The 115,343-nt window shown below is 69.3% G+C and carries 92 protein-coding genes (2 of these 92 cut by a window edge); 47 read left to right on the top strand and 45 right to left on the bottom strand.

Annotated features, from left to right (window positions below):
• Both smc and aroF read left to right on the top strand, forming a co-directional pair.
• Window positions 1–1,062, top strand: the 3' portion of a protein-coding gene (gene smc / locus KF709_12375; GenBank protein MBX3175205.1) for a chromosome segregation protein SMC. Its footprint begins 2,433 nt before the window's first position; the window shows 1,062 of its 3,495 coding nt (coding positions 2,434–3,495); its start codon lies off the left edge, out of view; its stop codon occupies window positions 1,060–1,062.
• Between the two features lie 38 nt (window positions 1,063–1,100).
• Window positions 1,101–2,123, top strand: coding sequence for a 3-deoxy-7-phosphoheptulonate synthase (gene aroF, locus KF709_12370; protein ID MBX3175204.1), 1,023 nt, complete (start codon window positions 1,101–1,103; stop codon window positions 2,121–2,123).
• Here aroF and KF709_12365 read toward each other — a convergent pair.
• From KF709_12365 to rpmE, 6 genes are read right to left on the bottom strand one after another with little or no spacing between them, the layout of a single operon-like run.
• Complete coding sequence (locus KF709_12365) at window positions 2,120–3,679, bottom strand: S41 family peptidase (GenBank protein MBX3175203.1); 1,560 nt, start codon at window positions 3,677–3,679, stop codon at window positions 2,120–2,122. The two genes, aroF and KF709_12365, sit on opposite strands and share 4 nt — an antisense overlap.
• Window positions 3,676–4,356 (bottom strand): dTMP kinase, encoded by a 681-nt coding sequence (tmk, locus tag KF709_12360; GenBank protein MBX3175202.1) that lies wholly within the window; start codon window positions 4,354–4,356, stop codon window positions 3,676–3,678. The genes KF709_12365 and tmk overlap by 4 nt, the downstream gene beginning before the upstream one ends.
• Window positions 4,353–4,706 carry a YlbF family regulator gene (locus KF709_12355; protein MBX3175201.1) on the bottom strand — a complete coding sequence of 118 codons (354 nt, stop codon included), beginning with the start codon at window positions 4,704–4,706 and terminating at the stop codon, window positions 4,353–4,355. Before KF709_12355 ends, tmk begins: the two co-directional genes overlap by 4 nt.
• Complete coding sequence (prmC, locus tag KF709_12350; GenBank protein ID MBX3175200.1) at window positions 4,706–5,587, bottom strand: peptide chain release factor N(5)-glutamine methyltransferase; 882 nt, start codon at window positions 5,585–5,587, stop codon at window positions 4,706–4,708. Before prmC ends, KF709_12355 begins: the two co-directional genes overlap by 1 nt.
• Window positions 5,574–6,650 (bottom strand): peptide chain release factor 1, encoded by a 1,077-nt coding sequence (gene prfA / locus KF709_12345; GenBank protein ID MBX3175199.1) that lies wholly within the window; start codon window positions 6,648–6,650, stop codon window positions 5,574–5,576. Before prfA ends, prmC begins: the two co-directional genes overlap by 14 nt.
• Complete coding sequence (gene rpmE, locus KF709_12340; GenBank protein MBX3175198.1) at window positions 6,647–6,853, bottom strand: 50S ribosomal protein L31; 207 nt, start codon at window positions 6,851–6,853, stop codon at window positions 6,647–6,649. Before rpmE ends, prfA begins: the two co-directional genes overlap by 4 nt.
• 159 nt (window positions 6,854–7,012) lie before the next feature.
• Here rpmE and KF709_12335 point away from each other — a divergent pair, with 159 nt between their 5' ends.
• The 7 genes from KF709_12335 (at window position 7,013) to KF709_12305 (ending at window position 16,112) form a co-directional block, all read left to right on the top strand.
• Window positions 7,013–7,687 carry a Crp/Fnr family transcriptional regulator gene (locus KF709_12335; GenBank protein MBX3175197.1) on the top strand — a complete coding sequence of 225 codons (675 nt, stop codon included), beginning with the start codon at window positions 7,013–7,015 and terminating at the stop codon, window positions 7,685–7,687.
• Between the two features lie 84 nt (window positions 7,688–7,771).
• Window positions 7,772–8,647 carry an MBL fold metallo-hydrolase gene (locus KF709_12330; GenBank protein MBX3175196.1) on the top strand — a complete coding sequence of 292 codons (876 nt, stop codon included), beginning with the start codon at window positions 7,772–7,774 and terminating at the stop codon, window positions 8,645–8,647.
• An 18-nt stretch (window positions 8,648–8,665) separates the two neighbouring features.
• The gene (locus tag KF709_12325) at window positions 8,666–9,376 is read left to right on the top strand and encodes a hypothetical protein (GenBank protein ID MBX3175195.1); all 711 of its coding nucleotides are present in this window, start codon (window positions 8,666–8,668) and stop codon (window positions 9,374–9,376) included.
• A 90-nt stretch (window positions 9,377–9,466) separates the two neighbouring features.
• Entirely contained in the window at window positions 9,467–11,461 is a 1,995-nt protein-coding gene (locus tag KF709_12320) for a GAF domain-containing protein (GenBank protein MBX3175194.1), read from the top strand.
• 12 nt (window positions 11,462–11,473) lie between these two features.
• A complete protein-coding gene (locus KF709_12315; protein MBX3175193.1) occupies window positions 11,474–12,124 on the top strand; it encodes a dihydrofolate reductase in 651 nt (216 codons plus the stop codon).
• Between the two features lie 116 nt (window positions 12,125–12,240).
• On the top strand, window positions 12,241–15,516 hold the full coding sequence (locus KF709_12310; protein MBX3175192.1) for a hypothetical protein: 3,276 nt from the start codon (window positions 12,241–12,243) through the stop codon (window positions 15,514–15,516).
• An 89-nt stretch (window positions 15,517–15,605) separates the two neighbouring features.
• Window positions 15,606–16,112, top strand: coding sequence for a hypothetical protein (locus tag KF709_12305; protein MBX3175191.1), 507 nt, complete (start codon window positions 15,606–15,608; stop codon window positions 16,110–16,112).
• Here KF709_12305 and KF709_12300 read toward each other — a convergent pair.
• From KF709_12300 to KF709_12225, 16 genes are all read right to left on the bottom strand, one after another.
• A complete protein-coding gene (locus KF709_12300) occupies window positions 16,109–17,626 on the bottom strand; it encodes a hydantoinase B/oxoprolinase family protein (protein MBX3175190.1) in 1,518 nt (505 codons plus the stop codon). The two genes, KF709_12305 and KF709_12300, sit on opposite strands and share 4 nt — an antisense overlap.
• On the bottom strand, window positions 17,623–19,548 hold the full coding sequence (locus KF709_12295; GenBank protein ID MBX3175189.1) for a hydantoinase/oxoprolinase family protein: 1,926 nt from the start codon (window positions 19,546–19,548) through the stop codon (window positions 17,623–17,625). Before KF709_12295 ends, KF709_12300 begins: the two co-directional genes overlap by 4 nt.
• Window positions 19,545–20,777 carry a DUF4105 domain-containing protein gene (locus tag KF709_12290; protein MBX3175188.1) on the bottom strand — a complete coding sequence of 411 codons (1,233 nt, stop codon included), beginning with the start codon at window positions 20,775–20,777 and terminating at the stop codon, window positions 19,545–19,547. The genes KF709_12295 and KF709_12290 overlap by 4 nt, the downstream gene beginning before the upstream one ends.
• Before the next feature lie 83 nt (window positions 20,778–20,860).
• Window positions 20,861–21,892 carry a Gfo/Idh/MocA family oxidoreductase gene (locus tag KF709_12285; GenBank protein MBX3175187.1) on the bottom strand — a complete coding sequence of 344 codons (1,032 nt, stop codon included), beginning with the start codon at window positions 21,890–21,892 and terminating at the stop codon, window positions 20,861–20,863.
• Between the two features lie 11 nt (window positions 21,893–21,903).
• Window positions 21,904–23,106, bottom strand: coding sequence for a SpoIID/LytB domain-containing protein (locus tag KF709_12280; GenBank protein MBX3175186.1), 1,203 nt, complete (start codon window positions 23,104–23,106; stop codon window positions 21,904–21,906).
• On the bottom strand, window positions 23,103–24,497 hold the full coding sequence (rimO, locus tag KF709_12275; protein MBX3175185.1) for a 30S ribosomal protein S12 methylthiotransferase RimO: 1,395 nt from the start codon (window positions 24,495–24,497) through the stop codon (window positions 23,103–23,105). The genes KF709_12280 and rimO overlap by 4 nt, the downstream gene beginning before the upstream one ends.
• A 2-nt stretch (window positions 24,498–24,499) precedes the next feature.
• Complete coding sequence (locus tag KF709_12270; GenBank protein MBX3175184.1) at window positions 24,500–25,003, bottom strand: YajQ family cyclic di-GMP-binding protein; 504 nt, start codon at window positions 25,001–25,003, stop codon at window positions 24,500–24,502.
• 274 nt (window positions 25,004–25,277) lie between these two features.
• Complete coding sequence (locus KF709_12265; protein ID MBX3175183.1) at window positions 25,278–26,138, bottom strand: sigma-70 family RNA polymerase sigma factor; 861 nt, start codon at window positions 26,136–26,138, stop codon at window positions 25,278–25,280.
• Between the two features lie 90 nt (window positions 26,139–26,228).
• A complete protein-coding gene (lepB, locus tag KF709_12260; protein MBX3175182.1) occupies window positions 26,229–27,101 on the bottom strand; it encodes a signal peptidase I in 873 nt (290 codons plus the stop codon).
• A 117-nt stretch (window positions 27,102–27,218) separates the two neighbouring features.
• Window positions 27,219–28,700, bottom strand: coding sequence for an aldehyde dehydrogenase family protein (locus KF709_12255; protein ID MBX3175181.1), 1,482 nt, complete (start codon window positions 28,698–28,700; stop codon window positions 27,219–27,221).
• A gap of 93 nt (window positions 28,701–28,793) precedes the next feature.
• Window positions 28,794–29,282, bottom strand: a complete 489-nt coding sequence (locus KF709_12250) for a hypothetical protein (protein MBX3175180.1) — start codon at window positions 29,280–29,282, stop codon at window positions 28,794–28,796.
• Window positions 29,279–30,649, bottom strand: a complete 1,371-nt coding sequence (locus KF709_12245) for a sigma-54-dependent Fis family transcriptional regulator (protein MBX3175179.1) — start codon at window positions 30,647–30,649, stop codon at window positions 29,279–29,281. The genes KF709_12250 and KF709_12245 overlap by 4 nt, the downstream gene beginning before the upstream one ends.
• Complete coding sequence (locus KF709_12240) at window positions 30,646–30,864, bottom strand: hypothetical protein (GenBank protein MBX3175178.1); 219 nt, start codon at window positions 30,862–30,864, stop codon at window positions 30,646–30,648. Before KF709_12240 ends, KF709_12245 begins: the two co-directional genes overlap by 4 nt.
• Window positions 30,865–30,867: 3 nt before the next feature.
• Window positions 30,868–31,782, bottom strand: coding sequence for an ATP-dependent sacrificial sulfur transferase LarE (gene larE, locus KF709_12235; GenBank protein ID MBX3175177.1), 915 nt, complete (start codon window positions 31,780–31,782; stop codon window positions 30,868–30,870).
• Window positions 31,783–31,795: 13 nt separating this feature from the next.
• Window positions 31,796–33,562, bottom strand: coding sequence for a D-aminoacylase (locus KF709_12230; GenBank protein MBX3175176.1), 1,767 nt, complete (start codon window positions 33,560–33,562; stop codon window positions 31,796–31,798).
• Window positions 33,563–33,701: 139 nt separating this feature from the next.
• Window positions 33,702–35,234, bottom strand: coding sequence for a YifB family Mg chelatase-like AAA ATPase (locus tag KF709_12225; GenBank protein MBX3175175.1), 1,533 nt, complete (start codon window positions 35,232–35,234; stop codon window positions 33,702–33,704).
• Window positions 35,235–35,375: 141 nt separating this feature from the next.
• On the opposite strand from KF709_12225, the gene KF709_12220 reads away from it, so the two are divergent.
• Both KF709_12220 and KF709_12215 read left to right on the top strand, forming a co-directional pair.
• On the top strand, window positions 35,376–35,981 hold the full coding sequence (locus tag KF709_12220; protein ID MBX3175174.1) for a hypothetical protein: 606 nt from the start codon (window positions 35,376–35,378) through the stop codon (window positions 35,979–35,981).
• Window positions 35,982–35,986: 5 nt separating this feature from the next.
• Window positions 35,987–36,643, top strand: coding sequence for a peptidylprolyl isomerase (locus KF709_12215; GenBank protein MBX3175173.1), 657 nt, complete (start codon window positions 35,987–35,989; stop codon window positions 36,641–36,643).
• Window positions 36,644–36,886: 243 nt separating this feature from the next.
• On the opposite strand, the gene KF709_12210 is transcribed toward KF709_12215, so the two are convergent.
• The gene (locus tag KF709_12210; protein MBX3175172.1) at window positions 36,887–37,423 is read right to left on the bottom strand and encodes an SET domain-containing protein-lysine N-methyltransferase; all 537 of its coding nucleotides are present in this window, start codon (window positions 37,421–37,423) and stop codon (window positions 36,887–36,889) included.
• Window positions 37,424–37,453: 30 nt separating this feature from the next.
• The gene (locus tag KF709_12205) at window positions 37,454–39,673 is read right to left on the bottom strand and encodes a TonB-dependent receptor (GenBank protein MBX3175171.1); all 2,220 of its coding nucleotides are present in this window, start codon (window positions 39,671–39,673) and stop codon (window positions 37,454–37,456) included.
• 71 nt (window positions 39,674–39,744) lie between these two features.
• Between KF709_12205 and KF709_12200 the strand changes: the two genes are divergently transcribed.
• On the top strand, window positions 39,745–42,033 hold the full coding sequence (locus KF709_12200; GenBank protein MBX3175170.1) for a response regulator: 2,289 nt from the start codon (window positions 39,745–39,747) through the stop codon (window positions 42,031–42,033).
• Here KF709_12200 and KF709_12195 read toward each other — a convergent pair.
• A complete protein-coding gene (locus KF709_12195; GenBank protein ID MBX3175169.1) occupies window positions 42,030–43,802 on the bottom strand; it encodes a protein kinase in 1,773 nt (590 codons plus the stop codon). The genes KF709_12200 and KF709_12195 overlap by 4 nt on opposite strands.
• Before the next feature lie 16 nt (window positions 43,803–43,818).
• On the bottom strand, window positions 43,819–47,877 hold the full coding sequence (locus KF709_12190; GenBank protein ID MBX3175168.1) for a HAMP domain-containing protein: 4,059 nt from the start codon (window positions 47,875–47,877) through the stop codon (window positions 43,819–43,821).
• Between the two features lie 119 nt (window positions 47,878–47,996).
• On the opposite strand from KF709_12190, the gene KF709_12185 reads away from it, so the two are divergent.
• The 12 genes from KF709_12185 (at window position 47,997) to KF709_12130 (ending at window position 63,934) form a co-directional block, all read left to right on the top strand.
• Window positions 47,997–48,752, top strand: a complete 756-nt coding sequence (locus KF709_12185; protein MBX3175167.1) for a hypothetical protein — start codon at window positions 47,997–47,999, stop codon at window positions 48,750–48,752.
• Between the two features lie 39 nt (window positions 48,753–48,791).
• Window positions 48,792–50,264: a TolC family protein gene (locus tag KF709_12180; GenBank protein ID MBX3175166.1), complete on the top strand. Its 1,473-nt coding sequence runs from the start codon at window positions 48,792–48,794 to the stop codon at window positions 50,262–50,264.
• 12 nt (window positions 50,265–50,276) lie between these two features.
• Window positions 50,277–51,545: an efflux RND transporter periplasmic adaptor subunit gene (locus KF709_12175; GenBank protein ID MBX3175165.1), complete on the top strand. Its 1,269-nt coding sequence runs from the start codon at window positions 50,277–50,279 to the stop codon at window positions 51,543–51,545.
• 129 nt (window positions 51,546–51,674) lie between these two features.
• A complete protein-coding gene (locus tag KF709_12170; GenBank protein ID MBX3175164.1) occupies window positions 51,675–52,346 on the top strand; it encodes an ABC transporter ATP-binding protein in 672 nt (223 codons plus the stop codon).
• Between the two features lie 64 nt (window positions 52,347–52,410).
• Window positions 52,411–53,655 (top strand): ABC transporter permease, encoded by a 1,245-nt coding sequence (locus KF709_12165; protein MBX3175163.1) that lies wholly within the window; start codon window positions 52,411–52,413, stop codon window positions 53,653–53,655.
• 4 nt (window positions 53,656–53,659) lie between these two features.
• Window positions 53,660–54,916, top strand: a complete 1,257-nt coding sequence (locus tag KF709_12160) for an ABC transporter permease (protein MBX3175162.1) — start codon at window positions 53,660–53,662, stop codon at window positions 54,914–54,916.
• A 9-nt stretch (window positions 54,917–54,925) separates the two neighbouring features.
• Complete coding sequence (locus tag KF709_12155; protein ID MBX3175161.1) at window positions 54,926–56,164, top strand: ABC transporter permease; 1,239 nt, start codon at window positions 54,926–54,928, stop codon at window positions 56,162–56,164.
• 27 nt (window positions 56,165–56,191) lie between these two features.
• Window positions 56,192–57,433, top strand: coding sequence for an ABC transporter permease (locus tag KF709_12150; GenBank protein ID MBX3175160.1), 1,242 nt, complete (start codon window positions 56,192–56,194; stop codon window positions 57,431–57,433).
• A 77-nt stretch (window positions 57,434–57,510) separates the two neighbouring features.
• Window positions 57,511–58,665: an ABC transporter substrate-binding protein gene (locus tag KF709_12145; GenBank protein ID MBX3175159.1), complete on the top strand. Its 1,155-nt coding sequence runs from the start codon at window positions 57,511–57,513 to the stop codon at window positions 58,663–58,665.
• Window positions 58,662–61,427: a response regulator gene (locus KF709_12140; protein MBX3175158.1), complete on the top strand. Its 2,766-nt coding sequence runs from the start codon at window positions 58,662–58,664 to the stop codon at window positions 61,425–61,427. Before KF709_12145 ends, KF709_12140 begins: the two co-directional genes overlap by 4 nt.
• A 9-nt stretch (window positions 61,428–61,436) precedes the next feature.
• Entirely contained in the window at window positions 61,437–62,678 is a 1,242-nt protein-coding gene (locus tag KF709_12135; GenBank protein MBX3175157.1) for an ABC transporter permease, read from the top strand.
• A 2-nt stretch (window positions 62,679–62,680) separates the two neighbouring features.
• On the top strand, window positions 62,681–63,934 hold the full coding sequence (locus tag KF709_12130; GenBank protein MBX3175156.1) for an ABC transporter permease: 1,254 nt from the start codon (window positions 62,681–62,683) through the stop codon (window positions 63,932–63,934).
• Between the two features lie 56 nt (window positions 63,935–63,990).
• Here the strand turns inward: KF709_12130 and KF709_12125 are convergent, their stop codons facing one another.
• Window positions 63,991–64,650, bottom strand: a complete 660-nt coding sequence (locus KF709_12125; GenBank protein MBX3175155.1) for a nitroreductase family protein — start codon at window positions 64,648–64,650, stop codon at window positions 63,991–63,993.
• A 106-nt stretch (window positions 64,651–64,756) separates the two neighbouring features.
• Here KF709_12125 and KF709_12120 point away from each other — a divergent pair, with 106 nt between their 5' ends.
• A complete protein-coding gene (locus KF709_12120; GenBank protein ID MBX3175154.1) occupies window positions 64,757–66,139 on the top strand; it encodes a DEAD/DEAH box helicase in 1,383 nt (460 codons plus the stop codon).
• 48 nt (window positions 66,140–66,187) lie between these two features.
• Here the strand turns inward: KF709_12120 and KF709_12115 are convergent, their stop codons facing one another.
• Window positions 66,188–67,792 carry a M28 family peptidase gene (locus tag KF709_12115; protein ID MBX3175153.1) on the bottom strand — a complete coding sequence of 535 codons (1,605 nt, stop codon included), beginning with the start codon at window positions 67,790–67,792 and terminating at the stop codon, window positions 66,188–66,190.
• Between the two features lie 142 nt (window positions 67,793–67,934).
• On the opposite strand from KF709_12115, the gene KF709_12110 reads away from it, so the two are divergent.
• Complete coding sequence (locus KF709_12110; GenBank protein MBX3175152.1) at window positions 67,935–68,321, top strand: hypothetical protein; 387 nt, start codon at window positions 67,935–67,937, stop codon at window positions 68,319–68,321.
• 13 nt (window positions 68,322–68,334) lie between these two features.
• Here the strand turns inward: KF709_12110 and KF709_12105 are convergent, their stop codons facing one another.
• Window positions 68,335–68,943, bottom strand: a complete 609-nt coding sequence (locus tag KF709_12105) for a GNAT family N-acetyltransferase (protein MBX3175151.1) — start codon at window positions 68,941–68,943, stop codon at window positions 68,335–68,337.
• Between the two features lie 107 nt (window positions 68,944–69,050).
• On the opposite strand from KF709_12105, the gene bshB1 reads away from it, so the two are divergent.
• The 3 genes from bshB1 to KF709_12090 are packed head-to-tail and all read left to right on the top strand — an operon-like array spanning window position 69,051 to window position 71,141.
• Window positions 69,051–69,773 (top strand): bacillithiol biosynthesis deacetylase BshB1, encoded by a 723-nt coding sequence (bshB1, locus tag KF709_12100; GenBank protein MBX3175150.1) that lies wholly within the window; start codon window positions 69,051–69,053, stop codon window positions 69,771–69,773.
• A complete protein-coding gene (locus KF709_12095; GenBank protein ID MBX3175149.1) occupies window positions 69,770–70,516 on the top strand; it encodes a hypothetical protein in 747 nt (248 codons plus the stop codon). Before bshB1 ends, KF709_12095 begins: the two co-directional genes overlap by 4 nt.
• On the top strand, window positions 70,503–71,141 hold the full coding sequence (locus KF709_12090; GenBank protein MBX3175148.1) for a cyclase family protein: 639 nt from the start codon (window positions 70,503–70,505) through the stop codon (window positions 71,139–71,141). Before KF709_12095 ends, KF709_12090 begins: the two co-directional genes overlap by 14 nt.
• Here the strand turns inward: KF709_12090 and KF709_12085 are convergent.
• On the bottom strand, window positions 71,122–71,499 hold the full coding sequence (locus tag KF709_12085; protein ID MBX3175147.1) for a hypothetical protein: 378 nt from the start codon (window positions 71,497–71,499) through the stop codon (window positions 71,122–71,124). The genes KF709_12090 and KF709_12085 overlap by 20 nt on opposite strands.
• 157 nt (window positions 71,500–71,656) lie before the next feature.
• Between KF709_12085 and KF709_12080 the strand changes: the two genes are divergently transcribed.
• Both KF709_12080 and KF709_12075 read left to right on the top strand, forming a co-directional pair.
• Complete coding sequence (locus KF709_12080) at window positions 71,657–74,221, top strand: prolyl oligopeptidase family serine peptidase (GenBank protein ID MBX3175146.1); 2,565 nt, start codon at window positions 71,657–71,659, stop codon at window positions 74,219–74,221.
• 129 nt (window positions 74,222–74,350) lie between these two features.
• Window positions 74,351–75,427, top strand: a complete 1,077-nt coding sequence (locus tag KF709_12075) for a copper resistance protein NlpE N-terminal domain-containing protein (protein MBX3175145.1) — start codon at window positions 74,351–74,353, stop codon at window positions 75,425–75,427.
• Between the two features lie 67 nt (window positions 75,428–75,494).
• Here KF709_12075 and KF709_12070 read toward each other — a convergent pair whose 3' ends face one another.
• Window positions 75,495–75,920, bottom strand: a complete 426-nt coding sequence (locus KF709_12070) for an OsmC family protein (GenBank protein MBX3175144.1) — start codon at window positions 75,918–75,920, stop codon at window positions 75,495–75,497.
• A 109-nt stretch (window positions 75,921–76,029) separates the two neighbouring features.
• On the opposite strand from KF709_12070, the gene KF709_12065 reads away from it, so the two are divergent.
• Both KF709_12065 and KF709_12060 read left to right on the top strand, forming a co-directional pair.
• Entirely contained in the window at window positions 76,030–76,617 is a 588-nt protein-coding gene (locus tag KF709_12065; protein MBX3175143.1) for a DUF1801 domain-containing protein, read from the top strand.
• 50 nt (window positions 76,618–76,667) lie between these two features.
• Window positions 76,668–77,279 (top strand): hypothetical protein, encoded by a 612-nt coding sequence (locus KF709_12060; GenBank protein MBX3175142.1) that lies wholly within the window; start codon window positions 76,668–76,670, stop codon window positions 77,277–77,279.
• Window positions 77,280–77,300: 21 nt separating this feature from the next.
• Here KF709_12060 and KF709_12055 read toward each other — a convergent pair whose 3' ends face one another.
• Together KF709_12055 and KF709_12050 are read right to left on the bottom strand one after the other, a co-directional pair.
• The gene (locus tag KF709_12055; protein MBX3175141.1) at window positions 77,301–78,059 is read right to left on the bottom strand and encodes a ThuA domain-containing protein; all 759 of its coding nucleotides are present in this window, start codon (window positions 78,057–78,059) and stop codon (window positions 77,301–77,303) included.
• 52 nt (window positions 78,060–78,111) lie between these two features.
• Window positions 78,112–78,543, bottom strand: a complete 432-nt coding sequence (locus tag KF709_12050; GenBank protein MBX3175140.1) for a hypothetical protein — start codon at window positions 78,541–78,543, stop codon at window positions 78,112–78,114.
• Window positions 78,544–78,646: 103 nt separating this feature from the next.
• Here KF709_12050 and KF709_12045 point away from each other — a divergent pair, with 103 nt between their 5' ends.
• Both KF709_12045 and KF709_12040 read left to right on the top strand, forming a co-directional pair.
• Complete coding sequence (locus KF709_12045) at window positions 78,647–79,486, top strand: formate/nitrite transporter family protein (protein ID MBX3175139.1); 840 nt, start codon at window positions 78,647–78,649, stop codon at window positions 79,484–79,486.
• Window positions 79,487–79,600: 114 nt separating this feature from the next.
• Window positions 79,601–82,492 (top strand): DNA/RNA non-specific endonuclease, encoded by a 2,892-nt coding sequence (locus tag KF709_12040; protein ID MBX3175138.1) that lies wholly within the window; start codon window positions 79,601–79,603, stop codon window positions 82,490–82,492.
• Window positions 82,493–82,567: 75 nt separating this feature from the next.
• Here KF709_12040 and KF709_12035 read toward each other — a convergent pair whose 3' ends face one another.
• Window positions 82,568–85,018, bottom strand: a complete 2,451-nt coding sequence (locus tag KF709_12035) for an ABC transporter permease (GenBank protein ID MBX3175137.1) — start codon at window positions 85,016–85,018, stop codon at window positions 82,568–82,570.
• Window positions 85,019–85,123: 105 nt separating this feature from the next.
• Window positions 85,124–87,787 (bottom strand): protein kinase, encoded by a 2,664-nt coding sequence (locus KF709_12030; GenBank protein MBX3175136.1) that lies wholly within the window; start codon window positions 87,785–87,787, stop codon window positions 85,124–85,126.
• 108 nt (window positions 87,788–87,895) lie between these two features.
• On the opposite strand from KF709_12030, the gene KF709_12025 reads away from it, so the two are divergent.
• Window positions 87,896–89,389, top strand: a complete 1,494-nt coding sequence (locus tag KF709_12025) for an amidohydrolase (protein MBX3175135.1) — start codon at window positions 87,896–87,898, stop codon at window positions 89,387–89,389.
• 9 nt (window positions 89,390–89,398) lie between these two features.
• Here KF709_12025 and KF709_12020 read toward each other — a convergent pair whose 3' ends face one another.
• Window positions 89,399–90,562, bottom strand: a complete 1,164-nt coding sequence (locus tag KF709_12020; GenBank protein MBX3175134.1) for a GGDEF domain-containing protein — start codon at window positions 90,560–90,562, stop codon at window positions 89,399–89,401.
• A 79-nt stretch (window positions 90,563–90,641) separates the two neighbouring features.
• On the opposite strand from KF709_12020, the gene KF709_12015 reads away from it, so the two are divergent.
• The gene (locus KF709_12015; GenBank protein ID MBX3175133.1) at window positions 90,642–92,525 is read left to right on the top strand and encodes a PAS domain S-box protein; all 1,884 of its coding nucleotides are present in this window, start codon (window positions 90,642–90,644) and stop codon (window positions 92,523–92,525) included.
• Here the strand turns inward: KF709_12015 and KF709_12010 are convergent.
• Window positions 92,511–93,530: a hypothetical protein gene (locus tag KF709_12010; protein ID MBX3175132.1), complete on the bottom strand. Its 1,020-nt coding sequence runs from the start codon at window positions 93,528–93,530 to the stop codon at window positions 92,511–92,513. The genes KF709_12015 and KF709_12010 overlap by 15 nt on opposite strands.
• A gap of 166 nt (window positions 93,531–93,696) precedes the next feature.
• On the opposite strand from KF709_12010, the gene KF709_12005 reads away from it, so the two are divergent.
• A complete protein-coding gene (locus KF709_12005; GenBank protein ID MBX3175131.1) occupies window positions 93,697–94,932 on the top strand; it encodes a hypothetical protein in 1,236 nt (411 codons plus the stop codon).
• Here the strand turns inward: KF709_12005 and KF709_12000 are convergent.
• Window positions 94,919–95,602, bottom strand: a complete 684-nt coding sequence (locus KF709_12000; GenBank protein MBX3175130.1) for a hypothetical protein — start codon at window positions 95,600–95,602, stop codon at window positions 94,919–94,921. The genes KF709_12005 and KF709_12000 overlap by 14 nt on opposite strands.
• A 206-nt stretch (window positions 95,603–95,808) precedes the next feature.
• Entirely contained in the window at window positions 95,809–97,416 is a 1,608-nt protein-coding gene (locus KF709_11995) for a benzoate-CoA ligase family protein (protein ID MBX3175129.1), read from the bottom strand.
• A 70-nt stretch (window positions 97,417–97,486) separates the two neighbouring features.
• Between KF709_11995 and KF709_11990 the strand changes: the two genes are divergently transcribed.
• Genes KF709_11990 through KF709_11970 form a run of 5 tightly spaced genes read left to right on the top strand, consistent with a single transcriptional unit; the run spans window position 97,487 to window position 102,661 of the window.
• Entirely contained in the window at window positions 97,487–99,808 is a 2,322-nt protein-coding gene (locus tag KF709_11990) for a bifunctional salicylyl-CoA 5-hydroxylase/oxidoreductase (protein MBX3175128.1), read from the top strand.
• Complete coding sequence (locus KF709_11985; GenBank protein ID MBX3175127.1) at window positions 99,805–100,626, top strand: enoyl-CoA hydratase family protein; 822 nt, start codon at window positions 99,805–99,807, stop codon at window positions 100,624–100,626. The genes KF709_11990 and KF709_11985 overlap by 4 nt, the downstream gene beginning before the upstream one ends.
• 2 nt (window positions 100,627–100,628) lie before the next feature.
• Window positions 100,629–101,816: an acyl-CoA dehydrogenase family protein gene (locus tag KF709_11980; protein MBX3175126.1), complete on the top strand. Its 1,188-nt coding sequence runs from the start codon at window positions 100,629–100,631 to the stop codon at window positions 101,814–101,816.
• Window positions 101,809–102,273 (top strand): acyl-CoA thioesterase, encoded by a 465-nt coding sequence (locus tag KF709_11975; GenBank protein MBX3175125.1) that lies wholly within the window; start codon window positions 101,809–101,811, stop codon window positions 102,271–102,273. The genes KF709_11980 and KF709_11975 overlap by 8 nt, the downstream gene beginning before the upstream one ends.
• Entirely contained in the window at window positions 102,266–102,661 is a 396-nt protein-coding gene (locus KF709_11970; GenBank protein MBX3175124.1) for a RidA family protein, read from the top strand. Before KF709_11975 ends, KF709_11970 begins: the two co-directional genes overlap by 8 nt.
• 43 nt (window positions 102,662–102,704) lie before the next feature.
• On the opposite strand, the gene KF709_11965 is transcribed toward KF709_11970, so the two are convergent.
• A complete protein-coding gene (locus tag KF709_11965; protein MBX3175123.1) occupies window positions 102,705–104,714 on the bottom strand; it encodes a beta-lactamase family protein in 2,010 nt (669 codons plus the stop codon).
• Between the two features lie 176 nt (window positions 104,715–104,890).
• On the opposite strand from KF709_11965, the gene KF709_11960 reads away from it, so the two are divergent.
• On the top strand, window positions 104,891–105,346 hold the full coding sequence (locus KF709_11960; GenBank protein ID MBX3175122.1) for a hypothetical protein: 456 nt from the start codon (window positions 104,891–104,893) through the stop codon (window positions 105,344–105,346).
• A 57-nt stretch (window positions 105,347–105,403) separates the two neighbouring features.
• Here KF709_11960 and KF709_11955 read toward each other — a convergent pair whose 3' ends face one another.
• Window positions 105,404–105,946: a hypothetical protein gene (locus KF709_11955; GenBank protein MBX3175121.1), complete on the bottom strand. Its 543-nt coding sequence runs from the start codon at window positions 105,944–105,946 to the stop codon at window positions 105,404–105,406.
• A gap of 57 nt (window positions 105,947–106,003) precedes the next feature.
• Here KF709_11955 and KF709_11950 point away from each other — a divergent pair, with 57 nt between their 5' ends.
• Entirely contained in the window at window positions 106,004–108,697 is a 2,694-nt protein-coding gene (locus KF709_11950) for a glycoside hydrolase family 3 C-terminal domain-containing protein (GenBank protein MBX3175120.1), read from the top strand.
• Window positions 108,694–110,121, top strand: coding sequence for an alpha-L-fucosidase (locus KF709_11945; GenBank protein ID MBX3175119.1), 1,428 nt, complete (start codon window positions 108,694–108,696; stop codon window positions 110,119–110,121). The genes KF709_11950 and KF709_11945 overlap by 4 nt, the downstream gene beginning before the upstream one ends.
• 66 nt (window positions 110,122–110,187) lie before the next feature.
• Here KF709_11945 and KF709_11940 read toward each other — a convergent pair whose 3' ends face one another.
• From KF709_11940 to KF709_11925, 4 genes are all read right to left on the bottom strand, one after another.
• On the bottom strand, window positions 110,188–110,607 hold the full coding sequence (locus KF709_11940; GenBank protein MBX3175118.1) for a carboxypeptidase regulatory-like domain-containing protein: 420 nt from the start codon (window positions 110,605–110,607) through the stop codon (window positions 110,188–110,190).
• Window positions 110,608–110,684: 77 nt separating this feature from the next.
• Window positions 110,685–111,023, bottom strand: a complete 339-nt coding sequence (locus tag KF709_11935) for a hypothetical protein (protein ID MBX3175117.1) — start codon at window positions 111,021–111,023, stop codon at window positions 110,685–110,687.
• A 368-nt stretch (window positions 111,024–111,391) separates the two neighbouring features.
• Window positions 111,392–111,979 carry a hypothetical protein gene (locus KF709_11930; protein ID MBX3175116.1) on the bottom strand — a complete coding sequence of 196 codons (588 nt, stop codon included), beginning with the start codon at window positions 111,977–111,979 and terminating at the stop codon, window positions 111,392–111,394.
• 119 nt (window positions 111,980–112,098) lie between these two features.
• A complete protein-coding gene (locus KF709_11925; GenBank protein MBX3175115.1) occupies window positions 112,099–113,106 on the bottom strand; it encodes a hypothetical protein in 1,008 nt (335 codons plus the stop codon).
• A gap of 148 nt (window positions 113,107–113,254) precedes the next feature.
• On the opposite strand from KF709_11925, the gene KF709_11920 reads away from it, so the two are divergent.
• Window positions 113,255–115,343: the 5' portion of a hypothetical protein gene (locus KF709_11920; protein ID MBX3175114.1), read on the top strand. The gene runs 179 nt beyond the window's last position; 2,089 of the gene's 2,268 nt are visible here — the first part of the coding sequence; its start codon is at window positions 113,255–113,257; the stop codon falls past the right edge of the window.

The raw sequence follows: 115,343 nt of genomic DNA, 5'->3' as shown, positions 1-115,343 counted from the left end.
GAGCGCAACGCCGCGCAGGATCGCCTGGCCGCACTCGAGCGTGAGATGCAGTCGCTGGCCGAGCAGGATGGCGCGCTCGAGCAGCAGATGACCGTGTGGCAGCAGGAGCTGGAGTCGCGGCGCGGCTCGCTGGCTGAGGCCGAGCAGGCGTTGGCTGAGGCAGAGGCCACGGTGCGTGACACGGACACGGAGCTCGCCGACGCCGGCCAGGCGCTCGACAGCGCGCGCGCCGACGCCGGCAGCGCCAACGAGACCCTGCACCACGCCGAACTGCGGCACACGGAACTGGCGGGCCGCCGCACGGCGATCCGCGAGCGCCTCGAGGCCGAGTGGCGCCGTCCGCTGGACGAGCTCTTCGCCGACTACCAGCCCGTGGAAGCCGAGGACGATGCCCTGCGCATCGAGGCCGAGGACCTGCGCAAGCAGTTGGAGTCGCTGGGCCCGGTGAACCCGCTGGCCATCGAGGAGCACGAGGAGGAGACCAAGCGCCTCGAGTTCCTCACGACGCAGCGCGCCGACCTCACCGAGGCGCAGGCCAAGCTGACGCAGGCCATCAAGGAGATCGACGTCACGGCGCGCGACCTGTTCCTGGCGACCTTCGCGCAGGTGCGGGCGCACTTCCGCGAGATCTTCATGACGCTGTTCGGCGGTGGCGAGTGCGACCTGCGCCTCGAGGATCCCGACAAGCCGCTGGACTGCGACATCGAGATCCACGCCAGCCCGCGCGGCAAGCGCACGCAGCGCATCCACCTGCTCTCCAGCGGCGAGCGCGCGCTGGTCGCGCTCTCGCTGCTGTTCGGCATCTTCCTCACCAAGCCCAGCCCCTTCTGCCTGCTGGACGAAGTGGACGCGCCCCTGGACGACCAGAACATCGGCCGCTTCGTGCGCATGCTGAACGAGTTCAAGAAGAAGACGCAGTTCATCGTGATCACGCACAATCCGCGCACGACCACCGAGGCGGCCGACGCCGTCTACGGCGTGACGATGCAGGAGCCCGGGGTCTCGTCGCTGGTCAGCGTGCGCATGCGCGGTGGGCCGGCGGTGGACGAGGACGCAGCTTAACCGGCGGATGCCCTAGGCATCGCCCAAGGAACAGACCGATGCTGGTGGTGATGAAGCAGGGCGCCACGCCCGAGCAGATCGAGGCGGTGTGCCAGTGGATCAAGGACCGCGGCTACTCGCCGCAGCCGATGCCGGGCGCCCAGCGCACGGCCGTCGGCCTCGTCGGCAACGACGGCCGCGTGGATGGCTCGCCGCTGGAGGACTTCCCCGGCGTCGCTGAGATCATCTACGTCTCCAATCCGTACAAGCAGGTCTCGCGGGAGTGGCGGAAGGAGAACACCGTCGTCGAGATCGCGCCGGGCGTGCGCTTCGGCACGAACGAGGTGCCGATCATCGCCGGCCCCTGCTCGGTCGAGAACGAGCAGCAGATCGTGCTCGCCGCCCAGCAGGTGAAGAAGGCCGGTGCCGTGGCGCTGCGCGGCGGTGCGTTCAAGCCGCGCTCGTCGCCCTACTCCTTCCAGGGACTCGGCAAGAAGGGCCTCGAGCTGCTCGCGCTGGCCAAGCGTGAGACGGGCCTGCCCATCGTCACCGAGGCGATGGACGAGCAGGGTGCCGAGATGGTGGCAGAGTTCGCCGACTGCATCCAGATCGGCGCGCGGAACATGCAGAACTACTCGCTGCTGAAGACCGTCGGCAAGCTGAAGAAGCCGGTGCTGCTGAAGCGCGGGATGGCGGCGACCATCCAGGACCTGCTGCTGTCCGCCGAGTACGTGTTGGCCGAGGGCAACCCGAACGTGATCCTCTGCGAGCGCGGCCTGCGCAGCTTCGACACGACCTCGCGCAACCTGTTTGACCTCACGGCGATCCCGGTGGTGCAGCAGCTCTCGCACCTGCCGATCGTCGCGGACCCCAGCCACGGCACGGGTCGTCGCGACAAGGTGCTGGCGATGTCGCGCGCGGCGGTGGCCGCGGGCGCGGACGGCATCCTGATCGAGGTCCATCCGACGCCGGAGAAGGCGATGTCCGACGGTGCGCAATCGCAGACGCCAGAGCAGTTCGCCGATACCGTGGTGCAGCTGCGCCGCGTGGCCGAGGCCGTCGGGCGGAAAATCGCCGGCTAGTCTTCGCTGACGAAGACGTCGCGCGGGCTGCGCGCGCGACGTAGCAACTCGGCCGCCCGCGCCACGACGGCGTCGTTCCGCACCAGGCGACGCTGCGAGTAGGGGATGCCCCAGCCCTGCCGCGCGATCTCATTCCCCAGCGACCGATCCACCAGCGACGGCACGGCGTCGAAGGTCGCAGCATTCACGCGCACGCCAAGCTGCGCCAATCGCGCGCGCACACGGCTGCGCCAGGCCGGGTTCACCGTGAACATCGAGTCACGGACGGCCCGCTCGGCAATCAGCGCGCGAGCCTCGGCGGTGAGGGCCTCACGCCAGCGCGGCACATCGACGCCCAACTCGGCGAAGAAGCGGCGCTCGGCGAGGTTCGGCAGGCTGTCGCCGGCGAACACATCGGGTACGATGCCACCGCCGCCGAGGACGCGCCGGCCTTCCGCGGTGCGGAACACGGGTCGCGCGGTGTCCGCGTCGGCCAGCGGAATCTCACCCGGCAGCGGCGTCTCGAGACTGCGCCCGAGCGGCGTGAACCAGCGCGCGTGCGTGAGCACCACGGCGGCGCCGTTCTCGAGCGGATACACCGCCTGCGCGCTGCCTTTCCCGAAGGTGACCTGCCCCATCACCAGCGCGCGGTCGTGGTCCTGCAAGGCGCCGGCAACGATCTCCGCGGCGCTGGCCGTGCCAGCACTCACGAGCAGCACCAGCGGCATTCCCGCCCAGCGCTCGGCGGATCGGTCCATGTACGAGGCATTGGCCTCCGCCACGCGCCCGCGCGTGGTGACGATCTGCTTGCCCTCGGGCAGGAAGAGATCGGCCACGCCCACGCCTTGGTCGAGCAGTCCGCCGGGATTGCCACGCAGGTCCATCACGAGGGATCGCGCCCCGACGCGCCGCAGCGAGTCCACCGCGGCAATGAGCTCGGCCTCGGTGGAATCGCTGAAGTTGGCGACGGCCACGTAGCCGACGCCGTCGGGCAGTACGGTGGCCCGCGTGACTGCCGCCACGCGGATGTCGGCGCGCTCAAGCGTGACCGGAATGCGCGTGCCGCTGCCGCGTTCGATGACCACGTGCACCGTGCTGCCGAGCGGTCCGCGCAGCGCCGTGCTGGCCTCGCTCACGGCCCAGCCCTGCATCGAACGGCCATCGACCTCCACGAGGCGATCACCCGGCTGCAGGCCGGCGCGCTCCGCCGGCGAGTTCGGCCGCGGTTGCAGCACCGTGATCCAACCATCGCGCACGTCCACCTGCAGGCCGACGCCGCGATACGAGTTCGAGACGGAGCGCTGTAGTCGCTCCACGCGCTCTGGCGTCAGGTAGGCCGAGTGCGGATCTCCAAGCTGCGTGACGAGGCCCTGCACCGCGGCTTCCCAGAGCCGCTCCTCGGGCACCGAGTCCACGTAGGCATCGCGCACGCGCTGCATCACGATGTCCAGCAGCTGGGCGCCTTCGCGCGCGCGGCGTTCGTCGCCGTTCACGGCGCGGGCCACGAGCCAGACACCGGCGGCAAGGCCCAAGCCAAGCAACGCGGCGGGTGGCAGGAGCCGGAGGCGACTGCTCACGCGCGGACTCCGGCGGCGGTGCTCAGCGCCGGCAGGCGCAGGTTCAAGGTGTCCAGCACGCGCTGCTCGACGTCATCCTCGCTGCCCACGGCGTCGATGGAGACGATGGGCCCGCACTCCGGATGCGCGGATTGCCAGGCCGGATCCGCGAAGGCGTCGAAGGCGGACAGCACGCGTTCGTGGAAGCCGCGGTCGGCGCGTTCGAAGCGGTCGGCCGCACCGCGCTGCGCGGCGCGGGCCAAGCCTTCCGCCACCGGCACGCGCAGTAGCAAGGTGAGATCGGGTACCAGATCCGCGATGGCGAGACGGTTTGCCGCGCGCACCTCGTCCTCCGGCAGTCCGCGACCGTGGATCTGGTAGGCGTAGGTCGAGAGCAGGTAGCGGTCCAGCAGCACGTGCCGTCCCTCCGCGAGGGCCGGCCGCACCATCTCGTGCAGCAGCTGCGCGCGCGAGGCGATGAACAGCGCCACTTCCGCGCCCGGTGCGAGCGCCACGTCCGCGTGCAAGAGCAGCTCGCGGATCCGATCGCCCGTGGCCGTGCCTCCGGGCTCGCGAAACATCGCGTGCGGAATGCCGGCCGCCTCGAGGCGTGCGACGAGTCGACGGAGCTGGGTGGTCTTCCCCGCCCCCTCGCCGCCCTCGAATACCAACAGCCGGCCGCGCGACACGCTGCTCACCCGAGCGTGATGATCGAGCTCGTCGCACCCTTCCGGATGCCCTCGAGCATCCACTGGTTCACCTGCACCATCACCTTGTCGAAGTTCTCGTTGGCCGCGACAAACTGTTGGTAGAGGGAGTTGCCCTGCACCTTTTGCAGCAGCGTGTCGAGCTCCTGCTCCATCTGCTCGCTGGGCTGCTCGCCGCGGCCGATCAACTCCTGCGCTTCGGCGCGGAGCTGCTCCATCCGCTGCAGGGCCGTGACCACCTCACGGTCGCCATTGAGCGCCTCATTGGCCCGCTTCACCGCCTGGTACTCGGCACTCTGGCCGATCAGGCGACCCACTTCGACTGCCTTGTCCTGCAGCATTACGACTCCTGTCGTCGGGCCACCACGAAACGCGGGCGGCCGGTGAGATCGAGACGATGTTCCACTTCGGTGAACCGGGGGTCCGCCGCGACGGCCGCCACCGCGAGGTCGGCGCGCCTGGCGTCCACCTCGAGGGCGAGCAGTCCGCCGGGCAACAGCACCGCGGCGGCCTCAGGGACGAGGGCCCGAATGGCCGCCATCCCGTCGTCGTCGGCGAAGAGCGCGAGGTGGGGTTCCCAGTCGTGCACCAAGGCCGGGAGTTCGCGCGCTTCCGCCGGGGAAATATAGGGCGGGTTACTGACCACCACCTCCACCCTCTCTCCGGCCACGGGGGCCAGGAGCTGGCCCTGCCGGAACTCCACGCGGGCGCGGCGGTCCTCGGCGATGGCGCCCAGGTTCTCGTGCGCGACGGCGAGGGCGTCCGCCGAGATGTCCGTGGCAATCACGCGCTCGAATCCGCCCTCGGAGGCGAGCGCTAGGGCGATGGCGCCCGAGCCGGTCCCCACGTCCACCACGGTGCCCCGCCCCCCACGCTGGGCCGCGAGCACGAGTTCGACGAGCAACTCCGTCTCCGGCCGCGGGATCAGCACGCGGCGATCCACGGCGAGGGTGAGCTGGCGGAAGCCTGCCTTGCCGACGGCGTACTGCATCGGCATGCCCTCGCGAAACCGTGCGGCAGCGGCCTCTATCGCCAGGGCGTCGGTCGCGGCAAGTGCAGAATCCGCGTTGGCGGAAGGCCAGAACCGCGGTCGATCAAGCACCGCGGCGATGAGGTCACGCGCCTGTGCCCGGGCCGGCGGCACTCCCGGCCCGACGAGTCGGCGCGACAGCGATTCCATCAGCTCGCCGACCGTCATCGCGTCGGCGTCAGCCGCCGTCACCCGCCAGCCGCTCCTCGATGTCGGCCAGGTGCAGCGCGTCCATCAACTCGTCCAGCTCCCCGTCCATCACCCCGGCCAGATCGTGCGTCGTGTAGCCGATGCGATGATCGGTCACGCGCGACTGCGGGAAGTTGTAGGTGCGAATCTTCGCCGAGCGGTCGCCGGTGGAGACCTGCGACTTCCGCATCCGCGAGCGCTCGGCTTCCTGCTCGGCGATGCGCAGGTCGAGCAGGCGCGAGCGCAGCACCTCCATCGCCTTCAGCTTGTTCTGCAGCTGCGACTTCTGGTCCTGCTGGCTGACCACGAGCCCCGTCGGGATGTGCGTGATGCGCACCGCGGAGTCCGTGGTATTCACCGACTGGCCACCCGGGCCCGACGAGCGGAACACGTCGATGCGCAGGTCCTTGTCCTCGATCTTGAGGTCGATTTCCTCGGCCTCGGGTAGCACGGCGACGGTGGCGGCCGAGGTGTGGATGCGGCCGGCGGCCTCGGTGGCGGGCACGCGCTGCACACGATGCACGCCGGACTCGAAGCGCAGGGCGCCAAAGGCACCGGGCCCGCTGACCTTGAAGATGACTTCCTTGATCCCGCCGAGGGCGCCCTCGGAGTAGGAGATCGTCTCCACGCGCCAGCCGCCGTGCCGCTCGATGTAGCGCGAGTAGGCGCGGTGCAGGTCCGCGGCGAACAGCGCGGCTTCGTCGCCGCCGGTGCCAGCGCGGATTTCTACGATGGCATTGCGGTCGTGCAGCGGGTCCGGCGGGACCAGCAGCGGCCGCAGTGCGAGTTCCTCGGCCTCGATGTCGCCGCTCAGGCGCTCGACCTCGCGCTTGGCCTCGGCGGCGAGGTCGGCATCATCAAACGCAACGAGCTCGCGCGCCTGCGCGAGCTCGTTCTCGAGCTTCTCGAGATGCTGGGCGCGCTCGACGACCTGTCCGAGGCGCTGGTGCTCACGGCCCAGCGACGCCATCAAGCGGGCGTCGCGGACCGTCTTGGGATCGAGAAGGTCGCGCTCGACCTCGGCGGCGCGCCGCAGCGCGTCGGCGAGCCGGTCGCGGAGACTCAGGCGCTCTGCTTCCCGTACTTCTGGCGGAAGCGCTCAACACGGCCAGCCGTGTCGATCAGCTTCTGCTTGCCCGTGAAGAACGGATGGCAAGCGGCGCAGATGTCGGTATGGATCTCGGCGACGGTCGAGCGCGTCTGGAACGTGTTGCCGCAGGCGCAGGTGACGGTCGCGGTGGCGTACGTAGGATGGATTTCGGCCTTCATGGGTGCCTCAGGAGCGGAATCGGAGTTAGCAATGAATGATAGCCGAGATGGCTGGTAAGATGCAAGGTGACAAGGGTTTGAACGTTTGACACCGTCTGGCCCCAGACGTAGCTTCGCCCCGGTCAGGTAGTTCCCGGCCTCCCACCGCCCGCCGCCCGTATGAACACCGCCGATTTTCTCGCGACCGTCCCGCTCTTCAAGACCCTTGCGCCGGCGGAAGTGGCCAACTTCGCGACGATGGCGCGGGAAAAGACGTATCCCAAGGGCAGCGTCATCCTCTTCGAGGATGATCCGGGCGATTCGCTCTTCGTGGTCCGCGCCGGCCGCGTGAAGGTCGTGCTCGTCGCCGAGGATGGTCGCGAGGTGATCCTGGGCATTCTGGGCGTCGGCGAGCACTTCGGCGAGTTGTCGCTGATTGACGACCAGCCCCGCTCGGCCCACGTGGTGGCGATGGAAGACAGCACCCTGCTGGTGCTCCGCCGCGAGGACTTCCGGCGGCGGGTGGAACAGAGCCCGCAGGTGGCCTGGGCCCTGTTGATTGAGCTTTCCCGACGCCTCCGCCGCGCGGACGACAAGATCGGCTCGCTGGTGCTGCTCGACGTCCCCGGTCGCATCGCCCGCGTCATTCTCGATGCCGCGGCCGAGGGCGGGAGCGATGAAATCGCCAAGCCGCTGACCCACCAGACCATCGCCCACGTGATTGGCGCCAGCCGCGAGACGGTGTCGCGCGCCATGCGCGACTTCGTGGAAGCGGGCTGGATTACGACCGAGAAGCGGCGCATCCGCATTGCGGATCGCGCCGGACTGGAGAAGCGCTCGCAGCAGCGCCTGTGACCGCTATCACCGCGACCCCGTGATGCCCTGCCTATACCCCTCGCCGAAGCACCGCGCATCTTTAGGTGTGCCGTGGGGAACGCGATGAGCCTGCGCATCCGATTCTGGGGAACGCGTGGGTCCATCCCGACCCCTGGCAGCAAGACCGTGCGCTATGGCGGGAACACGCCCTGCGTGGAACTGCGAACCGACGACGGGTGGCTGGTGATCCTGGACGCCGGAACGGGGATTCGCGAACTGGGGCGTGAGTTGCTGATGCGGGCCAATGGCGGGCCGATCAAGGGAGACATCTTCCTGACGCACGCCCACTGGGACCACATCCAGGGCATCCCGTTCTTCGCGCCGATCTTCGGCCGGGGGAATCACTTCACGATCTGGGGCTCCGAGACGCTGGAACGGAGCTTTGACAAGGTGTTGCGGGACCAGATGTCACCGGTCGTGTTTCCGGTGACGTTCGAGGAGCTGGACGCGACCATCGATTTCCGGGGCCTGCCGGCGGACACACCCACGGCGGGCTCGGGGTACGAGGTGACGGCGTTCGAGGTGCAGCATCCGGGGGGAGCGATGGGGTATCGGTTCTCCCAGCCGGGGCGGCCTGGCGGCGATTTGGTGTATGTGTCGGACAACGAGCTGGCGCCACATCCGCGCTATGCCTCGACGCCCGACTGGCGGGACCGGATGGTGACCTGGGCGAGGGGGGCGACAGTCCTCATCCATGACACCACCTACACGACGGACGAGTACGACCATCACCAGGGCTGGGGGCACTCGACCTATGCCGAGGCGGTGGAGCTGGCGCTGGACGCGGAGGTACGGACGCTCGTGCTGTTCCATCACGAGCCCCGCCGCACCGACGACCAGTTGGAGCAGTGCCTGGCGGATTGCCAGGCGATGGTGAAGGACCGTGGCGGATCGTTGCAGGTGATGATCGCCGCGGAGGGCTTGTCCCTGACTCTCTAACCTCTCCGGAGGCAAGTGATGCTGAAGCAGATGATCCGTGCCACCGCGGTGCTCGCGTTCGCCGCGGCCCCGATGCTCGCACAGGACGATATGCGCCCCACGGTCGCGGTGCTGCCGTTCGTGAACAGCGCCATCGGCCAGTCCAACTCCGAGCTGGCGCCGCTGTCCAAGGGCATCGCCGACCTGCTCATCACCTCGATGGCGCAGAACCCCGGCATCCGCCTCGTGGAGCGCGAGAACATTGAGCGCATCCTGGCGGAGCAGAACCTCGCCCGTGACGGCCGCGTCGATGACGCGACGGCCGCCCGCGTGGGCAAGCTGCTGGGCGCCCGGCACATGCTGACCGGATCCTTCGTGACCGATCGTTCGGGCACGATGGTCATCACCATCAAGTCCATCGACTCGGAGACGGGCCGCATCGCCTACACGGACATGCACCGCGGCAAGACCGAGGACTTCCTGATGCTGGTGGACCAGTTGGCCGAGAAGACGAACCGCGGGCTGAAGCTGCCGGAGCTGACGGCGCAGGCGCGGCAGACCAGCGAGGCGCGCAGTGAGCGCCAGCGCCGGGTGCCCTTCCAGGCCGTGATGATGTATTCCCGAGCGCTGTCCGCACAGGACGCCGGCAACAAGGCCGAGGCCCTGACGCTGTTCAACCAGACCATCGAGCGCTTCCCGGACTTCGAGGATGCGAAGTCGGCGAAGGCAAAGCTCGAGAGCGGCGGCTGATGGCCGACTGGCGGCAGTCCCGCCCGCGACGATAACCTTTGAGCCGCCGGCGCCCCCTTGGGGGCGTCGGCGGCTCTCGCATCCTTCCCTGTGCCCACGCTGATCCTCGCCCCCGTTGGCCGCGCCGTTCCGGCCCTGGACCGCCTCGAGACCAATCCCGAGGTGGAGGTCCGGCGCGTGCCCGCGCTGCCGGCACCGGATGCGCTCGACGCCGACGCTCCGGTCGTGGCGTTGATCGATGCAGCGCTGGCCGCTGCGGCTGGCGCGGACGCGTTGTCGGCACTCTCGGGACGCGTCGCGCTGGTCGGCGTGGGTGAGCCTGGCGCGGACACACCCGAGGGCGCGCTCGCCGAGGCACCCTTGGCGGGATGGCTGCCCGCGGACGCGTCGCCCGGCGCGGGCCGCACCGTGCTGCAGGCGGCCCTGCGGCACGCCGGCGCCTTGGTGGCGGCGCAGCGCGCCGAACGCCTGCAGGCCTCATCGGCCACTGAACTCAACGAGCTCTCGCGGGTCGGCGCGGCGTTGGCTACCGAGCGCGACCTCGACACCCTGCTGGGGATGATCCTCACGCAGGCGCGGCGGCTCTCCAGCGCCGACGCCGGTTCGCTGTACCTCGTGGAGTTCGACGGCGAGGGCAACGCCACGGCGCTGCGCTTCAAGCTCTCACAGAACACCACCCTGCCCGACCTGCCGTTCTCCGAGTTCACGGTCCCGATCAACCATTCGAGCCTGTCGGGCTACGTGGCCGCCACCGGCGAGCGGTTGATGATCGACGACGTGTATCTCCTCTCGGAGAACGTGAGCTACCGGCAGAACCGCAGCTTCGACGAGAAGTTCGGCTACCGCACGAAGTCGATGCTCGTGCAGCCGATGTTCACGCTGAAGGACGAGACGATTGGCGTGCTGCAGTTGATCAACCGCAAGCGCGACGGCGCAGTCCCGCTGACCTCGCGCGAGGCGGTGGAGGCGCAGGTCATTCCCTTCGACCAGCGCTCGGCCGACCTCGTGGCGGCCCTGGCCGCGCAGGCGGCGGTGGCGATCGAGAACTCGCGGCTCTACGAGGACATCGAGCGCCTGTTCGAGGGCTTCGTGACCGCAGCGGTCACGGCGATCGAGGCCCGAGACCCGACGACCTCGGGCCACTCGTTCCGTGTGGCGACGCTCACGACCGGATTGGCGGAGTCGGTGGACCGCCACGGCGAGGGGCCGTACAAGGGCGTCACGTTCAGCCGCGAGCAGTTGCGGGAACTGCGCTACGCCGGACTGCTGCACGACTTCGGCAAGGTCGGCGTGCGTGAGCAGGTGCTGGTAAAGCAGAAGAAGCTCTACCACCACGACCTGGCATTGGTGCGCAATCGGTTCCAGTACCTGATGCAGCAGGCGGACCTCGAGTACGAGCGCGAGCGCGCGGAGTTCCTGGCCGAGCACGGGAAGCGGGACTACGGCGAGTTCGTGACGCGCCTCGACGTGGACCGGCGGATGCAGCGCGACCAGCTTTCGCGCTGGATGGACGCCATCGTGCGGGCGAACGAGCCGACCATCCTGCCCGAGGGCACCTTCACCGAGCTGGAGGAGATCCACCGCCAGACCTACGTGGACTTCGACGGCGTCGTGCGCCCGCTGCTCTCCGAGGACGAGCTGCGGTTCCTGATGATCAACAAGGGCAACCTCGACCCGCGCGAGCGCCGCGAGATCGAGTCGCACGTGACGCACACGTTCCGCTTCCTCGAGCAGATCCCGTGGACGCGGGAGCTGCGCGGGATTCCCAACATCGCGTTCGGGCACCACGAGAAACTCGACGGCTCCGGCTATCCGCGCCGTGTGAAGGGTGAGGAGATCCCCATCCAGACGCGGATGATGACCATCGCGGACATCTACGACGCGCTGACGGCGACGGACCGGCCGTACAAGCGCTCGGTGGCGCCGGAGCGGGCGCTGGACATCCTGCAGGCCGAGGCGAAGTCGGGCTTCGTGGACGCGCACCTGCTCAAGACCTTCGCGGAGGCGGAGGTGTTCCGACGCGTGACGCCGAGCGAAGGAACGAAGCGGCGCACGTCGTGGGTGATGACGCCGCCGCAGGGCTGAGTCACGGCGCGAATGGGACGCGTCCGGGTCGAAAGCTTCACGATCTCGCTCGACGGCTACGGCGCCGGCCGCGACCAGGCGCTCGAGCGACCGCTTGGCCTCCACGGCGAGGAGCTGCATCGCTGGTTCCTGCCGACGCGCACGTTTCAACGCGCGCACGGTGACGGCGATGGGACGACCGGGCTCGACGACGAGTTTGCGTCCCGGGGATTCAGGAACATCGGCGCCTGGATCATGGGGCGAAACATGTTCGGCCCAGTGCGCGGCCCCTGGCCAGACGAGCAGTGGCGCGGTTGGTGGGGCGAGCGGCCGCCGTACCACGTGCCGGTGTTCGTGCTCACGAATCACCCACGCGCGCCGCTCGCGATGGACGGCGGCACGACCTTCCACTTCGTGAACGACGGCATCCAGGAGGCCCTTGAGCAGGCCCGCGAGGCGGCGGGCGCGGCGGACGTGCGCATCGGTGGCGGTGTCAGCGTCATTCGGCAGTATCTGGCCGCTTCGCTAATCGACGAGTTGCACATTGCGGTGTCGCCCGTGCTGCTCGGCGGCGGTGAGTCGCTCTTCGCTGGGCTCGACCTGCGAGCGCTAGGCTACGCGTGCACCCGCACGGCAGCGTCGGACGCCGCGACGCATTTCATCATCCAGCGCGCGGGCGGCTAGCGCAGCGCTGCCGGCGGGCCCCGTTCGCGCCGCGCGAGAACGCGACACCCGTCTCCTTCCGCTCGTCGCCAGCGCCTCGTAGTATCTGCGTCGCCCCCACCAATTCGGAGCGTCGCATGCGTTTGGCCGACAGTCCTTCGCCGGTCTTCCGTGTCCTGTGGACCCTTGCCTCCCGCGCCGTCGTCGCGGGAAGTGCGATCCTCGTCACCGCAGCGATTGTTGCGACGCTTGCCGCAGCGACACTCGCGGCGCAGGTCGCGGCGACTCGACCAGACCCCAGCGCCTGGCGCGGCCTCGAGTGGCGTCACATCGGGCCCGAGGGCAATCGCTTCTCGGCCGCCGCCGGCGTGCCGGGTGACCCGCTCACCTACCTCGTGGGCGCCGCCTCCGGCGGCATCTACAAGACCACCGATGGTGGCGTGAACTGGGAGCCCGTGTTCGATGGGCATCCCGTGCAATCCATCGGCTCGCTGGCCATCGCGCGCTCGGATCGCAACGTGGTCTATGCCGGCACGGGCGAAGGCAAGATCCGCAGCCATATCTCGCTGGGCCAGGGGCTCTACAAGAGCGTGGATGGTGGCGAGACCTGGGCGCTCTCTGGGCTGGAGAAGACGGGACGCATCCCGCGCATCGTTGTGCATCCAACCGACGCGAACACTGTGTTCGCCTGCGCCCTTGGCACGGCCTATGGCCCGCAGGCGGAGCGCGGCGTGTACCGCAGCACGGATGGCGGCACGAGCTGGCAGCTCGTGCTGCACGTGGACGCGAACACCGGCTGCTCGGACATCGCGATGGATCCCTCGAACCCGCGGGTGCTCTTTGCGGGAATGTGGCAGTTGCAGATCAAGACCTGGGGCCGCGTGAGTGGCGGGCCGGGCAGCGGGCTCTTCGTCTCGCGCGACGGCGGCTCGACGTGGACGCGGCTCCGCGGCAATGGCCTGCCCTCGCGCCCAGTGGGCAAGGTGGCGGTGGCCATCTCGCAGTCCAACCCGCAGCGCGTGTACGCGCTGATCGAGACGGGCGACGGTGTGCCGTGGAACGGACAGGAGACCGACAGCGGCCAGCTCTGGAGTTCCACGAACGGCGGGCGCAGTTGGAGCCTGATCAGCAAGGACCGTAACGCGATGGGCCGCGCGCACTACTACTCCCGGATGGCCGTGGCGCCGGACGACGAGGACGAGACCTACTTCCTCACGGCCTCCTTCTCGCGCTCGATCGACGGCGGCAAGACCATCGTGCCCTACGCGCGCAACGACGCGCCCGGGGGCGACCACCACGACATCTGGATCGACCCGACCAACGCGGACCGGATGATCGTCGCACACGACCAGGGCCTGTCCATCACGCAGAACCGGATGAAGACCTGGTTCCGGCAGCGGCTGACGAACGCGCAGATCTACCACGTCACCGTGGACAACGCGATTCCCTACAACGTGTTCGGCAACAAGCAGGACGAACCGACGTATCGTGGTCCGTCAAACGGTCGCCTCCAGGGCGGCCGTATCCTGCGTGGGCAGTGGCACGCGGTGGGCGGCGGTGAGAGCGGCTGGGCCACGCCGGATCCCACCGATCCGAACATCGTGTGGTCCACGGCATCCGGTTCCGGCATGGTCGGCGGCATCGTGGTACGCTACGAGGTCGACCGCCGGATGTTCCGCACGGTGGAGATCTGGCCGCAGCAGTCCAACGGGCCGGCGGAGCAAGTGCGCTATCGTTTCGTGTGGGACTCGCCGCTCACCATCTCGCCGCACGACAACAACACCATCTACGTGGGCAGCCAACACGTGCATCGCACGCGCAACGCCGGCCAGAGTTGGGAGGTCATCAGCCCGGATCTCACACTGAATGACCGCAGCAAGATGGGCAGCTCCGGCGGCCTCACACCGGACAACATCGGCGTGGAGTACGCGGGCACCGTGTACGCGATCGCCGAGTCGCGGCTGGAGCGCGGGACCATCTGGGTGGGCACCAACGACGGCCAGGTGCAGCTCACGCGGGACGACGGACGCACGTGGACGAACCTCACGCGCAACCTGCCGGGCATCCCGACCTGGGGCTCGGTGCGCAGCATCGTGCCCTCGCGCTACGACGCGGCCACGGCCTACCTCACGGTGGACGCGCACCAGGAGGACAACCGCGACCCCTGGGTGTATCGCACCACGGACTACGGGCGCACCTGGCGATTGATCATCAACGGCATCCCCAAGAGCCAGTTGAGCTACGCCAAGGTCATCCACGAAGACCCGGTGCGGCGCGGCATGCTCTATCTCGGCACCGAGAACGCCATCTACGTCACCTATGACCACGGCGACAACTGGCTGCCGTTGCAGAACAACCTGCCGGCGGCACCGGTGAGCGGCATCCAGGTGCAGGAGCACTTCAACGACCTGGTGATCTCCACCTACGGCCGCGGCTTCTTCATCCTCGACGACCTCTCGGCGCTGCAGCAGTTGACGCCTGAGGTGCTGAACGCCGGCTCGCACTTCTTCACGCCGCGCGCGGCGTACCGGTTCCGCACGGTGACCGCACCCAGTTCGTCGTATGATGATCCGACGCGGGGCTTCGACCCGGACTATGGGGCCTCACTCAACTATTGGCTCAAGGCGCCGGCGGCGCGTGCGCCGACGCTCACGATCTCCGACGCGCAGGGGCGCGTGGTGCGTCGGCTCACGGGCAGCAATCGCGCGGGCATCAACCGCGTGACCTGGAACCTGCGCGACGAGGCCTCGCGCGAGACGCGGCTGCTCACGCCGCCGCTCTACGTGCCGGACTTCGCGATGGACGAGGATGGACGCCCGGCACCGGGCACGGGCCGGCAGAGTGCGCTGGTGGCGCCGGGGACGTACACGGTTGTGCTCAGAGTCGGAGATTCTGAACAGCGGCGCACGGTGGAGGTGCGAAAGGATCCGAACACCGGTGGCAGCGAAGCCGACATCGCCGCGCAGCTACGGCTGTTCAACGAGATCCGCAGCGATATGGACGCCGGTTCCGTGGCGGTGGAACGCATCGAGGCGGTACGCGTGCAGTTGAAGGCGTTGCAGGCCCGGGTGTCCGATGCGGAGGTGCAGCGCGCGGCGGGCGATCTCGAGACGAAGCTGATGGCGGTGGAGTCGGAGTTGGTGGAGCTGCGGATGACGGGCCAGGGCCAGGACGGGGTGCGCTGGGGCTCGCGGTTGCTGAGCAAGCTCAACTACCTGGCGAATGGGCTCTCCGGCAATGACTTCAGGCCGACGGACCAGCAGGTGGAGGTGCAGGCACTGCTGCGCACGCAGCTGCGCGGGCATCTCGACGCGCTGGAGTCGCTGCTCGGCGGGGACCTCGGCGCGCTGAACGCGATGTTGCGGTCGAAGAACATTCCCAACGTGGGGGGAGCGCCCACGGTTGTGCCGTAGTGCGGCGCGACTCCCTCATCGGGGCAAGAATCACCTCGCTGGGGGCGTCGCGGTCGCCTCGTAGTCCCCACTCAGGTCAAGGAGGATTGATGCAGCAGCGCACCATGCGGGACGGTCGGCGCAGCACGCTCCGAGCGGTACTCGCGGCCTCGGTGCTCCTCGCCCTGGCGGCGCCGCGCGCCGATGCCCAGATGGCCCCGGGTTGCACGGGCGACAGCTGCGCGTTGCGCATCGAGTATCGCGTACTCGGCGATCGGCTGGTCGGACCGGGCGGAACGGTGGTGGCCCGCTCGATCACGCCGCGATCGTTGCGCAGTGCGGTCACCGGCAATGCGGCCGCGGAACAGCTGGCCGATCAGTTTGACGCGACCACGCGCAAGGCACGGCGCTGGTCGCTCGTCAGCACACTGGCCGCCGTCGGGTGGATCGTGGCGGGACAGAACGGCCTGTCCGACTGGGACAGCGGACACCGCACGGCGGTCATCGCGAGTTCCCTGGCGGTGGGCACCGTGGCCGGCATGTTCTCGGGTCGCTGGAACCGCGAGGCCTTCGCGCGCCGGCAGCAGGCCGTCGACGCGTTCAACGCCAGGCGCTAGCCCCAGCCGCCGCCGCCCGGGGTCCGGATCTCGAGCAGGTCGCCGGCCTTGAGCTCGCGCCGGCATTTCGCCGGCAGCGGTTCGCCGTTGAGCAGGTTCTCGCCGCAGGCGCCGTCGGCCCCGCCGTCGGCGCCGCGCGGCGCGTGCCGTCGGCGCTCGGTCAGCAGCGTGACCGTGCAGGGCTCCAGCACGCGGTAGCGCCGCAGGATGCCGTCGCCGCCCGCGTGTCGGCCCAAACCGCCGGAGCCGCGGCGGAGTTCGTAGCGCTCGATCACAATGGGATACGCGAGTTCCAGCGACTCGATGGGCGTGTTGCGCGTGTTGCTCATCCCCACGTGCACGGCGCTGGGACCGGGCCCCGCGATGCTGGCTCCCTGCCCGCCGCCCAAGGTCTCGTAGAAGGTCCAGCCGCGGCCGCCGAAGGTCACGTTGTTCATCGTGCCCTGACCCTGCGCCGGCACGGGAACTCCGGCGGCCGCGAAGGCGGCGAAGAGCAGATCGGTCACGCGCTGGCTCATCTCGACGTTGCCCGCGGCGACGGCGTGCGGGGCACGGGCAGAAATGCAGCAATCGTCCGGCGTGGTGATCTCGATCGCGCGCGCGATGCCTTCGTTCGTCGGGACATCATCGTCGAGCAGTGAACGCAGTACGAAGAGCGCTGCCGCGCGTGTCACCTGGATCGGGCAGTTCACGTTGCCGGCGACCATCGGCGAGGTTCCGGCGAAGTCGAGGTGCAGCGATGCGTCCCGCACGCGCAAACGCACGCGCAGTGGGATGTCGGCGTCGGTGACACCATCGCCCTCGAGCCGGTCCTCGGCCACGCCCTCCGAACCCTCGAGCCCCTCAAGCCGCGCGCGCGCGCGACGCTCGGCGTAATCCAGCAGTGCCTGACCCGCGGCCTCCATGGTGGCGCGTCCGTGCCGCTCGAGCAGGGCACGCCATCCGTTGGCGCCGGCGCTGCAGGCGGCGCGCTGCGCGGAGAGATCGCCGCGTCGCTCGTCAGGCGTGCGCACGTTGGCCAGGACCAATCCGAGCAACGATTCGTCCAGCACGCCCTCGCGCACCAGGCGCACGGGAGGCAGCACCAACCCTTCCTGCACCAACTCCGTGGCACCCTGCGGCATCGAGCCGGGGCTCATCCCGCCGACATCAGCGTGATGCGCGCGGACGACGGCGTAGCCCGCGATGCGGCCCTCGTCGGCGATGGCCTCGACCATCGTGAGGTCCGGCAGGTGCGAGCCGCCGTGCCAGGGGCTGTTGAGCAGGAAGACGTCGCCGGGCCGTGGCTGCTGCGCGCGCACGGCGCGCACGCTCTCGGGCAGCGCGCCGAGGTGCACGGGGATGTGCGCCGCCTGCGCGATCATCTCGCCGTCGGCGTCGAACAGTGCGCAGCTGGCATCACGGCGCTCGCGGATGTTTGGCGAGAGCGAGCCGCGCACGAGCACGCTGCCCATCTCCTCCGCGACGGCGGCGAAGGCCGACGACCAGACGGCAAGAGAGAGGGCGTCGCTCACGGGCCGCTCCTCGTGAGGCGCCAGCCGCCGATGTCCAAGGCCTCGGCGCGCCAGCCGGGCGCGACGAAGAGCGTGGCGTCGGGCAGCGCGATCGTGGCGGGGCCCTGCACGCCGGCGTCCGGCGCCGGCCCGCCGTGATCGATCGACGCAGCACCATCGAACACAGGCTTGTTGGTATCGCGCACGAAGCGCGCCTCGCGCGCGGGCTCGCCGGCCCAGTGCCTGAGGGCCACGCATTCGACCGGGAGCTCGAGCTCGAAGCCGTAGCGCTGCCGATGCGACGCCGAGAAACGCTGCGCGAGCGCGGCGCCGTCATCGCCAGGAAGCACCGACACGTCGAGTTCGTGGCCCTGCCCGACGTAGCGCACGCGTGCCAGCGTGCGCCGTTCGCTGCCCTGCACTCTCGCCTCGAGCGCCGTGACGGCCGTGGCGATCGCAGGCGCCGAGAGCGCGTCGCAACGGTCGAGAAGGCTGGCTGCGGCCTCGTGACGTTCGGGAGCAAGCGCCAGGCCCACCGCGCTCAGGACGCCTGCGAAGGGCGGCACCAAGACGCTGGGAATGCTCAGGGCGTCCGCCAGCGCACAGGCGTGCAGCGGGCCACCACCACCGAAGGCGACCAAGGTGCAGTCGCGAGGATCCACGCCACGCTCGACGCTGACGCGGCGCAGCGCGCGGGCCATCTCGGCGTCGGCGATGGCCACGACGGCGGCGGCGACGTCCTCAGGACCGCGTCCCAGCGCCGATCCGAGCGCGGCGAGTCCGGCCCGTGCCGCATCGACGTCGAGCTGCACGCCGCCGCTCATCGCGCGCGCCGCGATACGGCCGAGCACGAGTTGCGCGTCCGTGACCGTGGGCTCGATGCCGCCCTGTCCGAATGCAATCGGACCAGGACGTGCGCCGGCACTCTGCGGGCCGGCGCGAAGGGCTCCGCCGTCGTCCACCCAGGCAATGCTGCCGCCGCCCGCCGAGACCGTGTCCACGAGAACGCGTGGCAACGCGATGGGCACACCCGCCACTTCTCCGCCTGGCTCGACCAGCGGTTCGCCGTCGAGGATGAGTCCCGCGTCAGCGCTGGTGCCGCCGATGTCGATGGTCAGCGCCGTCATGATGCCCAACGCGCGCAGCACCGCGGCGGCCCCGACGACACCGCCTGCCGGTCCCGAGAGGGCCAGCGCCGCCGCGTGCCGCGCGGCCGACTCCGGTGGCTGCATCCCGCCTCCCGACGTCATCACGGACGGTGCAGGATGCCCCGCCGCCGCGAGCCGATCGCTCAGGCGTGCCAGATAGCGCATCACCGCGGGGCGCGCGTAGCCCTCCGCGCTTGCGGTGGCCGTGCGTTCGTACTCGCGGATCTCGGGCAGGACCTCGGCGCTGGTGACGACCTCGAGCGTTGGCCTGGCGGCGCGCAACGCGGTGGCAAGCTGCTGCTCGTGCCGATCGTCCGCATAGGCGTGCAGCAGCGCGATGACGACGATGTCGGGATCCTGCGCCAGCACCTTGGCGACGACCGATTCCACGCCCGCTGCGTCGAGCGCGCGTTCGATGCCGCGCGCCGTCTGTCGCTCGGGTACGGCGACGACGCAGTCATCCGACACCAGCGGCGGCGGATGGTGGCGCGCGAGATCGTACAGGGCGGCGCGGTCCTGTCGGCGGAGGCGAAGGAGGTCCGTGGCGCCTTCGGTTGCGCAAAGCACGACGCGAGCGCCGCGCCGTTCGAGCAGGAGATTCGTGACGACGGTCGTGCCGTGGACGATGCGAGCGGCGGTGCCATCGAGCGCGCCCAGCGACGAGACAACGCCCTCGCCCTGGTCGCCCGGCGTGGACAGCACCTTCCTCGCCTCGACGCGTCCGTCAGCCGCCAGCGCCGCGCGATCGGTGAAAGTGCCACCGACGTCGACGCCGACGCGCCAGCTACCGCTCACGCGGCAACTCGAGCGCCCGCGACGGCCTCAGCGACGGGCGCGGGCGGCAGGGGCCGCGTGTGGCGCCAAATCGCGATGGCGAGGCCGAGATGCGCGGGCAGCGCGAGCAGGAGCGGACCGGCCAGCGCCTGCCGGACCATCGGCGCGAGCAGCAGCGTGAGCGCGGCCATGACGACGACCGCAGTGATGATCCGACGCGCCAGCGTGTCGAGCTCACCGCGAAGAATTGCGCGTGGTGCCAGCACGGCCGCCACCAATGCCAGCGGCGAGAACAGCAGGAGGTTGTAGTTCCCGTACCAGAAGACGTGCGCGGAGCCGACCCACATGCCGAGCAGCAACAGCCCAAGGATTCCCGAGACCGCGTAGAAGAGCGCGGCCATCACCGCGGCGGGCACGCGCGTGCGCCGGCGTGCGACCGCCGACAGCGGCGCGAGCAGGAGCATCCAGGCGCCGAGCACTGGCCCCCAGGCGCCGATGCTCAGTCCGCGGCGCTCGGCGGCCTCCGGAGCGCGCGTCGCCTCGTGCAACACGCGTTCCGTGCGCACCAAGGGCCGCGCGCTGCCGTCCTCACCCGGCACCGTGACGTCGCGAAGGAAGTCGCGCAGGCGCATCGGGACGTACATCGCCTGCCAGGCGCTCATCGCGGCGTCGGCTGGCGTGCCGAGCGCGATGTCGATGCCGGCCTGGGCGAGGCCATCCCCTGCCGTGAGGCGCACCGCCTCGCTGCGAAACGTCCACTCGGTTCGGATGGTCGAGAAGCGTCGCTTCAGCGCGCCGCCGAGCGTGACATCTATCGCATCACGCAGGCGCGTCGAGCAGTTGTCGAGGAAGTAGTCGTAGCGGTAGAACTTGTTCTCGTCGCGCGCGTTTGTGGCCACGAACTGCGCCAGCTGGGCGCGCTGCGCCGGCGTGAGTTCGAGCACCTGCTCGACGGTCTGGCGATCCTGCCCTGCGTAGATCTGCACCAACCACTCAGTCGGAAAGGCCTCGACCCAGTATTGTGTGTCGCCGGAGAGGAAACGACCAAGGAAGTTCGGCTGCTCGAACGAGAACATCCCCCAGTTGTAGGCGAGGTCGAGGCCGCTGCTGGTGTCGCGCACGCGGAGCGCGTTGTGGCCGAAGCGCTCGAAGACGGCGTCGCCCTGCCCGAAGGTGAGCACGGAGATTTCGAGCGTGGCGCCGGGCTCCTGTGCGGGGAGCGGCGCGGCCTGGGCCGCGGAGAGTGCCAAGCACAGCGCCAAGAAGCGCGCCAGCCAACGCGCCGACGTTTGCGAAGATGCCTGTTTCGACCACTGCGCCGACCCGTGCGCACTCACAGGCGGATCTCTTTCGCCTCGTCGCCGGCCTTGTAGATGTGCTCCAGCAGCTTGTAGACCCGGATCTGGTCCTTCGGCGGCTCGTACTTCGCCTCGCCGCTGATCACGGCGAGGAAGTGCGCCAGCTCGGCGCGGTACGACTGCACCGTGGCCGTGTCGCGCTGCGCCGCACCACCCGGCGCGACGTCCATCGGCTGACCGTGCATCGCCTTGGAGATCCGCAGCGGCGCGAGACGGCCGCTGCCCTGCGTGCCGACCACCTCGAACCACCAGCGGTCTTCATCGCCGACGTAGTTCCAGCGCGTGTCGATGGTGACCGTGAATCCGCCCTGACACTCGATAAACACCAGCGCGGCGTCCTCGACGGCGTTCGCGCCGCGCCCGCGCTCGAGCGCGGTGCTCACGCGCACAACGCGCGGGAAATCGGTGAGCCAACCGGCCAGGTCCAGCAACGGGAGCCCAAGCTCGAAGAAGGCTCCACCTCCGGCCTCGGCGCGGCGCTGCCGCCAGTTTGCCTGCGGACCGCGACGACGATATGCGCCGGCGCGCACGGCGACGAGCTTGCCCAGCTCCCCACCGCGCAGGAAGGCGTCGAGCGTCTGTGCGTCGTGCCGGAAACGATGGTTGTTGGCCACCATCACCCGCCGATTCGCCTTCTCCGCAGCCGCGATGATGCGCTCGACCCCGCGTGCGCTCAGTGCCAGCGGACGCTCGCAGAGCACGTGCTTCCCCGCGCGCAGCGCCGAGAGCACGTGCACCTCGTGCAGGTGGTTCGGCGAGCAGATGATGATCGCCTCGAGGCCCTCGATCTCCAGCAGCTCGTCGATGTCCGTGCACCAGTTGCGCACGGAAAAGCGCTGGGCGATGCCGCGCGCCTTGGCCGCGTCGTTGTCGCAGACCGCCGCGATCGCGGCGCCGCGCATCCGGCTCAGCACCGGCAGGTGGGCGGTCTGGGCGATCGCACCGAGTCCGAGCACGCCGAAGCGCGCGGACTGGCGGGAGTTGGTGGGCGAGGGGGTGGGCGGCACGGAAGCGGGGGCTACAGGACGATCTGGCTGCTGCGGAGCGGGGCGACGCTGGTACCCGGGAAGTAGGTGCGGAGGATCTGCGCGGCCCCTTGGCCGGCCCGCGCGCGTCCGATCGCTCCCCACTGACACATCCCGACACCGTGTCCGAACCCGTTGCCCCGGAGGAGTGCACGTTCGATGCCACCCGAGGCAGACGGCGTGATGGACACAGAAAAATAGGAGCTGGGCATCAACTCGCCAGCAGTGGTGCGCAGGACGGAACGGGCGGTGTTGCCGCGTAGCTCGAAGGTGCCCCGCGCCGTCCGAAAGGCGACCACGTCGGCGCGGCCGCTCGCGGTGCGGCGCACGATGCGCACGTCGCGCACGTCGCCGGGCCCGCCTGGCGGCACATCCGTGTAGCTGCCGAGGTAGCGCGCCACGACTTGGTTCAGGTCGGGGCCGCTCAGTGTGCGCTCCCAGTAGAAGCGCGGGGCGATGTCGCAATAGTAGCGGTTCCGCGAGCCAGGAATGCGATCGCTGACGCGTCGCAGGTACGGATGCGGGGTCTGCCACACCTCCTCGGCTCCAGCCGTCTCGCCACCGCAGGTGCTGTGGTAGGGCGCCTCGATGACGCGACCGCCGTACGTCAGCACCAATCCAGCCGTCGCACGCACGGCGGCGCTGGCGTTCGGCTGCTCGGCGTCGGCGCCGCCGTAGACCTGGTCCGACGTCGTGCCGACCAGGTCGAAGTGCGGGGATCGGCCCCGTCCGTTGCGCGCGGCGTTGAGCCGGATCACGGTGAACGAACGCGCGGCGATGGCCTGCGCTTCGAGTGCCGCGCGCTCGGCGGTAGGACGTTCGCCGAGTTCGAGTGGCACGACGCCGAGCAGGTAGTCCTCGAGCGCGATGACGTTGACGACCAGCACGCCGGTGTCCGTCGGGATGGCCTGCAAGCTGCCGCGATAGGACTTGCCGCGAAAGCGCACGAGTCCGCCGCCATTTGCAGCGCGGGGCGACGGCGCCTCGGCAGCCGGCACCGTGGCCAGGGCGATGCGGATCTCGGGTCCGGGACCACCGGCGGCCCGCGGAGTATCGCTGCGCGGGCCCGGAATGCAGCCGCTGAGTGCGAGGAGCGCGCCTGCCGCCAGCCAGACCGCAGCGCGTCGACCGCCGTGCAAGCCGAGCTCGACGCCGTGCCGTACGCCGCCATCACGGTCGGCGCGGCGGCGGCTCACCGGCCGAAGCTCCCGACCGACGTGGCGATGAGCGGCAGGCTGCGGGACTTCGCGGCACTCGGCGCGGCCGCGGGGGCTGGCGGCCCAGTCAGCGTGCGCTGGTAGGTCGCGTGGAAGTCGTAGTCGTCCACGACGGCGGTGACTTCGACCTCGACGATGCTTCCGGCGGGAGCGTCGGTATCGACCCAGGTGAGGCCGTCGATGTCATCGGCCTGCCAGGGAAGCCGCGCGCGCGCCGGCGTGTCCGCCGTGCCCGCGGCCTCGACCAGCGCCGGCGCCATCTGCCCGATGCGCGACTCATAGCGCTCAGCCGTGATATGACGCTGGAGTTCCTGTACCGCTTCCAGGCGTTCGCGCTTCACGGTCTCCGGCACATCGTCGTGCATCGCAGCGCCGCGCGTACCCTCCTGCGGCGAGTACGTGAAAACGCCAACGCGCTCGAACTGGATTTCCTGCAGGAAGTCGATCAACTGCTGGAAGTCGTCCGCCGTCTCACCGGGGAAGCCGACGATGCAGGTCGTGCGGATGGCGACGCCGGGCACGGACTCGCGGAAGCGCGCGACCTTCTCGCGGGTCGTGCGCTGGCGCTCAGGGCGGCGCATCCGCTCCAACACCGCGTCTGACGCGTGCTGGATGGGCATGTCGAGATACGGCTGGATGCGCGGTTCGCGCGCGATGACCTCGAGCAGCTTGGGCGTGATGCCCGCCGAGTAGAGGTACATGTTGCGGAACCAGGGAATCGACGTCTCGGCGACGAGTCGTTCGAGCAGCTCCGGCAGGCGCACGTTGAGGTCGCGGATGTCGCGGCCGTAGTGCGCGAGGTCCTGCGCCACGAGGTTCACCTCGCGTGCACCCTGCAGCTCGAGCAACTGCGCCTCGCGCACGATCTCGTCGGGCAGGAAGGAGCGGTGCTTGCCGCGCATCAGCGGGATGGCGCAGAAGGCACAGCCGTGGTCGCAGCCCTCGCTGACCTTGAGGTAGCGCACGAAGGGCGTGTCGCCCGAGTGGACGCGCACCCCGGGATGCTGCGTGATGGGATCGCCCACGAGCCCGCGCTCGCGCAGCTTGGGCAGCAGCAGGTCGGACTCGGAGGCGCCGAGGAAGAGATCGACCTCCGGCAGTGCCTCGGCGAGCTCTGACTTGTGGCGCTCGACCATACACCCGACGGCAACGACGGCCTGCGCACTGCCCTTCCCCTTCAAGCGCCCCGCCTCGACGATGGCGTCGATGCTCTCGCGCTTGGCGGCATCAATGAAGCCACAGGTGTTGACGATGATGATCTCGGCGTCACCGGCGTCGGCCACGGGCTCCGCGCCGTGGTCGAGCAGCTGCGCGAGATAGCGCTCGGAGTCGACGGTGTTCTTGTCGCAACCGAGGGTGACGACCTTCACCCTCACCGATAGTTCCCGAACTGGAGGGCGACGCCGAAGTCCTGCGACTTGCAGAAGCCGATGACGGCCTGGAGCTCGTCGCGGCTGGGCGCGGTGACGCGCACGGTATCGCCCTGGATGGAGGCCTGCACCTTCTTGAACTTCTCGGCCTTGATGGCAGCGACGACCTTCTTGCAGGTCTCGCCGTCGAGCGACTGCTTGAGCTTCACGTCGCGATGCCAGGTGTCGCCGCCGCCGGGCGTGGGCTCGCCGGCGTCGAGGTTGGCCACGGGCACGCCACGCTTGATGAGCTTGGACTGCACGATGTCCCACATCGCGCGCAGGCGCATGTCGGTGTCGCTGGAGATCTTGATCAGCCCCTCGGCGCGCTTGAGCTCGACGGTCGCCAGCTTGGCGTCCTTGAAGTCGTAGCGCTGCGCGATCTCCTTGGACGCCTGGTTGACGGCGTTGTCGACTTCCTGCAGGTCGACGGATGTGGTGATGTCAAAGCTTGCGTCTTTGGCCATTGCGTTGGGCTGGCTCTTGGTTCTTGGCGGCTGGGATCTGTGCTTGGAAAGTAAGTGCAATTTGCCACAGAGGCACAGAGACACAGAGGGTTGAGCCCGCCCCGTCGCCTCCGTGCCTTCTTTCTTTGGGAACTGAAGGGGGCTCGGCGGACTGATCTGTCCGCCGAGCCCCCTAAGAAGTTGCCGTTGGATCAGACACAGAGGCCAACGCGCGCCTCGACCCCTCTGTGTCTCTGTGCCTCTGTGGCAAAAACTCGCCACACCGACCCCAGCCCTACTCTCCCAAATAGGACTCCAGCGCCCGAGCCCGCGACACGTGCCTCAGGCGGGAGAGCGCCTTTTCCTTGATCTGACGCACCCGTTCGCGGGTGATGTTGAGGACGGCACCGATCTGCTCGAGGGTCATGGGCTCCGAGCCATCGAGGCCGAAATACAGGCGGAGGATCTTGGACTCGCGCTCCTTTAGGCCCGCGAGGGCCTCGTGCACCGAGTCAATCAGCGCTTTGTCAAAGACTTCCTCGTCCGGCGATGCGCTCTCGGTGTCGGGGATGTAATCGAGCAGGCGGTTGTCCTCGCCCGGCGCCATCGGGGCGTCGAGCGAGAGGTGCGTCTGCGAGATCGCCATCGTCTTGGCGACCTCCTCCTCCGTGATCTCCATCCCGTCGGCGATCTCGGCGTGCGTGGCCTCGCGGCCCAGCTCCTGCAGCAGCGCGTTGGCGCGTTTGCCGATGCGGTGCAGCGTGCCGGCACGGTTGAGCGGCACGCGCACGATGCGGCTCTGCTCGGCGAGGGCCTGCAGGATGGCCTGGCGGATCCACCACACCGCGTAGGAGATGAACTTGATGCCCTTCGTCTCGTCGAACTTGTGGGCCGCGCGGATGAGGCCGAGGTTGCCCTCGTTGATCAGGTCGGAGAGGTTCACGCCCTGGTTCTGGTATTTCTTGGCGACGCTGACGACGAAACGCAGGTTGGAGCGCACCAGTGTGTCGAGGGCTTCCTGGTCGTTCTTGCGGATACGCTGGGCGAGGCGGACTTCCTCCTCGCGGGAGATCAGCGGATAGACGCTGATATCGCGCAGGTATTGATCGAGCGAGCCTTCCTCGAACGAATGCCGTTTGTGCTGCGCTCCGGCCATATCCTCCCCAGGGGTCGGCGATGCCTCGTCCGTGCCGGCGGAATGTGCAGACGGGGACTGCGCTGCGGAAGCACCCCCGACGTCACACCGTTAGCGAATCAACTCTCCCAGTCGCTGCCAACGCACCCGCGTCAACCAATCGAAGGATTGCACGCTGTCGGGCTCGTAGCTGTAGTAGACGAACAGCGGGCTGCCACGCACCAACGAGTCGGGCACGAAGCCCCAGTAGCGGCTGTCGAGAGAATTGTCGCGATTGTCGCCAAGCACGAAGTAATGCCGCGGCGGGACGACCAGCGGTCCCCAATCATTGCGGCTGGGATTGTATCCCTGCGGGCTGCGCGCGGGCACGAGGAAGTCGCGCTGCCAGCGGAACTCATCGCCCGCTCCGTCGCGCAGGAAGGGCGAGCGCACGGCATACGGCTCGCGCTGCTCGACGCCGTTGCGCCAGAGGATGCCGGCGCGCATCTCGACCGTGTCCAGCGGCAGGCCGACGAGGCGCTTCACGAAGTTCTTCTCGGGATCCTCTGGCCACTGGAACACCACGACGTCGCCGAGACCCGGTTGGCGCACCGCCGGCAGCTGCTTGCGGAGGAACGGCACCTCGGCGCCATACACCAGCTTGTTCACCAGCAGGAAGTCGCCGACGAGCAGCGTGCCTTCCATGGAGCCCGAGGGGATCTTGAACGCCTCCACGAGGAAGGCGCGCACGAGCAGGAAGAGGATGATGGCGAGCTGGACGGACTTGGCCCACTCCCAGGCCCAGCGGAAGGAGCGACGCGGGCGGGAGGCGACGGCCGTCGGCTGTCCATCGCCCACCACCGTGCCGAGCGAGGCGGTGCCGTCCGTCTCAGGCGATACAACCGGCAGGGACGCCTCCGTGCCGACCGACAGCCGCTGCGCTTGCTGCAGCTCCTCGGTCGGCACCTCTGTCTGCTGCTCGCGCTCGGAACTCGGTTCGGTCATAGGCTCCCCGGCACTCCCTCTGGGAAATACACCGCACAGGGCGTGCCGGGCAAGCCGCTCAGCGCTGCGCGGCGCGGTCCGCGCCCCGAGGCGCGGACTCGCAGGTTCCCATCGGCGCTAGTAGTTGTCGATCTGCGCCCGCTGGAGCACGCCGCTGAAGTCCACGTAGCCGACCTTGGTCTCCGAGTAGAACTCGTAGACTTCCCAGCCGCCCTCGCGATGCCCGTTGCCCGTGGCCTTCACTCCACCAAACGGCATGTGCGCCTCGGCCCCGATGGTCGGGGCGTTCACGTAGGTGATGCCGTTGTCGAGCTCCGACAGCGCGCGGAACGCGAGGTTCACGTCCTGCGTGTACAGCGACGACGATAGCCCGTACTTGACGCCGTTGTTGATGCGGAACGCTTCATCCGCGTCCTTCACGCGGATCACCGAGAGCACCGGACCGAAGATCTCCTCCTGCTCCAAACGGCTGCCGGCCTTCACGTCGGTAAAGATCGTGGGCTCGAAGAACCAGCCCTTGTCGAGCCCCTTGCCGGTCGCACGCTGGCCGCCGAGCGCGAGCGTGGCGCCCTCGGAGAGCCCGATCTCCACGTAGCGCTGCACCTTGGACAGGCTCTCGGCGTGGATCAGCGGACCCACATCCGTGCCCTGCTTGCGCCCGTCGCCGAGCACGAGGGCCTTGGCGCGCGTCTTGAGCATCTCGACGAACTTGTCGTGGATGCCGTCCTGCAGGATGAGCCGGCTGGTGGCCGTGCAGCGCTGGCCCGTGGTGCCGAAGGCGCCCCAGAGCACGCCGTCGAGCGCGAGCTCGAGCTTGGCGTCGTCGAGCACGATCTGCGCATTCTTGCCACCCATCTCCAGCGACAGCCGCTTGTGCAGGCGGCCGCAGGTCTCGCCGACCTTGCTGCCCGTCTCCGTCGAACCGGTGAAGGAGACCAACGCGACGTCTGGGTGCTCGACGATCGCCTTGCCCACGGCGCCATCGCCGTGCACGAGTTGGATGACCTCGGGTGGCAGGCCGGCCTCGAGCAGGATCTCCACGAACACGTGGCCGGTGTGCGGCACGTCCTCGGCGGGCTTGAACACGACCGCGTTCCCGCAGACCAGCGCGGGGAAGATCTTCCAGGTCGGGATGGCGAGCGGGAAGTTGAACGGCGTGATGATGCCGGCCACGCCGATGGGGCGACGGTAGGACATCGCCCACTTGTCGCGCAGCTCGCTGGGGACGGTGTGGCCGAAGAGGCGGCGGCCCTCGGTGGCCGCGTAGAAGGCCGTGTCGATGCCTTCCTGCACGTCGCCGCGGGTCTCGGCCAGCGGCTTGCCCATCTCGCGGGTCATCAGGTCCGCGAGTTCATCCTTACGGGCGATCATGATCTCGCCGACGCGGCGTAGCACGTCGCCGCGGGCGGGAGCCGGCGTGCGGCGCCAGCGCTCGAAGCCTTCGCGGGCGGAGGCCACGGCGCGGGCGACATCATCGGCGCCGGAGAGCGGGAAGCGGCCGATCAGGTCTGACGTGTCGGCCGGGTTGCTATTGTCCTGGTACTTGCCGGTGGACGGCTCGACCCACGCCCCGGCGATATGGTTCTTGAAGGTCTGCATCCTGAAAACTACCTCAGGTGACGCCCCGGCTGCGCCGATGCGACGCCTGCACCCTGCCCGCGCCGCCAGTAAATGGGCAGGCCTCGTCCTGACTTACGCCTCGCAGGACCAGGTGGCGGGATGATCGGCGGTGGGAATCGCGTAGCCGATGCGCGGCAACACATCCAGCGAGGCGAGCACCAGGCCCCAGAGCACGAGCAGGAGCGAGAGCACGTGCGCGCGACCCGCGCGATGCCGGAACGTCCACACCGCAGACCACGCACCGCTCACGACCACGGTGCCAACAGCGCCGAGGTAGGCTGCGAGCCCGAGGCCACAGCGCGCCGTATAGGGCCAGAACACGATACCCACGCCGACCGCGACCGCGAGCATCAATCGCAGGTACACGCCGAAGCCCGTGGTCTGCGGCGCCGGCAAGCCCAGCGGTCCCGTGGCCACGGGCGCCGCCGCGCGCGGCGCGCCAGCCGACGCTGCGGCCTGCGGGGCCGGCGCGGCGCCGGCCGGCGGTGCCGGCCGCGACGACTCCTTGGCCATCGCCGCGTCGATCTTCTTCAGTTCGGCATCCCAATCGCGATCGCTCATCCCTGCTCCCGCGCCAATCCGTGGCGCTCGATCTTCTTGTAGAGGTTCGACCGCGGCATCTCCAGCACGCGCGCCGTCTCGGCCACGTTCCATTCGTATTCGCGCAGCTTGGCGGAGAGGAATGCCCGCTCCGCCGCGAGCTTGAACTCCTCAAAGGTCTTGCACTGCTCCAACGCGCCGAGTCCGCCGCTGGCGTCGCCGGCGCGCACGCCGACCAGTTGGTCCACGTCGCTGCGGGTCACGCGCGTGCCGCTGGCGAGGATCAGCAGGCGCTCGACGGTGTTGCGCAGCTCGCGCACGTTGCCAGGCCAGTCCAGCGCAGCAAGGCGTTCCATCGCCGTCGCATCCACGGTACGCGGCGGCAGGCCACTGTCCACGGCGAGACGCTCGAGGAAGTGCTGCACCAGCATTGGGATGTCATCGCGGCGCTCGCGCAGCGGCGGCACGGTGATCGGTACGACGTTCAGGCGATAGTACAGGTCCTCGCGGAAGCGCCCCTCAGCGATCTCCTCCTCAAGACGCTTGTTCGTCGCGGCGATGACGCGCACATCCACCTTGCGCACCTTCTGCCCGCCGATGCGCGTGACTTCGCCCTCCTGCAGCACGCGCAGCACCTTGGCCTGCGCCGCCAGCGACATATCGCCGATCTCGTCGAGGAACAGCGTGCCGCCATCGGCCTGCTCGAACTTGCCGGCGCGGTCCTGCACGGCACCGGTGAACGAGCCCTTCATGTGGCCGAAGAGTTCGCTCTCGATGAGTTCGGACGGGATGGCCGCACAGTTGACCTCGATGAACGGTCCCTTCACCCGCGACGATTCCTTGTGGATGGCGCGCGCGACGAGTTCCTTGCCCGTGCCGTTCTCGCCGGTGATGAGCACGCGTGCCGGCGTGGCCGCCACACGGCGGATCTGCTCGACAAGCCCACGCACCGCGCTGGAGGCGCCGACGATCTCGCCGTGGCGTTCCACGGTCTGGCGCAGCCGTTCGTTCTCCTCGCGCAGCTGCACCGTGCCGATGGCGTTGCGCAGCGTGACGAGGATGCGATCCGTGTCGAGTGGCTTCTCGAGGATGTCGTAGGCGCCGGCCTGCGTGGCGGCGACGGCGTCGCTGAGCGTGGCGTGGCCGGAGATCATCACGACCGTGGCGGCGGGATCGAGCGTGCGCAGCCGCTTCAGCGTCTCGAGGCCATCCATCCCTTCCATCTTCACGTCAAGGAAGACGAGCTGCGGCCGCCATTCCTCGTAGGCCGAGAGTCCCTCGCGGCCGCTGGCCACGGCGCGCACGTCGTAGCCCTCGTACTCGAGCAGCTGGGCGAGGGCGGCGCGGATGCCCGCCTCATCGTCCACGATGAGCACACGGCGACTCACGCGGAGCTTGCCTCCGCAAAGACGACCCGCACGCCGGGCGCCACGTACAGGCCGACGTCGGGAAGCTCAGGCGCCTTCACCTCGATCTCGCCGGCCTTCTTCTCGAAGTAGGCCTTCACCTTTGGCATCCAGAGCTCGCGGAAGTGCCAGAGCAGCGCGCCGGCAATGAGGAGGACGGCGGCGGTGACGATGCGACCGATGCAGCCGAAGACCATACGCTAGGGAGTCCCGGTGATGCCGGCGAGCACATTGAGGGCGCCCGACCGGTAGGTGGTGAGTTCGACCTGCGTGTAGCCGACGGCGCGGACGGCGGCGTCGAGCGCATCACGCGCCGCTCCTACCGCAAAGGCCGCCTGCTCGTCCCGCGAGAGTTCTACGCGCGCGGTGTCACCAAAGTGTCGGACGCGGAGGTCGCCGCTGATGCCGAGCGCCCGCAGCGCCGCCTCGGCGCGCTCCACCTGCTGCAGCCGCTCCGGCGTGACCGCCGTGCCGTACGGCAGCCGTGACGACAGGCAGGGCGATGACGGCTGCGCCCAGGTGGGCAGGCCGCGCGCCTTGGACAACGCGCGAATGTCCGCCTTGGTGAATCGGAGTTCCGCGAGCGGCGACCGCACCCCGCGTTCGCGCGCCGCCTGTGCCCCGGGCCGATGGTCCTTGAGGTCGTCGGCGTTGCTGCCGTCCACGACAACGCGCATCCCCCGTGCGTCTGCGATCGGCGCCAGGCGCGACCAGAGCTCGGTCTTGCAGAAGTAGCAGCGGTTGGTCGGATTCGCGGCGTAGCGCGGGTCCGACATCTCGTCCGTGTCCACTTCGAGCACGGGGACGTCGAACTGTTCGGCCACCGCGCGCGCCGCTGCCCATTGCGCCGCTGGATAGGACGCGCTGCGCCCGATCACGGCCAGCACGGCCTCGCGCCCCAGCGCCTCGCGCGCCACGACCGCGAGGTATGCCGAGTCCACGCCGCCCGAGAAGCCGACGAGCAACGATCCCTGTGCGCGGCACCAGCCCAGCAGCGCCTGTTCCTTGTGCCGCGGCACGGCAGGCGTTGCTGCGGCAGCGCCGGCCGACGCCTGTTCAGCGGCGCGCGAGCGCGAGGAGATCTCGGCGAAGGTGTCGGGATGGCGATCCGTCATCTCGGAGCGAAAGCTAGTGGCGCGCCGATCCGTCCGTCGCTCCGGGACCGCGCAGGATCTGTCCCGGCTTGGCGCCCGTGTGCGCGCCGCCGCGCCACACCGGCACCCCGTTCACGATCGTGGCCGTCACGCCGACGGAGAGTTGGTGCGGCTGCTCGAAGGTCGCGCGGTCGCCGACGGTCGCGGGATCGAAGACGACGACGTCCGCCATCATCCCCTCCGCGAGGACGCCGCGATTCGCGATCCCGAGCCGACGTGCAGTTGCCGAAGTCATCTTGCGGATGGCGTCCTCGAGCGGGATCACCTGCTCGTCGCGCACGTAGCGGCCGAGGATGCGCGGGAAGGTCCCGTACGAACGGGGATGCACGAGGCCGGCATTCGCGCTCGGCGTCACGCCGCCGGCGTCGGTGCCGATCTTGATCCAGGGTTGCTGCAGGTTGAGCGCGACGTTCTCCTCGCTCATCAGGAAGTAGATCGTCTCCACGCGGCTGCGTTCGGCGGCGATCAGGGTGAAGGCGGCCTCGATCCAATCCGTCCCGCGCGCGGCGGCGATCTGCGAGAGGCGCTGGCCGCCGTAGCGCCGCAGCGAGTCCACGCTGAGCCGTGCGATGAGCACGTTGTCGATGCCGCCGAGCTCACAGAGGTTTTCCCACGCGGAGGTGGGGCGTTCGATCTCGGCGCGGATGCGTGCGCGCTCCGCGGGGTCGGCGAGCCGCTGGAAGAGGCGATTGTCCTCCTGCGCGGCGGGGGGCAGGCAGGACGTCAGCCCGGTGCCGCCCGCCGTGTACGGGTACACGTTGGCCTGCACGTCCAAGCCCTGCGCGCGTGCGGCGGCGATGCGGGCGATGCTCTCCGGCCCCTTGGGCCAGTTGCGACGTCCACCGGCCTTGAGATGGTAGATCTCGACCGGCACGCCGGCGTCGCGCCCGATGGCAATGGCTTCATCCACCGCCTCGAGTAGTTGATCGCCCTCGGAGCGCATATGCGTGACGTAGAGGCCGCCGTAGGGGCGCATGGCTTGCGACACCGCCGTGAGCTCCGCCGTGTTGGCGAACACGCCAGGAGGATAGATCAGCGCGGTGGCCATCCCGAACGCGCCATCCTGCATCGCGCGTTCGAGGGCGCCACGCATCTCGGCCAGCGCGGCGGAGTCGGCGGCGCCGGCGCGCGCACGCATGCCGTAGGCGCGGATCGTGCTGCCCCCGACGAAGGAGCCGATGTTCACGGACATCGTGCGTGTCTCGATGTCCGCCAGCCAGTTGCCGAAGCCGTGCGGCTCCGCGAAGCGCTGCTGCTGCGCGTTGGCATTGGCGGCGAGGTTCCGCGCGTTCAGCGGCGCTGGCGTGCTCCCCTCACCGAGGATTTCGGACGTGATGCCCTGCGAGACCTTGGAGACCAGCCGCGAGTCGCCATAGAGCAGTGCGAAGTTGGATTGGCCCTGGATATCGATGAATCCTGGCGCGACGACCATCCCGGTGGCGTCGATGGTGTCGCGCGCGACGATGCCCGTGAGCACGCCGCGCGGCGCGATGCGTGCGATGCGGTCGCCGCGAATGACGAGGTCGCCGTAGAACCAGGCGGCGCCGGTGCCGTCGACGATGCGACCGTTGATGATGAGGAGGTCGGCGGGGGCATCCTGGGCCGCGAGTTCGGCGGGTTCGGCGAGCTGGACGAGCGCGGCGAGTTGGAAGAGCGCGGCGAGCTGGACGAGCGCCGGGAACTGCGCGGCGGCGACGGAAGGCAGGGCGCGGCGGACGATTGCGCGGAGTCTCGATGGCATTTGCAGGGGCTCGGTGACAGTCGGCGCGGAACATACCCGCGAGCGACGGTCGACGGCGAGCGCGAGAGCTCGGCGTCCCGGAGCTATGGACTGTCCTGCGCGTCGGGCAGCATCGCCCCACAGGGTTCGTGCCTGTCGTTCAGACCCTTCGTGTCCCGGAATCCGCGCCGCGAAACAGCAACGCTTCCGCGATGGAATCGGCCGAGACGGCCGCCTCTCCGCCGAGATCCGCGACCGTGCGCGCGACGCGCAGGACGCGATGGTAGGCGCGGGCGGAGAAACGGAGGCGCTCCGCAGCCTCCGTGAGCAGCGCTCGTGCTTCGGCCGAGAACTCGCCGTGCTGCTGCAGCCATCTGCCGGGCGTCTCGGCGTTCACGCGTACGCCGGGCAGCACGCTGTAGCGGTCGGCCTGCCGCGCGCGCGCCGCAGCCACACGCAGGCGAATGCGGGCGCTGGTCTCCTCGGGCGATCCCGTGGTGGCCCCGAGCGCGGCGAGCGCCACTGCCCCGATGCGCACGTGCAGGTCCACCCGGTCCGCCAGTGGGCCGGAGAGCCGCGCCCGATAGCGCGCGATGTCTGCAGCCGAGCATCGGCAACGGCCGCTGGCGTCCCCATCGTGGCCGCAGGGACAGGGATTGGCCGCCCCAACCAACTGAAAGCGCGCCGGGAACACCACCGACTGCGACGCGCGCACGATGGTCACCCGCGCGTCCTCCAGCGGCTGGCGCATGGCATCGAGCACGTAGCGTGGAAGTTCGAGCAGTTCATCGAGGAAGAGCACCCCGCGGTGCGCGAGTGAGACTTCCCCGGGCCGCGGGCCGGGTCCCCCGCCAATGAGCCCGGGCAGCGAGATCGTGTGGTGCGGGGCGCGGAATGGCGGCGTGCGCGACGGGATGCGGTCCGTCGGCAGTATTCCTCCCACCGAGTGCACCGCGACAACTTCGAGCAGGGCGTCGTCATCTAGGGGAGGCAGGATGCCGGGCAACCGGCGGGCGAGCATCGTCTTCCCTGCACCGGGCGGGCCGATGATGAGGAGGTTGTGCCCACCGGCCGCGGCGATCTCCAGCGCGCGCTTGGCCAGTGGCTGTCCGACAACCTCGCTGAAACAGGCCTCGAGTCCGGATGCAGCCGGCGGCGCGGGAGTCGTTGCGTCGGGCAGGCTGCCGCGGCGCAGTTGCACCACGAGCCGGTCCAGCGAGTCGGCGGGTGCCAGTCGCACGTCGCGCAGAAGGCCAGCCTCCGCGGCGTTGGCCGCTGGCAGCACGAGCGCGCGCGACCCTGCGCCACGCGCGGCGCGCGCCAGTGGCAAGGCACCGCGAATCGGACGGATGCTCCCGTCGAGTCCCAGCTCGCCGGCCACAAGCAGGCCCTCTACTGCGGCGGCCTCGAGCTGCCCGCTGGCGACCAGCACTCCGAGCGCGATGGGCAGGTCGAAGGCCGTGCCGTCCTTCCGTATGTCGGCCGGTGAGAGGTTCACGGTCCAGCGCCTTGGCGGCAGGACGAAGCCGGCGTTCACGAGCGCCGCGCCGACGCGCTCACGGGCCTCCTTCACGCTGCCCGATGGGAGCCCGACCATTGTCCACCCGGGCAGGCCAGGGGCGGCGTCCACTTCGACCGTGACGGCGTAGGCTTCGACCCCGAGCACGGCGGCGGATTGGATGGCGGCGAGCATGCGCGACGATAGGCCGCCCGCGAGGGCAGCCCGACACCGCAATACCGCGCGAGGCCGCGCCACGTTGCGGTGTAGGAACGAGCCATCCCGGCTGAGCCGCCAGCAGCGCGGACGCGGGTTCATCGCCTTATCATTCCGACTATGCGGCCACTGCAACTGGCACTACTGCTGCTCGGACTCGCCGCCTTGGCCAACTCGCAGCCGGCGGGCGCACAGGTACGTGGGCAACCGCGACAGGCTCCGCGGGACACGGCCACGACGCCGACGCCAGCACCGGCGCGTGCTGGCCAGCCTCGCGAGCGCCCAGCCAAGGTCGAATCTCCGCCACTTGCTGCCGGCACCTTCATGGCCACGCGCATCGACCGCGAGCAGCTGCCGCTCAAGGACGAGGTGGTGGACGAGGAAGGGACGCTGTACCTGATCGAGTTTGACCGCCTGGTCCTCTCGTTGCGCGACGACGCGACCTTCCGCGCCTCGGTACGCTTCCGGCGCACGCTGTTCGCGAAGGATCCGCGCGGCCGCTCCCGACCGACGCCGCTGCAAAACATGACGGTGACGGGCACCTACGTCGTGCAGAACGGCGAGATTCGCTTCACGCCCGATGCCTCCGACGAAACGAAGGGCCTGCGGATGCTGGCAGGTACGGTCCGTAGCGCCGCTGAACTCGAGATCCCCTTCCACTACCGCAACGGCACGCGTGATCGCGATCGCGTGCTGGTGATGGCCCGCCGCGACGACATCCTTTGAGCCCGATGCGACATCTCCTTGCCTTCCCGCTCATCCTTGTGCTGGCCGCCTGCGCCGGCAGCACCGCCTCGACCCCGATGCCCGCTCCGGCAGTGCCCACCTTCCAGGCCGGCGTGGTGCCAGACTCATTCGTCCTGCGCCTCGCGACGACGAAGGGCGACATCGACGTGATGCTGCGTCGGCACTGGTCGCCGAACGGCGTGGGCCGCGTGTACGAAGCCGCCTTTGCGAACTACTACGACGGCGCGCGCTTCTTCCGCGCGATCCGCGGCTTCGTGGTGCAGTTCGGCATCGCCGCCGACCCGGCCGTGAGCGCGAGCTGGCGGGAGCGGCGCATCCCCGACGACACGGTGCGCGAGAGCAACCGCCGTGGCACGCTGGTCTTCGCCGCCGGTGGCCCGGACACGCGCACGACGCAGCTGTTCTTCAATCTCCGCGACAACGCGCGCCTCGATGCGATGGGCTTCGCCCCGTTGGGCGAGATCGTCGCTGGCCTCGAGGTGCTGGACCAGCTCTTCACGGGCTACGGTGACGGGTCCGCGGCGCCGCGTCAGGACCGTCTTGGTGCAGAGGGCGAAACGTACCTGGCTGCGGAATTTCCCTTGCTCGACAAGATCAACTCAGCCCGCGTCGTGCGCACATTCGGGCCTGACGCGCCGTAAGGACGGATTCGTGCGCTGAGTTTTTTTGCCACAGAGGCACAGAGACACAGAGATGTCGGGACGGGTCGCGGGCCTCTGTGTCTCGTCAACCTGCAACTTTGAAGGGGGCTCGGCGGACAGATCTGTCCGCCGAGCCCCCTTGTAGTTCCAGAGAAAGAAGACAGGGAGGTGTCGGCTCGCACCGAGGCCCCCTGTGTCTCTGTGCCTCTGTGGCAAACCTCAGCGCACAGATCCCAGCCCCACCTACGCCCGCTGGAGCTTCTTCCGCTTCGCCGCGGCGCGGCGCTGCTTGGCGCGCGCTTCCTCGCGCTGGCGGGCCTCGAAGGTCGCGATGGGCTCCATGATCGAGCCGCGACACTTGGCCGTGCCGCAGAGGCACTTGTACATCTTCTCGTCCGCCTCCGTCTCGTCGCCGCTGCGCTCATAGGCGTAGTCGTAGTGCAGTTCCTCACCGAGGGCGATGTCCTGGATCGCCGAGATCCACACGCGACCGCGGACGATCTCCGTCTCGCAGTTTGGGTCGCAGGAGTGATTGATGAAGCGCGCCTCGTTGCCGCCGTGCGTCGCGTCGATCACCGTGCGGTTGGACACCGTGAAGAGGAAGGTGTGGTGCTCGTCCATCGACTCATCGTCGTAGCGACGGTCGGCTTCCTCGTGGGTGATGCGCTCCCCCGTGTACTCGATGATGCGCTCGCCCTGCTTGATGGGGCGGGTGGCAAAGGCACCGCGGCCGGCGATGGCCGAGTTGCGGACTTCAAAGGCAAGAGATGACGTCGACATGGCGCGCAATCTAACCGCGACGCCAAGCGGCTAGCGCGGGACCAGCGGCAGGGCGATCTCCATCCCCAGGTACCAGTTCCGCAACGGCGCCGGCTCGAGCACACGCCCGCCGAACCCGTTGAGCGTCACCGCGCCCACGTAGGCCGTGTTGAGGGCGTTCTGCACCGACGCGAAGGGCTCCAGGCGCCATCCATTCCACCAGCCCGTGTACGCCGCGCGGATGTTCAACTGCCCCGCGCCCCAGCCGTCCACCGGCACGAGGTTGCGGTCGTCCCCGAACATCTTGGCCTGCGTGGAGTGGTCCACGTCCAGCGTGGCGGCGCCGAGGGTGGCGCGTGCCCCGAGGCGCAGGCTCTGCCGCGGTACGCCGGCGAGGAAGTTGCCATCGAGCGTGTCCGTGGTCGTGGCATTCAGCGAGATCACGTAGTCGGTGAAGCGATAGTCCGCCCAGGTCCAGGCCGCACGCAGCTCCAGCCAGGACCGCGCCTGCGTGACCACACCGAGCTCAACGCCCCGGTTGCGCGTCTGACCGGCGTTGCGGAAGTAGGCGCGGCCGTCCGTCTCGAGGAACTGCACGATGGCGTCCGTGGCATCCACCTGGAACACGGCAAGTTCGTAGCTGCTGTGGCTCCCGATGCGACCGCGCGCGCCGACCTCCACCGTCCGCAGACGCTGCGGTCCGAGCGTGGGATTGAATCCGCCGGCACCATCAGGGCTGGCGTTCAACTCCGTCGTGGTCGGCGTCTCAAATGCCGTGGCGATGTTCGCGTAGGGCACGAAGGCGCGGGAAACACGGAGCGCCGCGCCCACGTGGCCGCTGGCCGCTGTCATCGTGCGGTCGCCGGTATCGTCGGTGCCGTCGGCCAGGAAGCGGTCCTGCACGGAGAAGGCGAGGTGATCGTAGCGGACGCCCGCGCTGGTGGTGAGGCGCGGCGTCGGCTCCCATTGTGCCTGGACGAAGGGGCCAAGGTTGAGCACGGTCTCGCCCTGGTGCACCAACAGGGTGTCGTTGGGCCCGCTGGGACGCCCACCGGTGGCGGCCTGGTTGAGCCGTACGTCGTGGGAGCGCTGCACGTCGAGTCCGGTGGAAACGCGTAGCGGGCGCGCGCTGCCGAGCGACCGTGAGAGGTCCGCGCGCAATCCGGTGACACGCCGGTCCAGCTGGTTGTAGGTGCCGTTCGGATTCGAAGGACTGCCCGAACCTCCAGGCGGCGTCACGGCCAGCGCGTTGTAGACGAAGCGCCGCTGCCCATACAACACCGTGCTCCACTCGCCGCGCGCCAGCGCCCCACGCAGTCGAACCGACGCGTAGCGTTGCGAGACCTCACGACTGGCACCGCGCGTGACGTTGCCCAAAGCCGCGGTGTCCGGATTCGCGTCGTACTCCGCCGCCGTCAGCGCACCAGGATTCAATGCCTTCGGCACCTCGGCGGCCCCGCCACGCAATTGGAGCGTAAGCCGGTCCGAGAGCGCGTAGTCGACGGCGCCGAGCAACTGGCGCGTGTCCGCGGTGCTGTACTGCCGGAAGCCCTCGAAGGTGGTACGCGAGGCCGAGAGCATGCCGACGGCGCGACCAGCGCGCCCGTGCACCCGCGCCTGCGTCTTCTGCAGCCCGAACGAACCCGTGGTCTGCCGCAACGTGAGACCGAGCGGATCAGGCGAGCGGAGGTCCGTCGTGAACGCGATCACGCCGCCGGAGCCATTGCCATAGAGCGAACTCGCGGATCCGCGCAACACCTCGACCTTGTCGATCACCGCCAGGTCCACGTTGGTCAGCTGGCTTTGGCCGTCGGGCAGCGATTGCGGCACGCCGTCGAGCAGCACCTTGATGCCGCGCAAGCCGAAGTTTGCGCGCGAGCCGGCGCCGCGGATCGAGACGCGTTGATCGAGGGCGAAGTTGTAGCGGTTCGCCACGACGACGCCGGGGATGTTGGCCAGCGCCTCGTCAATGCCTACCGTGGCCTGTGCGCGGCGCAGCTCGACCGCCGACTGGCTCCCCACCGCCCAGGGAAGGCGATCCAGGCGGGCATCGCTGCGGGCGACGTCAATCCGGACGGCCTCCAGCGCCTGCGCAGACGAGTCCGGCACCGCGCGGCGCGTGGAATCAGCCTGGGCCGCAAGACCGATGGGAGCCAGCGCCGCAACGAGGAGGGCCGCGGCCGCCCGGGAGGCGGCGGCTCGCGAGGACGCGATTGGGCCGGCGGCGGCTCGAATGGCGTCGATGCCGGCTAGGCTCTGTGCGTTGTTCACGCCGTGTACAGTACCGCCCGTGCTGGCGGGCGTCTATTCACACTGTAGGTTCAACGGGTTCGCCCCAGCCAATGAACCCTCGCAGCCACCCCCCCACCGCCGACAAGGTCGTCGCGTCACTCGCCGCGTGGCGACGGCGTTTGCTGTTCACGGTGGTCTCGCTTGGCGTGGCGGTAGTACTGGCGTTCACGTTTGAGCGCATGGCCTCCGCCGACACGGAGCATTCGTCTGCGGTGCTGCGCGAGGCCAGCCACGCGCAGCGGATGCTGCTGAGCGCCAACTTCCTCGCACAGATCCTGCAGGCGGGAATCCCGGCACACCAGGCGTCGGACCCTGCGGCGCTCGTGGACACCGTCCACGCGGCGGTCGCGACCCTGCGGGCAATGACGGCCGACAACCCGCGGGCGCAACTGCGACTGGACTCGCTGCAGCGAGCGATGCAGCGCTGGGACACCCTCTTCATCGGGCGGGTGCGCGACGGGGAGCCGCCAACCTCAAGCCGCAGCCTCCGCGGGCTGCTGGAATTCGACCGCCTGTCCCGACAGCTCGACACCTTCATTGCCGAGGAGTACCGGCTGGAGGCCGAGCGCCTCGCCCGCCGGTCGCAGGTGCTGTGGACGGCCTTCACGCTCGTCATGCTTCTGATTGTCGGCGCCGGCTTCGCGAGCCAGCGCCTGACCTCCACGTTGGCGCGCGATGCCGAGACCGCCGCCGAGCAGCAGCACTTCATCGAGGAACAGGCCACGGAGCTTGAACAGCAGGCCTTGGTCCAGGAGGAGCAGGCCGCACAGCTCGAGGAGCAGGCCACGGCCCTGCGCGAGCGGGTGGCCGAGCGCGAGGACGCGAATCGCCAGCTGCGCGACACGACGGTGTTCCTCGACTCGGCCCTTGAAAGCGCGCCGATCGGCATCGCCTTCTTCGACCGTTCCCTGCGCTACCACCGCGTGAACTCCGCCCTTGCCACGATCAACGGCATCACCGCCGAGGAGCACCTGGGGCGCACGCTGGAGGAGATCGTGCCGGACCTCGCGGGCAAGACGCGACCGGTGATGGAGCGCGTGCTGGAGAGCGGGGCCTCGGTATCCGGCCTGATCCTTCACGGCGCCACGAGCGCACACGACCGCACGAGGCGCCGCTTCAGCGCCACGTTCTATCCCATCGCGCGGGCGGACGAGAAGCCGGTGGGCGTCGGCGTGATGGTCGTGGACACCACCGAGCAGCACCAGCTGGAGACACAGCTGCGGCAGTCACAGAAGCTGGAAGCAGTGGGTCGACTCGCCGGCGGCGTGGCCCACGACTTCAACAACGTGTTGACCGTGATCCAGAGCTACGCCGAGGTGCTGGCGATGGAGCTGGAGCTTGACGGCCGCGCGGTCGAGGAAGTGACGGCGATTCGCGCGGCCGCCGACCGGGCCGCCGCCCTGGCGCGGCAGCTGCTGGCCTTCAGCCGTCGCGACGTGATCATCCCGCGTGATGTGGACGTAGCCGCCGTGATCACCGGGATGGACCTCATCCTGCGCCGGCTGCTGCGGCAGGGTGTGGAGCTTCGCGTGCTCTTGGCCGACGAGTCCTTCACCGTGCGGATGGACGCCGGCCAGCTCGAGCAGGTCGTGATGAACCTCGCCATCAATGCCGTGGATGCGATGCCCAAGGGCGGCACGCTCACCATTCGCACGCTAACCGACGAGCTGCCGGAAGGCTCAGCCGTGGCCATCGAAGTCGAGGACACGGGTTCGGGGATGTCGGCCGAAGTCCAGGAGCGGCTGTTCGAGCCTTTCTTCACGACGAAGCCGACGGGACAGGGTACGGGCCTCGGGCTGGCGACATCCTACGCCATCGTCCGCGAGGCGGGCGGCGTGATCAAGGTGGACAGCAAGGTCGGCGTGGGTTCGCGCATTCGCGTGCTGCTGCCCCGGATGGTCGCGGGCAGCATCGCCGATCCCGCGCGGCGGCTCTCGCCGGCGTATGGGCTCCCGGCCGCGCGCGACGGCGAGCGCATCTTGCTGGTCGAGGACGAGCCATCCATTCGCGCGGCGCTGTCGCGCATCCTGCGCGGGGCGGGCTATTCCGTGCTCGAGGCTGGCGACGGCGGCGAGGCCCTGCGTCTGGCGCAGAACGACAGCGACCTCATCCACCTGCTGCTGACCGACGTGATGATGCCGGGCATCGGCGGCAAGGAACTGGTGCAGCGCCTCCGGGCCACACACCCGGACACGCGGGTCATCATGATGTCGGGCTACACCGACGACGCGGACCTGCGTGAATCGCTCGGCAGCGCGCAGTTCACCTTCCTGCAGAAGCCCTTCGCCGCGCGTGCCGTGCTCTCGGCCGTGCGCGACGCCCTGCTCCCCAGCGCCTAGGGCGCAGCGCTGGGCCGCGCGCGAAACGCGGCCCCGAGGCGTCGCAACGAGCGCCACACGACATTCCCGGCCCGGCGCTGCTCGCGCATCACGTCACGCACGGTCGTGCGCCAGGCGGCGCGCATCCGCTCGGCGTCGGCGTAGCGCGCCTTCGGGTCGGGCGACAGCGCGCGGTCCAGCCAGCGGGCGAGCGCGTCGGGGAACTGATCGAGGTCGGCGCGCCGCGCCAGCTGCGCCGCGAGGATGGCGCGCCCGTCCTCGCCCTCGAAGGGCACCTTGCCCGAGAGCGCGAAGATCACGATGGCGGCCACGGCGAACAGGTCGGTCCCGACGCCCTGCTCCTCGCCCAGTAGTTGCTCCGGCGCGGCGAAGGCGGGTGTGCCCGAGGCACCGGCGACCTGTGAACCCAGGGCGTTCGCGATGCCGAAGTCGGCGACGCGCCAGCGCCGGTAGCGATCGATCAGGATGTTCTCGGGCTTGAGGTCGCGGTGGATGATCCCAGCCTGATGCGCCACGGCGAGGCCATCCAGGATGGCATCCACCTGCGGCGCGATTTCCTCGAAGGGCCGTGGGCCTGAGCGCTTCACCAAGTCGGCGACGGAGCCCTCTTCCTCGAGCTCCATGATGTACCAGTTCACGTCGCCCTTGTTGTCCCAGGCGAAGATGGGCACGATGGCCGGATGCTGGAGCTGTGCGGCCAGCTGCGCCTCGCGACGGAAGCGCGCCACCGCCACGGCGTTCCGAGCGACGACCGGATGCAACATCTTGAGCGCGACCTCGCGTTCGAGCGAGAGGTCTCGCACGCGCCACACGGAGCCGTAGGTGCCGTTACCCAAGGGCGCGAGCACCTCGTAGTCGTCGCCCGTGGCCCAGCGGAGGCGGTCCTCCTCGGACACCGCAACGTGTTCGCCGCTAGCCTGCTCGGTGCCCGGGAACGCCAGCGCCGCCGTCCCGGAAATGCGCTCGATGCGCCGGAGCATCCCCGCCACCGATGCGAAACGTTCTGACGGCGATTCGTGCAGCAGCTTGTCCACAAGCTCTGCCACCGTCGCCGGCGTCTCCGGCCGCGCGATGCGGATCGGCGGCACGGCGCCTGCCTCGGGCACCTCGCCCGTCAACAGCGCAAAGGCCAGCGCGCCCAGCTGCCACTGGTCGGACTCAGGGGTCGAGCGCCAGTTGCCGCGCCATTCGGGCACCTGCGGGTTCCAGGCCGTGTGCGGCTCCAGGCCCTGCGGGCGCTCGGTGGCCGGCACCGCCCACTGCCAGCCCAGCAGCCAGATGCGGCCCGTCGGCGTGAGGTAGACCGACTCCGGTGACACCGCGCCGTGCACGCCGCCCGAGTCGTGCAGGTACGCCAGCGTGGATCCGATGGCGCGCAGCACGCGCAGCGCGAAGGGCACCGTTTCCGGCCCGTTGCGCCGCAGGCGCTCGCCGACCGTCTCGCCGGAGATCCAGCGCCGCAGGTAGCCGGGTCCGCGCCGACTCCCGACGTGCTGCTGCCAGAAGTGGTAGGTGGTCGGGATGCTCGGATGGTTGCGGTGCGCGAGGTGCCGCGCCTCGGCGAAGAGCCAGGGATGGTGCGTCGGGTCCGGCGCCGTGACCAGCGCCAGCGAGCGGCCGAGGGCATCGATCACCTCGTGCGCGTGGCGATGCGGCGTGTACACGCCCTCGTTCCCCCAGCGCCAGTCCGGAGGCAACTGCCATCCGTCGAGGTGCGGCGGAATTCCGGTCGAGTGACGGTTGGGCGTCGCGGACTCGGCGGTGTTCATCTCCGCCGAAAGCTACTCAGGCTTCGGATGCGGGAACCAGCCGGAGGGTCATCACCGTGCCGGCGGGTGCGTTGGCCGCGGCCCCGATGCTGCCGCCCCAGGACTCAATGAGACGCCGGCTGATGGCCAGCCCAAGGCCGCTCCCGCTGGTGCGGGTGGAGAACTGGGGCTCGAACACGCGCTCCAGCAAGTGGGAGGGAATGCCGCTGCCGTCGTCGCGGAGATGCACGGTGACGCGCGCCTCCCCGGCCGCGGCGCCCGCCGGGGGGGGCAGTACTTCGAGCCACACGCGCGAGGCACCCGCCAGCCGCGCATTCTCGAGCAGGTTGAGCAGCACATCGCGCAACTCGCGCTCGCGGGCCACCACCCGCAGTGGCCCTGGCGGGAGCTCCGACTCCCAGGTCACGGCGGAATGACCCATCTGCTCGAGTTGCAGCACGTCGCGCACGATGGCCACGAGATCCACCGCCTCGGTGGCGGGTGCGGGCGTGGGCGCGGCGCCGTAGCGGCTGAACGCGCGCGCGATTTCATCCAGACGGTCGATCTCGGCGAGCATCCGCGCCGTGTTCTCCTCGAGCACCTGCTCGAAGTCCACGCGCGCATCGCTGCGGGCGCGGCGGAGGTGCTGGAGGCCGAGGCGCATCGGCGTGAGGGGATTCTTGATCTCGTGGGCCACCTGGCGGGCCATCTCGCCCCAGGCCAGCACGCGCTCGGCGCGCGTCACTTCGGTGACGTCATCGACGGTAACGACGGTGCGGCGCGAGCCCGGCGCGAGGCGCGCGAGGCGGAGGCTGAGGCGGCGGCCGCCGGCCTCGAGTTCCACGCCGATGTCGTCGGCACTGCCACTGCGCAGGGCGTCGAGCGAGTCGCCGAGGAGTTCGCGCGCGGCGGCGGGCAGTCGTGCGCCCACCTGGACGGGTTCGCCAAGGACGGCCTCCACGCGCGGGTTGGCGAAGGTGACGCGGTCGTGCTCGTCCAGGGCGAGGACGCCGCTGGCCACGTTCCGCAGTGTCGCCGCCAGCCGGCGCTCGGCGCCCTCGAGCGCCTCGCGACTCTCGGCCAACTCCGCCGTCATCTGTCGGAACGCGCGAAACACCGGCGTGAACTCCAGCGGCGGGTCGTCGCGCAGGGCCGGCGTGCGCTCGCCGCGGGCCAGCGCGAGCGCCGACTCTCGGAGCACACGGATGGGCCTCGACAGCTGGCGCGAGGCGGCGCCGCTGGCCCAGAGCGCGGCCAAGGCGCCGGCCGCCAACGCGAAGAGCAGGAACATCGCGAGGTCGTTGCGCCGGCGGTCGAGCAGACGCTCGTCGAGACGCGCGGGCGCGGCCAGGACGTACTGCACACCGGCAGAGTCCGTGGCGGCGCGGAAGCCGAGCCGCACGTTGGCCGGTCCCACCGACTCTTCGAGGCCGGTCGTGACCTCGTCACCGTCCACCAGCGCGGCGATCACACCGGGTGGCAGGAGGCGACCGACGGGCGCGAGCGCATCGAGCAGCGGATCGCTGGTGCTGACCAGCAGGCCGCTCGCGTAGAGAAAGAGCGGCGTCTCGAAACGCACGGCTGCCGCGGCCAGGTCCACGGTGTCGCCGGCGACGGCGCGCAGCGTTTCCCGCACCACCAAGTCGCGCGCCTGTCGATCGTCGGCCTGCAGGCGGCCAAAGGACCAGAATCCGAACAGCAGCGAGGGTAGCAGGAAGCAGAGGAAGAGCGTGGCCGAGAGGCGCGTGCGGTAGCTCGTGAGGATCTCGCGGCGGCGCGCTCGCCACCAGCGCGGCAGCACCCCTTCGGCGGTCACGATCAAGAGCCAGATGGAGCCGAGGATGGCGAGGTCGAGGAGCACGAGCAGCACGCCGCGCACGAGCAGGGCGTCCATCGACCGTAGGTCCACGACCGCGTGCACGCGTTGGCTGAGCCCGCCGATGCCCGGGAGTTGCCAGTCGCCGTGCAGTTCGCTGCCCGTGCGCTGCCAGGCGCCGCGGAAGCTCGGGGCCGTGGGCGCCGCGTTGGTCGCGTCGCCCTGGCGCAGCGTGTACGGGGGTTCCGGCGCTGGCGGCGGCGAGAGTCCCAGGAAGGCGCCGAAGGGATCCTGCGGCACGAGGCGCGAGCGCGGCGCGACGACCAAGGTGGTCGCGCTGCCATCCGCGTGGGGCACGGCGAGCACCAGGTGCATGCCGGGATCGCCGCGCACCTCGGTGATACTGGGCTGCTGGGTGCGCTGCGCCTCGTAGGCGAACAGGTTCACGCCGTGCGTCGAGCCCGGCGCGCGCCCGACGACCAGGTCGGCCAGCATGGCGCCGTCGGTGCCCCAGCTCGTGATCTCGGCCGGATACTCCGCGCCGGCCAGTTCGCTGCGCGCGAACTGTGAGAGCAACTCGACACGGGAGCGTGCGGCGCGGGCCGGGTCGAGCACCGAGGCGTAGCGATCCAGCAGCACCGCCGCATCGCGGTCGGCCCGCGAGAGTCCCTGCACGTCGGCAATCGCGAGGTCCACCCGTTCGCGCACCGCGGAGAACCAGACCAGGGTCGCGGCGCCGCAGGCCGCCACGATCGCCACGGGCAACACGACGGTGCGCGCGCGCCGCGTGATGCCAAGGGCGGCGATGGCGGCAACCCAGAGGATCGTGTAGGCCTGGGGGAAGCGGCCCGGCGCCTCGAGCAGCGAGGGTGCGAGCAGCGCGGCCAGCACCGCCAGACCTGGTGCGACCCAACTCGGCAGGCCACGATCGCCGGCGATGGCGCCCTGCCCCAGCGTGACGCCGAGGAGCAGCACGGTCACCGAGGCGAGGAAGATCGTGACCTGCCACGACACCCAGAGCCCGGCCGACACGCCAATGGCCGGCACCTGGAGACCGCTGGCCAACTCGCGCAGCAGGAACGGGGCGACGCCAGCGACCACGACGATGCCGATGGCGGCCTGGGCGCGCGTCGGCAGACGGAGGCGTGCACGGCGCGCCGACAGCAGGGCCAGCAGCAAGAGGCCGGCCGTGAGGGCCAGCGCCCCGGCGTTGGCCGTGAAGCGCCAGCCGGATCGTACGAAGAAGAACGAGGGATCGAAGACGGTCCCGACGTTGGACAGGCGCGCCAAGGGCAGGATGACCGGCAACAGCAAGGCCACGGCGATAGCAAAGAACCGCGAGGTGAGGCCGGTCTCCCGCCGCCAGGCCACCGCGAGCAGCAGGAGCAGCATCGCGGCGAGTGCGGTGGCGGCCCGCGGCACGGCGCGCTCCCAGGCGCGGCCGCGCAGCGCGTCGAGCGCCGGCACCATCGCGCGGGCAGCCAGTACGGGCACTCCCGCCACCTGCACCGTGACCGCGCCGGGCACCTCCCGCGCCGCACTCGGCTCCGCGTAGCCGAAACCCTGCACCTGAAACCGGCGCGCGACGTCGGCGGCCAACGATGGGGTTAGGCGGTCCGCCGGCGGCTCCGCGTGCACCACCGAGGTGGCGACGGCCAGGTCCCCGCCCCGCTCGGCCAAGGCATAGGCCACCAAATAGAAGTTGGTCGCCACGATCCCGGTGGCGCCCGGCAGGGAGTCGAGCGCCACGAGCAGTCGCCCGCTCCAGGCGAAGGGACGACGCCCCTTGGCCACGAGGACCGCCCGCGAGCTGCCTTCGGGCACGAGCGCGGCGAGCGCCGCGAAGGCGGTCGCGGGCGCCGAGGGTGCGTCCAGGGCCGAGCGGGCGATGCCTTGGAGGACCTCGATCTCGCGATCAACATCCGCAGCCAGTGCGCGGCCGGCCTGCTCGGTGAGCGCGCTACGCACCTCCTCCCCGTTGCCGGCCATCTGCGCGAGACTGCGGTGGTAGGACGCGACAACGGCCAGCAGCGCGAGTGCAGCGGCGACAAACCACGTGCGCCGCCAGCGCGCGGCGGCCCGCGTTCGCAGGGTCAGCGCCATCAGCCCCAGCACGACGGCCGCCAGCAGCCAAGCCAGCCAGGCGGCGCCTTCGCGCAGCCAGGCTGCCCCGATGAGCACGCTGAGCGACGCGAACCACAGCCAGGGCTCGCGCAGTCCGCGGGGCCTGGTGGCGGGGACGCGTTGCTCCGTGACGAGGTCGACCGGGGGGGTACTCACGGGGGGATGATACCCGTCCGGCGAGCGCGCTCGCCAGCCGCGGACGCGGGGGGCGCGCGGCTCGCTCCGTTAGCTTTGTTCGCATGGCAGCAGCGGCCGAACGAGCGAATTGCTCGCGTGTGAAGACGAATCGGTGGCCCCTGAGACACGGTCTCCGGGCGCTGCTGTTCGGTGCGGCCGTGGCGGCCGGCGTGTTCGCGGCACCCGCGGCGCTCGCCCAGTCTCAGCTGCTGATTCTCGACGAGGGCAGCTTCTCCCTGCTGCGGGACGGCGAGCGCATCGGGCGCGAGGACTTCGGCATCCGGGCCACCCGTGGCGGCGTGGGGGGCGCGTTCATCGCCCAAGGCAACATCCTGTTCGGCGAGCAGCGGCGCGCCGTGATGCTGAATGTGGACTCCCTCGGGAACCCGCTGCGCGTGCAACTCGAGTTGCGTAACGAGGGCGTGCTGGTGCAGAGCGTCGTCGGCGAACTCGACCGCGGCGTGTGGTCCGGGCGCGTGGCGCATCGGGTGGGCGAGTCGGCCCGCGCGTTCCGCCTGCCGATGGACACCTTTGTGGCCGAGGAAGGGCTGGTCCACCACCTGTGGTTCGTCGTCCGGTTCGGCGAGGGGCGCCCCGTCACGCTGTTCACGCCCAGCGTCCTGTCCCAGATCCGCGTCCTCGTACAGGAAGAGGCGCCGGACCGGGTCGCGTTGGGCCTGCGCGAGATCGTGGCGCGCCGCTGGTCGCTGCGCTCGGCCAGTTCCGGGACCCTGCTGTATGAGGTCTGGACCAACGCCTCCGGCCGACTGCTCCGCGTGATCGACCACGGGACGGGGATCGAGGCGCTGCGCGACGAACCACCCGCTGAAACCCGCCCGCCGCTGCGGTCGTAGATGTTGGCGACCTACGACATCCTTTCAATGGTATACACGGTGCTCCGATTCCCTCGCTACGCCCTGATCGCCCTGTGCGCGGCCCTGCCGGCCGCGGCGCAGACCCCGACGCGGACGTCGCTGTCCCTCGACGAAGCCCTCGAGATCGCCCGCCGGAACAACCCGGTCTACCAGCAGGCGGTGAACAGCCGCACGCGCGCCCTCGCCGGCACGCGCACGGCCTACGGCGCGCTGCTGCCCAGCGCCGACGCCAGCTTCGGGGCCAGCTATCGTGAAGGCCGCCCGCAGTTCTTCGGCGGTGTCGCCTTCGGTGCCACCTCGGACATCCTCTCGTCCTCGTGGAACCTCTCGGCCAGCTCGCGGCTGAGCTGGAACACCTTCAATAACATCAAGCGGGCCAATGCCCAGCTCGACGCGGCCGACGCCGAGGTCGAGGCGGCGGTGTTCACGCTGCGCTCGGGCGTGACCGCCCAGTTCCTCCTGGCCCTGCAGACGCAGGCCCGCGCGAACCTTCAGGACACGCTGGTGGTGCAGCAGCGCCTGCAGCTGGAGCTGGCCCAGGCCCGCGCCGGCGTGGGCGCCGGCACCTCGCTGGACGTGAAGCGCGCCGAGGTGCAGCTCGGCCAGCAGGAAGTGGCGGCCCTCCGCGCCCGCAACACCGCGGAAGTGGAGCGCCTGCGGCTCTTCCAGCAGCTTGGCGTCCCGATGCCCGAGGGCGTGGAGCTGACGGCCGAGTTGGCCATCACCGCGCCGAGCTACCAGCTGGGCGACCTGCTGGAAACGGCGCGCCGCCAGAATCCGACGCTGCTCGCCGTGCAGGCGCGTCAGCGCGTCGCCGTGGCCGGCGTCCGCTCGGCGCAGAGCGAGTACACCCCGACGCTGTCGTTCTCGGCCTCGGTGGGTGCGTTCACGCAGAAGCAGACGAACATCGATGTGACCATTGCGCAGGCCCAGGCCGGTGCGCTGAGCAGCCAGGCCAACTGCTTCACGACGGACTCGATCCGCGTCGGAGCCGGCCTGTCGAGCATCGCCGCGCAGTGCGCGGGCATCGTGTTCACGCCGGCGCAGGAGCAGGCGATCCGGGACCAGAACAACAAGTTCCCGTTTGATTTCACGCGAAATCCTTATAACCTGTCGATGGGCATCTCCCTGCCGCTGTTCGACGGGCTGGGGCGCGAGTCGCGCCTGCAGGAGGCCAACGCGGCCCGCCGTGACGCCGAGTACTCGGTGCGCCGGCAGGAGTTGCAGCTCACGGCCGACGTGACGTCGGCGCTGGTGACCCTGCAGGCCGCGCATCGTGCCGTGGAGCTGCAGGAGCGCAATGCGGCCACGGCGCGTGAGGCGCTGCAGCTGGCCGAGGAGCGGTATCGCGTCGGGGCCAACACCTTCGTGGACCTGACCACGGCACGCGGCGAGTACGAGCGCGCCGAGACGGACCGGATCGACGCAGTCTATGAATTCCACCGGGCGTACGCGGCGCTTGAGAACGCCGTCGGCCGCACCCTTCGCTGAGTTGAGGAGCGTATGAGTAAGAAGATGAAGATGGGCATCGCAGGCGCGGTGGTGTTGGCGGTGGTAGCCGTCGCCGCCACCTCCGCCGCACGCTCCAACAACAAGGGCACCGTGGTGCGCGTCGAGGGCGTTGAGGCCCGCGACCTCGTGGCCTCGGTCACCGCCAGCGGCCAGGTCGTGCCGGAGACCAAGGTGGACCTCTCCGCCGACATCACCGGCCGCATCACGCGCCTCTCCGTCAAGGAGGGCGACTGGGTGAAGTCCGGCCAGTTCCTGCTGCAGATCGACCCGCAGCAGTTCGAGGCCCAGGTGCAGCGTGCGGAGGCGGCGCTGGCCAATGCGCGCGCGTCCCTCGCGCAGCAGAAGGCCAATGAGCTCCAGGCGCGCCGCAACTACGAGCGCCAGGAGGAGATCCGCAAGACCAACGCCGCACTGGTCTCCGCCGCGGAGATCGAGCAGCTGCGCACGCAGCTGGACGTGAACCAGGCGCTGGTGACCGCCGCCGAGGAGAACGTCAAGCAGTCGGAAGCCAGCCTCAAGGATGCCAACTGGCAGCTCTCGCGCACGACCATCTACGCCCCGATGACGGGCCGCGTGACGCGGCTCAACGTCGAGGTGGGCGAGACGGCCATCATGGGCACGCTGAACCGTGATGCGGCCATCCTGCTCACGATCTCGGACATGAGCGTGCTGGAGACCGAGGTGAAGGTCGACGAGACCGACGTCTCGCGCATCAGCGTCGGCGACTCGGCCGTCGTGCAGATCGACGCCTTCCCGGACACGACCTTCGTGGGCCGGGTGACGGAGATCTCCAACAGCTCGGTGGCCCGTGCGGCCGCCGGCAGCGCCGACCAGGCCATCGACTACCTCGTGACCGTGCGCATCCTGAATGCCCCGGCGGACACCCGCCCGGACTTCTCGTCCACGGCCAAGATCATCACGGACACCCGCACGCAGGTGCTCTCGATCCCGATCATCGCGCTGACGGTGCGCGAGAACGAGGCCCTCAAGCAGACCGACGCCCCGCCCTCAACGGGGACGGCGGCACCCGAGGTCGGCAAGCGCGACGTCGAGGGCGTGTTCATTGTCGGCGCGGACAACAAAGTCACGTTCCGCCCCGTAAAGGTGGGGATCGCTGGCGAGAAGCACTTCGAGGTCCTCTCCGGGCTGGAGCCGGGCGAGCGCATCGTGGCAGGCACCTACCAGGCGATCCGCGAGTTGAAGGACGGACAGCTCGTCCGCGAAACGCCTGACGCCAAGAAGCCCGAGGAGGGCAAGTAAGTGAGCCACGAGACCGACGAAGCCCCCATCAGCACCACCGCCGAACGCCAGATCGTCACGCAGTCCGCCGGCAACGCGCCGGGCAGCGACTGGGTGATCGTCACCCGCGGCCTGAAGCGCGAGTATGACATGGGCGGCGAGATCGTCCGCGCCCTCCGCGGCGTGGACCTCGCCGTCCGCCGCAACGAATACGTGGCCATCATGGGCCCGTCCGGCTCGGGCAAGTCCACGCTGATGAACATCATCGGCTGCCTGGACACGCCCAACGCCGGCGAGTACTGGCTCAACGGCCAGCTCGTCTCGACGATGAAGGACGACGAGCTCGCCCGCGTGCGCAACAAGGAGATCGGGTTCGTCTTCCAGACGTTCAACCTGCTCCCCCGTGCCACGGCGCTGGCCAACGTCGAGCTGCCGCTGGTCTACGCCGGCATCTCGGCCAGCGAGCGCAAGGAGCGCGCGATGGAGGCCCTGGAGAAGGTGCAGCTGGGCCAGCGCGTGCATCACCGGCCGAACGAGCTCTCCGGCGGTCAGCGTCAGCGTGTGGCGATTGCCCGTGCGCTGGTGAACCGGCCGTCCATCCTCCTGGCCGACGAGCCGACGGGTAACCTCGACTCGCAGACCTCCGAGGAGATCATGCGCGTGTTCGAGAACCTCGCGGACACCGGCCAGACGGTCATCATGGTCACCCACGAACCCGACATCGCCGCGCATGCGCGCCGCGTGGTCGTGCTGCGCGACGGCACGATTGCCAGCGACGAGCGCCGCGAGGTCTTCACCGAGAAGCTCGGCATCCAGCTGTAAGTGGCGGCGGGGCGGCCCCGGCCGCCCCGCCTGCCCTGCCGGACGCCAGCACAACCCGAGATCCATGCCGCTCTTCGAAGCCGTCCGGCTCGCCCTCGCCACCATCCGCGTCCAGAAGCTCAAGAGCTTCTTCACGCTGGCGGGCGTCTGCATCGGCGTGATGTTCCTCATCACCGTCGTCTCGATCATCGAGGGGATGGGGCGCTACATGAAGGAGGACCTCGTCGGCAAGCTGATTGCCGTGAACTCCTTCGAGCTGCGTCGTGCGCCGAACATCCAGCTGGGCGACGTGGACCGCGCCGAATGGGAGTCCTGGCGGCGGCGGCCGCGCATGACCATCGCCGACCTGCGGCCGGTGGTCGAGGCGCTGCCCGAGGGCACGCGCTGGGCCCAGGAGTCCGAGGCCGGCGTCACGGCCGTGTCGCGCTACGCCCGTCCGCGGCAGACGCGGGCCATCGGTGTGGACGGCGACTGGTTCACCATCAAGCGCCTGGACCTCAAGGACGGACGCCAGTTCACGCAGCAGGAACTGTCGCAGGGTGAGAACGTCGTCATCCTCGGCCCCGACATGGTCGAGCGCGCCTTCCCCGGCCTCGACCCCATCGGCCGCGAGCTCCGGATTGGCTCCACCCCGTATCGCGTCATTGGCGTGACCGACACGCGGGGCAGCGCCTTTGGCATCTCGTTCGACAACTTCGTGATTGCCCCGTGGCGCTCGCCGATTCGCAAACTGCTCAACCCGCTGCCCCACCAGATCGACGCGGTGGTGATCCAGGCCGAGAACCAGGATGTCCTGACAGAGGCCAAGGAGAATGTGCGCGCCGTCATGCGCACGCGCCGCGGCCTGCGGCCGGCCGAGGCGGACAACTTCGCGATGCAGACCTCGGACAGCGCACTCGAGTTCTGGAACAAGCTCCAGGGCTATCTCGTGGTCGCCGGCGTGGCCCTGCCCGCCATCGGCCTCGTGGTTGGCGCCATCGTCATCATGAACATCATGCTGGTGGCCGTCGCCGAACGGACGCGCGAGATCGGCATCCGGAAGGCGCTGGGCGCCAAGCGGCGCGACATCCTCGCGCAGTTCCTCGTGGAATCCACCACCCTGAGCACGGTCGGCGCCGGCCTTGGGATCGCACTGGGCATCGGCTTCGCGCAGGCCATTGCGGCGGCCACGCCGCTGCCGGCCAGCGTCGCACCCTGGTCCATCATCGTCGGAGTCGGCGTCGGGATGGGGGTTGGCATCGTCTCGGGCGTGTACCCGGCGAGCCGCGCGTCGCGGCTGGACCCGGTCGTCGCCCTGCGCCAGGAGTGATGCGATGAGCGGCCTGAGTTCCCGCCTCTATAACCTGACCGAGGGCGTGCGTATCGCCCTCGAGTCGATCGTCGGCAACAAGGTGCGCGCTGGCCTGACCATCCTCGGCGTCGCGGTGGGCGTCTTCGTGGTGGTCGTCATCTCGGCGGCCGTGCACGGCATCAACCAGAGCGTGGCGCAGGACTTCGAGTCCACGGGACCGACCACGTTCTTCGTCTCGCGCTATCCGATCAGCTTCGAGGCCTGCGACGGCTCGGACGACACCTGCAAGTGGCTGCGCAACCCGCCCCTCTCCTGGGCCGAGGTCGAGCGGCTGCAGGCCCTGCCTTCGGCGGCCGCCGTCGGCGTGCGCATGGACTGGAGCGGTGCCTTCAAGTACCGCGACCGCTCGCTGGCCAGCGCGCCGATCGAGGCGTATACGGCGAACTGGGCACAGTTCGGCGCGCCCGAGATGCAGCCTGGCAGCCGCGTGTTCACCGAGCAGGAAGTACGTGGGGCGGCCCGCGTGGTGGTGCTGAACACCACGGCCGCCGAGCGCCTCTTCGGGGAGCTGGACCCGCTGGACAAGACGATCTCGATCAACGGCACGCAGTTCACCGTGATCGGCATCTACAAGGACAACGCCAGCTTTCTCTCCGGCGGTGACCGCCCCAAGGGCGTGATGCCGGTGACGACGCTGCAGCGCGCCTTGAACGTGCGCCGCAGTGACATGAGCCTGGTCGTGAAGCCGCGGGCCGACGTCTCGCGCGACGAGATGGTGGACGAGGTGACGGTGACGCTGCGCGCCGCGCGTGGCCTGCGGCCCTCGCAGGAGAGCAACTTCGCCATCCTCACGCAGGACCAGCTGCTGGAGACCTACGACAAGATCTTCGGCATGTTCTTCCTCGTGATGATCGCGCTCTCGGCGGTCGGCCTGATCGTCGGCGGCGTGGGCGTGGTGGCCATCATGATGATCTCGGTCACCGAGCGGACGCGGGAGATCGGCGTGCGCAAGGCGCTGGGCGCCACGCGCACGACGATCCTCTGGCAATTTCTCATCGAGGCCGTGACCCTGACCGGCATCGGCGCGCTTGCCGGGCTGGCCTTCGGCTGGGTGGTGAGCACGCTCATCCGCGCCGGCACGCCGATCAACGCCAGCATCCCGCCGGGTGCTGTGGTCGCCGCGCTCCTGGCGTCCTGCGTCACCGGCATCCTCTTCGGAATGATCCCGGCCGCGCGTGCCGCGCGCCTGGATCCGGTCGAAGCCCTCCGGCACGAGTAACACCTCCCGATGCCCTTTTTCGAAGCCATCCGTCTCGCCCTGCAGACCATCCGCGTGCAGAAGCTGAAGAGCTTCTTCACGCTCACGGGCGTGATGATCGGCGTGATGTTCCTCATCGCCGTGGTGTCGATCGTCGAGGGGATGAGCGACTACGTCGAGAACGACTTCGCGGCGAAGATCATCGGCGTGAACACCTTCGACGTGCGGCGCTGGCCCAACTTCACGCCGAACGAGTCGGACGACGAGTGGCGGGCCTACCTGCGGCGGCCGCGCATCTACGACCGCGACGCGGACATCGTGCGCACGGCCCTCGGCCCGTCGTTCCGCGTGGCGCGGGTGAACGAGACCTTCCGTTCGGCCTTCGTGCCGGGCATCCGGCCGCGCGACGTACAGGCGGTGGCGACGGACGCATCGTACTTCGACATCAAGAAGTTCGGCATCACCAACGGGCGCGCCTTTGGCCCGCAGGACGTGGCCGCCGGCGCCAAGGTCGTGGTCATCGGCGATGAGGTGGCCAAGTACTACTGGCCCAACCTCGACCCCGTGGGCCGCGACCTGCGCATTGCCGGGCAGATGTATCAGGTGATTGGCGTCATCGAGCCGCAGGGCTCGGTGTTTGGCTTCTCGATGGACCGTTTGGCGATCGCGCCCTACACCTCCCCGATGTCGCGCAGCATCCGCCCGCGCGGCGACATCGGCCGCATCACGGTGCAGGCGCCGACGCGCGAGATCCTCGATGACGGCATGGAGCAGGTGCGCAGCTCGATGCGTGGCTTCCGCCGGCTGGGGCCGGGTGACGAGGACGATTTCGCGCTCGAGACCTCGGACGCTGCCCTCAGCTTCTTCGACGAGCTCAAGGGCAAGCTGATCCTCTTCGGCACCGCCCTGCCGGCCATCGGGCTGGTGGTCGGCGCGCTGGTGATCATGAACATCATGCTGGTGGCGGTGGCCGAGCGCACGCGGGAGATCGGCGTGCGGAAGGCGCTGGGTGCCAAGCGGCGGGACATCATCTCGCAGTTCCTGGTCGAGGCCGCCACGCTGTCTGTCATCGGCGCGGCCATCGGTGCCTCGCTGGGCATCGGGATGGCGCAGTTGATTGCCGCCGTGACGCCGCTGCCGGCCAGCGTGGCGCCGTGGTCGCTGGTATTTGCGTTGGTCGTGGGCGCGGGCGTCGGCATCGCCGCCGGGATCTATCCCGCCAGCCGCGCGTCCAAGCTCGACCCCATCGCCGCCCTTCGCCAGGAATAGGCCGTGAGACTCTGGGACCGCCTGCAGATGACCTTCGAGGGCATGTTGATGGCCCTCGACTCGCTGCGCGCCAACAAGGTACGCGCGGCCCTGACCATCTCCGGCGTGGCAGTGGGTGTGTTCGTCGTCGTGGCGATGGGCGCCACCGTGCACGGCATCCGGCAGTCATTCCAGTCGGACATGGACGAGTTCGGCACGGCCACGTTCCAGATCCGTCGCCGCAACCCTGGCTTCAGCGCCTGCAACCCCACCACCGATGACTGCCCCGAGCGCCGCTTCCCCGGCGTCTCGCTCGAGGAGTGGAAGGCGGTGCGGGAACTGCCCGAGGTGGAGAACGCGATGGGCTGGCTCTTCGGCCAGGGCACGGTGACCTACCGCGACCGCATCGTGAAGAACGTGGGCTATGACGCCCAGACGCCGGAGTGGATCGAGACGGACCAGGCGGACGTGGATCCGGGGCGTACGTTTACGGGCGCCGAGCACGATGGCGCCGCGCAGGTCGTGCTGCTGAACAAGAAGCTCGCGGACGAGCTGTTCCTCGAGTCGGATCCGATCGGCAAGGAGATCGACGTTGGTGGGCGGCGGTTCCTCGTGATCGGTGTCTACCACACAAAGGCCGGCTTCCTCAAGTCGCTGGACGGGCGCGGCCCCGATACGCCGCGCATGGTGATGCCGATGATGACGGCGTGGCGGAAGATGGACGTCTGGCGCCGCTCCTTCATGGTGATGGTGAAGCCCAAGGCCGACGTGAGCCGCGACGACGCGATGGACGCGGTGACGGCGACGCTGCGCGGGATGCGCGGCCTGCGCCCCAGCCAGCCCAACTCGTTCTTCCTCGTGGGCCAGGACCGGATGATGGAGGTCTTCGACCAGCTCTTCGGCGCCATCTTCATGGTCGGCCTCGGGCTCTCGGCGGTCGGCCTGCTCGTGGGCGGCGTGGGCGTGGTCGCGATCATGATGATTTCCGTCACCGAGCGGACGCGCGAGATCGGCGTCCGAAAGGCGCTCGGGGCCACGCGCGGGATCATTCTCTGGCAGTTCCTGGTGGAGGCAGCGACGCTGACCTCGCTGGGTGCCTTGATCGGGCTGTTGCTGGGCTCGGCGCTGGCCTGGGTGATCCGGGCGAACACGACGGTGCCGGCCTCGGTGCCGGTGGGGGCGATCATCGCTTCGCTGTTGGGCGCGGCTGCCACGGGCATCGTCTTCGGGATGCTGCCCGCCACGCGCGCGTCGCGGCTGGATCCGGTCGAGGCGCTGCGGCACGAGTAGATCGGCCGCGAGGTCCCCGCGGGGCCCAAAGCCCGCCGCATCACGCCGGACCGGTCCGTATCCGATACTTTAGAGTGATGCGGGACCGGATCTCCCTCCTGAATCGCCTGCTCGGCGTCCCCTTGCTCACTGTGGCATTGGGTTGCGGGGAAGCCGCGGGCGTGCCTGCCGTGGGATTCACCTATACGTTCGGCCCGTCGCCAGTCGACAGCGTACTGCAGGAGGAGGTGGACCTCGCCGGCGGTGCCGGCGCGGACTCGGTGCGACTGCTCATCTCGCCGGAAGGCGGGTTCAAGGTCTTCGCCGCCGCTGTGTTGCCGGCCGAGGTGGCCCGCGCGGCGTGGCTGGTGGACAACCCAGAGGTGCTGGCGGTGGTCGGACCGGGCGGAAGCCGGGAGGCGCTGCAGGTGGCACCGCTCTACGAGGCCGCGGGACTGGCCGACTTGGTGCCGACCGCCACGAGTCGGGCGCTGGCGACGGCGGGCCACACGACCCTGCCGATCTCGCCGAACGATTCGGTACAGGGCGCGTTCATCGCCGCGTTCGCGGATTCGGCGCTACGGGCGCGGCGGGCGGCGATCATCTACGTGGCGGACGAGTACGGCATCGGCCTCGCGGCCGGCACTGCCGCGGAGTTCCACGCGCGTGGCATCGAGGAGGTCGCGCGAGTCCCGCTCTCCACCTGGCGCGCCTGCACCGGCGTGGATGGCCCGGCCTACTACGCCACGATCGCCCAGTCCCTGAAGCGCCAGGGACCGCTGGACGTGGTCGTGCTGGCCTCGCGGACGCAGGAGGCGGTCTGCGCGGCCCGCGCCCTCCGCCAGGAGCTGCCGGCGCTGCACTTGCTCGCCGGCGACGGCGTCTATGTGGACGAGGCGGTCATCCGCAACTGGGGGCCGGCCACGGAACGTCTCTTCCTCGTGGCCTTCTGGCACCCGTCGCAGGCGGACTCCGCGTCCCAAGCATTCACGGCGCGATTCCGCGCGGCCACGGGACTGACGCCGCGCCACGGCGATGCCGTGTTCCGTGACGCAGCGGTCCTCGCAGCGACGGCGATTCGCGAAGGCGGTCGGTCGCGGGAGGCCGTGCTCGCGTACCTGCGTTCGCTCGGCGTGACCCGCGAGCCGTTCCAGGGCATCACCGGCCCGATCGCCTTCGTGCCCGGCATCCAGCGCCCCTTGCTGATGACGCAGGTCCGGAACGGCGAGTCGATCTTGCTGGGGGCGCGATGAGCGAGCGTCGCGCCTCGATCTCCCTGCGCGGCCTCCTGGTCGGCATGGGCGTCATCGCCATCGCCTACGTCAGCGCGCTGACGGTCCAGGTGGTCGTGCTGCTGCGGCCCGCCGCACAGTCGCTGAGTGGTGCGACCTCGGACATCCTGCTCGACCACGACCAGTCGATGGAGCGTGTGCAGCGCTCCCTGTACGCACGGCGAATGGCCGTGCTGCACGTGGTGGCCACTCCACCGCCCGTGCCGATCGAGCCGTCGCTGGACTCGATTCGCCGGATCGTCACGCGACTGATCGAGGAGGCCAGCGCGTCGCGGGCCAGCATCGAGCGCGCCGACATCCCGCTGCAGATGCGCCTGGAGCTGGCGCAGGCGATCGCGCGCGAGACCCAGGCCGCCGTCTTGGTCTCGGACGCCATCCGCTACATCGAGAACGGCACGATGCCGCCGGCCGTCCTGGCGCTGCGTTCCGCCAATGCCGCGACCGATTCGGCCACCATGCACTTGTCGGTGGCGCAGCGCACCGCGATGCTGGAGGTGCTCGGACGCCAAGAGCGCCTACTGGGTCGCCTCGAGACCCTGGAGCGCTGGTCCCAGGCCTGGGTCGTGCTCGGCCTGCTCCTGCTCGCGTCGGGCGTCCTGCTGGTTCGCCGCCGCTTCTACCTGCCCATCCGCGCCCTCGAGCGCGGCGTGCAGCGCATCATCGCAGGAGACCTGGACACCGAGATCCCCGTGCGCGGCAGCGACGAACTCGGCTTGCTGGCCTCGCACGTCAACGACATGACCGGCGTGCTCCGCGATCGGGCGGCGGAGGAGACGCGGGCGCGTGAGTCCCTCACCGAGCGCTTCGGACGCGTGCTGGACGAGTCGTCCAGCGAGATCGGCGTGTTCGATGCACAGACGCTGGGCGTGCTGCAGGCCAACCGCGGGCTCTGCGTGGCCCTCGGCTACACCCCGGACGAGATCGCCCGGCTGCGCCTGGACGACCTCATCGCGGGCCTCGAGGATGCGCGGCTGGCCACGATCCTCGCGCAGTTGCGGGCCAGCCCGCAGGATCGCGCCCTGCTCACCATCTGGCTGCGCCGGCACGACGGGTCCATCCGGCCGGCGGAGGTGGCGCTGCAGTACTCGGCCGGCGGTGACACCCCGGTGTTCATCCTCGTGTCCGAGGATGCCGGCGTGCGCCAGCGCGTGCGCGAGCTCGACAACCGCCTGCGCACCTTTGCGGCCGAGGAGGCGGAGGCCCTGGGGTCGGGCGAGGTGGGGCGCGCGATGCAGGCACTCACGCGATTCGTGGCGACGGCGCTCGAGGCCGATCGTTGCACGGCCTGGCAGACGGTGCAGGACGAGATCCGCCCAGTCACGCAGTACGATGCGGCAGCGGCAGCGCACACGGCGCGGCCCGGACGGCATCCCCGCGAGGAGCTGGCGGGAACCGGGGCGCACAAGGTGGCCATCACCTCGGCCGGCCGCGAGATCGGCGCCCTCATCGTGGAGGCCCGTGACGCGAGCCGCCGCTGGTCGGCGGAGGAGACGGCATTCCTCGCCAGCGCCGCCGACCTCGCCTCGCGCGCGTTTGACGCGCAGGAGCGTCGCGGCCTGGAGCAAGCGCTGGAGCGGGCACAGCGGATGGACTCGATCGGTCAGCTGGCCGGCGGCGTGGCCCACGACTTCAACAACATCCTGACCGCGATCCTCGGCAACCTCGAGGCCTGCCGTTCGGAACTCGAGACCGGGTCCTCGATGGACGAGGCGCTGGCGGAAGCCGAGCAGGCGGCCCTGCGGGCGGCAGATCTCACGAAGCAGTTGCTGACCTTCGCCCGGCGGCAGGTCGTGGAGACGATGGCGGTGGACGTGGCGGCCCGCGCCCGCGACGCCGAGAGCATGCTGCGCCGGCTCATTGGTCCCGAGATCAATCTGTCCTTCGCGCTGGAGCCGGAACTGGGCACTGTGCGGCTCGGCGCCGGCCAGCTGGAGCAGCTGCTGGTGAACCTGATCGTGAATGCGCGCGACGCGATGCCCGACGGGGGCACCATCACAATTCGTGGCGCGCGCCGCACTGTCGGCAGCACGCCGGCCGCCGACTTCCCGTCGCTGTCGGCGGGTAAGTACGTCGAACTGGCCGTGACGGACACCGGCATGGGGATGGACGCGAAGACGGTGGAGCGCGTGTTCGAACCCTTCTTCACCACCAAGCGCGTGGGCGAGGGCACGGGTCTCGGTCTGGCCGTCTGCTACGGCATCGTGCGCAATGCCGGCGGTGCGATTGCCGTGCAGAGCGCACCGGGCAAGGGGTCGACGTTCCGCATCGTGTTGCCCGCGGGTGGGCGCGGTTCGCCGGCTGCGGGACGCCGCCAAGTTGCCGAGCCCACGGGCGCCACGGTGCTGCTCGCCGAGGACGAGTCGGCCATTCGCACCCTGCTGTTGCGCATGCTGACCGCGCGCGGGTATCGCGTGCACGCCGCCGTGAACGGCAACGACGCACTGGCGATGGCGGAGCGCCTCGACACGCCGGTGGACGCCCTGTTGACCGACGTAGTGATGCCGGAGATGGGGGGCGTCGAGCTGGCGCGGGCGATGCGAAAGCGCATCCCCGGCCTGCCCGTGCTGTTCATGTCGGGCTACACCGCCAACGCCGCCATCCAGAGCGGCGAACTCGAGGACTCCGGCTTCATCGCGAAGCCGTTCACACCGGATGACCTGATCCGCAAGCTCGAGGAGCTGTTGGACGCCGTCCGTGAGCGCGAGGACGCGACCGCCTTGTAAGTTGCAGGGGTGCGCCCCCTCGACGTCCTCGGCATCGCGTTCGCACAGATCGTCGGCAACAAGCTGCGCAGCTTCTTCACGCTGCTCGGCATCATCGTCTCGGTTGCCTTCCTGATTGCCGTCGTGGCGATCATCCAAGGGATGAACGCCTACGTGAAGGACAACATCGCGGGCGCGGTAGTGGGCGCCAACGCGTTCCAGGTGCGGCGCACCCCGATCCAGATCGGGCCATTCAACGACGACCAGTGGGCCAAGGTCCAGCGCCGGCCGCGCATCAGCACGCGCGACGTCGACGCCGTGCGCGCGGCCATCCCCGACGCCGAGGCCATCTCGATGCAGTCGGGCTGGCCGACGCCGAGCACCGATGTGATCTGGCGCGGACGGACGATCGGCAGCGTGCTGGTCTTTGGCATCACGCCGGAGTACCAGGTCGTGCAGGACTATCGCATTGCCCGCGGCCGGGCGCTCTCGGCCGTGGATGTGTCCGCTCGGATGCCCGTGGTCGTGCTCGGCAGCGAGGTGGCGGAGAAGCTCTTCGAGTCGGTGGACCCGATCGGCCAGGAGATCCGCGTGGCCGGCGAGCGCTTCACGGTGATCGGCGTCAACGAGGCCAAGGGCCGCGTGCTGGGCCAGTCGTTCGATGCCTTCGCGCTGATCCCCATCTCGCGCTTCGAGATGCGCTACGGCCGTCGGCTCACGACGACGATCTCGGTGAAGATGCGCGAGGCCGAGGACGTCGCACCGGCGATGGCGCGCGCCGAAGAGGCGATGCGGCTGTCACACGGGCTGCGCCCGCTCGAGGAGAATGACTTCTCGGTGGAGACCGCGGACGCCCTGGTGGATTTCTGGCGCAACCTGACCAAGGTGCTGTTCGCCGTCATCCCGGCGGTCGTCGCCATCGGCATCGTCGTCGGCGGCATCGTGATCATGAACATCATGCTGATGGCCGTGAACGAGCGCACGCGCGAGATCGGCATCCGCAAGGCGATGGGCGCGCGCTCGCGGGACATCGAGCGGCAGTTCCTCGCCGAGACGATTGCCTTGAGCGCGTTGGGTGGCCTGATGGGCGTGTTCTCGGGCTGGGCCTTCGCGTTCCTGGTATCGCTGGTCAGTCCCCTGCCCGCGCGCATCACCTGGTGGTCGGTGGCGGTGGCCTTGGCGCTGGGGGCCGGCATCGGCGTGGTCTTCGGGGTGTATCCCGCGCGCCGTGCCGCGCGCCTGGATCCGGTCACGGCGATGCGGGCGGAGTGAGCGTGCGCGTCCTCCGCGTCCTCGACCAATATCGCGAGAATCTCGCGATTGCGATGGACACGCTGCGGGTGTCCAAGCTGCGCAGCGCGCTCACGATCCTGGGCGTGGTGATCGGCGTGGCGACCGTGATGACGATGGCCTCGTTGGTGGAAGGCCTGAAGTCGCAGATCATCCGTACGGTGGAGATCGCCGGCCCGACGACCTTCTACGTGATGAAGGCGTACTCGAGTACGCCCATCAACCCGGACAACCCGCCCGCCTGGGTGCGGATCCGGCCCGACCTCGAGGAGGAGGAGGCCGAGTTGATCAAGCGACTGCCCGAGATCGCCTATGCCGGGATCTGGGGGCAGACCATCTCGCGACTGTCGTATCGCGGCGAACGGACGCAACCGACGGCGATCTTCGGGGCCGATGACGGATTCACGCTGATCCAAGGCGGCGAACTGAGCGAGGGGCGCTGGTTCACGCGCGCGGAGCTCTCGAGTGGCGCGGCGGTCGCGGTGATTGATGACGCGCTGGCGCGCCGCCTGTTCGGCCGCGAGTCCATCCTCGGCAAGACCATCCAAGTCGGCGGCCGGCCAGCGGAAGTGATTGGGCTCTACGTGCCGCCGGAGAACATCTTCGCGCCACCAGGTTCAGAGACGGGCGCCGTCATTCCCTTCCGGATGCTCGACGCTGGCTACCGCATCGACCGCACGAATGCGCTGTGGATTCCCGTGCGGCCGCGCGACGGCGTCACGGTGGAGGACGCAGAGGAGGCCGTGACGATCGCACTGCGCGAGTTGCGGCGCTTGCGGCCGGCGCAGCGCAACAGCTTCGACCTCGTGAGCTCGGACCAGATCCTGGACGTGTTCAACCAACTCACCGGCGTGTTCTTCGTGGTGATGCTGGTGCTGGCGAGCGTGGCCCTGCTGGTGGGCGGCATCGGCGTGATGGCCATCATGATGGTGTCCGTCACGGACCGCACCCGGGAGATCGGCGTGCGCAAGGCGCTCGGCGCGACGCGCGGCGACATCCTCGTGCAGTTCCTCATCGAGGCGTCCACGCTGACCGGAATCGGCGGGGCGATCGGCATCGTGGCCGGGCTCGGCGCCGGCCAGCTGGTGACGCGCCTGCTTGGCATCAGCGCGTCGCCGCCGCTGGGCTTGACCGCCGTGGCCGTGGTGGTCTCGGTGCTGATCGGCGTCATCTTCGGCGTGCTGCCGGCGCAGCGCGCGGCGCGGCTCGACCCGATCGAGGCGCTGCGCTACGAGTAGATCGCGGTTCCGTGGGCGGCGGCGTGGGCGGCGGAGGGCCCACGCCGCGCAGCGGCTCAGCGGAACGTCGCGATCTCGTCCAGCGTCTTCTTCGTGATCTGCGGCACCCGCGCATTCGCCGCCGGATAGCCGACCACCAGCAATAGGAACGGCTTCTCCGACGCCGGCCGTTCGAGGATGCGGTTCAGGAAGTTCATCGGGCTCGGCGTGTGCGTGAGCGTCGCCAAGCCGGCGTGATGCAGCGCCGCAATCAGAAATCCTGTCGCAATGCCCACCGACTCCGGCACGTAGTAGTTCACGCGGCGCGAGCCGTCCTCCTGCGCCCGCCAGCGCTGGGCGAAGATGGCGATCAGCCACGGCGCCCGCTGCAGGAAGGGCTTGTGCTCGTCGGTCCCGAGATGGGCGAGGTCCTCCAGCCAGTCCGTGGTGGCACGACCGCTGTAAAAGGCGCGCTCCTCCTCCTCCGCGGCCTCGCGGATCTCGCGCTTGACCTCCGGATCGGAGACGGCGACGAAGTGCCAGGGCTGCAGATTGGCCCCGTTGGGCGCGCTGCCGGCGGCCATCAGGCAAGGCTCGAGGATACTGCGCGGCACGGGCTCGTCGGAGAAGTCCCGCACCGTGCGGCGGCGGCGCAGTTCGTCGGAGAACTCGCGCGCGCGCGCGAGCATGTCCACTTCGGGCAGTCGGCGGTACTGGTCGAGCGGGATGGTCTGCATGGGGCGCGGCAGGGGAATTCGAGGGAAAGCCTATGAGGGGAATCTGATACCGTGTAGCTTTCCTGCAACGTGCCACCCCGCACGTCACCTGATTTCCGAATTCCAGATGTCCTTTGCAGCACTCGGTATCGCGGCGCCTCTCGTGCGCGCGACCGACGATCTCCAGTGGGCCAAGCCCACCCCCATCCAGACTGACGCCATCCCCCCTGCCCGCGAGGGCCGGGACGTCCTCGCCTGTGCGATGACCGGCAGCGGCAAGACGGCGGCGTTCCTGCTCCCCACCCTGCACCGGCTGCTCGCCGCCCCGAAGCGCGCCACGCGCGCGCTGGTGCTCGTCCCCACCCGTGAGCTGGCCGCGCAGGTCCACGAGGAGTTCGTGGCCCTGGCCAAGCACACGCCGCTCAAGAGTGCGGCCGTGTTCGGCGGCGTTGGCATGAACCCGCAGGAGCAGGCCTTCCGCCAGCGCGTGGACCTCATCGTCGCCACGCCGGGCCGCCTGCTCGACCACCTCGCCCAGCCCGGCCGCTACGTCGACTTCTCGGCGCTCGAGATCCTTGTGCTCGACGAGGCCGACCGCATGCTCGACATGGGCTTCCTGCCGGCCATCAAGCAGGTGCTGCGGCAGCTGCCCGCCAAGCGGCAAACGCTCTTCTTCAGCGCCACGCTGCCGGCGCCGATCGTGGAGCTCTCACGGCAGATGCTGCAGGACCCCGCGCGCTTGAACGTGGAGCGCGTGGCCAAGCCGGCCGTGGGCATTGAGCAGGCGCTGTGGCCGGTCTCCGAGGCGCTCAAGGCCGATCTCTTCCTCGCGATGCTGCGCGAGGACATCGTCGGCAACGTCATCTGCTTCACGCGCACCAAGCACCGCGCGAACCGTCTGGCCGAGATCCTCGCCAAGGCCGGCGTGCCGAGCGCACGCATCCACGGCAACCGTAGCCAGTCCCAGCGCACCGAGGCCCTCGCCGGCTTCAAGTCCGGCAAGCTGCGCGTGCTGGTCGCCACGGACATCGTGGCCCGCGGCATCGACGTCGAGGCGCTGGAGCACGTGGTGAACTTCGACGTGCCGCACCTGCCCGAGGACTACATCCACCGCGTGGGCCGCACGGCGCGCGCCGAGGCGACGGGCGAGGCCTTCACGCTGGTGTCGCCGGAGGAAGAGCAGGATCTCCGGGCCATCGAGCGGGCCATCGGCAAGAAGCTGCCGCGGCGCACGTTGCCGGGCTTCGACTACGCGCACCGTCCGGTCGAACGCTTTGAGGTGCCGTTGGCCGAGCGCATCGCGGCCATCCGCGCGCGGAAGGCGGAGGAGCGGGCGCGCGCCAAGGCCAAGTTGGAGCGGAAGGCGGCGATGGCGCAGACCGAGGGCGCGAGACGCTCTGCCGGTGGCGACCGCGCCCGCCCCACCGACGGCGCCCAGCGGTCCGCCGGCGGCGAGCGCAGCGGAGCAGGCGCCAGTTCCGGCGGACGGCGACGCCGGCGGCGGCGCTAGCCGCCGCCGCTACGAGCCGCGGCGATTCCGCACGCCGCCGCTAGCCGTCTACTGCCGACAGGCCGCGTTGGGTGAGGGCTTCGGCCCGTCCAACCGCGGCCGCTGATCGCGGTTCCCCAGCTCGCGCGCCGCGTCGAGCACCAGGCCGGCCACGTGGTAGAGCTTGTCGTAGTCGATGTACTGCGGCTCGTCCGTGACCTGGTGGTAGTCGAGGTGCAGGCCGGTGAAGAAGAACGTCACCGGGATGCCCTGCCGCGCGTACAGCGCGTGGTCCGAGCGGCAGTAGATGCGCTGCGGGTGCCCGTCGGCGTCCCAGCTGTAGTCGAACTTGAACGAGAAGTCGCGCGCCGCGTTGACCGACTCGAGCACATCGCCGAGCTCCTTCGAGAGCCGGCGCGAGCCGACGAGCAGCAGGAACTGCGGTCCACCGTTCTCGATGTCGCCGACGCCGCCGCGGCCGATCATATCCATGTTGAGCTGGGCGACCACGCTGTCCAGTGGCACCGTGGGGTGCGAGGTGAAGTGCTCGGCGCCCCAGAGGCCCAGCTCCTCCGCAACGTGCCAGACAAACAGTGTCGAGCGCCGCGGCTTCACCGGCGCCGTGGCCATCGCCTCGGCGATCTCCAGCAGCGCGACCGTGCCCGTGCCGTCGTCGTCCGCGCCGTTCTTGATGGAGTCCTGTCGGGCGGGGTACGTGCCCCGTGGCAGCAGCGTCGGCGACGTGCCCGAGCGCTTGGCGTTCGCCGCGCGCAGCGAGTCGTGGTCGACGGGCCATGCCGTCAGCGGGTCGTGGTCGCTGTGGGCGCCGAGCGCGACGTACTGCCCGCGCAGGCGCGGGTCGCTGCCGGGCAGGATGGCGACCACGTTGCGGGCCGGCGCCGCGGCCTGTTCGTACGCGACGTCCATCGCGATGTGCTGGCCCTCCGCGGCCATCAGCGTCTTGGCCATCGCATCGGAGATGATGAGGGCCAGCGGCATCGCACGCGTCGGCTGGTCGTCCACGCGTGAGATGGCGCGTCGCATGGTTGCGGCCTGCAGCGTGCTTGGCATCGCGTCCCAGCCGCCCATCAGCACGGCGGCGGCGCCCGCGAAGCGTGAGCTGACGGGCGGATAGAAGCCGCGCGGGTACATCGTCACCACCCGCGGGCTGGCCTTCAGTAGCACGATCTTCCCGGCGGCCTCCTCGGCGCTGATCCAGGTCGTGGTATCGCCCATCACGCCACCCACGACGATGCTGCCGCCCGCACTGGCGGCCGGCGTGCGCCCCGGCAGCACGAGGCCACCGAAGTCGCTGCCGAGCGCGAAACGCTTGCCCGCCACGCGGATCGAGCCCCCGGCCACGAAGCCGCGCGAGACCACGGGCAGCGATTGGAAATAGCTCCCGTCATCGCCGCCCGGCAGCAGGCCGAGGCGCTTGGCCTCGGCTGCGATATACGCCGTGACCTTCACGTGGCCCTCTGAGCCAGTGGGGCGCCCACCCATCGAGTCGTCCGCGATCTGGTACAGGCGCGTCATCAGGTCTTCGCGCGTGATCGCGCCCACGGTGGGGCGCGGCTCGAGCTTGAGCGGCAGCGCTGCCGGCCGCTGGCCGGACGCGACAATGGGCATCAGGGCCGCGGCAAGGGCCGCCGCCCGGAAGGCTCGCAGGACCATCGGGCTGTCTCCGAACAGTGGAGGGATGGGGCCAGGGGGCGCCCCGCTCGGACCTTCGTAACCTAACGCAACGGGCGGGGCGCGCGTTTACTTAGTGTGCGCGGGGCGTCCGCCCTGTGTGCATACCACTTCGGAGGAAACGATGCGGGCGATTCGTTGGGTCGTGGCGCTGGCGCTGGTGACGGTGGCGTTGCCGGCGGCCGCGCAGCAGGGCGAGGGACGGGGCAATCAGCAGATGATGCAGCAGCGCCAGAACGAGATGCTGTTCAAGGATATCACGCTGAGCGAGGCGCAGAAGGCCAAGGTCGATTCGCTGCAGGCGGCGAACCGTGAGGCCACGATGGCGATGATGCAGGGCGGCGGCATGCAGGACCCGGCGAACCGCCAGAAGATGCAGGAGATGCGCCAGAAGCTGCACGCGGACATCCGCGCGGTGCTCACGACCGAGCAGCAGGCGCAGTTTGACAAGAACCTTGCGGCGATGCCGCAGCCCGGTCAGGGCCGTCGGGGCCCGCCGAACCGCGAGTAACGGGCCGCCGCGGCTACGGTCGCGGGTCGCTGGCCAGCATCGCGTAAAGATCGTTGGTCCGAGGGACGCCGTCGCGATGCACCACGTCGCGCAGGCGTCCCTCGCGCTGCATCCCAGCCTTCTGCATCACGCGGCCGGAGGCTGGGTTCTCGACGTAGTGCATCGCCTCGATGCGATGCAGGCCCAGCCCATCGAAGCCGTGGGCGAGCACGGCCTGCAGGGCTTCGGTAGCGATGCCTTGGCCCCAGGCGTCCTTGGCGATCCAGTAGCCAGCCTCGGCGCGTCGGTGGGCGGCCACGATGTTGAGGCCGATGGCGCCGACCAGCATGTCGGCATGCACGATGGCCCAGATGGCTTGCTTGCCGGCTGCGTACCACTCCGCGTGCCTCCCGATCCAAGTCGCGGCGCTGCCCGGCGGATACGGATGCGGGATGGTCAGCGTCTGCTCGGCGACCTCGCGCGCGGCGAGCCCGCGCTCGACGGCGGCGGCGTCGTCCGGCTGGAACGGGCGCAGCAGCAATCGCGCCGTGCGCAACGTCGCGGGCACCGAGGGCGGGGCAGCGGCGGCCGAGGGCGCTCGCGGTGCCTGCGTTGGAGCGACAGAGGCTTTGCGTGGCGACATAGGCTGATGCTACGCCTCGCCCGCGAGGAGCGGTAGCGGCTCGACTGGGATCGCGGGATGCGAGCCCACGCCTTCCCCGCCCTCCCCGCAACGGGCAGATTGCAGGAATGACGCAAGCCGTGGACGTCCTGGCGATTGCCGCGCACCGCGATGACGTGGAGTTGACCTGCGGGGGCACGCTGGCGCTGCACGCCGGTCGCGGTGTGCGCACGGGCATCATCGACCTCACGGCCGGCGAGATGGGTACGCGTGGCTCCGCCGCATTGCGCGGTGAGGAAGCGAGGCGGGCGGCAGAGGTGCTTGGCGTGGCGCATCGAGAGAACCTCGGGCTGCCCGACGCCGGGATCACCAACACGCCGGAGACGCGGCGGGCGCTGGCGCTGCGCATCCGCGCGCTTCGGCCTCGCGTGGTGATCGCGCCGGCGCCGCGCGGACGGCATCCTGACCATCGCGTGGCGGCGCAGTTGATCCGCGACGCCTGCTTCGTGTCCGGGCTCCGCAAGCTCGACGACGGCAGCGAGCCACATCGTCCGCTCAAGGTCCTGCACGCGATCGCCTACCGCGAGGACCACGTGAAGCCGAGCTTCGTGGTGGACATCAGCGCGACCTTCGAAACGAAGCTCGCCGCCATCAAGTGCTACGGCTCGCAATTCGACGGCACCACCTGGGCCGGCGAGGTTTATCCCAACGGCGAGCCGCTGTATGACATCGTGCGGCACCAGGCGGCGCACTACGGCTCGCTGATCCGCTGTCGCTACGGCGAACCCTTCTTCACCTACGAAACGCAGCGCGTGGACGACCTCCTCGCGCTCGAGGTCTCCACGTTTTGAGCAGCGCGCGCGAACTCTCCTATCCGACGTACCTTGAGCTCGAGACGCTGCTCGGCCTGCAGCGGCCGCAGAGCCAGCCCGAGCATCCGGACGAACTGCTGTTCATCGTGGTGCACCAGGCCAGCGAGCTCTGGTTCAAGGTACTACTGCACGAGTTCGACCAGTTGATCGCGCGCCTCGAGGCAGGGGACGCGCAGGGTGCGCTCACGAGCATGCAGCGTATCAACACGCTGGTGGAGCTGGTGGCGCACGAGCTCTCGGCACTCGACACGCTGCCGCCGCAGCGCTTCGCGCAGTTCCGGGGCTATCTCGGGAGCTCCAGCGGCTCGCAGAGCGCGCAGTTCCGCGCCATCGAGGCAACCTCCGGCCTGCGCGATCCGCACTTCATGGCGGCGCTGAAGGAGCACGGCGAGTTGCCGGCGGTGGTACAGCGGGCGCTGGCTCGGCCGACGCTGCAGGCACTGTTCCTCGCGTTGCTGGAACAACAGGGCGTAACGCTGGAGCGCATCTACAAGGAGCCGGGCCACGGCCTGTTGCAGATGCTGGCGGAATCGCTGCTGGCCTACGAGCAGGGCTTTGCGCGCTGGCGCTTCCTGCACGTGCAGTTGGTGGAACGCATCATCGGGCCGGACACCGGTGGTACTGGTGGAACGCTGGGCGCCAAGTACCTGGCCAAGACCGTGAGCCAGCGCTTCTTCCCGGAGCTGTGGGCCGTCCGGTCGCGGCTGTATGGACGCGGATAGCCTCCGCGACATCTCGGTGGCGTTCGACGCCGACACGCCGGCCTGGCCGGGCGACACGCCGTTCAGCTGCGGCTGGGCCTGGGCAATGGCGGACGGCGCCAGCGTGAACGTCTCGCGTTGGGAGACCAGCCCGCACGTGGGCACGCACGCCGACGCGCCATTGCACGTGATGGCGGACGGCAGCGGCGCCGACGCGCTGCCACTGGAGCCCTTCGTTGGGCGCGCGCGCGTGGTGGACGTCTCGGCCCTCGACAGCGGCATCACGCTCGATGCTCTGGAGCGCGCCGGCTGGCGCCGCGGCGAGGCGCGGCTACTGCTCCGGACGGGACGAAGCACGGCGGTGGGCGTGTTTCCTGACCGATGGCCGGCGTTGGAGGCCGGCGTTGCCGCGACTTTGGTGGCCGAGGGGCTGCGGCTGCTGGCCGTGGACTGCCCCAGCGTGGACGATCGTGAGAGCAAGACGCTCGCCGTGCACCACGCGATGTTTGGCGGCGGGGCCTTCGTGCTCGAGAATCTCGACCTCCGCGGCGTGGACGAAGGCGCCTGTGAGCTCTACGCGTTCCCGCTCAAGGTCGGCGCCTGCGACGCAGCGCCGGTGCGCGCCTTCATCCGCGCGGTGGGCTGACCCGCAACCAGTCGTAGGCCTCCTGCGGCTCGGCGAACACGGCGATGGTGCCGTGCCGGCCCTCGGAACTGAGTTCGAGCATCCGGATCATCCCCTGCACCATCTCGGAGGTCAGGATGAAGGCCCGCTGCGAGGAGGGGCCGTAGGGTGACATCGCGAAGAAGCCGCGCATCGAGCTGGTCGGCACCGTCATCGCCGTCACGCCACGCAAGTCGGAGCAGGAGTGGAAGTCTGGCTCGAAGCCTGGCGTGGAGATGATCTTCTCATAGTGGGCGCGCAGCTCATCGGCGGTGGCGGTCCCCTCGACCCGCATGAAGACGCAGCGCTGGTCGGTGTCCACGACGGTTGTGACGGGCATGGTATCGCTCCGAGGAAGAGGCTGCGCCGTGCGCGTTCGCTTTCCGTGCCAAACCAAGCGTCGTGCCAACGGCTGCGGTTCCCCCGCCGTAGGTATGGGAGCATCAGCTCACAGAGCCCCTCCGGCGGTCCCTCCCCAGCCACCTACCCCGCGCCACATGACGTCCAGCATCCTTCGCCCGCTTGCCATCGTCGCGCTTGCTGCCGCGCTGCCACTTACCGCCACGGCCCAGGCCTACGATCCCGCAGACCCTTGGGCCACACTGCGCGCCGAGAGCTTCGTGCGGCCGCCGGCGTCGGTGGAGCGTATGGTCACTACGCCGCGCACCGACATTTCGTTTGATGCGCTGAGTTCAACCGGCGCCTGGGCCCTGCGGTTGACCGGCCCGGGCCGCGGGAGCATCGCGCAGTATGGCCGTCCGCATCTCTACCTCGGCGGCCTGCAGGTGGACCCCAATGCCAACCGGGCGCGGAGCCTCACCAACGCACGGTTCACTGGCATCGAGCTGGCCGATCCGCGCACGGGGCAGACGCGACGCATCGAGACGCCGAGCGGCATGCGCGTCAGCGACGCGACCTGGTCGCCGGATGGCAATCGCATTGCCTACCTCGCACACACGAACGACGCGACGCATCTCTACATCGCCGACGTCGCCAGCGGCCGCTCGACGCGGCTGACCCGCACGGCGATGCTGGCCACACTGGTGACCGAGCCGCGCTTCACGCCCGACGGCCGCTCGCTGATCGTGGTGCTGGTCCCCGCCGGTCGCGGCGCGGCGCCCTCGCACGGACCGAACGGCATCGAGGACGGACCACAGGTGCGGCTGACGGAAGGCGTCGCCAAGCCGCAGCGCGTGCACGCCTCGCTGCTCGAGGACCTGCACGACAAGGCGCTCTACAAGTACCACACCACAGGCCAGCTGGCGCTGGTCGATGCCCGCAGCGGCGCCACCCGCAACATCGGCTCGCCAGCGATGATCCGCAGTGCCGACGCCTCACCCGATGGCCGCTACCTGCGCGTCACGACGGTGGTGGAGCCGTTCAGCTACATCGTTCCGCACACGCAGTTCGGCACTGTGACCCAGCTCTGGGACACGAACGGCCGCGTGGTCGCGACGCTCGACGAACGGGCCCTGCGTGAGGGCGAGGTCGAGGACGGCCCGCGAAATCCGGCGCCGGACATTTCGCGGCGGAGCTTTGCCTGGCACCCGGATGGCGGCCTGACCTACCTGCAGACGGTCGTCGGCGACAACAACCGGGCCAGCGCCGTGCGCTGGATGCACTGGCGCGCGCCATTCGCCGCAGGTGATACCACGCTGCTGTTCAGTGGAAGCGCGCGCTTCTCCAGCGTGGCCTGGGGCACGGACAAGGGCACGTTCTTCGTGAACGACAGCGGGCAGGTCTCAGCCGTGCGCGTGGCCGACGTCTCGAAGAAGTATCCGCTCGGCCGCGGCGTCACGCTGCCAGGTGGTGGCTTCGGCGGATTTGGCGGCGGCGGCTTCGGCGGCAATGCACAGGCCGACACGGTCGGCACGGGCGGCGCGCTGCAGATCGCCCGCGGCGTGGACGGCAGCGTGATGGTGCGGATGAGCCGCGATGCCGCTGCGGTGTTCGTGACCGGCACCCGCCGCTACGGCGATGAGTGGCATCGCCGCGCGCCGCGTCCGTTCCTCGATCGCGTGGAGATTGCCGACGCGAAGCGCTCGCGGCTTCTGGACTCGCCGGCCTCGACCTATGAAGACCTCGTGACGGCGCTCGACGCGGACTACCAGCAGCTGGTGGTGACCCGTCAGTCCGCCACGACGATCGAGGACGCCTGGTACCGCGACCTCGCGGCGGGCACGGAGCGTAAGCTCACGAACGCCGTGGACGTGGGCCCCGAGGTGACGGGTGCGATCCGCAAGCGCTTCCAGGTCACGCGTCCGCGCGACGGCATCAAGGTCTGGGTGGACGTGGTCCTTCCGCGCAGCTGGCGGCCCGGCGCGCCGGTGCCTGGCATCATCTGGTTCTATCCGCGTGAGTATGCCACCGAGCAGGCCTACGCGCGCTCCAAGTGGAGCGTGAACATCAACGAGTTCCCCGCCGTGCCACAGTTGCGACCGGCGAGCAGCACGGAGCTGTGGGTGGCCCACGGCTATGCGCTGATCACGCCCGACGTCCCGATCTTCGGCGACAGCGGCCGCATGAACGACAACTTCACGCGCGACCTGCCGGAGAACCTCGACGCCGTGCTCGACGCCGTGGTGGACTCGGGCTTCGTCACGCGCGACCAGATGGGCATCGGCGGACACAGCTACGGCGCCTTCGGCACAGCCAACGCGATGACGCTGGTACCGTACTTCAAGGCCGGCATCGCGGGGGACGGCATGTACAACCGTTCGCTGACGCCCTTCGGCTTCCAGAGCGAGCGCCGCAGCTTCTACGAGGCGCAGGATGTCTACTTCGACATGTCGCCGTTCCTGCGTGCGGAGCGGCTCGCCGGCGCGTTGCTGCTCTATCACGCCACGGAGGACCAGAACGTCGGCACGGCGCCACTGGCCTCGGTGCGGATGATGCAGGCGTTGCAGGGGTTGGGGAAGACGGCCGCACTGTACATGTACCACTACGAGGACCACAGCGTGGCGACCTTCGAGAGCGATCTCGATATGTGGGCGCGCTGGTATGCGTGGTTTGATGTGTATGTGCGGGGGATGGGGCCCAAGCGAGATGTGATGTCGCGGTAGGGGCGACGGAGGACGAAGGACGGAGGAGGCGAGGCCCTGCGGCCTCGCCTTCTTCGTTTCCGGTAGGTCGACCCCGCGTTGCTGCTTCCGCCGCGCTTCGTTTCAGGTGCGCCCGTGCGATATTTGGGTATGCGAAAGTCGCTGGTTCCGATGTTGCTGCTCGCCGCCTGCGGGGCTGGGGGCGAGGCCATACCGCCGGGTGAGCCGCTCACGCGGCTGGCCGCCGGCGACACGCTGCCGCTGATCACGCGCCCCGCCGGGTTTGGCGGCGTACTGCCCTGCGCCGACTGCACGGGGATTGAGACCACGCTGATCCTGGAGCCTGATGGCTCGTACCGGCTGCGCGAGACCTACGTCGGTGAGCGGGCACCCAACACCTTTGTCACGGTGGGGCGCTGGCAATACCTACTGGATTCGGTCCCGCAGCTCCGGCTGCACGCCGGGAGCGAATCCACGCGCCACTTCGCGGTGACCGGCGCGCTCACGATCGAGGCGCGCGACAGCAGCGGCGCGGTCATTACCACGGATGCGCCGCTGGCCCTGCGCCGCATCTCGCCGCCCGCGCAGTTGGGTCGGGTGGCGCGCCTGCGCGGCGAGTTCCGCTACTTCGCCGACGCCGCGACGTTCGTTGAGTGCCGCAGCGGCCGCCTGTTCCCGGTGGCTGGAGACAGCGCCTTCGTGCGGCTACAGCGCAGTTATCTCGACCAGCGGCTGTCGAACGAAGCCTCCGTGCTGGTGGAGATCCACGGGGCCCTCGAGGCACGCGCCGGGATGGAGGAAGGCAGTGCCGACGAGACGCTCGTCGTGGACTCCTTCACGGTCATCCCGCACACGAGCGCCTGCGAGGCCTCGCGCGTCCGCGCGCTGGTGGCCGTCGGCGACTGGCAGTTGGTCGCGCTCGACGGCGATGCGCTGCCGGCGCTGGACCGCTCGTTGCAGCCCACGCTGCGCTTCGTGCTCAGCGAGCCGACGATGTTCGGCAATGCCGGCTGCAACCGCTTCACCGGCCGCGCCGTGCTGCGCGGCCTCGCCCTGCAACCCGCCGCGCTGGCGATGACGCGCCGGCTCTGCGTCGACTCGCTGGCCAACGCCCGCGAAACACGCTACGCAGCGGTGCTGACGGAGGGTGGCTGGTTCCGGCTGGAGGACAGCACGCTCGTCCTCTCGCAGGGCGGCGTCGAGCGGGCGCGGTTCATACGACGCTGAGCCGCGGCGTCGACGGCAGGACTCGCCGTCGACGCGCCTGCTAGTCCAACGGGGCGCTTCGGCGCCGCTACTCCAGCGCCGCGTCCAGCGTCATCGGCACCTGCGCCAGCGCCCGCGACACGATGCAGTCGCGCTTGGCATTCTCGGCGTGCTCCAGGAACTGCTCCCGCGTCGCGCCCGGGATGCTCGCCCGCGTGCGCAGCGTGATGCCCACGATGGTCATCTTGCCGTCCACGCGATCCATCTGCACCGAGGCGGTGGTAGCGACCTGCTTGGGCGGCAGGCCGGCCATCGTCAGGGCGTTGTTGAGCGCCATCGTGAAGCAGGCGGCGTGCGCGCCGCCAAGCAGTTCCTCGGGATTGGTGCCCGGCGCGTTCTCGAAGCGCGTGCCGAACGAGAACGGGCCTTCGAAGGCGCCGCTCGAAAGGCGGATGTGACCCTTGCCCGTCTTGAGATCGCCCTCCCATCGGGCGTCGGCGTTGCGTGTGATCATCAGCTACTCCTCGTGTTGGGATTCCACCCAAAGCTGCGGGGCTGCACGCGCGCTTGCCACCCCGCGCACCGCGGGCGAACTTCGGGGCTTCGTCTGCCGGGAGCGCTGGATGCAGAGCAAGGCCAAGACCGTCGCGCAGTATCTCAAGGAGTTGCCAGCCGACCGGCGCGCCACCATCAGCGCGCTGCGGGACGTCGTCCTGCGCAACATGGACGGCAAGCTCGAGGAAGGCATGCAGTACGGGATGATCGGCTGGTACATCCCGCACCGCGTCTTTCCCGCGGGCTACCATTGCGATCCGAAGCAGCCCCTGCCCTTTGCTTGCCTGGCCTCGCAGAAGAACTACGTCTCGCTGTACCTGATGCAGGTCTACGCCGATGGCACGCCCGACGAGCAGTGGTTCCGCAAGGCCTGGGCGAAGTCCGGCAAGAAGCTCAACATGGGGAAGTGCTGCCTGCGCTTCCAGACGCTCGACGATCTCGCGCTGGATGTGATCGCCGAGGCGTTCCGGCGGGCCAAGGTGGACGACTACCTCGAGACCTACGCGAAGGTCGACCCGCGCAACAAGTCGAAGGCTGCGAAGACGCCAGCGGCGAAGAAGTCAGCCACCAAGCGTGGCAACACGCCCGCCGCGCGTCCGAGGCGTGCGGCAGCCAAGAAAACCGCCCGAGCCAAGTCCACCACTAGGAGCCGCTGATGACCCGCGCCACCTCGCTCTCCATCCTTGCCGTCGCCTCCCTCGCAGTGATGGCCCCGACTTCACCCGAGTCGGCGCAGCCCGACCCACGGATGAGCTTCTTCATCACCAGCGCCGGCCCCGGTGACGGTGCAAACCTCGGCGGACTCTCCGGCGCCGACGCGCACTGCGCCAAGCTCGCCGCCGACATCGGTGCCGCGCGTCGCACCTGGCGCGCGTACCTCAGCGCCAGTGCCAGCGGTGGGCAAGGCGCCGTGAACGCCCGCGACCGCATCGGCGCCGGACCTTGGTTCAATGCCAAGGGCGTGATGGTCGCCAAGGATGTCGCCGACCTGCACAGCGAGAACAACCAGCTGGGCAAGGAAGGCAGCCTGAACGAGAAGGGGATGATGGTGAACGGCCGTGGCGACACGCCGAACATGCACGACATCCTGACGGGCTCGCTGCCGGACGGCACGCTGTCCAGCGAGGGCGGTGACTCCACCTGCGGCAACTGGACCAGCAACGCCGCCGAGGGCAGCGCCTGGGTCGGCCACCACGACAAGAACGGGGGCGGCGCGCGGCCGAACTCGTGGAACTCCGCGCATCCTTCGCGTGGCTGCGGGCAGGCGAACCTGCAGGCGACGGGCGGGAACGGGTTGTTCTACTGCTTCGGGATGTAGGCTAGAGCTTGAGCGGGGCGGCTATCGCCGCCCCGCCGCCCACAACAGCCCACCCGTGAGCTGCGCCACGAACAGCGGCTCGCTGTACGAGGCCTCAGTGTGCCCCATCGCCGTGTACCAGGCGCGCCCGCCGTCGTACGTGTGCGCCCAAGCGATCGGATGCACGGCCCCCATCCCTCCCCCGCTGTAGCTGGCCTCGTCCACACGCAGCAGCACCGTCACCGACGGCCCCGGCGGCGCGGCGAAGTCGTACCACTCATCCGTGCGCACGAAGCTCTCCGGCGTGCCGAGTGCCGAGGGATGCAGCGAGTCCACGCGCAGCACCGTCGCCGCCTGCACCGCCGGATGCGAGGCGAAATACGCGCCGACCAGTCCGCCGTACCACGGCCAGCCATACTCGGTGTCGCTGGCCGAGTGCACGCCGACGAAACCGCCGCCGGCACGAACAAAGCGCTCGAAGGCCGCCTGCTGTGCCGCGTCAAGCACGTCGCCCGTGGTCATCAGGAATACCACGGCGTCGAAGCGCTGCAGCGTGGCGTCGCTGAACCAGGTCGGATCCTCCGTCGCCTCGACCACCACGTCGTGGGCGCGACCCACGGCTTCAAGGGTCTCCAGGGCCGCCGGAATCGACGCGTGCCGGAAGCCGACGGTGCGGGAGAAGACCAGGACGCGCGTGGCGTCGTCGACGACCGCCGTGTTCCGCGCCGCGTCGCAGCCCAGCGCCTGAACCGCGACAATCGCGACAATCGCGACCGCGCACCGATATCCCTGCCTCGCCATTCCTGCAGTGTAGTGCGCGACACGGCGCGTGACTACAACAACGCAGAAGCCACTAGGGCGGCCCCGAGGTCCCCGGACCCCAGAGCTGCTCGCAGGGCACCTGCGTGGGCACGCGCTGCATGACCACCTCGCGCGGCGTCCCGATATCTGACTGCCCGTCCCAAAGCATGTAGGTGGAACCCACGAGTCGCCGCTCGCAGGACGCGACACTGAGGTACACGCGATACCCACGCGGCACGGTGGCCTGCAGTGGCAGGGTCTGGCGCGTGCTGCTCCCAACGACGTGTGAAAACGGCACCCGCAGTTCGACGAGCAAGGTCGCCGACGCATCGGCCAGGGACGGGTCGTAGCCGAACACCGCCACGCGATGCTCGCCGCGCGGAATACTCTCGATCTCCGGGGGCACGACGATCGTCAGCCACTGGCTGAAGCCGTCGTTGCAACCGCTCGCGCAGAGCACGAGAAGCAGGAGAAGGCGCCGCATCGTCACGGAAGTACCCGCGCCGTCAAGCCCGCGTCACGGCCATCGCCCCTTGAGTGCCCGTGCCCCGCGCAGCACCTTCCGACACCGAGACCCGGAGGCGCTGATGTCCGCGACAAAGACCGCGCTGGACCGCGAGGCCAAGGCCCGCGCCAAGGAGATGGCGGACGTCCAAGCCTCCGTCATCTATGAAGTGATCCGCCGCGAGGGCGAGCGCGAGCTCCGCCGCCCCTCCAGCGCCCTCTTCTGGTCCGGCGTCAGCGCCGGCCTGGCCATCAGCACCTCGGTCATCGCCAAGGGTTTCCTCGTCAGCGTGCTGCCGCACACCGTCTGGACGCCGATGGTCTCCAACCTCGGCTACACCATCGGCTTCCTGATCGTCATCCTCGGCCGGATGCAGCTGTTCACCGAGAACACCATCACGCCGGTGCTCACGCTGCTGCATCGCCCGTCGGCCGACAACTTCCTCGCCACGGCGCGCCTCTGGTCCATCGTCCTCACCGCCAACCTGCTCGGTTGCCTCATCTCGGCGGCGCTGCTGGTGTACGTGCGCATCGTGCCGGACGCGCAGATGCAGGCGATCCAGGAGATCTCGCGGCACTACGCGGCCATCAGTCCCCTTCAGCACCTGGCCTGGGGCATGCCGGCAGGCTTCCTGATTGCGGCACTCGTGTGGGTACTGCCGCGGCTGGACGACGCGGGCGAGGTCCTGATGATTATCATCCTGACCTACGTGATCGGACTGGGCGGGCTGAGCCACGTGGTGGCGGGCTCCACGGAACTCTTCGTCGAGATGCTCGAGGGTGAGCTGCCCCTGGTCGATGCACTGCTGCGTGGCATCCTTCCTGCACTTGCCGGGAATGTGCTGGGCGGGACGGGCATCTTCGCCGCCCTCACGTATGCGCAGGTGCGGGAGGAAGTCCGGCCGCCTAGCCCCTCGGCCTAGGCCGGCACGCGCCGGTAACACCGCAGTCACGGGTCGCCGCGGCAGATGCGGCGGCCAGAAATGCACGTAGCTTTCCCGTCGGTCCACACACCTTTAGCCCTCGCCGCCCCCCATATGCGTCTCCGCGCCCCCGCCATCGCCGCCTTCGTCGCGGCGCTTTTTGTTGCGTCCTGCTCCCCCGACAGCCCGACCGGCCCGCAGCAACTTCGAATCGTCCCGTCACGCCAGGCGTCGGCCATCGGCCCGGTCGTCCGGATCAGCGAATTCCATTACGACAACGCCAGCACGGACGTCGGCGAGGCGATCGAGATTTCCGGTCCCGTAGGCACGGACCTGACGGGCTGGCAGGTGGTGCTGTACAACGGCTCCGGCGGGGCGCCGTACAACACCGTGACGCTGTCGACGAGCATCGGCGCCACCTGCGGCCCTGACGCCACGCGTGGCGTGGTCGTGATCAACTATCCGACGAACGGCATCCAGAACGGCGCGCCGGACGGCATCGCCCTCGTGGACAACTTGGGTGGGGTCGTGGAACTGTTGTCCTACGAAGGCAGCTTTACCGCCGTCGGCGGGCCGGCGAACGGCCTGACGCTGCCGGACATTGGCGTGTCGCAGAACGGCAGCGGCGCCATCGGCAACTCGCTGCAGCGCTCGGAGACCCGTGCCTGGCAGTCCGAGGCCGCGAACACCTTCGGCACCTGCAACGACGGCATCGTGGACGACGAGGAGCCGGCCGAGCCGGTCGCTGTTGCGGTGAGCCCGGCCGAGGCGACGATGGTCATCGGCGCGACCGCCGCGTTTACGGCGGAAGCGACCGACGCCGAGGGCGAGGTGGTGCCGAGCATCGTGGCCTGGACCTCTCGCGACGCCGCCGTGGCGTCGGTCGAGAACGGCATCGTGACGGGCGTCAGCGAGGGCACAACCTACGTGGTGGCGACCGTCGGGGCCCTGGCGGACTCCGCGCTGGTGACCGTGACGGCCGCGCCGCCGGTTGAGCTGCCGCCGGTGCGCCTCAGCGAGATCCACTACGACAACTTTGGTACCGACGTCGGCGAGGCCATCGAAGTCGAAGGCCCGGCCGGCACGGACCTCACCGGCTGGCGCATCGTGCTGTACAACGGCAACGGCGGCGCGAGCTACGACACCAAGATCCTGAACGGCACCATCGCCAACCAGTGCGATGGACGCGGCACGCTGTACGTGGAGTATCCGTCCAACGGCATTCAGAACGGATCACCAGACGGCTTCGCCTTGGTGAACGCCGAGGGCGTGCTCGTTGAGTTCCTCACCTACGAAGGCACCTTCACCGCCGCCGACGGCGCCGCCGCCGGCGTGCTCGGCACGGATATCGGTGCGGTGCAGCTTGGGCTTTCGTCGGAGACGGGCACCTCGCTGCAGCGCACCGTCGCCAACACCTGGGAGACGCAGCCGCGGAACTTCGGTACCTGCTACGGGCAGGTCCCGCCCCCGCCGGCGAACACCATCACGTTCAGCGGGCGCGATGGCACTGACCCGGCGCTGCCGATCGGCTTCGAGGACCAGCTCTTCGCGACCCTGCGTGACGGCGCCACCTCGGCGGTGATCACCACGACCTGGACATGGAGCTCGGAGACGCCGGCACTGGCCAGCGTGGATGCGAACGGTGTGGTGCAGGCGTTGGGCGCCGGCACTGCGGTTGTGCGCGCCACGGCAGAGGACGGCAGCACCGCGACCTACAACGTGCCGACGCGCGTGGCGATGGCCGGCGGCAGCGCCGTGTACCAGAACCACGTGGAGTTCGGCGCGCCGGTGGACGGCGACGCCAGCAACGACATCATCGTGGCGCGCACGGAGTTCACGTCCTCGTGGAACCCGGCGCGCGGCACGCCCAACTGGGTGGCCTACAACCTCGACGCCACGCACTTCGGGCCCGAGGATCGCTGCGACTGCTTCACCTTCGACCCCGAGCTCGCCGCATATCCGCGCTACACCACGGCGGACTACACGGGCGCCGGCGCAGCCGCTGGCTATGGCATCGACCGCGGCCACCTCGCGCGTTCCTTTGACCGCACCGCGGGCAGCCTCGACAACGCCCGCTCGTTCTACTTCTCGAACATCATCCCGCAGGCGGCCGACAATAATCAGGGTCCCTGGGCCGCGATGGAAAACGCCCTCGGCGACCTCGCCCGCTTCAGCAACCGTGAGCTGTTCATCGTGGCCGGTGTCGCCGGCTCCAAGGGCACGGTGAAGAACGAGGGCAAGATCACGATCCCGGCGCAGGTGTGGAAGGTGGCGCTGGTGCTACCGCGTGATGCGACGCTCTCAAGCGTCACCTCGCTCGAGGGCGTCGAAGTCATTGCCGTGATCATGCCGAACGACCCAGGCATCCGCACGGTGGACTGGAATACCTACCGCACGACGGTGGACGCGGTGGAGGCGCTGAGCGGCTACGACCTGCTCTCGCTGCTGCGCGACGACCTGGAGATTGCGCTGGAGAGCGGCACGAGCTTCCCGGTGGGAGCGGTGGATGGACCGTACACCGCCTACGCCGGTGACGCAGTGGCGATGCATGCGAGCGCCACGGATGCCGATGGTGATGCACTGAGCTTCAACTGGAGCTTTGGCGACGGCACGTTCGCGTCCGGCGCCGCCGTCTCGCATACCTACGCCGCAGCAGGCAGCTACAGCGTGCGGATGATCGTCACGGATATCCTTGGGCTCGCAGACACGGTGGAGACCACGGCCACGATCTCGCAGCTGCCCGCACCCTTGGCGGTGGAGCGGGCACTCGCGATGGTGAACGAGCTCGCCGCGAGCGGCGCGCTCTCGAGTGGCGAAGCCAACTCGCTGCGGGCCAAGCTGCGGGCGGCCGCCTCGTCGCTCGAGCGTGGCAACACCAACTCGGCAAGCGGGCAGATTGGTGCGGCGCTGAACGAATTGCGTGCGCTGGCCAATAGCGGTCGCCTGACCGCCGCCCAGGTGGCGCCACTTGTGGACGTCCTCCTGCGTGGGCTCGACGGGTTGTAACAAAAACCGGTTCCTGACGTGAGACGGGGCGGCGTGCCAGTTGGCACGCCGCCCCGTCTCGTCAGCGGGCACGTCTCACTGCGCCCGCAGGGCCTCCGACGGCTCAATCCGACTTGCCCGCAGTGCCGGCACCAGGCAGGCCGCCACGCCAATCGCCGCCAGCAACAACATCACGACCGCCAGCGTGCCGGGGTCGCTCGGCTCCACGCCGAAGAGCAGCGACTGCATCGAGCGCGCCAGGGCCAGCGAACCTGCCACGCCGAGCAGCAGCCCGAGGGCGACCAATCGGCCGCCCTCGCCGAGGATCATGCGCAGCACGCGTGTGGGCGCGGCGCCAAGGCTCATGCGGATGCCGATCTCGCCGGTGCGTGCGCTGACGGAGAACGCCAGCACCGCGCCAATGCCGATGGCGGCAATCACAAGCGCGAGCAGCGAGAAGGAGCCGACCAGCAGCGCGTTCAAGCGGCGCGGGCCGACGCTCTCGTCGCGGATCTCGTCCACCGTCATCACGTTCTCCACCGGCTGCGTGGGATCGATGCTGCGGATGATCGCCCGCGCCGCTGTGGCGATGCCGCTGGGTTCGACGCCCGCACGCACCACGAGTCCGCCGCCGGGGAAGAAGCCTTGGGCGAAGGGCTGGAACACAGCGGGAATCGGCGTCGCGTCGAGCCCGCCGTCCTTTGTGTTGCCGACCACGCCGACCACCATCAGCCAGTTGTCCTCGGGGATGCCGATGAAGCGCAGCACGTCGCCGGTCCACGCGATGCGGCGTCCCACCGGATCCAAGTCCGGGAAGAGTCGCTCGGCCAACGTCTGATTGATGATGGCCACCCGCGTGGCCTGTCCGTCGTCGGAGGCGGTGAAGTCACGGCCGGAGAGCAACGGGATGCCCGCGGCGCGGAAGTAGCCTGGATCTGCCGTGCGGTACTCGCCGGTCGGCGGCGCCGCGCCGGCCTCCGTGGGCCGACCCTCCGCCTTGAGTTCGAGCACGAAGCCCGCGGCGCGCAACGGCATCGTACTGCCGATGCCAACCAGCTCGACCCCGGGCAGGCGACCCAGCTCGGTGCCCATCTGCTCATAGCGCGCCACCGCCGAGGCCGGCGACGTGGCTTGTGTGAAGTCGTAGGGCACTTCCATCGTCAGCACGTTCGGCGCGGTGAGACCCGGGTCCACGGCCGCGAGCTTCTGCATCGAGCGCGTGAGCAAGCCCGCGCCCGTGAGCAGCACCAACGACACCGCCACCTGCATCACGACCAGTGCCTGCTGCAGGCGCTTCTGTCCCTTGCCGCCGCCACCCGAGCGCGCGCCGCCGGCGCGCAAGCCTTCACCCAGCGAGTCCTCCTTGCCGATGCTGGGCACGAACGACAGCACCGCCGTCACCACCAGGGCCAGCAGCAGCGTGAAGAGGAGCACGAAGCCGTCCACGGCGATCTCGTCGGAGCGCGGGCTGAAGCGCGCCGTGAACGACGCGAGCATACCCACGCCAGCGTATGCGACGGCGAGTCCGAGCGCCGCGCCGGCGAGTGCGAGCACACCATTCTCGACCAGCAGCATCTTGCGTAGCCGTGCCGCGCCGGCACCAAGCGCCGCCCGCACCGTCATCTCGTGCTCGCGCCGCACGCCACGCATCAGCGTGAGGTTGGCCACGTTCGCGCAGGCGATCACCAGCACAAACGCCGTCACGCCCATCAGCATCCACAGGGTCTTGCGCGCGTCCTGGCCGAGCACCTCCTGCAGCGGCGTCATCGTGACCTTGTAGCCGGCGCCGGCCTGGTACATCTCGGGGTAGGTCTGGTGCACGCGACCCGTGATGGCCTGCACCTCCTGCTGCGCCTGCTCCAGCGTCGCGCCCGGGGCGAGGCGCGCGATCATCTCCGTCATGCGGTGCGTGCGGCCGTCTTCCATCAGCGCGCTCACGTGGTGCTCGCTGATGCTCATGTTCATCAGGGCGTCGATGCGTCCCGGGAAGAACGGCGCCGGTTGCAGGATGCCGATCACCTCGACCTGCCGGCCGGCCACGCGAATCGTCTGTCCCACGATGCCGGAGTCCCCGGCAAAGTGCGACTGCCAGTAGCCGTGGGCGAGCATCAGCACCGGCGCGGCGCCGGCGCCGTCGTCGGCGTCGTTGAACGGTCGGCCGCGAATGGGGCTCAGCCCCATCACCGTTAGATAGTTGCCGGTGACGAGGCCGACGTCGATCTGCGTCGCCTGCTCGTCGAGGATCATGTTCAGCGTCAGCGGCGAATACTCGGCGATCTCGCCAAGCGTGCTCGACTGCTCGCGGAAGTCGTTGATCTCCGGGACCGAGAAGGCAACGTTCGACGCCCCGATGCCGTCGGCCGAATGCCGCAGGTACATCAGGCGGTCGCCTTCCTGGTGCGGCAGCGGCTTGAGCAGCACGCCGCGCACGACGGAGAAGATGGCCGTGTTGGCGCCGATGCCGAGGCCCAGCGTGAGGACGACGGCGATGGCGAAGCCGCGCGCGTTCCAGAGGCTGCGCAGCACGTAGCGGAGGGTCAGGCCCATGGCGGAATCCGGAGGGTGGAGGCGACCGAACATACCCCGTGGGACGGGTGGCTGCCACCGCTCGGGCCCGCCTGCGCTACACCGGGAGCCGACGCCCAGCGACGCCTATCGCGTCCCAGCACTCCGCTGCGCCCGCCGCTCCACGATTCTCCAGTCCGAGATCAGCACCGCCTCAGCTGCGCCGCCGAGCGCGCGCTCGATCATGACAAATCGCGAGTCGTCGCGCGAAAGGTCGTACATCCGGTGGAAGCCGTCGGCCGAGAAGGCCGGATTGGTGAACAGGACGCTACGACGCGTGAACGCCATCTCGGCCCCCGGCGCGCGTTCGGCCGCGATCATATCCCCGCGCCGCGTGCGGTAGAACAGCTCTCGGCCGCTGTGCGACCACAGCGGCTCCTCACCGCCGTCGATCGACACCTGCAGACGGCCGGACGAGGGGTCGGTCAGGCTGCGCACGTACACCTCCGGGCGCCCGGACTCGACGGAGACATACGCGACCCAGCGCTCGTCGGCCGTCACGGTGGCGCCGTACTCGTCGTAACTCGGGCTCGCCGCGATTGCGATCGCCGTCGTGTCCCCGCTGCGGCGGCGGGCAAAGATGTCGCGCGAGCCGAACGTGCCCGTGCCGATCCGATACACCAGCCAGGAGTTCGTGACGATGATCTCGTCGATGCCCCGCGGATCATCGACCAGTGGTTCCGCCGGTGCGCTGCCGTCGGCCCGCTGCCGGAAGACGGCATTCCGCGGCAGGCCCTGGCGGATGAACGCGAGTTCACGGCCGTTCGGGAACCAAACCTCGCGGTAGTTCCCGACGTCCCGCGTCATTCGGGTCAACGGTCCGCGCGGTAGTTGCTTGATCCAGAGATTCGCACCGTCCACGCCGTTCACGGCGACGGACAGGCGGCCGTTGTCGGGAGCCAGGGCGATCGAGCCGAACTGGCCGCGCCACGCGGAGTCCACGGGTGCGGCCGCACCCTTGCGGTCCACCCACACGGCCTGGTCACCCTCGGCGCCGCCACCCGGTGAGAACAGCAGCCGACCAGTCTCCGAGACCGCGAACTGCGCGGCGCCGCTTGGCGAATCGAACTCCACGTTCTGGGCGATGACCATCGGCTCCCCGATGAGCTTGCCTGCCGACGCATCCACGGCGACGACCCGCAGCAAGCCGTCGATCGTCGCGTAGATGACGTGCCCACTGGGGAGATAGCGTCCGTAGGCCTGCCGAGCGATGGTGGTCCGCTGGCCGGACGCAATGTCGACGATCGCGACGTCGGAGTTCGCGATGGAGGATCGCCAGACCTGAACGAGCAGCTGCTTGCTACCGGGCAGCACCTGCGGCCAGTCGTGCTCGAACTCTCCGCCGGCGCTATCGAGCTGCGTCAGGCGCTCGATGCCGCCGCCCGAGGCGCGCACACGACCCACCACGCCATGGCGGTGCACCAGGTAGATGAAGCCGTCATCGCCCCAGTCGGCGCCCCACGCAAGGACCGAGTCGCTCACGACGATGCGCGGCAGCCCACCGGCCAACGAGACGACCGCCAGCGCGGAGCCGGACTCCGTGATGAATCCCACCGATGCGCCATCCGGTGAGAAAAACGGTGCCGTCCCATTGTGCGTGCCGGGCAGCGGACGCCCCGACAGCTCGTCCATCTCGCGAACCCACAGTTGCGTGCCGCCGCTGTCGGGACCGATGTAGACGATGCGCTGGCCGTCGCGTGAGAACTCCATCCGCCGCGTCGAGACCGCGACGATGCGCTCCTTCTCCGGGAAAGCCATGCCAAGGCGAAGCAGCGCCTGCTCGGGCCGACGGATCAAGTTCCAGGCGGCGAACGCGCCCAGCACAACCGCCGCGGCCACCGACACGAGGGCCACGGCGCGCCACCGGGTATCCACCGCGCGCTTCGGCAGCCCCGTCTGCACCGTCGTGCGCACCGTGCCCCGGCCCTGCAACGCCGCCGCAAACTCCGCCGCCGTCGAGAACCGGTCCGCCGGCAACTTCTCCAAGGCCTGCGCCACCGCCTCCGCCACGTGCGGTGGCACCGACTTCCGCAGCTCCGTCACCGGCTTCACCGGCTCGGCGATGATCTTCATGATGATCTGCTGCGCCGTCTTGCCCATATGCGGGGGCTCGCCGCTGAGCATTTCGTAGAGCACGCTGGCCAGCGAGTAGATGTCGCTGCGGCCGGTGATCTCCTTCTCCGCCGTGGCCTGCTCCGGGCTCATATAGTGCGGCGTGCCCAGCGAGAGCCCGGTCTCCGTCATCCGCCCGCCCGCCGCCGCGCTCAGCGCCAAGGCAATGCCGAAGTCCGCCACCATCGGCCGGCCATCGTGCAGCAGGATGTTCTCCGGCTTGATGTCGCGGTGGATGACCGCGTGGCGGTGCGCATAGTCCAGCGCGTCGGCAATGTCACAGGCGATGCGCAGCGCCTCGTCCACGCCGAACTGCGACTCCCGATTGAGCTTGTCCCGCAGTGTTTCGCCGTCGATGAACGGCATCACGTAGAACAGGAAGCCGTCGGCCTCGCCGGAATCGAACAGCGGCAGGATGTGCGGATGCTGCAGTGCGGCCGTGGTCTTGATCTCGACCACAAAGCGCTCGGCGCCGAGCACGGCCGCGAGTTCGGGCTTGAGCACCTTGAGCGCAACTTTGCGATCGTGGCGGAGGTCTTCGGCGAGGAAGACGGTGGCCATACCGCCCGCGCCGAGCTCGCGGAGGATGCGATAGCGGCCTTCGAGGCTCGCGTTCAGGCGGTCAGTGAGGGATTGCACGCGCCAAAGGTGCCCTGCGATGGGAGCGGCCGCCAGCCGAATCCGCTGGTACATTCCACGAGCCACGCGGGCCCAGCCCGCGCCCCCACCACCTGAGTGAGGTCCGGAATGTTGCGTCGTCTCACGGTTCCGGCGCTGGTTGCAGCCATCGCCCTCTCGCCTGCCGCCGGCGGTGCCCAATCCCCCCGCGCCGCCGCCGCCGGCAAGACCCTCGTCGCCAAGTTCATCGACGACAACGCCACGCAGTATGGCCAGGTCGCCCAGACCATCTGGAACTACGCCGAGGTCGGCTACCAGGAAGAACGCAGCTCCGCGCTGCTCCAGCAGACGCTGCGTGACGCGGGCTTCACCATCGAGACGGGCGTCGCGGGCATCCCCACGGCCTTCGTCGCCACGTACAGCAACGGCGCGGGCCCCGTGATCGGCATCCTCGCCGAGTACGACGCGCTGCCGGGCATCACGCAGGACCGCACGGCCGAGCGCAATCCGATTGGCGAGAAGCCGGCCGGCCACGCCTGCGGTCACCATCTCTTCGGCACGGCCTCCACCGCAGCCGCCATCGCCGTCAAGCAGTGGATGCAGTCGTCCAACCAGCGCGGCACGATCCGCGTGTACGGCACGCCCGCCGAGGAAGGCGGCGCGGGCAAGGTCTACATGGTGCGCGCCGGACTGTTCAAGGACGTGGATGTCGTGCTGCACTGGCATCCGGGCGACCGCAACGCCGCCGACGCCGCGAGCTCGCTGGCGAACAAGAGTGCGAAGTTCCGATTCCACGGCATCAGCGCGCACGCGTCGGGCGCCCCCGAGCGCGGCCGTTCGGCACTCGACGGCGTCGAGGCGATGAACCATATGGTGAACATGATGCGTGAGCACGTGCCCTCCGACGCGCGCATCCACTACGTGATCACGAGCGGCGGCAGCGCGCCGAACGTGGTGCCGGACTTTGCCGAGGTGTTCTACTACGTGCGCCACCACGACCCACAGGTCGTGCTCGCGCTGTTCGACCGCGTCGTGAAGGCCTCCGAGGGCGCCGCGCTCGGCACGGGCACGACGGTGGACCACGAGGTGATCCACGGCGTCTACAACCTGCTGCCCAACGTCGCGCTGCAGCGGGCGATCCACGCGAATCTCGTCGCGGTCGGCGGGATGACCTACACCGACGCGGAGCGCGCCTTCGCCGAGATCGTGCGCGGGACATTCGGCGTGGAGCCTCCGCCGCTCAAGGTGGCGAGCGAGGTGCAGCCGTTCCGCATCATCGAAGGCAATCCTGGCGGCGGCTCCACGGACGTCGCCGACGTGAGCTGGGTCGTGCCCACCGGCGGCATGCGCGCGGCCACCTGGGTGCCGGGCACGTCCTCGCACTCGTGGCAGGCCATCGCGGCGGGTGGGATGACCATAGGCAACAAGGGCATGGTTATCGCCGCCAAGACGCTGGCGATGTCCGCGGTGGACCTGTTCACGAACGCGGCGTTGGTGGCGGCCGCAAAGGCCGAGTACCGCGAGCTCGTGGGGCCGAACTTCACCTACCGCGCCATTCTCGGCGATCGCCCGCCGCCGTTGGACTATCGCAAGGGCAGCGTGCCGGGTGGTGCGCCGGAGTGACGGGGCCGCTCAGGCCGAGAGAAACTGCCCCACGCAGCGCCCCCGGCCCTGCCGCTTCGCCTCGAGCAAGCGGTGGTCGGCGAGGGTGAGCAGTGCCGCCGGCGTCGACGCTTCGCTGTCCACGGGCAGCGCGGCGACGCCGGCGCTGAAGTTCAGCGTGAGTTGGCGGCCCTGGCCGAGTGGCACGGGTGTGCCGTGCACCTCCTGCCGCACCTCCTCCACGTGGCCGATCGCATCCTCGAGCGAGGTGGACGGCATCAGCAGTACGAACTCCTCGCCCCCGTAGCGCGCGACCACGTCGGTGCGCCGCATCGAGCGACTCAGTCGCTCGGCCAAGGTCTGTAGCACGCGATCACCCACCGCGTGGCCGTGCTCGTCGTTGATGCGCTTGAAGTGGTCCACATCGAGAATCGCCACCGCGAGACGTGACTTGTCGCGCGCGGCCTGCAGGAACGTGGAGTTCAGCACGCCATCGAAATGCCCGCGGTTGTAGAGCCCCGTGAGCCGGTCGTGCGCGGCGAGGTACAGCAAGCGCTGCGCGCGCCGCACGATGGTGACCGAAAGCAGCGTGGCGATCGCGAGGAGCAGCAGCCGCGTGGCCAGGTCCACCGGCAGATACGGCCCCGCGTCCTGCAGGTAGCGCGGGTCCGCCAGGTCGTACTGCGAGGCCGCAAAGCCCCACAGCGACGCGTACTCGGCAATCGCCAGCGTGCCCACCACGATGCAGATGCGCGCATCGTAGCGCAGCGAGGTCGCAACCAGCGCCAGGAAGTACATCTCGAACGTGACCGTGCTGTTCAGCGCCACCATCGGTGACGCGACAACGAGGAAGCTGACCAGCGCCAGCGAAACCATCGAGACGTCGAAGGCGCTGGACGCGAACCCCACCCAGGGGCGCCATCCCCCGTTCTTCAGCACCCACCAGATGCCCGCCGAGGCCAGCGTCGCGGCCAGTGTCACGGAGAAGCCGGCGACGTGCATCGCCGTACCGGGCGACGAGAACAGGTTCCACGTCGGCGCGATCATCAGCAGCCCCATCGCGACGAGGCGCACCCGTGCCACGACGTACTCGCCCTCGATACCGGCAGCGGCAAGCGCCGGATCCGGCCGACCCCAAATCGGCTGCGGCGCGGCGTCGCGGGTGAGGGCTCCGGAGGGGCGAGGAGGGCGCATAGGCGCAGGGATGCTAGCGCCGTGAGGCCTTCCCCGACAGGGCGGCAAGTTCGCAGCCGGGGGGCCGATACTACATACGATGACGAAGCCCCCGTCCGCACCCGGCGCGCCACGCGACGACGCACGACTGCTGGCCACCCTCGTGGATACGGCCGGCAGCGTGATGATTGGGCTACGCACCGACTTCACCGTGTTCCTCTGGAACCGGGCAGCCGAGCAGCTCTACGGGGTGGCCCGAACGAAGGCGCTCGAGTGCAACTATCTCGAGAGCTTCCTGCCGGCGCGGCATCGCGCCCCGGTGGCGAAGAATCTCCGGGCGGCGCTCGATGGCGTCCCGATGCGCAACTACGTCGCGCCGCTGACGCTGCCCAACGGCAAGCGGCGCATCCTGCTCTGGAACGTCGATCGCGTGCCCGGCGAGGACGGCGAAGGCTTCGGCCTCGTGGCCGTGGGCCAGGACATCACGCAGCGGCAGGAGGCCGAGGAACGCTTCCGGCTGGTCTTCGAGCACTCGCACGACGGCCTACTCCTGTCCGACGAGACCGGCGTGCTGGACTGCAACCCGGCCGCGCTCCAGATGCTGGGCCGCGAGAAGCACGAGCTGATCGGCCGACGGCCCGCCGAGTACTCGCCGCCGCGGCAGCCCGATGGCCTGCCTTCGGACGAGAAGTCGCGCGCGCTCGGGCGGCAAACCCTCTCCACCGGCACCCAGCGCTTCGAGTGGAGTCACCAGCGGCCGGACGGCAGCATCGTGCCCGTGGACGTTGCCGTGCGCCACGCCACCTTGGCCGGCAAGCGGATCAGCGTGGTCTCCTGGCACGACCTCACGCACCGCAAGGAGATGGAGCGCGAGCACGAGGCCCTGGAGCGCAAGCTGGTGCAGACGCAGAAGCTCGAGGCCGTCGGCCGGCTGGCCGGCGGCGTCGCCCACGACTTCAACAACCTGCTGACCGCCGTGCGCAACGGCATCGAGCTCGCCCTGGAGTCGATCGGCGAGGGCACGCAGGCGCATCGCGATCTTTGTGTATCCGTTGACGCCGTGGACCGCGCGGCCGGACTCACGCGCCAGCTCCTCGCCTACTCACGCCACGACTCGGCGCGGGTCGAACGGCTCGACCTTGCAGGCCTCGCCTGCGGCACGCTGCGCCTGATGCGCACGTCGATTCCCGCCGGCATTGGCGTGCATTCCGACTGCCCGCACCCCGCCGTCGTCGTGGCCGACCGCAGCCAATTGGAGCAGGTGGTGATGAACCTGCTGCTCAATGCCCGCGACGCCATCGGCGGCAGCGGCGACCTCTACCTCAGCGTGCACGCCGACAAGGACGCGGGCGTGGCCCGACTGCGCGTGCGCGATACCGGTGTCGGCATGGACGACGCCACGCGGGCGCGGATCTTCGAACCCTTCTTCACCACCAAGCGCCTCGGCGGCGGCACGGGGCTGGGCCTCGCCGTCGTGTACGGCGTCGTCGCGCAGGCAGGCGGCGAGATCCAGGTCACGAGCGCGCCCGGCGAAGGCAGCACCTTCGAGGTCACGCTGCCACTCGCCAACTGGGGCGAGGAGCACGTCTCGGCGGCTCCCGGTGAGCACGATGGTGCGGAGCGCACCATCCTCCTGGTCGAGGACGAGGACATTGTGCGGCAGTCGACCGCACGGCTGCTCTCGCGGCTCGGCTGGCGCGTGTTGGTGGCGGAGGATGGGGCCGCCGGTTGGGAGACCTTCCAGCGCCACGCCGACGAGTTGGCGATGGTCGTCACCGACGTGCGCATGCCGCGAATGGACGGCTTGGCCCTGGCGCGAAAGATTCGCACGTCGGCGCCGGATGTGCCCGTCTTGATTGTCTCGGGCTACGACCGCGTGGACGGTTCGTCGGCGTCGGCGGTGGAAGGCACACGCTTCCTCGCCAAGCCGTTCAAGCTGAGCACGCTGACCGAGGCCCTCGAGGCGACGCTACGGCGCAACTGACGGCGGCGGCACCGGCACCTGCGCCTGCACCGGCTGCACGCCGACATTCGAGATCAGCGCCGCCACACGCGGCAGCCCCAGCGCCAGGATCACGCTCACCGCGAGTCCCGCGGCCACCTTCAGGCCGTCGTTGCGGATGATGCCCAGCGTCTCGCGCATCGGCCGCGACTGATGCTGCACCGTCATCGCAATCTCACGCCCGGCCAGCAGGCCCAGGAACACCCAGGTGGTGCTCATCGGGATCTTGCTCCACTCCTTGAACACGAGGAGCACGAGGCCAAAGGCGAAATCGATGATCGTCGCCGAGCGGATGTCGGCCGTGTTCGTCTTGCTGGTGACGACCTTCTGGATGGCGCCGCCGCGTGACCAGAACGTGAACGCGTGCAGCAGCGCCATCAACACCAGCGCAAAGGCCAGCCAGCTCGCGTCCAGCTTGCGCGGCACGTACACGAAGATGTTGGCGAGGTCCTGCACCAACCACTGGCTCCAGAGGAAGCCCGTGGACAGCCACTGCAGCGCCACCCAATGTCGCGGCGGCGGCTGGTCCAGCGACGACATGAAGTGCTTCTCCAGCCCGCGCACGACCACGAAGTACAGCACGATCGCGAACACGAAGGCCACGATGTAGCCCGAGACCGACTTGATCAGCATCCCGCCCAGGCTACTGGGCGCGAAGATCGTGAGGATGAGGAACGTCGTGGAGACCGGGATGCCGCGCCGCGTCAGCCAGAGCAGCACCAGCGGTGGCACCAGGTAGATGATGCCGAAGGGCTGCGGCAGCGGGATGCGCTCGAGGCGGCCGTAGGACGTGTCGCCGTTGTTGGCGATCCAGCCGTAAATGATCACCGTGTAGAGGATGCCAACGGCAAACAGCCACAGCACCCACCACGGGCGTCGGGAATTGGAGGACAGGAACGTCCCCAACGTCTGGATGGCATCGTTCGCCACGATCGAGTACGCGGCGATCGTGAAGCCAACGAGCATCAGCAGGTGGTCGAACGTCACGGGGCGTGTGTGATGGGGCGGTCGACGCGTCTTCGCTTGGACGCAGAAATTCTACGACACCCAGCGGGCCCTTGGGACGGGAAATCCCCGACACTTTGTATCAGTTGTGTTACGGCCCCCGCGCGAACGCAGTATCTTCGCGGCCTCCCTCCCTCAGCCTCCTCCAATGCGAATCAACCGCGCCATCCATCGATGGGCCTTCCTCTATAGTCTTGCGCTGCTTGGAGTTGCCTGTGCTGGCGCTGAGGAGGCGGCGAACCAAGACTACCTGGCCCTCTGGGTCGCCTCGGCGGATTCCACGCAGCCGGACTTCCTCGCCGTGCTCGATGTGACCGCCAACGCCGAGCGCTACGGCGACGTGGTAACGACGCTGCCCGTTCCCGGCCTGCGCAACGGCCCGCACCACACCGAGCACGAGATGCCGGCGAGCGCGCAACTGTTCGCCAACGGATTCGGCGCCGGCAAGACCTGGGTCTTCGACCTGCAGGAGCCGCGCACGCCGCGCATTGCCGCCGCGTTCGAGGACTTCGAGGGCTACACGCATCCGCACTCATTCCTGCGCCTGCCGAACGGCAACGTGCTCGCCACGTATCAGATGCGACACGTGAACGGCGACATGCAGCCTGGCGGCCTAGTCGAGATCACCGACGCCGGCGCCCGCGTGCGGTCGAGCTCGGCGTTCGGGCCAGGCATCGCCAAGGACCATCGCGTGTACAGCGCGCAGATCCTGCCCGCGTTGGACCGCATTGTCACGACGTCCACCGATATGCACGACGCAGGCGGTGTGGAGTCGTCGCGGCTCATCCAGGTGTGGCGGCTCTCGGACCTCGCCCTGCTGCACAGCTTCCCGTTGCCGCCCGGACCGCTGGGCGACGAAGGCGACTACACGGCAGAGCCGCGCGTCATGGCCGACGGGCGCACGGTGCTGGTGTCGACGTTCAACTGCGGACTCTACCTGATGGACGGTATCGAGGGCGACGCGCCGAGTGCGAGGTTTGTGGCGTCATTCCCGAAGAAGCCCGACACGTACTGCGCGATCCCGGTCATCATCGGGCACTACTATCTCGTGACGGTCCCGGCGTGGAGTGCGGTGGTGGTGCTGGACATCGCGGATCCCGCGGCACCGCGCGAGGTGGGGCGCATGGCGCTCGGCGATGACGACGTCCCGCACTGGATTGCAGCATCGCCCGATGGCAGTCGCATCGTGGTCACGGGCTACGGCGCGATGCGAAACCGCGTGGTGCTGGCCGACTTTGACACACTGACGGGCGCGCTCACGTTGGATTCGCGCTTCCGGGACGCCGGCGCGGAGAGCCCGGGTGTGCGGCTCGACAACAAGTCGTGGCCGCACGGAGGCACGGCAGCCGGTGTGCCGCACGGGGCGGTGTTCACGCGGCGGTAGATCGCGCGACGGCGGCTCCGCTACGACGCGGCTTCAGCGGGCAGAGCCGTCGGAATCGGCTTGATGGCGCGGGCGGGATTGCCGGCGATGAGGACGTCGGCCGGATAGCGGCCGGAGCAGATCGCGCCGAAGCCGACCACGAAGTCTCTCCGATACTTGTGCCGGGGAGCACACCCGCCGAGGACGCCACCCAGACGTTCTTTCCCAGACGCACGGGAGCGACGCGCACCGGCGCATCCGGTGAACGCCGGTCCTTCCAGGTACTGTGGAAGTCTGTATCCAGAATGTGGGCATCGGCGATGAGCGCGTCCGAACCGATCGTGATTTCCCGGCGGCAGCCCATCCTGGTCCCATTGAGGATCGCGCGATCTCCGACGGCAATGACCGCCTCGGGGGCGTGAGTCCACGGCGTCACGTGCATCGCGACCGTCACGTCGTCGCCAAAGACGACGCGCCCTGGACCACGGACGGTGAGCCGACCCTGCACGCGAAAGTTCCGGCCGGCCGTAAAACGAATGCCGCGCAGCCGGTAGTACCGTTTGTACCACTGCCCGCGAAGCAGCGACGCCGCGACGCTGATGGCGCGACGCGGATCGGCAAGCGCCCGTTTCCACGCAGGTGTGTCCGCGTCCCGTCGTCGCGGCGATGCTTTCAACGGTGTCGGGGGCATTGTGGTCTCCAATGCGACATCGCGTTGGCGGCGGCCTAGGCCCCGGATCTGCCGGCGGCTCTGAGCCCGCGCTCGGTGTGTTCCATCGCAAACTAAGGCGCGTGCAGAGCCCGTGCCACCGTTGGGCCACGTGGACACAGTCCAGCGCTTCTCGCGCGAGGAACTCCGTAGACATTCCCCTCGAAGCGCACTCGGGGAGCTCTGGCTCAGGCCGTGCCCGTCTCCCGCAGCACATTCCGCCGCAGCTTCCCCGACGACGTCTTGGGCAACGCCTCCACAAAGCGCACGCTGCGCGGATACTTGTACGGCGCGATCGTCGCCTTCACGTGCTCCTGAAGCGCGCTCACCAGCGCTGCGTCGCCGCTGTGGCCGGGCTTGAGCACCACAAATGCCGCCACGACCGTGCCGCGCTCGGCGTCCGGCAGCCCAACCACGCCGCACTCCGCCACCGCCGCGTGCGCGAGCAACGCCTGCTCCACCTCCGGCCCCGCAATGTTGTAGCCGGAACTGACGATCATGTCGTCCGAGCGCGCCTGGTACCAGAAGTAGCCGTCAGCATCGCGGATGTAGGTGTCACCCGGGTAGTTCCAGCCCTGCTTCACATAGCGCCGCTGCCGCGGGTCGTCGAGATACCGGCAGCCCGTGGGCCCACGCACCGCGAGGTGCCCGGGCGTGCCGTCGGGGACATCGTTACCCGAGTCGTCCACGATGCGCGCTTCATAGCCCGGCACCACGCGACCCGTGGAGCCCGCTTTGGCTTCGTCCGCCGGCGATCCAATGAAGATGTGCAGCATCTCCGTCGCGCCGATGCCGTCCATCAGCGTGATGCCCGTGGCCTTCTTCCACGCATCGAACGTGGACGCCGGCAACGTTTCGCCCGCCGACACGCAGATGCGCAGCGAATCCAGGTCGCCCGGCCGCAGCTTGCCGAGCATGGCACGGTAGGCGGTCGGCGCGGTGAACACGACGCTTGGCAGATGCTGGCGGATCGCCGCGAGCAGCTCGTCCGGTGGCGCCTTCTCCAGCAGCAGGCTCGACGCGCCGATTCGCATCGGGAAGATCACCAGGCCACCCAAGCCGAACGTGAACGCCAGCGGCGGCGACCCCGTGAACACGTCCTCCGGCGAGGCGCGCAGCACCTGCTTGCCATAGCTGTCGGCGATGGCGAGCACATCGCGATGGTAGTGCATCGTCGCCTTCGGCCCACCGGTGGTGCCGGAGGTGAAGCTGAACAGGCAGAGATCGTCGCTGGCGGTGTCGGCGGCCTTGAACTGCGCGCCCGCTTCAGCAGCGAGCAGTTCCATCTCGGTCTCGGCGGTCCCGAACGTCACCAGCCGTCCGAATGCCTCCGAGCCCTCGCGCGCCGTGTCGAGTTCGGCACGCAACCGGTTGTCGCAGAGCGCCAGCGAGGTCCGCGCCTTCTCCATCACCACCTTCAGCTCCGGCGCGCGCAGCAACGGCATCGTCGCCACGGCGATGCCACCGGCCTTCATCACGGCGAGGTAGGCCGCCGCGAACATCGGCGTGTTCGGCGCGCGCAGCAGTACGCGGTCCCCCGGGCGCATCCCCAGCACGCCCACCAACACGTTGGCGATCCGGTTCACCCAGTCAAGCGTCTCCGCGTAGCTCCACTTGAGCGTCGGCGACGACAGGCAGGGCCGGTGCCCCTGCCCCTGCTCCACCCAGCGGTCCAGCAACTCGGCGACGCAGTTCAGCCGCGGGGGATACTGCAGCTCCGGCAGGTCGAACCGGAACTCGGGCATATCGGCCGCGCGGGGCAGCCAAGCGCGTGCGTCGCGGTCGCGGGGGTTCATCGCCGCCTATATAGTTCTCCCCATCGTCCGGCGGCAAGTGTGCCGCGCCTACGCCCCTCAGCCCCCAGCAATGCGCATCACCTGCATCGGCGGTGGACCGGCGGGCCTGTACTTCGCCCTGCTGATGAAGAAGGCGCACCCGGCGCACCAGATCGCCGTGGTGGAGCGCAACAAGCCCTACGACACCTTCGGCTGGGGCGTGGTCTTCTCCGACGCCACGCTGGACAACATGCGGCGCGCGGATCCGGAGACTGCCGAGGAGATCGAGCAGGCCTTCAACCACTGGGATGACATCGAGGTCCGCATCAAGGGTCGCCGGATGCGCACCACAGGCCACGGCTTCGTGGGCATCGGCCGCAAGACGATGCTCAACATCCTGCAGCGGCGCGCGGAGTCCTTGGGGGTGGAACTTGTATTCGAGCGCGAAGTGGGCTCGGACCTCGACTACGCCGACTCGGACCTGATCGTCGCCGCTGACGGCGTGAACTCCAAGGTCCGGGAGCGGCTCACGGAAGTCTTTCGCCCCGACATCGCCAAGCGCCCCAACCGCTATGTGTGGTTGGGCGTGAAGAAGCGCTACGACGCCTTCACCTTCGACTTCCAGCGCACGGAGCACGGCTGGTTCCAGGCGCACATCTACAAGTTCGACGAGGAGCACTCGACGTTCATCGTCGAGACCACGGCAGAGACCTTTGAGGCGCACGGGCTCGATGCATTGTCACAGCGCGAGTCGCTGGACTTCTGCGAGCGGTTGTTCGCGGACGTGCTGGAGGGCGCAGCGCTGCTCAGCAACACGCCGCACCTCAAGGGCGGCGGCTGGATGAACTTCTCGCGCCTCATCTGCGATCGCTGGCACACGAAGGTGGGCAAGGCGCAGGTCGTGTTGATGGGCGACGCGGCGCACACGGCGCATTTCGCAATCGGTTCGGGCACCAAGCTGGCGCTCGAGGATGCCATCGAGCTGGCACGACAGTTCGATGTCGTCGGCCACGAGGCCACGCGTGCCGCAGATGCGCTGCACGCCTACGAGGAGATTCGCCGCGTGGACGTGGCGCGCATCCAGAACGCCGCGCGCAATGCGATGGAGTGGTTCGAGGTGGTCGGCGAGCGTTACGCCGACACGCTCGAGCCCGAGCAGTTCATGTACTCGCTGCTCACGCGATCACAGCGCATCAGCCACGAGAACCTGCGGCTTCGCGATCCGATCTGGCTCGAAGGCTACGAGCGCTGGTTCGCCGCGCGCGCGGGCGTGCCCGCGTCGGACACGGACAAGGCGCCACGCCCGATGTTCACGCCGTACACGGTTCGCGGGCTCACGCTCCCGAACCGCATCGTCGTCTCCCCGATGGCGATGTACTCCGCCATTGATGGCGTGCCGGGCGACTTCCATCTCGTGCATCTCGGTGCGCGCGCGATGGGTGGCGCCGGACTCGTCTTCGGCGAAATGACCTGCACCTCGCCCGACGCCCGCATCACACCGGGCTGCGCGGGGCTCTGGAACGAGGTGCAGCGCGACGCCTGGAAGCGCATCGTGCAGTTCATCCACGAGCACACGCCGGCCAAGTTCGGCATGCAGCTCGGGCACGCGGGGCGAAAGGGCAGCACCAAACTCGGATGGGAAGGCACGGACCAACCGCTGGACGATGGCAACTGGCCGCTGATCTCGGCGTCCGCGCTCAAGTATCTGGAAGTCTCGCAGCTCCCGCGCGCAATGACGCGCGACGACATGGACCGCGTCACCGCCGACTTCGTGCGCGCCGCACAGTGGTCGGCGGAGATCGGCGCGGACGTGCTGGAGCTGCACTGTGCGCACGGCTACCTGCTCTCGAGCTTCCTCTCGCCGCTCACCAACCAGCGCAGCGACAAGTACGGCGGCGACCATGAGGCCCGTGCGCGCTATCCGCTCGAGGTCTTCCACGCCGTCCGCGCCGCGTGGCCCGAGGATCGCCCCATCTCCGTGCGCCTCTCCTGCCACGACTGGTTCGACGGCGGCAACACGGCCGACGACGCCGCCATCTACGCGGCGATGTTCAAGGACGCAGGTGCGGATCTCATCGATTGCTCCTCGGGCCAGGTGACACCGGAAGAGAAGCCCGTCTACGGCCGCCTCTTCCAGACGCCCTTCTCCGACCGCATCCGCAACGAGCTCGGCGTCGCGACCGTGGCCGTGGGCGCGATCTCCGAGGCCGACCACGCCAACAGCATCATCGCCGCGGGCCGCGCGGATCTCTGCGCCATCGCCCGCCCACACCTCGCCGACGCCGCCTGGTCACTGCACGAAGCCGCCAAGATCGGGGTGACGAACCAGCCCTGGCCGGTGCAGTATCTGCGCGGCAAGCTGCAATACGAGACCAACCTCCAACGCGCGGCCGCCGGGCCGCCCACGCGATGACCAGAGCGCTCAAGGACTACGAAGCCGAACACTTCCTCTGGGAGTGCAGCGCCGACGGTCGCGTGGCCACCATCACGCTGAATCGTCCCGAGCGCCGCAACCCACTCACCTTCGAGTCCTACGACGAGCTGCGGAATCTCTTTCACGCGCTCCGTGACGCCGACGACGTGCGCACCATCGTGCTCACGGGAGCGGGCGGCAACTTCTGTTCGGGCGGCGATGTGTTCGAGATCATCGAGCCACTCACCGAGATGGACGACATCGGCCTGCTGCGCTTCACGCAGATGACCGGCGACCTCGTGAAGGCGATGCGCCACTGTCCGCAGCCAATCATCGCGGCGGTGGACGGCACCTGCGCCGGCGCCGGCGCGATCCTCGCGATGGCCTCGGACCTCCGCATTGCCACGCCGAACGCCAAGACTGCCTTCCTCTTCGTGCGTGTCGGGCTCGCCGGCTGCGATATGGGCGCCTGCGGCATCCTGCCGCGCATCATCGGGCACGGGCGCGCGGCGGAGCTGCTCTTCACCGGCCGCACGATGACCGCCGAGGAAGGCGCCGCCTGGGGATTCTGGAACCGACTGGTGCCCGCCGGCTCCCTGCTCTCCGACGCCACAATGCTTGCGCGCTCACTGGCCGACGGCCCTATCCTCGCCCACTCAATGACGAAGCGCATGCTCGACGCGGAATGGGATATGAGTATCGATGCGCTGATCGACGCCGAGGCGATGGCGCAGGCGCAGTTGATGAAGACCAAGGACTTCCGGCGCGCCTTCGAGGCCTTTGCGGCGAAGCAGACGCCCGTGTTCGAGGGCGATTGACCGTGGCCGCACACTCCACGCCACTCGCGCCGAGCCGCGCGCACTTCGACTGGCCGTTTTTTGGCAAGGAGCACGCCGCCTGGGCGGCGCGCGTCGCAGAGTTCGCGTCGGGGCTCACGCTGAAGCACAGCGACGTCCGCGCGCACGTGGATGTGCAATGCCGCGCGCTGGTGCGTGAACTTGGCAGGGCTGGCCTGCTCTCTGTCAGTGTCGCCAAGCCCGGCGCCGACGCCACGTCGTTGGACTCGCGCTCCATCTGCCTCACGCGGGAAATCCTCGCCTGGCACGAAGGCCTCGCCGACTTCGCCTTCGCCATGCAGGGGCTGGGCACCGGCGCCATCTCGTTGGCCGGTAGCGACGCCCTGCGCGCGCAGGTGCTGCCCAAGGTCTCGGCGGGCGAGTGGATCGCGGCCTTTGCGTTGTCAGAGAGCGGCGCCGGCTCCGACGTGGCGGCGATGCAGTGCGCCGCCCGACTCGACGGCGACCACTATGTACTGGACGGCGAGAAGACCTGGATCAGCAACGGCGGCATCGCCGACGTGTACACGCTGGTCGCGCGCACGGGCGAAGGGCCCGGCACCAAGGGTCTTTCGGCCTTCGTCGTCTTTGCGGACGATCCCGGCTTCAGCATCGCGGAACGCATCGATGTGATCGCGCCGCATCCGTTGGCGACGCTGCGCTTTGATGGCTGCCGCATTCCGGCATCACGCCGCCTTGGAGAACCCGGCGGCGGATTCAAGCTCGCGATGCGCACGCTGGACATCTTCCGCACCTCGGTCGCCGCGGCGGCACTGGGCTTCGCGCGGCGCGCGCTCGACGAGTCGGTGGCGCACGCCAAGGCCCGTGCCATCTTCGGCGGCACGCTCGCCGACTTGCAACTGACGCAAGGCACGCTCGGCGAGATGGCCACGCAGGTGGAGGCCGCCGCGCTGCTCACGTATCGCGCGGCGTGGCGCCGCGACGTGCAGCGACAGCCCACGACCAAGGAGGCGGCGATGGCCAAGATGCTGGCCACCGAGTCCGCGCAGCAGGTCATCGACAGCGCCGTGCAGCTGTTCGGCGGTCGCGGTGTCACACGTGGCGAGGTGGTGGAGCGGCTCTACCGTGAGATCCGCGCGCTGCGCATCTACGAGGGCGCCACCGAGGTGCAGAAGCTCATCGTCGCGCGCGAACTGCTGAGGAATGCGTGAGTCCCCGTTCAACTGTGCGCAGATGCCCGAGGATCGCGTGACGTCCTTCACCACCACGCGCGTCCTGCGCTTCGGCGACTGCGATCCCTCGGGCATCGCGTACTTCCCTGCCTACTTCAATCACCTGGTCGGCGTGGTCGAGGAGTTCTTCGCCAGTGTCGGCGCGCCTTGGCCCGAACTCTTCGCGCGGCAGCGCGTGGGCACACCGACCGTGAAGCTCGACGTCACCTTCGGCGCGCCCGGCTTTCACGGCGACCGGCTCGACTGGTCCGTCAGCGTCGCACGCGTGGGCCGCAGCTCGCTCACGCTGGAGCACCGCATCGCGCGCGACGACACCGAGCTCTGGCGCGCCACGCAGGTGCTCGTCGCCACGTCTCTCGACAACCATCGCTCGATCCCTTGGCCCGACGCCGTGCGGAACGGCCTCACCCGCTTTCAGGACAGCCATCGTGCATAGGATCCTCCAACCCGACGGCTGGACCGCGCCACGCGGCTACTCCAACGGGATCGCCGCCGAGGGACGCTTCGTGTTCGTCGCCGGCCAGGTGGGCTGGAACGCGAACTGCGAGTGGGAGACCGACGACCTGGTCGCGCAGGTGCGGCAGACGCTGCAGAACGTCGTCGCGGTACTGGCCGCTGGCGGCGCGAAGCCCGAGCACCTCGTGCAGCTCACCTGGTACGTGACTGACAAGCGCGACTACCTCGCCAAGGCGCGCGAGATCGGCGAGGTCTACCGCGAGGTCATCGGCCGCACGTGGCCTGCGATGGCGATGGTCGAGGTCTCGGCGCTGCTCGAGGATCGCGCGAAGGTCGAGATCCAGGCCATTGCGGTGCTGCCGCGCTAGGTGGGGTGACGGCGCCGCCGTACGACGGCGCCGTCGTGAGTGCCTAGGGCCGCGCCCGCTCGAACCGCACGTCCCGCGTGCGGCCGTTCGAGACGTAGAACCCGATCACCTGCCCGTTCCGGTCACGCTCGAACGTAAACGTGAGATTGCGGCCGGCGAATGTGTCCGCCTTGGCCTCATCGGGCGCCAGCCGCGCATCCTCGCGCCGACGCTGCTCGGCAATCAACGAGTCGCCGCGCACGACGAGCGTCATCCACGAATCGAGTTCCTCGCTGTGGTACCTCCCGGCGAAGTCCGCGAGGTTCACGGCCGGACGTCCTTCGCCCGGCGAATCAGGCAACCGATTGGCCCGCTGCTCTCCGTTCTGCACCAGGATCACCGACTCGGCGCGCCCGTTTGCGCCGCGCTGGAAGCGCAGCGAGGCCTCCACGCCCGTCAGCTTGAACGTCGAGTCCGAGGTCGGCACCATCGCGATGCGCGGCTGGCCCGTGGCCTGGGTGTAGAAGGTCGAGCCGTCGCGGAAGAAGCGCAGCACGAAGGCCGGGGCCGCCACCAGCGCGAAGCGCCCCTCGAGCCCCGCGAAGCGCGCGGCCGTCATTGATGCCGGGTCATAGCTGCTGGCAGGCGTTGAAGATGCCACCGCCGTCGTCGAGTCCTTGAATGCATCCGCAAAGAAGGCCTCGGCGATCTCAAACGCCGCCGCGTAGCTGAACGCCGCGTGGTTGCTCTGCAACGAGACGCCAGCGTTGATGTCCGGATACAACACGAGCATTGAGCGGTGCGCGATGTCCGCGCCGCCGTGGTGTACGCGGCGCTGCCCACGCTGCGTGTCCACGAACAGGCCCATCCCGTAGCCCGAGGCCTTGCCGTCCTTGAGCGGCGAGTCGGTCATCATCCGGTCGAAGATCGCCCGCGTGCCGACCTTCGGCGTTGGGGAATCCATGTTCTGCGCCCAGCGCTCAAGGTCCTCCACCGTCGTATAGATGCCGCCGGCACCCATCGCCGCGGCCAGGTCTCCGCTCTCGCGGTAACCTTCCGCAGTCGGGATATAGCCCGGCGCACCATCGGGTACGATCACATTGCGGTCCGAGCGCACCATCGACCGAGTCATCCCAAGCGGCAGGAACACCTCGTCGCGCATGTACGTCGCGAAGTCCTTGCCCGAGGTCCGCGCCACGATCAGCGCGGCCAGCCCGAAGGCCGTGTTGTTGTAGTTGAACTCCGTCCCTGGCTCGTTCTGCAGCTTGGGCTGGCGCTGGACGACCTCGATCAACTCGTCGCGATCGATCCAGTCCGCCATCGCGTTGCGCTCCGACATCTCGATCAGGTTGAAGATCTCGCGCAGGCCAGAGGTGTGCGTGACGAGGTGCCGCACGCGCACCGTGTCGCCGAGGTCGGGCAGCTCGGGGATGTGCTTGCGGATGTCATCGTCCAGCGAGAGGGCACCGCGCTCGGCCTGCAACAGGATTGCGAAGGCCGTGAACTGCTTGGATGTCGAGCCGATGTTCGTCCGGGTATCGACGCGGTACGGCATTGCATAGGCGAGGTTCGCCGTGCCGTAGGCCTTCGAGTACAGCGTGCGCCCGTCGCGCCAGACGCGCAGCACGGCACCGGGCGTGTCTGGCGCGTCGTAGCGGGCGATGAGCTGGTCGGCGCGCCGGCGCGGATCGCGGGCAACGGGCTCTTGGCGGTCCAAGCGCAGCGTGAACCGCGTCGCCTTGTGCGACGGCGCGAAGACCTCGATCACATACTCGCCGGCCGCCGCGACGATGCCTGAATAGCGCAGGTCACCGGTCCCAGGTCCCTGGAAGCGCGCCCGCTGCTGGCCCGCGGCCGTCATCACGCGCAGCGCCAGCGGCTCATCCGTCTGCCTCACGGCGCCGAGTACGAAGGTGCTGTCGGCGAAGCTGATGGAGAACCGTGCCGTGTCGTTGGCCGCCAACGACGCGGCAACCGGCGTACCGCGGCGGATCGCTGTGCGCGTCTGCGCCGCGAGTGATGGCACGACAGCAAGCAGGGCGAGGACTGGGAGCAAGGCACGAATGGGACGCATCAGTTCACTCAGTGGGAGTTCTTACAATAGGCACACACTGCCACGTGGCCGCCACTGACGTGGCGCCGAGCTAAAGGTACGGGGTGCAGCGAGTTGCGCGAGCGCTTCGCCATCGCACGAAACCGACGCTGCCACGGGCCGTACGGCGAGCAGACCACCGCCACCACGGAGACTCAATGCGCACGTCCACTCGATTCGCCGCCCGCGGCCTTGCCGCCGCCCTGCTCACCGCCAGCCTCGCGCTGCCCGCCGCCGCGCAGGAGCCGCTCCAAAAGGACTCCCTCGAGTTCGGCCGCAAGTTCGCGGAGTGGTTCCGGGCGTCCAACGCCGACAGCGCAGCCGCGCACATGACCGCCAACCTGCTCAATGACCTCGGCGGTCGCGACGGCGTGCTCGAAGGCATGTCGCAGATCGCGATGCGCGCGGGGGACTTCGTAAAGATCCTCGAGGAGCAGTTCGCCTGGCGCGGCGGCAAGCGGCAGTACTGGCAGACGGCGCAAATGTCGTCGATGACCGAACCCGTGGTCTACCGCTTCGTGATGGAGCCCAACGGCCAGATCAGTGGACTCGGCGTGAATCCGATCAGCCGCAGGCCAGACGCCGACAGCGCCGGGCCCGTCATCAAGCCGTAGCGCCAAGGCGCGGCGCGAGTCGTCCGCCGCCAGTTGTCAGGCGCCAGTCGTTCGCCGCTAGTCTTCCAGCGTCCCGTCCGGGCGTAACGGCCCGGGCGGTAGCGGCCCTTGGTCCGCTCGCCACCAAGCATCGGGGGCGCGCGGCTCGGCCTGCGCGCTCGTGAGGTTCGCGACATCCACATCCGCGTGGATGAAGTTCTCGCTCGGCACGGGTTCTCCGTGCAGTCGGCGTAGCATCGCCAACTGGCCGACGTGCGTCATCGCGTCGGCGAGCGGGCCCTGCAGCAGTTGCTCGTCGCTCAGGCTGCTGGTCAGCGAGGCGTCGGCAAGATCGCCGGCGAGCAACTCCAGTTGCTTGTGGAAGCGCGCGACTTCCTCGGCCAGCGTGGCGACCGGCGGCGGCGCGAAGCTTCCACCGTGAAAGAAGGTGCGGGCAAAGCCGATCAGGCCCGTCATATGCCAGAGGAGTTCGTGCGGCGTGCGGGCCGTGGGCGCGGCGCGGAAGTCCGCGAAATCTGCCGGTGCGCCACGCAAGGCCTTCTGCGTGCGGTACGCGAGGGCGGCAAGGAAGTGGCGCAGCAGCTGACGGGATTCGCGCATCGGGACAATCTACGCCCTCGTGCTGTGCAGGCGCGCAGGTGGCTGTAGATTCGGCCGATGCCCCTTCGCCTTCGCCGCGTGCTGCCGATCCTCGTGCTGGCCAGCGCGCTTCCGCTCGCCTCGCAAGAAGCCGCCCCGCCGCGCAACGCGCCATACCGCAATCCCAGCCTCAGCATCGCGGAACGAGTCGCCGACCTCATCCCGCGGATGACGCTGGAGGAGAAGTTCTGGCAGCTCTTCATGATCCCCGGCAGCCTCGACGACCCTTCGCACGATTACTCGCACGGCGCCTTCGGCCTGCAGATCAGCGCTGACACCAGCATTCCGGCCACGCAGGCCGCGCGTGCACACGCGGAGCGGGTGAACGCCATCCAGCGGCACTTCGTGGAACGCACGCGGCTGGGCATCCCTATCATCCCATTTGATGAAGCCCTGCACGGCCTGATGCGTGAGGGCGCGCTGGTGTATCCGCAGGCCATCGGGATGGCGGCGAGTTGGGACAGCGCACTGGTCGCGCGTGTGAGCGAGACGGTGGCGCGTGAGACGAGGGCGCGCGGCGTGCGGATGGTGCTCTCGCCCGTGGTGAACATCGCCAGCGACGTGCGCTGGGGCCGCGTCGAGGAGACCTTCGGCGAGGACGGCTATCTCACCGGCGTGATGGGCCGCAACTTCGTGCGCGCCTTCGAGTCGGCGGGCATTATCACGACGCCCAAGCACCTTGTGGCCAACGTCGGCGAGGGCGGCCGCGACAGCTATCCTATAGATGTCAGCACGCGGATGCTCCACGAGCGATTCCTGCCGCCGTTTAGGTCGCTGATCACCGAGACCGGCGCGCGTTCGGTGATGACGGCCTACAACTCCGTGGACGGGTTGCCCGCCACGCAGAACGGCCCGCTGCTCAATGGCATCGTGAAGGGTGACTGGGGCTTCAAGGGCATCATCATCTCCGACGCCGCTGCGACTGGCGGCGCGACGGTGCTGCACTTCACCGAGGCCAGCACGGCGACAGCGACGCAGCGCGCGTATGCGGCTGGGCTCGACGTCGTCTTCCAGTCGGAGTGGCCGCAGCATCGCCCGTACCTTGAGGCCTTTCGCCGCGGGCTGGTGTCCGACTCCGTGATGAACGCAGCGGTCGCGCGCGTGCTGCGCGCCAAGTTCGAGCTCGGGTTGTTCGAGCGGCCGTATGTGGACCCGGACTCGGCGGGGCATCTGGCCAATCTCGCCGCGTCGCGCGCCTTGGCCCGCGACGCGGCGCGCAGGTCACTGGTGCTGTTGCGCAACAAGCCATGGGTGCTGCCGCTTCATCGAGGCGTGCCGAGCATTGCGGTTATCGGACCGGACGCCGTCGAAGCCCGCAGTGGCGGTTACTCCGGCCGCGGAGTGGCGCCGGTATCGATTCTTGACGCGATTCGCGCCGCCGTTCCCACGACCAAGGTCACGTACGCCGAAGGCCCCGGGCGACTGGCCCCGTTGTACGTCGTGGTGCCCAGCGAGGCGCTGTCGCACTCGAACGGGGAGAGAGCAGCGCGCGGGTCCGCTGCGCGCGCCCCCACAGCCGCAGGCCTCCGCGGTGAGTACTTCGCGAACAACGCCCTCAGCGGTACGCCAACGCTCACTCGCACCGACGCCCAGATCAACTTCGGTTGGACGCTGAGCGCTCCAGCACGTGGCATCCCGTTCGACTGGTACTCGGTACGCTGGACCGGTCGCATCACCGTCCCGCAGGGTGGCGTCCAACGCATCGGCGTCGAGGCCAACGACGGCTTCCGCCTCTGGATCGACGGCAACCTCACGATCGACAACTGGGAGAAGCGTTCGGCCGGCACAACGCTTGCGGACGTTCAGCTGTTGCCCGGCTCGACGCACGAGATCCGCCTTGAGTACTTCGAGAGCACCGGCAATGCCAGGGTAAGGCTCATATGGGATGCCGGAGTCCCGAGCGAGACGGACTATCGTCAGCGGATTCGCGATGCGGCGGCGGCGGCCACGGAGGCGGCTGTCGCAGTCGTGGTCGCAGGCGTCGAGGAAGGCGAGTTCAGAGACCGTGCATCGTTGCGCCTGCCGGGCCGGCAGGAGGACCTGATTCGCGCGGTCTCCAGGACGGGCGCCATCGTCGTCGTGATCATCGTCGGAGGCAGTGCCGTCACGATGTCATCCTGGCTTGACCAAGTGGACGCCGTGCTGTTCGCGGGATATCCCGGCGACGAAGGCGGCAACGCCATCGCCGACGTGCTCTTCGGCGACGCGAACCCCGCCGGCCGCCTCCCAATCACCTTCCCCGTGAGCGAAGGCCAGCTGCCGCTCACGTATGACCACAAGCCCACCGGCCGCGGCGACGACTACGTCGACCTCACGGGCCATCCGCTCTTCCCCTTCGGCTACGGCCTCAGCTACACGACCTTCGCGTACTCCGGCCTGCGCATCACACCGGACACCATCACCGCCGACGGCTCCGCCACCGTGTACGCCACCATCAGGAACACGGGCCCACGTGCGGGCGATGAAGTGGTGCAGCTCTACATCCGCGACCTGCTCGCCACCGTCGCACGCCCGGTGCAGCAACTCGCCGGTTTCACGCGCATCACACTCGCACCTGGCGAATCGCGTGAAGTGAGCTTCCGCATCACCCGCGCACAGTTGCAGATGCTCGACGCCAACCTCAACTGGCTCGTCGAGCCCGGGCGCTTCCGCATCCAGGTCGGCGCATCGTCCCGTGACATTCGCCTCCGAGGGGAGCTTGTCGTCCGATGACCGACCATCCTGACCGCCAGCCTATGCACCGCCCCATCAATCGTCGCCGCTTCGTCGGCAGTAGCGCCGCTGCCGCCGGCGCCGCCGTGGCCGCCTCCGCCCTGCCCTCGCTGCTCACTGGCTGTGCGCCCGATGCAGCGACAGCCAATCGCCCCAAGCCCTCACAGTCGCAACTCACCTGGCAGCGCGACGAGCTCGCGCTGTTCCTGCATTTCGGCGTCAACACCTACACCGACCGCGAATGGGGCGACGGCACCGAGTCGCCGCGCATCTTCAACCCGCGCGCCCTCGACGCCCGCGCCTGGGCCCGCACCGCCCGCGCCGCCGGCTTCAGGGCGATGATCCTCACGGCCAAGCATCACGATGGCTTCTGCCTCTGGCCCACGGCGACCACGCCGCATTCCGTCGCCAGCTCGCCGTTCCGCAATGGCAGTGGCGATGTCGTGCGTGAGTTCATCGACGCCTGCCGCGCCGAGGGCCTGCGTGCGGGGCTGTACCTCTCGCCCTGGGACCAGAACGCGCCCGTCTACGGCGACTCGCCGCGCTACAACGATATGTACGAGGCGCAGCTCACCGAGCTGCTCACGCGCTACGGCAACATCCACGAGGTGTGGTTCGACGGCGCCAACGGCGAAGGCCCCAACGGCAAGCGGCAGGAGTACGATTGGCCGCGCATCTGGGGCAAGGTGCGCGAGCTGCAGCCGGCGGCCGTGATGTTCTCCGACGCCGGGCCCGACGTGCGCTGGATCGGCAATGAGCGCGGCGTGGCCGGCGAGACCAACTGGTCCACCGTGGATCCCAGCATCGTCCCCGTCCCCGGCCTGAGCGGCGACGAGGTGATGCGCTCGCTGCAAGAAGGCGATCGCGGCGGCTCCGTCTGGCGCCCCGGCGAGACCGACGTATCCATCCGGCCCGGCTGGTTCTATCACCCGGCGGAGAACGAGCGCGTGCGCTCAGTCGATGATCTCGTCGGCCTCTACTTCTCCAGCGTAGGCCGCAACTCCAAGCTCCTGCTCAACGTGCCGCCCACGCGCGAGGGCCTGCTGCACGAGACCGATGCGGCGCGCCTGCTCGGCATGCGTGCCGCACTCGATGCGACCTTCGCCGAGAATCTCGCCGAGGGCGGCGAGTATCGCTGGCGCCCGCGTCGCGGTGGCGGCGGGACGGCCACCGTGATGCTCTCGACACCGCGTGCGGTCGGCATCGTGGACCTGCGTGAGTGGATCGAGGACGGGCAGTCGGTCGCCGCGTACGCGCTTGAGGCGCACGTGAACGGCACTTGGCAGCAAGTGGCGACGGGCACGACGGTCGGCTATCGGCGGCTGTTGCGGATTCCCTCCGTCACCACCGATGGCTTGCGAGTGGTTGTGAGCGACGCCGAGGGTCCGACGGGCGAACTGCGCATCGGCGCGTTCGGTCCCTAGTCTCGACGCGCCTCGGTTGCGCGCCGGCGCGCGCGACGCGCAGGTTCGACTGCGGCGTCGGCGGACTTACGGCAACCGAATCGTCACCGTGAGCGTATCCGGCGGGTCCTCGAGCTTGAACCGAACGCGACCGACGACGAGCCGCAGCGTATCCGAACTCCCATCCGGAACCACGGATGCGTGGACGTCGAGTTCACCGCTGCCTGAGAGGGAAGCGGCAGGAGACAGGAACGCGCCGTCCGGTTCTGTCGTGACGACGTTAGAGAAGAACGGCGGGCCCGCGACTGCGGCGCCCGTTCGATGTCCGGTGAACCAGACCCGTGCGCCACCCAGCGGCGCGTCCGACGCATCGACGACGGTACCCGTCACCATCGCCACGGTGGGGCCAGGCGAACAACCGCAGACCTCCGTCGGGAACAGGCACGACGCCGCCGGCAGCGTGAGGCCGCCTAGAACAAGAAGGCGAAAGCGAACGGGAAGGCGCACGGGCACGCTCGGCGGAGGTCTGTCACCAATCTACCCGCCCAACCGTCGCTCCGGTCACGAAGCGACCCAGCTTGGCCTTAGCCCACGCAGCGCCAGCCCGCCTCCACCGAAGCGTATCCAATCCGCGGCAACACCAGCTCGGCCGCCAGCACAATCCCCCAGTACGACACGCCGAGCCCAATCACGTGCGCGGTCGGCACCTGTGCGCGCCACGCCAGCCACGAGGTCCAGGCGCCGACCACGGTCACGCTCAGCACCACCGCCGCGTAGGACCCAAGCAGCAACCCGCAGGATGCAGGGTACGGCCACCAGATCACCCCCACCGCGAGCACAAGCGCCAGGGCGGCCCGCGCCCAGGCCCCACGCGCGGGCGTGGCGAACTGGGCGGCGCGAACGGAGGCCGAATTGGTGCCCAAAGAGACTCGCCGGGGCGCGCCGGTCGGAGTGGACGACGAGCACGGAGTCGAAGCCGCAACGGCCGGCGCCAGCGGAAACACCGGCACCGATTGCGTGAACGCGGGCGTAGCATCAAGCCGCGCCGCCGCTGGTATCGGAATAGCGCCCGAACTTCGCGCGCTGGGAGCGTTGGTGGGGAGCGCCTTCAGTAGGCGCTCAACCTCAAGACCGAACGAGTCGGTGAAATCCCTGCCGCGCTTCGACGCCTCTGCCATACATCGCTCCCCGGCCGGGGGACGCCCCCGGCACCGCTAATTGCGCGGCCGGGGACGATCGGCGCAGCCCCTACTATCACATTGTGGCAACTGCTGGAACGGCAGGCCCTGGCCTAGAAGGCACCAAACTTGAAGACCAGCACGCCAGCGGCGCCGCTCAGGTCCTTCCCCGACACCTCACGCAGTCCAGGGCCGGTCACCACTCGGTAGCTCGCGCCGGCACCGATCCGGAAGAAGCTCGTGACGTTCAAGACCAGATGCAGTTCCGGCTCGACGACGGCGAAGCTGGTCTCCTCGTTGTCGCTCGCTGCCGCCGGCGGATCCCAGGACGCGCCGCCCCCGCCGAGCAGCAGGTGGCCGGACCAGTGCACGAGCCTGCTCACGTCGTGCATGTAGCCGAGCTCCAGGCCGCCGTAGCCCATCTGCAGGCGCGCGCGCCCGTCGCCGATGTCGCTGGCGCGAATGTTCTCGTTGGTCAGCCCCCACCCGCCGCCGCCAAGGATGAACTTGCGATTGATCACCCAACCGCCGCGGCCGCCCATGAAGATCGACGAGGTCCCGGCCACCTTGCTCACCTTGAGCACCGGCCCGCCCATCCCGCCGCTGCTGGAGATGCCATTGCCGAGCAGCGTCTTGTCCTGCGCAGCCAGCGTCGCGGGAACGGCCACGAGCAGCGCGGCAAGGGAAAGCGTGCGCCGCAATGCGGTAGAGGCGGAAGTCGGGAGACTCAACATCGTTCTGCTCACTTCGAGGGTTGGACAGCGTTGCGTTCGGCAATACCTACGCTGCGCAACCTCCGAGGTTTCCCCGACAGCTCTCGCTACTCCTCCTCGCCCTTCCCGTCCTTCAGCGCCCCGAAGCGCCGCTCGACATCCTCAGGCAGCGTGAGACTATCGGCGATCCCCGCAATTTCCTCGGCCTCCCGCCACGCGGCCTCCAGCACCTCCAGCTCGCCGGCAATCGCACGCCGCTCGGCTTCCTCGTGCAGCGCCATCTCCAACGCCAATCGCGTCGGCGCATCGAGCGAGGAGAACGGCTTGGGCTTTCCCTTGCGATCCACCGGCGCGTGCTGGCCGAAGTAGCGCTCGAGATATCCCTCCGACCCGCGCTGCTCCTCCAACGCCGTGACGGCGCTGGCCACCGTGCGCTTCGTGCCCCCGGCCGAGTTGATGGCCGGCAACAAGCGCGAACCGAGGCGCAACGCCTCCTCGCCGGTGAAGAGCAGTTCCTCACGCTTCACCTTGACCGTCAGTCGCGGTGTCCCGCGCAGCACATCGCCGTGGAAGCGCGCATTGATGAACTCGGTGCCACGGATCGTGATCAGCTGCCCGTCATCGGTGCGCAGCTTCACCTTGCGCATCGCATTCAGCATGTTCGGCAGGTTGCCCCAGATGCCGGCGAAGCCACCCATGCTGATGCCGGCGACCGAGCCCAGCACCACCACCGCCCCGACACCTGCGGCAATGCCGCCGCCGACGAAGAACGCGCGCCGGCGGCGCCGACCGAACTGGTCGCCATAGCGCCAGGCCGCGAACTCCGGGCGCTGCGGCGTGCCGATGCGCACCAGTTCCGTGCCCTCACGCAATCGCGCCAGCCCCACGTTGTCGCTGGACACCCGCATCCGCGTCTCGCGGAAGATCTTCTCGCATTCCTCGATCGCCTCCCAGCGCGCGTCGAGTGGCGAGAGATTCCATCGCTCGCAGCTGCGGCAGACCACCCAGAGCCGGCCCTTCGCGGCGTCGAAGGCCAGGCGGCGGCCAACCGGGAAATGCTCGACGACCTCGTTGGCGCCGAGTGGCTTGTGACAGAAGATGCAGGTCTGGAACATCGCAATTTCAAGATACAGCCTCGCACAGGTGCCGCCGGACTGACGGCGCAAAGAATCGCGCGGAGGCGCGACCGCCAGCGCTGCGCCCCGAAACCGACCACCGCTGCCTGCCGTAGGGCCCTCGCAGCCTTCCTCTCCCCGAGCGACCGTGGGTCTCCTCCTCGGCGCACTCTGCGCCTGCCAGATCGCCGCATCCGCGCCGCCGCCGGAGAATCCCTCCGCGGCCGCGCTTGTCGCACGTGCCCGCGCTGCGCGCTACCAACAGGATTCGCTGCTCGAGGAGTACCACGCCACCGCCAAGCAGCGCTGGACCGCGCAGATCGGCGTCGCGTCGGGGCTGGCTGTCGGCCCCATCGGCAGAATGCGACTCGCCGCGCGCTTCGAGACCGTCGCACGCAGCGGCTGGCACCACCAGTTCGGCGCCTGGACAGAACTCATCGCCGGGCGCGGCGTCGCGCCGATCGTCGGTGAGATCGAGATGGATGTCGTGGACGACGAGATGGCGATTGTCATTCCCTACTATCCCGGTCGCGATCGCCTCTGGCCGGTCGACGAGCTCGCCGACGTCACGGAGGACTTGGACGGCGCCCCGACCTTCTTCGAGCACCCGCTCAGTGCGGGCAGTGACAGCCTTTATCGCTTCCAACTCGGCGGCACGCTCGAGCTCTCGCTGCCCAGCGGCCGTCGCCTGCGGCTGCGCGAGTTGATCCTCCAACCGCGGCGCCCCGACTCTCGCCTGATTGTCGGCTCGCTCTGGGTCGATGACGCCAGCGGCGCCCTCGTGCGCGCCGCGTACCGGCCGTCGGTGCCGGTGGACCTCTGGCCGTTCTTCAAGGGCGAGTTCAATCGCGACGAAGAGAAGATGTTCCGCCAGTTCGGCCCGTTCCGCGGCGACATCGAGGAGATCCTGATCGAGCACGGCCTGTTCGAGGAACGCTTCTGGCTTCCGCGCGTGCGCCTCGCCACGGCCGCGGGTTCGGCGAAGGGTGGGCGCATCACCATCTCGATTGAACAGACCTTTGAGTACGAACGCGTGCGCGCGCTGCCCACCGGCATCGCGCAGGCGGCACAGCCGGACCGCGAGAGCATCCGACGCTGGAACGATCGCTTCCAACGCATGCGCGGCAGCGACCGCGTCGACAGTGGCACCTGCCGCGACTCGCGCGACCCCAACGAGGCCGCGCTGTCCGTCGACTCGTTGATCCGCCGCGACGACATGCACATCCGCGCCTCGCAGGAAGGCGTGCGGGTGCGCGTGCTGTATCCCTGCAACCATCGCGACCTCGTGAACTCGCCGGCGCTGCCGCCGAGCATCTACGCGCCCAGCGAGGAGCTGTTCACCGAGGCGGACTTCGACCGACTGCACGACGACATCGGGAAGGCGCTGGCCATCTCGCGGCAAGCCGACTGGAGTCCGCAGCCCGCCCGCTGGAGCTACGGGCTGCAGCCTGGGCTGCTGCGATACAACCGCGTGGAAGGACTCGCGATTGGCGTGCGCGGCGACCGCGAGTTCGGCAGCGGTCTCGCCGGCGACGCCACGCTGCGGCTCGGCGTCGCGGACCTGGAACCGAACGTCGAGCTTGCGCTCTCACGGGCCAGCGGCGTGTCCGCGTACCGCCTGGGCGCGTACCACCGGCTCGACGCCAGCGATGACTGGGGAAACCCGCTCGGACTCAGCGCCTCGCTTGCCGCCTTCCTGCTCGGCAACGATTACGGGTTCTACCATCGCAGCACCGGCGTCGAGCTCACCGGCACGCACCGACGCATCAGTGGGCACGTCGCGCTCGGCTGGCGACTCTTCGCCGAGCGCGACAACGAAGCGGAGGTCGAGACCAGCTTCTCGTTCGGGCGCGCGATCATCGGACACGACTTCGTGCCCAACATCGTGCCGCTCGCCGGCGACTTCTATGGTGCGGCGTCGACGGTCAGCTTCGGACTTGGCGCAAACCCGGAAGGCGTGCAGCTCTCGGGTGCACTGCGCCTCGAAGGCGCGAGCGGCGAGGCGGAGTACGGCCGCGGGATGCTGGACCTGCGACTCGGCACCGGACTCGGCCGCGGCTTCGGCGTTGCGGTGAGTGGCGCGGCGGGTTCGTCCGTGGGCGAGCTCCCCGTGCAGCGCCATTGGTTCCTCGGCGGGCCGCAGACCGTGCACGCGCAGGTGCCGGGCTCGATGCAAGGCGATGCGTTCTGGATGGCGAGGGCGGAGCTCTCCAAGGGCACGCCGCTCCTGCGACCGA

This window comes from Gemmatimonadaceae bacterium (assembly GCA_019637445.1).
Classification (GTDB): domain Bacteria; phylum Gemmatimonadota; class Gemmatimonadetes; order Gemmatimonadales; family Gemmatimonadaceae; genus Pseudogemmatithrix.
The sequence above is the reverse complement of the archived record's forward strand: the minus strand, read 5'-3'. Positions and strand labels throughout refer to the sequence as shown.

Bases quoted from the DNA above. Each gene is read 5' to 3' on its own strand.
- rpmE (MBX3175198.1), bottom strand. From the start codon at position 6,853: ATGAAGGCCGAAATCCATCCTACGTACGCCACCGCGACCGTCACCTGC.
- KF709_12090 (MBX3175148.1), top strand. From the start codon at position 70,503: ATGGACGCGGATAGCCTCCGCGACATCTCGGTGGCGTTCGACGCCGAC.
- KF709_12270 (MBX3175184.1), bottom strand. From the start codon at position 25,003: ATGGCCAAAGACGCAAGCTTTGACATCACCACATCCGTCGACCTGCAG.
- KF709_12115 (MBX3175153.1), bottom strand. From the start codon at position 67,792: ATGGTCCTGCGAGCCTTCCGGGCGGCGGCCCTTGCCGCGGCCCTGATG.
- KF709_12195 (MBX3175169.1), bottom strand. From the start codon at position 43,802: ATGAACACCGCCGAGTCCGCGACGCCCAACCGTCACTCGACCGGAATT.
- KF709_12225 (MBX3175175.1), bottom strand. From the start codon at position 35,234: ATGCTCGCCGCCATCCAATCCGCCGCCGTGCTCGGGGTCGAAGCCTAC.
- KF709_12065 (MBX3175143.1), top strand. From the start codon at position 76,030: ATGCAGAGCAAGGCCAAGACCGTCGCGCAGTATCTCAAGGAGTTGCCA.
- KF709_12060 (MBX3175142.1), top strand. From the start codon at position 76,668: ATGGCCCCGACTTCACCCGAGTCGGCGCAGCCCGACCCACGGATGAGC.
- KF709_12265 (MBX3175183.1), bottom strand. From the start codon at position 26,138: ATGGCCGGAGCGCAGCACAAACGGCATTCGTTCGAGGAAGGCTCGCTC.
- KF709_11960 (MBX3175122.1), top strand. From the start codon at position 104,891: ATGCGCACGTCCACTCGATTCGCCGCCCGCGGCCTTGCCGCCGCCCTG.
- KF709_11995 (MBX3175129.1), bottom strand. From the start codon at position 97,416: ATGAACCCCCGCGACCGCGACGCACGCGCTTGGCTGCCCCGCGCGGCC.
- KF709_12110 (MBX3175152.1), top strand. From the start codon at position 67,935: ATGCGGGCGATTCGTTGGGTCGTGGCGCTGGCGCTGGTGACGGTGGCG.
- KF709_12050 (MBX3175140.1), bottom strand. From the start codon at position 78,543: ATGCGGCGCCTTCTCCTGCTTCTCGTGCTCTGCGCGAGCGGTTGCAAC.
- KF709_11990 (MBX3175128.1), top strand. From the start codon at position 97,487: ATGCGCATCACCTGCATCGGCGGTGGACCGGCGGGCCTGTACTTCGCC.
- KF709_12325 (MBX3175195.1), top strand. From the start codon at position 8,666: ATGCTGAAGCAGATGATCCGTGCCACCGCGGTGCTCGCGTTCGCCGCG.
- KF709_12125 (MBX3175155.1), bottom strand. From the start codon at position 64,650: ATGCAGACCATCCCGCTCGACCAGTACCGCCGACTGCCCGAAGTGGAC.
- KF709_12105 (MBX3175151.1), bottom strand. From the start codon at position 68,943: ATGTCGCCACGCAAAGCCTCTGTCGCTCCAACGCAGGCACCGCGAGCG.
- KF709_12310 (MBX3175192.1), top strand. From the start codon at position 12,241: ATGCGTTTGGCCGACAGTCCTTCGCCGGTCTTCCGTGTCCTGTGGACC.
- KF709_11950 (MBX3175120.1), top strand. From the start codon at position 106,004: ATGCCCCTTCGCCTTCGCCGCGTGCTGCCGATCCTCGTGCTGGCCAGC.
- KF709_12080 (MBX3175146.1), top strand. From the start codon at position 71,657: ATGACGTCCAGCATCCTTCGCCCGCTTGCCATCGTCGCGCTTGCTGCC.
- KF709_12085 (MBX3175147.1), bottom strand. From the start codon at position 71,499: ATGCCCGTCACAACCGTCGTGGACACCGACCAGCGCTGCGTCTTCATG.
- KF709_12150 (MBX3175160.1), top strand. From the start codon at position 56,192: ATGACCTTCGAGGGCATGTTGATGGCCCTCGACTCGCTGCGCGCCAAC.
- KF709_12040 (MBX3175138.1), top strand. From the start codon at position 79,601: ATGCGTCTCCGCGCCCCCGCCATCGCCGCCTTCGTCGCGGCGCTTTTT.
- KF709_11965 (MBX3175123.1), bottom strand. From the start codon at position 104,714: ATGCGTCCCATTCGTGCCTTGCTCCCAGTCCTCGCCCTGCTTGCTGTC.
- KF709_12170 (MBX3175164.1), top strand. From the start codon at position 51,675: ATGGGCGGCGAGATCGTCCGCGCCCTCCGCGGCGTGGACCTCGCCGTC.
- KF709_12005 (MBX3175131.1), top strand. From the start codon at position 93,697: ATGCGAATCAACCGCGCCATCCATCGATGGGCCTTCCTCTATAGTCTT.
- KF709_11945 (MBX3175119.1), top strand. From the start codon at position 108,694: ATGACCGACCATCCTGACCGCCAGCCTATGCACCGCCCCATCAATCGT.
- KF709_12025 (MBX3175135.1), top strand. From the start codon at position 87,896: ATGTTGCGTCGTCTCACGGTTCCGGCGCTGGTTGCAGCCATCGCCCTC.
- KF709_12045 (MBX3175139.1), top strand. From the start codon at position 78,647: ATGTCCGCGACAAAGACCGCGCTGGACCGCGAGGCCAAGGCCCGCGCC.
- KF709_12200 (MBX3175170.1), top strand. From the start codon at position 39,745: ATGAACCCTCGCAGCCACCCCCCCACCGCCGACAAGGTCGTCGCGTCA.
- KF709_12000 (MBX3175130.1), bottom strand. From the start codon at position 95,602: ATGCCCCCGACACCGTTGAAAGCATCGCCGCGACGACGGGACGCGGAC.
- KF709_12250 (MBX3175180.1), bottom strand. From the start codon at position 29,282: ATGAGCGATCGCGATTGGGATGCCGAACTGAAGAAGATCGACGCGGCG.
- KF709_12315 (MBX3175193.1), top strand. From the start codon at position 11,474: ATGGGACGCGTCCGGGTCGAAAGCTTCACGATCTCGCTCGACGGCTAC.
- KF709_11955 (MBX3175121.1), bottom strand. From the start codon at position 105,946: ATGCGCGAATCCCGTCAGCTGCTGCGCCACTTCCTTGCCGCCCTCGCG.
- KF709_11925 (MBX3175115.1), bottom strand. From the start codon at position 113,106: ATGTTCCAGACCTGCATCTTCTGTCACAAGCCACTCGGCGCCAACGAG.
- larE (MBX3175177.1), bottom strand. From the start codon at position 31,782: ATGACGGATCGCCATCCCGACACCTTCGCCGAGATCTCCTCGCGCTCG.
- lepB (MBX3175182.1), bottom strand. From the start codon at position 27,101: ATGACCGAACCGAGTTCCGAGCGCGAGCAGCAGACAGAGGTGCCGACC.
- KF709_12120 (MBX3175154.1), top strand. From the start codon at position 64,757: ATGTCCTTTGCAGCACTCGGTATCGCGGCGCCTCTCGTGCGCGCGACC.
- KF709_12330 (MBX3175196.1), top strand. From the start codon at position 7,772: ATGAGCCTGCGCATCCGATTCTGGGGAACGCGTGGGTCCATCCCGACC.
- KF709_12015 (MBX3175133.1), top strand. From the start codon at position 90,642: ATGACGAAGCCCCCGTCCGCACCCGGCGCGCCACGCGACGACGCACGA.
- KF709_12215 (MBX3175173.1), top strand. From the start codon at position 35,987: ATGCGACATCTCCTTGCCTTCCCGCTCATCCTTGTGCTGGCCGCCTGC.
- aroF (MBX3175204.1), top strand. From the start codon at position 1,101: ATGCTGGTGGTGATGAAGCAGGGCGCCACGCCCGAGCAGATCGAGGCG.
- KF709_12240 (MBX3175178.1), bottom strand. From the start codon at position 30,864: ATGGTCTTCGGCTGCATCGGTCGCATCGTCACCGCCGCCGTCCTCCTC.
- KF709_12160 (MBX3175162.1), top strand. From the start codon at position 53,660: ATGAGCGGCCTGAGTTCCCGCCTCTATAACCTGACCGAGGGCGTGCGT.
- KF709_12140 (MBX3175158.1), top strand. From the start codon at position 58,662: ATGAGCGAGCGTCGCGCCTCGATCTCCCTGCGCGGCCTCCTGGTCGGC.
- KF709_12075 (MBX3175145.1), top strand. From the start codon at position 74,351: ATGCGAAAGTCGCTGGTTCCGATGTTGCTGCTCGCCGCCTGCGGGGCT.
- KF709_12255 (MBX3175181.1), bottom strand. From the start codon at position 28,700: ATGCAGACCTTCAAGAACCATATCGCCGGGGCGTGGGTCGAGCCGTCC.
- KF709_12305 (MBX3175191.1), top strand. From the start codon at position 15,606: ATGCAGCAGCGCACCATGCGGGACGGTCGGCGCAGCACGCTCCGAGCG.
- KF709_12155 (MBX3175161.1), top strand. From the start codon at position 54,926: ATGCCCTTTTTCGAAGCCATCCGTCTCGCCCTGCAGACCATCCGCGTG.
- KF709_12145 (MBX3175159.1), top strand. From the start codon at position 57,511: ATGCGGGACCGGATCTCCCTCCTGAATCGCCTGCTCGGCGTCCCCTTG.
- KF709_12220 (MBX3175174.1), top strand. From the start codon at position 35,376: ATGCGGCCACTGCAACTGGCACTACTGCTGCTCGGACTCGCCGCCTTG.
- KF709_12355 (MBX3175201.1), bottom strand. From the start codon at position 4,706: ATGCTGCAGGACAAGGCAGTCGAAGTGGGTCGCCTGATCGGCCAGAGT.
- KF709_12070 (MBX3175144.1), bottom strand. From the start codon at position 75,920: ATGATCACACGCAACGCCGACGCCCGATGGGAGGGCGATCTCAAGACG.
- KF709_12335 (MBX3175197.1), top strand. From the start codon at position 7,013: ATGAACACCGCCGATTTTCTCGCGACCGTCCCGCTCTTCAAGACCCTT.
- KF709_12210 (MBX3175172.1), bottom strand. From the start codon at position 37,423: ATGTCGACGTCATCTCTTGCCTTTGAAGTCCGCAACTCGGCCATCGCC.
- KF709_11975 (MBX3175125.1), top strand. From the start codon at position 101,809: ATGCGTGAGTCCCCGTTCAACTGTGCGCAGATGCCCGAGGATCGCGTG.
- KF709_12055 (MBX3175141.1), bottom strand. From the start codon at position 78,059: ATGGCGAGGCAGGGATATCGGTGCGCGGTCGCGATTGTCGCGATTGTC.
- KF709_12035 (MBX3175137.1), bottom strand. From the start codon at position 85,018: ATGGGCCTGACCCTCCGCTACGTGCTGCGCAGCCTCTGGAACGCGCGC.
- KF709_12175 (MBX3175165.1), top strand. From the start codon at position 50,277: ATGAGTAAGAAGATGAAGATGGGCATCGCAGGCGCGGTGGTGTTGGCG.
- KF709_12020 (MBX3175134.1), bottom strand. From the start codon at position 90,562: ATGCGCCCTCCTCGCCCCTCCGGAGCCCTCACCCGCGACGCCGCGCCG.
- bshB1 (MBX3175150.1), top strand. From the start codon at position 69,051: ATGACGCAAGCCGTGGACGTCCTGGCGATTGCCGCGCACCGCGATGAC.
- KF709_12165 (MBX3175163.1), top strand. From the start codon at position 52,411: ATGCCGCTCTTCGAAGCCGTCCGGCTCGCCCTCGCCACCATCCGCGTC.
- KF709_11985 (MBX3175127.1), top strand. From the start codon at position 99,805: ATGACCAGAGCGCTCAAGGACTACGAAGCCGAACACTTCCTCTGGGAG.
- KF709_12230 (MBX3175176.1), bottom strand. From the start codon at position 33,562: ATGCCATCGAGACTCCGCGCAATCGTCCGCCGCGCCCTGCCTTCCGTC.